This is a genomic window from Dyadobacter sp. LHD-138 (assembly GCF_030929615.1).
In the GTDB taxonomy this organism is placed as follows: domain Bacteria; phylum Bacteroidota; class Bacteroidia; order Cytophagales; family Spirosomataceae; genus Dyadobacter.
Genome location: NZ_JAVFVU010000010.1, coordinates 114278 through 229620, shown reverse-complemented (window position 1 = coordinate 229620; position 115343 = coordinate 114278). Strand labels below are relative to the sequence as shown.

The 115343-nt window shown below is 43.9% G+C and carries 87 protein-coding genes (2 of these 87 running past the window's edge); 36 read left to right on the top strand and 51 right to left on the bottom strand.

Translation table 11 applies throughout. From position 1 onward, the window contains the following. The 3 genes from nagA to RB622_RS09670 all read left to right on the top strand — a co-directional run. Positions 1-30, top strand: partial view of an N-acetylglucosamine-6-phosphate deacetylase gene (gene nagA / locus RB622_RS09680; protein ID WP_308046346.1) — the final stretch only. It extends 1161 nt beyond the left edge of the window; the window shows 30 of its 1191 coding nt (coding positions 1162-1191); its start codon lies beyond the left edge, outside the window; it ends in the stop codon at positions 28-30. Between the two features lie 290 nt (positions 31-320). Further along, positions 321-1091: a glucosamine-6-phosphate deaminase gene (locus tag RB622_RS09675; protein ID WP_308046345.1), complete on the top strand. Its 771-nt coding sequence runs from the start codon at positions 321-323 to the stop codon at positions 1089-1091. A gap of 75 nt (positions 1092-1166) precedes the next feature. Further along, entirely contained in the window at positions 1167-2555 is a 1389-nt protein-coding gene (locus RB622_RS09670) for a putative oxidoreductase C-terminal domain-containing protein (protein ID WP_308046344.1), read from the top strand. A gap of 357 nt (positions 2556-2912) precedes the next feature. On the opposite strand, the gene RB622_RS09665 is transcribed toward RB622_RS09670, so the two are convergent. The 20 genes from RB622_RS09665 to RB622_RS09570 form a co-directional block, all read right to left on the bottom strand. Next, positions 2913-4121 (bottom strand): ROK family protein, encoded by a 1209-nt coding sequence (locus RB622_RS09665; RefSeq protein WP_308046343.1) that lies wholly within the window; start codon positions 4119-4121, stop codon positions 2913-2915. Positions 4122-4286: 165 nt separating this feature from the next. Beyond that, positions 4287-5999 carry an FAD-dependent oxidoreductase gene (locus RB622_RS09660; RefSeq protein ID WP_308046342.1) on the bottom strand — a complete coding sequence of 571 codons (1713 nt, stop codon included), beginning with the start codon at positions 5997-5999 and terminating at the stop codon, positions 4287-4289. Between the two features lie 129 nt (positions 6000-6128). Beyond that, on the bottom strand, positions 6129-7823 hold the full coding sequence (locus RB622_RS09655) for a RagB/SusD family nutrient uptake outer membrane protein (protein WP_308046341.1): 1695 nt from the start codon (positions 7821-7823) through the stop codon (positions 6129-6131). A 4-nt stretch (positions 7824-7827) separates the two neighbouring features. Then, positions 7828-10908 (bottom strand): TonB-dependent receptor, encoded by a 3081-nt coding sequence (locus tag RB622_RS09650; protein ID WP_308046340.1) that lies wholly within the window; start codon positions 10906-10908, stop codon positions 7828-7830. A 113-nt stretch (positions 10909-11021) separates the two neighbouring features. Beyond that, positions 11022-12632 (bottom strand): DUF4127 family protein, encoded by a 1611-nt coding sequence (locus RB622_RS09645; RefSeq protein ID WP_308046339.1) that lies wholly within the window; start codon positions 12630-12632, stop codon positions 11022-11024. Continuing rightward, a complete protein-coding gene (locus tag RB622_RS09640) occupies positions 12629-13879 on the bottom strand; it encodes a sugar MFS transporter (protein WP_308046338.1) in 1251 nt (416 codons plus the stop codon). The genes RB622_RS09645 and RB622_RS09640 overlap by 4 nt, the downstream gene beginning before the upstream one ends. A 1-nt stretch (position 13880) precedes the next feature. Beyond that, positions 13881-15074 (bottom strand): AGE family epimerase/isomerase, encoded by a 1194-nt coding sequence (locus tag RB622_RS09635; protein WP_308046337.1) that lies wholly within the window; start codon positions 15072-15074, stop codon positions 13881-13883. A gap of 275 nt (positions 15075-15349) precedes the next feature. Further along, entirely contained in the window at positions 15350-16237 is an 888-nt protein-coding gene (locus RB622_RS09630) for an anti-sigma factor (RefSeq protein WP_308046336.1), read from the bottom strand. After that, complete coding sequence (locus RB622_RS09625) at positions 16234-16944, bottom strand: sigma-70 family RNA polymerase sigma factor (RefSeq protein ID WP_308046335.1); 711 nt, start codon at positions 16942-16944, stop codon at positions 16234-16236. The genes RB622_RS09630 and RB622_RS09625 overlap by 4 nt, the downstream gene beginning before the upstream one ends. A 214-nt stretch (positions 16945-17158) precedes the next feature. Then, the gene (gene gldF / locus RB622_RS09620) at positions 17159-17887 is read right to left on the bottom strand and encodes a gliding motility-associated ABC transporter permease subunit GldF (RefSeq protein WP_308046334.1); all 729 of its coding nucleotides are present in this window, start codon (positions 17885-17887) and stop codon (positions 17159-17161) included. 65 nt (positions 17888-17952) lie between these two features. Next, positions 17953-18468, bottom strand: coding sequence for a DUF4199 domain-containing protein (locus RB622_RS09615; protein ID WP_308046333.1), 516 nt, complete (start codon positions 18466-18468; stop codon positions 17953-17955). Between the two features lie 56 nt (positions 18469-18524). Beyond that, positions 18525-19085, bottom strand: a complete 561-nt coding sequence (locus tag RB622_RS09610) for a DUF4199 domain-containing protein (RefSeq protein ID WP_308046332.1) — start codon at positions 19083-19085, stop codon at positions 18525-18527. Positions 19086-19157: 72 nt separating this feature from the next. After that, positions 19158-20441: a dihydroorotase gene (locus RB622_RS09605; RefSeq protein WP_308046331.1), complete on the bottom strand. Its 1284-nt coding sequence runs from the start codon at positions 20439-20441 to the stop codon at positions 19158-19160. A 149-nt stretch (positions 20442-20590) separates the two neighbouring features. Beyond that, positions 20591-20971, bottom strand: coding sequence for a glycine cleavage system protein GcvH (gene gcvH / locus RB622_RS09600; RefSeq protein ID WP_308046330.1), 381 nt, complete (start codon positions 20969-20971; stop codon positions 20591-20593). 78 nt (positions 20972-21049) lie between these two features. Beyond that, positions 21050-28234 (bottom strand): cell surface protein SprA, encoded by a 7185-nt coding sequence (gene sprA / locus RB622_RS09595; protein ID WP_308046329.1) that lies wholly within the window; start codon positions 28232-28234, stop codon positions 21050-21052. A gap of 109 nt (positions 28235-28343) precedes the next feature. Next, positions 28344-28934, bottom strand: a complete 591-nt coding sequence (gene ruvA, locus RB622_RS09590; RefSeq protein WP_308046328.1) for a Holliday junction branch migration protein RuvA — start codon at positions 28932-28934, stop codon at positions 28344-28346. 33 nt (positions 28935-28967) lie between these two features. Further along, a complete protein-coding gene (locus tag RB622_RS09585) occupies positions 28968-30833 on the bottom strand; it encodes a LysM peptidoglycan-binding domain-containing protein (protein WP_308046327.1) in 1866 nt (621 codons plus the stop codon). A 232-nt stretch (positions 30834-31065) separates the two neighbouring features. Further along, entirely contained in the window at positions 31066-32511 is a 1446-nt protein-coding gene (gatA, locus tag RB622_RS09580; protein WP_308046326.1) for an Asp-tRNA(Asn)/Glu-tRNA(Gln) amidotransferase subunit GatA, read from the bottom strand. 92 nt (positions 32512-32603) lie between these two features. Beyond that, a complete protein-coding gene (locus tag RB622_RS09575) occupies positions 32604-32810 on the bottom strand; it encodes a twin-arginine translocase TatA/TatE family subunit (RefSeq protein ID WP_090341378.1) in 207 nt (68 codons plus the stop codon). A 69-nt stretch (positions 32811-32879) separates the two neighbouring features. Next, entirely contained in the window at positions 32880-33311 is a 432-nt protein-coding gene (locus tag RB622_RS09570; RefSeq protein WP_308046325.1) for a YkvA family protein, read from the bottom strand. Between the two features lie 192 nt (positions 33312-33503). On the opposite strand from RB622_RS09570, the gene mdh reads away from it, so the two are divergent. Beyond that, on the top strand, positions 33504-34430 hold the full coding sequence (gene mdh / locus RB622_RS09565) for a malate dehydrogenase (protein ID WP_308046324.1): 927 nt from the start codon (positions 33504-33506) through the stop codon (positions 34428-34430). Between the two features lie 90 nt (positions 34431-34520). Here the strand turns inward: mdh and RB622_RS09560 are convergent, their stop codons facing one another. Beyond that, positions 34521-35897 carry a hypothetical protein gene (locus RB622_RS09560; protein WP_308046323.1) on the bottom strand — a complete coding sequence of 459 codons (1377 nt, stop codon included), beginning with the start codon at positions 35895-35897 and terminating at the stop codon, positions 34521-34523. Between the two features lie 81 nt (positions 35898-35978). Between RB622_RS09560 and RB622_RS09555 the strand changes: the two genes are divergently transcribed. The 7 genes from RB622_RS09555 (at position 35979) to RB622_RS09525 (ending at position 49270) form a co-directional block, all read left to right on the top strand. Further along, positions 35979-38837 (top strand): triple tyrosine motif-containing protein, encoded by a 2859-nt coding sequence (locus RB622_RS09555; protein WP_308046322.1) that lies wholly within the window; start codon positions 35979-35981, stop codon positions 38835-38837. A 169-nt stretch (positions 38838-39006) separates the two neighbouring features. Then, the gene (locus tag RB622_RS09550; RefSeq protein WP_308046321.1) at positions 39007-42042 is read left to right on the top strand and encodes a TonB-dependent receptor; all 3036 of its coding nucleotides are present in this window, start codon (positions 39007-39009) and stop codon (positions 42040-42042) included. Between the two features lie 13 nt (positions 42043-42055). Next, the gene (locus RB622_RS09545; protein ID WP_308046320.1) at positions 42056-43549 is read left to right on the top strand and encodes a RagB/SusD family nutrient uptake outer membrane protein; all 1494 of its coding nucleotides are present in this window, start codon (positions 42056-42058) and stop codon (positions 43547-43549) included. Between the two features lie 135 nt (positions 43550-43684). Further along, positions 43685-45034 (top strand): glucoamylase family protein, encoded by a 1350-nt coding sequence (locus RB622_RS09540; RefSeq protein WP_308046319.1) that lies wholly within the window; start codon positions 43685-43687, stop codon positions 45032-45034. 44 nt (positions 45035-45078) lie between these two features. Further along, the gene (locus RB622_RS09535; RefSeq protein WP_308046318.1) at positions 45079-46455 is read left to right on the top strand and encodes a glucoamylase family protein; all 1377 of its coding nucleotides are present in this window, start codon (positions 45079-45081) and stop codon (positions 46453-46455) included. A 141-nt stretch (positions 46456-46596) separates the two neighbouring features. Continuing rightward, positions 46597-47580, top strand: a complete 984-nt coding sequence (locus RB622_RS09530; RefSeq protein ID WP_308046317.1) for a kelch repeat-containing protein — start codon at positions 46597-46599, stop codon at positions 47578-47580. A 43-nt stretch (positions 47581-47623) separates the two neighbouring features. Beyond that, a complete protein-coding gene (locus RB622_RS09525) occupies positions 47624-49270 on the top strand; it encodes a M1 family metallopeptidase (protein ID WP_308046316.1) in 1647 nt (548 codons plus the stop codon). Here the strand turns inward: RB622_RS09525 and RB622_RS09520 are convergent. From RB622_RS09520 to mazG, 3 genes are all read right to left on the bottom strand, one after another. Further along, a complete protein-coding gene (locus tag RB622_RS09520; protein WP_308046315.1) occupies positions 49251-49913 on the bottom strand; it encodes a thiamine diphosphokinase in 663 nt (220 codons plus the stop codon). The genes RB622_RS09525 and RB622_RS09520 overlap by 20 nt on opposite strands. A gap of 9 nt (positions 49914-49922) precedes the next feature. Next, positions 49923-50537 (bottom strand): hypothetical protein, encoded by a 615-nt coding sequence (locus RB622_RS09515; RefSeq protein WP_308046314.1) that lies wholly within the window; start codon positions 50535-50537, stop codon positions 49923-49925. A gap of 102 nt (positions 50538-50639) precedes the next feature. Further along, a complete protein-coding gene (mazG, locus tag RB622_RS09510; RefSeq protein ID WP_308046313.1) occupies positions 50640-51473 on the bottom strand; it encodes a nucleoside triphosphate pyrophosphohydrolase in 834 nt (277 codons plus the stop codon). A 146-nt stretch (positions 51474-51619) separates the two neighbouring features. Here mazG and RB622_RS09505 point away from each other — a divergent pair, with 146 nt between their 5' ends. Beyond that, a complete protein-coding gene (locus tag RB622_RS09505) occupies positions 51620-53467 on the top strand; it encodes an ABC transporter ATP-binding protein (protein WP_308046312.1) in 1848 nt (615 codons plus the stop codon). Here RB622_RS09505 and RB622_RS09500 read toward each other — a convergent pair whose 3' ends face one another. Then, positions 53468-53938 (bottom strand): PaaI family thioesterase, encoded by a 471-nt coding sequence (locus RB622_RS09500; RefSeq protein WP_308046311.1) that lies wholly within the window; start codon positions 53936-53938, stop codon positions 53468-53470. Between the two features lie 172 nt (positions 53939-54110). Here RB622_RS09500 and RB622_RS09495 point away from each other — a divergent pair, with 172 nt between their 5' ends. Continuing rightward, the gene (locus tag RB622_RS09495) at positions 54111-54905 is read left to right on the top strand and encodes a phosphosulfolactate synthase (protein ID WP_308046310.1); all 795 of its coding nucleotides are present in this window, start codon (positions 54111-54113) and stop codon (positions 54903-54905) included. Positions 54906-54961: 56 nt separating this feature from the next. Beyond that, positions 54962-55618 (top strand): DedA family protein, encoded by a 657-nt coding sequence (locus RB622_RS09490; RefSeq protein WP_308046309.1) that lies wholly within the window; start codon positions 54962-54964, stop codon positions 55616-55618. A 96-nt stretch (positions 55619-55714) separates the two neighbouring features. Here the strand turns inward: RB622_RS09490 and guaB are convergent, their stop codons facing one another. Beyond that, positions 55715-57187 carry an IMP dehydrogenase gene (gene guaB / locus RB622_RS09485; RefSeq protein ID WP_308046308.1) on the bottom strand — a complete coding sequence of 491 codons (1473 nt, stop codon included), beginning with the start codon at positions 57185-57187 and terminating at the stop codon, positions 55715-55717. A gap of 251 nt (positions 57188-57438) precedes the next feature. On the opposite strand from guaB, the gene RB622_RS09480 reads away from it, so the two are divergent. The 6 genes from RB622_RS09480 to RB622_RS09455 all read left to right on the top strand — a co-directional run bounded on the left by RB622_RS09480 (position 57439) and on the right by RB622_RS09455 (position 68215). After that, entirely contained in the window at positions 57439-57993 is a 555-nt protein-coding gene (locus RB622_RS09480; RefSeq protein ID WP_308046307.1) for an RNA polymerase sigma-70 factor, read from the top strand. Between the two features lie 24 nt (positions 57994-58017). Next, positions 58018-59016 carry a FecR family protein gene (locus tag RB622_RS09475; protein WP_308046306.1) on the top strand — a complete coding sequence of 333 codons (999 nt, stop codon included), beginning with the start codon at positions 58018-58020 and terminating at the stop codon, positions 59014-59016. A 126-nt stretch (positions 59017-59142) separates the two neighbouring features. Continuing rightward, positions 59143-62583 (top strand): TonB-dependent receptor, encoded by a 3441-nt coding sequence (locus RB622_RS09470; RefSeq protein WP_308046305.1) that lies wholly within the window; start codon positions 59143-59145, stop codon positions 62581-62583. A 42-nt stretch (positions 62584-62625) separates the two neighbouring features. Next, on the top strand, positions 62626-64068 hold the full coding sequence (locus tag RB622_RS09465) for a RagB/SusD family nutrient uptake outer membrane protein (protein ID WP_308046304.1): 1443 nt from the start codon (positions 62626-62628) through the stop codon (positions 64066-64068). A 146-nt stretch (positions 64069-64214) separates the two neighbouring features. Beyond that, on the top strand, positions 64215-64640 hold the full coding sequence (locus RB622_RS09460) for a hypothetical protein (RefSeq protein ID WP_308046303.1): 426 nt from the start codon (positions 64215-64217) through the stop codon (positions 64638-64640). Next, positions 64637-68215, top strand: coding sequence for a VCBS repeat-containing protein (locus RB622_RS09455; RefSeq protein WP_308046302.1), 3579 nt, complete (start codon positions 64637-64639; stop codon positions 68213-68215). The genes RB622_RS09460 and RB622_RS09455 overlap by 4 nt, the downstream gene beginning before the upstream one ends. 6 nt (positions 68216-68221) lie before the next feature. Here RB622_RS09455 and RB622_RS09450 read toward each other — a convergent pair whose 3' ends face one another. The 4 genes from RB622_RS09450 to mutY form a co-directional block, all read right to left on the bottom strand. Continuing rightward, positions 68222-69538 (bottom strand): transporter associated domain-containing protein, encoded by a 1317-nt coding sequence (locus tag RB622_RS09450; protein ID WP_308046301.1) that lies wholly within the window; start codon positions 69536-69538, stop codon positions 68222-68224. 116 nt (positions 69539-69654) lie between these two features. After that, positions 69655-70131, bottom strand: coding sequence for a single-stranded DNA-binding protein (locus RB622_RS09445; RefSeq protein WP_308046300.1), 477 nt, complete (start codon positions 70129-70131; stop codon positions 69655-69657). A 122-nt stretch (positions 70132-70253) separates the two neighbouring features. After that, a complete protein-coding gene (locus tag RB622_RS09440) occupies positions 70254-71444 on the bottom strand; it encodes a Gfo/Idh/MocA family oxidoreductase (protein ID WP_308046299.1) in 1191 nt (396 codons plus the stop codon). Positions 71445-71543: 99 nt separating this feature from the next. After that, positions 71544-72623: an A/G-specific adenine glycosylase gene (gene mutY, locus RB622_RS09435; RefSeq protein WP_308046298.1), complete on the bottom strand. Its 1080-nt coding sequence runs from the start codon at positions 72621-72623 to the stop codon at positions 71544-71546. Positions 72624-72782: 159 nt separating this feature from the next. Here mutY and RB622_RS09430 point away from each other — a divergent pair, with 159 nt between their 5' ends. From RB622_RS09430 to RB622_RS09420, 3 genes are all read left to right on the top strand, one after another. Then, positions 72783-73088: an HU family DNA-binding protein gene (locus RB622_RS09430; protein ID WP_308046297.1), complete on the top strand. Its 306-nt coding sequence runs from the start codon at positions 72783-72785 to the stop codon at positions 73086-73088. Between the two features lie 29 nt (positions 73089-73117). Further along, on the top strand, positions 73118-73975 hold the full coding sequence (locus tag RB622_RS09425) for a tetratricopeptide repeat protein (RefSeq protein ID WP_308046296.1): 858 nt from the start codon (positions 73118-73120) through the stop codon (positions 73973-73975). Between the two features lie 264 nt (positions 73976-74239). Next, entirely contained in the window at positions 74240-75802 is a 1563-nt protein-coding gene (locus RB622_RS09420; protein ID WP_308046295.1) for an Rne/Rng family ribonuclease, read from the top strand. A gap of 61 nt (positions 75803-75863) precedes the next feature. Here the strand turns inward: RB622_RS09420 and RB622_RS09415 are convergent, their stop codons facing one another. The 5 genes from RB622_RS09415 to aat form a co-directional block, all read right to left on the bottom strand. Further along, complete coding sequence (locus tag RB622_RS09415; protein WP_308046294.1) at positions 75864-76691, bottom strand: enoyl-CoA hydratase-related protein; 828 nt, start codon at positions 76689-76691, stop codon at positions 75864-75866. Between the two features lie 26 nt (positions 76692-76717). Then, on the bottom strand, positions 76718-77806 hold the full coding sequence (locus RB622_RS09410; protein ID WP_308046293.1) for a M20 family metallo-hydrolase: 1089 nt from the start codon (positions 77804-77806) through the stop codon (positions 76718-76720). Positions 77807-77918: 112 nt separating this feature from the next. Continuing rightward, positions 77919-79169: a glutamate-5-semialdehyde dehydrogenase gene (locus RB622_RS09405; RefSeq protein WP_308046363.1), complete on the bottom strand. Its 1251-nt coding sequence runs from the start codon at positions 79167-79169 to the stop codon at positions 77919-77921. 5 nt (positions 79170-79174) lie between these two features. Further along, positions 79175-80206 (bottom strand): glutamate 5-kinase, encoded by a 1032-nt coding sequence (gene proB, locus RB622_RS09400; protein WP_308046292.1) that lies wholly within the window; start codon positions 80204-80206, stop codon positions 79175-79177. Between the two features lie 73 nt (positions 80207-80279). Continuing rightward, entirely contained in the window at positions 80280-80909 is a 630-nt protein-coding gene (aat, locus tag RB622_RS09395; RefSeq protein ID WP_308046291.1) for a leucyl/phenylalanyl-tRNA--protein transferase, read from the bottom strand. Between the two features lie 364 nt (positions 80910-81273). Here aat and RB622_RS09390 point away from each other — a divergent pair, with 364 nt between their 5' ends. The 7 genes from RB622_RS09390 to hemH all read left to right on the top strand — a co-directional run bounded on the left by RB622_RS09390 (position 81274) and on the right by hemH (position 88537). Next, positions 81274-81984, top strand: a complete 711-nt coding sequence (locus RB622_RS09390) for a GNAT family N-acetyltransferase (protein ID WP_308046290.1) — start codon at positions 81274-81276, stop codon at positions 81982-81984. Positions 81985-82113: 129 nt separating this feature from the next. Continuing rightward, positions 82114-83313, top strand: a complete 1200-nt coding sequence (locus RB622_RS09385) for an argininosuccinate synthase domain-containing protein (protein WP_308046289.1) — start codon at positions 82114-82116, stop codon at positions 83311-83313. A 237-nt stretch (positions 83314-83550) separates the two neighbouring features. Further along, positions 83551-84534 carry an N-acetyl-gamma-glutamyl-phosphate reductase gene (gene argC, locus RB622_RS09380; RefSeq protein ID WP_308046288.1) on the top strand — a complete coding sequence of 328 codons (984 nt, stop codon included), beginning with the start codon at positions 83551-83553 and terminating at the stop codon, positions 84532-84534. A 110-nt stretch (positions 84535-84644) separates the two neighbouring features. After that, positions 84645-85784: an aminotransferase class III-fold pyridoxal phosphate-dependent enzyme gene (locus tag RB622_RS09375; RefSeq protein ID WP_308046287.1), complete on the top strand. Its 1140-nt coding sequence runs from the start codon at positions 84645-84647 to the stop codon at positions 85782-85784. A gap of 114 nt (positions 85785-85898) precedes the next feature. After that, positions 85899-86282 (top strand): GxxExxY protein, encoded by a 384-nt coding sequence (locus tag RB622_RS09370; protein ID WP_308046286.1) that lies wholly within the window; start codon positions 85899-85901, stop codon positions 86280-86282. 152 nt (positions 86283-86434) lie between these two features. Beyond that, positions 86435-87388, top strand: coding sequence for an N-acetylornithine carbamoyltransferase (locus RB622_RS09365; protein ID WP_308046285.1), 954 nt, complete (start codon positions 86435-86437; stop codon positions 87386-87388). A gap of 87 nt (positions 87389-87475) precedes the next feature. After that, the gene (hemH, locus tag RB622_RS09360) at positions 87476-88537 is read left to right on the top strand and encodes a ferrochelatase (RefSeq protein WP_308046284.1); all 1062 of its coding nucleotides are present in this window, start codon (positions 87476-87478) and stop codon (positions 88535-88537) included. 149 nt (positions 88538-88686) lie between these two features. Here hemH and RB622_RS09355 read toward each other — a convergent pair whose 3' ends face one another. From RB622_RS09355 to RB622_RS09340, 4 genes are all read right to left on the bottom strand, one after another. Then, positions 88687-89835: a cysteine desulfurase family protein gene (locus tag RB622_RS09355; protein ID WP_308046283.1), complete on the bottom strand. Its 1149-nt coding sequence runs from the start codon at positions 89833-89835 to the stop codon at positions 88687-88689. 2 nt (positions 89836-89837) lie between these two features. Then, positions 89838-91241, bottom strand: coding sequence for a phosphoglucosamine mutase (glmM, locus tag RB622_RS09350; protein ID WP_308046282.1), 1404 nt, complete (start codon positions 91239-91241; stop codon positions 89838-89840). A gap of 108 nt (positions 91242-91349) precedes the next feature. Further along, positions 91350-92192, bottom strand: coding sequence for a transglutaminase family protein (locus tag RB622_RS09345; protein ID WP_308046281.1), 843 nt, complete (start codon positions 92190-92192; stop codon positions 91350-91352). A gap of 68 nt (positions 92193-92260) precedes the next feature. Further along, on the bottom strand, positions 92261-93277 hold the full coding sequence (locus RB622_RS09340; protein WP_308046280.1) for an alpha-E domain-containing protein: 1017 nt from the start codon (positions 93275-93277) through the stop codon (positions 92261-92263). A gap of 224 nt (positions 93278-93501) precedes the next feature. Here RB622_RS09340 and RB622_RS09335 point away from each other — a divergent pair, with 224 nt between their 5' ends. Beyond that, complete coding sequence (locus RB622_RS09335; protein WP_308046279.1) at positions 93502-95055, top strand: helicase HerA-like domain-containing protein; 1554 nt, start codon at positions 93502-93504, stop codon at positions 95053-95055. Positions 95056-95123: 68 nt separating this feature from the next. Here the strand turns inward: RB622_RS09335 and RB622_RS09330 are convergent, their stop codons facing one another. The 4 genes from RB622_RS09330 to RB622_RS09315 all read right to left on the bottom strand — a co-directional run bounded on the left by RB622_RS09330 (position 95124) and on the right by RB622_RS09315 (position 99058). Beyond that, a complete protein-coding gene (locus RB622_RS09330; RefSeq protein WP_308046362.1) occupies positions 95124-95621 on the bottom strand; it encodes an acyl-CoA thioesterase in 498 nt (165 codons plus the stop codon). An 89-nt stretch (positions 95622-95710) separates the two neighbouring features. Further along, on the bottom strand, positions 95711-96796 hold the full coding sequence (locus RB622_RS09325; protein WP_308046278.1) for a Gfo/Idh/MocA family oxidoreductase: 1086 nt from the start codon (positions 96794-96796) through the stop codon (positions 95711-95713). 117 nt (positions 96797-96913) lie between these two features. Further along, positions 96914-98266 carry a neutral/alkaline non-lysosomal ceramidase N-terminal domain-containing protein gene (locus tag RB622_RS09320; RefSeq protein WP_308046277.1) on the bottom strand — a complete coding sequence of 451 codons (1353 nt, stop codon included), beginning with the start codon at positions 98264-98266 and terminating at the stop codon, positions 96914-96916. Between the two features lie 258 nt (positions 98267-98524). After that, complete coding sequence (locus tag RB622_RS09315) at positions 98525-99058, bottom strand: YceI family protein (RefSeq protein WP_308046276.1); 534 nt, start codon at positions 99056-99058, stop codon at positions 98525-98527. A gap of 392 nt (positions 99059-99450) precedes the next feature. On the opposite strand from RB622_RS09315, the gene RB622_RS09310 reads away from it, so the two are divergent. Next, positions 99451-100269, top strand: a complete 819-nt coding sequence (locus RB622_RS09310; RefSeq protein WP_308046275.1) for a transglutaminase family protein — start codon at positions 99451-99453, stop codon at positions 100267-100269. Between the two features lie 75 nt (positions 100270-100344). Here the strand turns inward: RB622_RS09310 and kbl are convergent, their stop codons facing one another. Both kbl and RB622_RS09300 read right to left on the bottom strand, forming a co-directional pair. Then, positions 100345-101535 (bottom strand): glycine C-acetyltransferase, encoded by a 1191-nt coding sequence (gene kbl / locus RB622_RS09305; RefSeq protein ID WP_308046274.1) that lies wholly within the window; start codon positions 101533-101535, stop codon positions 100345-100347. Positions 101536-101567: 32 nt separating this feature from the next. Next, positions 101568-102521, bottom strand: coding sequence for an NAD-dependent epimerase/dehydratase family protein (locus tag RB622_RS09300; RefSeq protein ID WP_308046273.1), 954 nt, complete (start codon positions 102519-102521; stop codon positions 101568-101570). Positions 102522-102691: 170 nt separating this feature from the next. Between RB622_RS09300 and RB622_RS09295 the strand changes: the two genes are divergently transcribed. Beyond that, positions 102692-103153, top strand: a complete 462-nt coding sequence (locus RB622_RS09295) for an Lrp/AsnC family transcriptional regulator (protein ID WP_254562348.1) — start codon at positions 102692-102694, stop codon at positions 103151-103153. A gap of 232 nt (positions 103154-103385) precedes the next feature. On the opposite strand, the gene RB622_RS09290 is transcribed toward RB622_RS09295, so the two are convergent. From RB622_RS09290 to RB622_RS09270, 5 genes are read right to left on the bottom strand one after another with little or no spacing between them, the layout of a single operon-like run. Then, on the bottom strand, positions 103386-105812 hold the full coding sequence (locus RB622_RS09290; RefSeq protein WP_308046272.1) for a hypothetical protein: 2427 nt from the start codon (positions 105810-105812) through the stop codon (positions 103386-103388). Continuing rightward, entirely contained in the window at positions 105809-106933 is a 1125-nt protein-coding gene (locus tag RB622_RS09285) for a DUF4249 domain-containing protein (RefSeq protein WP_308046271.1), read from the bottom strand. The genes RB622_RS09290 and RB622_RS09285 overlap by 4 nt, the downstream gene beginning before the upstream one ends. Before the next feature lie 14 nt (positions 106934-106947). Next, positions 106948-108057: a DUF4249 domain-containing protein gene (locus RB622_RS09280; protein ID WP_308046270.1), complete on the bottom strand. Its 1110-nt coding sequence runs from the start codon at positions 108055-108057 to the stop codon at positions 106948-106950. 10 nt (positions 108058-108067) lie between these two features. Further along, positions 108068-110839: a TonB-dependent receptor gene (locus RB622_RS09275; RefSeq protein ID WP_308046269.1), complete on the bottom strand. Its 2772-nt coding sequence runs from the start codon at positions 110837-110839 to the stop codon at positions 108068-108070. Next, the gene (locus tag RB622_RS09270; RefSeq protein WP_308046268.1) at positions 110836-111570 is read right to left on the bottom strand and encodes a hypothetical protein; all 735 of its coding nucleotides are present in this window, start codon (positions 111568-111570) and stop codon (positions 110836-110838) included. The genes RB622_RS09275 and RB622_RS09270 overlap by 4 nt, the downstream gene beginning before the upstream one ends. 261 nt (positions 111571-111831) lie before the next feature. On the opposite strand from RB622_RS09270, the gene RB622_RS09265 reads away from it, so the two are divergent. The 3 genes from RB622_RS09265 to RB622_RS09255 all read left to right on the top strand — a co-directional run bounded on the left by RB622_RS09265 (position 111832) and on the right by RB622_RS09255 (position 114750). Then, positions 111832-112893, top strand: a complete 1062-nt coding sequence (locus tag RB622_RS09265; protein ID WP_308046267.1) for an NAD-dependent epimerase/dehydratase family protein — start codon at positions 111832-111834, stop codon at positions 112891-112893. Positions 112894-112997: 104 nt separating this feature from the next. Continuing rightward, positions 112998-113846: a hydroxymethylglutaryl-CoA lyase gene (locus RB622_RS09260; RefSeq protein ID WP_308046266.1), complete on the top strand. Its 849-nt coding sequence runs from the start codon at positions 112998-113000 to the stop codon at positions 113844-113846. A gap of 88 nt (positions 113847-113934) precedes the next feature. Continuing rightward, complete coding sequence (locus RB622_RS09255) at positions 113935-114750, top strand: alpha/beta hydrolase (RefSeq protein ID WP_308046265.1); 816 nt, start codon at positions 113935-113937, stop codon at positions 114748-114750. A 35-nt stretch (positions 114751-114785) separates the two neighbouring features. Here RB622_RS09255 and RB622_RS09250 read toward each other — a convergent pair whose 3' ends face one another. Continuing rightward, positions 114786-115343, bottom strand: partial view of a hypothetical protein gene (locus tag RB622_RS09250; protein ID WP_308046264.1) — the 3' portion only. Its footprint extends 312 nt past the window's final position; 558 of the gene's 870 nt are visible here — the last part of the coding sequence; its start codon lies beyond the right edge, outside the window — the gene reads right to left on this strand; the stop codon is at positions 114786-114788.

The window sequence follows — 115343 nt, the reverse complement described above, 5'->3', positions numbered from 1 at the left end:
CACGTCATTTACGACGCCCTTGGTATTTAAACGCATGAAACGCAGAGGTAATGGAGTTGGGCGCGGAGTTACGCAGATTGATTAATGCAAATAATATAAACTCTTTTAACTCCGCGCAAGACCTCCCATAACGCTGCGTTTAACAAACCGAAGCATTGATTAAGCAAATAATATAAACTCTTTTAATCCTGCGCGAGACCTCCCATGACGCTGCGTTTAACAAACCAAAGCATTGATTAAGCAAATAATATAAACTCTTTTAATCCTGCGCGAGACCTCCCATGACGCTGCGTTTAACAAAACATTAACGAACACAAAAAATGAAAGCTGGTAATTTAGAAGTACAAATATTCGATAACAGACAGGAAATGGGTGCGAGTGCTGCCAGGACAGTAGCCGCAAAAATCCGGGAATTGTTAAAAACAAAGGAATTTATCAACATCATTTTCGCTTCCGCTCCTTCTCAAAATGAGTTTCTTGCCGTTTTATCGGAAGAAAAAAATATTGCCTGGGAACGGATCAATGCCTTCCACATGGACGAATATGTGGGTCTCGCCAGCGATGCGCCACAAAATTTCGGCTATTTCCTAAAAATCAGACTTTTTGATAAAATTCCGTTGCATTCCGTCCATTACCTGAATGGAAATGCAACGGATATTGAGGCAGAGTGCGAACGTTATTCACAATTGCTCACTGATTTTCCGACCGATATTGTTTGTCTGGGTATCGGCGAAAACTGTCACCTCGCTTTTAACGACCCGCATGTTGCCTTTTTTGACGATCCGCTGATAGTAAAAAAGGTAAGTCTCGACGACGCCTGCCGCCAGCAGCAGGTTAATGATGCCTGTTTTGATTCTTTCGATGAAGTACCGCAACATGCCCTTACCATTACAATTCCGGCATTGTTAAAAGCGCAATATGCCTATGCCATTGTGCCCGGTTCAAAGAAAGCAGAAGCTATTCAGCATACCATTGAAGATGAGATCAGTGAAGAATTTCCTTCGACAATTCTCCGCAATCATCCTGACGCAATTTTATATATTGATCAGCACAGTGCGGGGAGATTAACAGAAATCTCGTCTTATAAGTAAAACCCTGGCACCATTGCGAGGGCATGATAAATTAGGATCAATCATTTTTAATTTTCCACTGTCAATTAAGCTTACATGAAGGGAAAACTTTTGACAATCGCTTTAACCGGTATTATCGCATTGAATCAGGGATGTACTACCAAAAAAGAAGAAAAAACGGAACAAAAAGAGGAAAAATCATTAAGTCTGATCGTTGTTGAACCGGGGCATTTTCATGCTGCTTTGGTACAAAAATCGATGTATGCAGATGTTAATCCGCTGGTACACGTTTACGCATCCGAAGGGCCGGATGTAAAAGCATACCTTGATAAAGTAGAAAAATACAATACCCGCGCCGAAGATCCGACGAAATGGGAGGAAAAGGTATATACCGGCGCTGACTTTCTGGACAAAATGTTGTCTGAGAAGAAAGGAAACGTCGTGGTATTGGCTGGAAACAACCAAAAAAAGACCGATTTCATTAAAAAATCCGTTGATGCAGGTTTAAACGTTTTGGCCGACAAACCGATGGCTATCGATGCCGCCGGGTTTGGTTTGTTAAAAGAAGCGTTCACAAGTGCTGATAAAAATAAAGTTTTGCTTTACGATATCATGACCGAGCGTTATGAAATCACCAATACATTACAGCGTGAACTGGCTGAACTTCCTGATATTTTCGGGGAACTGCAAAAAGGAACTCCTTCGGATCCGGCAGTAGTCAAAGAAAGTGTCCACCACTTTTTTAAATACATTTCAGGAGAACCGCTGGTACGTCCGACCTGGTTTTTCGATGTGAACCAGCAGGGCGAAGGCATGGTCGATGTGACAACCCATTTGGTTGACCTGGTACAATGGAGCTGCTTCCCCAACGTAACTTTGGATTACCAAAAAGACATAAAATTGCTTTCTACAAAAAGATCGGCTACGCAATTGAAACCATCGCAATTCAAGCTGGTGACAAAAAGTGATACCTATCCTGAATTCCTGAAAAAAGATGTAAAAGACAGCACGTTGAATGTCTATTCCAACGGCGAGATCAACTACACGCTTAAAGGCGTTCATGCAAAAGTTGCGGTGATCTGGAATTTTCAGGCTCCGGAAGGCACTGGTGATACACACTACTCCATCATGAAGGGTTCCAAAGCCAATCTGATCGTTCGTCAGGGAAAAGACCAGAAATACAAGCCTGTGCTTTATATTGAAACGGTTGGCAAAGACAAAGGTTATGAAGAAGCCGTCGCGAAAAGTTTCAAAACCGTACAGGATAAATTCCCGGGTATTGAACTGAAGAAAAATGCGAAAGGCTGGGAAATCAGCATTCCTGCAAAGTATGATACCGGCCACGAATCTCACTTCGCGCAGGTTGCAAACAAATACATGGAATACCTGAAAGCTGGCAAATTACCGGAATGGGAAGTGCCAAATATGATTGCTAAATACTACACAACCACACAGGCTCTGAAGCAGGCGAAGGGTGGAAAATAGTAATCCAGAAATTTGAAAATTATTTAAAAGCGATATGGAGGACAACTCTGTATCGCTTTTTGTTTGAAACGATTTCTTTTGATTAAGATCATTTTAGGTATAAAAATCACCAGAAGCGATCAGCGAATTTTGGCATCATACGAGCTCCTTTAGGAGCATCCTGTTTATAGCAAAAACATATTAAAGCCATCAATCCAGACTCCTTCGGAGTCGCCCCTCAACCAGTTCCGGGCATATAAAACAGGAGGCTCCGAAGGAGCCAGGCCTGGGCACCTAATTTCGTTTCTATAAACAGGGTGCTCCTAAAGGCCCCTCGCCAGATGTCCTGGCGGTAGCAGGGGTATTCGGCGCTGTACTTTATCCAATCTCCAGCAACCTGTTCCTTACCAATAAGCAAGCACCTAAAATCCCGGCTCTTTCACCCAGTTTCGACATTTTAAGTTGAGAATCATTATTTACCAGACTTAATGAGTATTTATTCAAAGCCGTTTTGATCGGCAAATAAAGATAATCTCCGGTTTTGATCAGACTCCCTCCCAAAACAACCAGTTCAGGATTCAGGACGTTGATCAATGCCGCAATGCCACGGCCCAGATTCTCCCCTACCCTTGCGATCAGTTCGATTGCCAAAACATCGTCATTCAATGCTGCCTCGGTAATATCATCCATCGTGATATCTTCGGGCCTGATCTTTTTGATTGAAGTTAAAACAGAGGAAGAACCTTCGGCGAGTTTTTCGCGAAACATTCTTCTCAAAGCCCAGCCGGAAGCTTCCGTTTCCAGACATCCTTTCTTTCCACAATGACAAATGCGCTCGTTATCGAAAAACGGCATGTGGCCTACTTCTCCGGCATATCCCGACTTTCCATAATAAACCTGCCCGTCAAATAATATTCCGACACCAATGCCGTAGTCCAGATTCAGGAAAAGCACGTCTTTTTCTTCCTCGACGGCCCCCGCGCAAAATTCCCCATAAGCCATCGCCCTGGAATCATTTTCAAGAAAAACCGGTATGCCGACCCGGCCCTGGATAATTTCAGCCAGCGGACTTTCGTCAAAATGGAAGAAACTGTAACTATGACCGGTGGTATAATTAATTCTTCCGGAAAGGTTGATACCGATGCCTAAAACGCGGTCAGACGGAACATTAAGAGCAGCAATGAAATCTTGTATATAAGCACAAAGGGCTTCCAGAGATTCCGGGGTATTGTCCAGTTTGTAGTCAAGTTTTTCCGAAATTTTCACCAGATTTTTCTGAAGATCAGACAACCCGATATTGATGTGATTTTGCTTCACATCCACACCGATGAAAAATGCCGAATCCGGTACGATTCCGTACAAATTCGGCTTTCTTCCTCCGGTTGATTCTATTTTTCCGTAATCTTTGATAAGTCCTTCCTGGATCAGTTCATTAACCAGAGAAGTTACTTTAGGCACACTCACGTCCAGATCTTTACTCAGATCCGGAATGGTAGTATTCCCATTATTCGCAAAATAACCGAGAATTATTTTTTTCGGATCGCCTTTTTTGCCTCCAACACCCACTAATCGAATCGTTCGACTCATATATTTACATCTGATACTTTCTCCCAAACTTACTTACTTTCAGTAATAATATTTGCATTTTTAACCCTGAATTAGCGAAAGGAAAAGTCCTTGCAGGCTAATATTTTAGTAAGTCAGGGGAAAGTATCTCCACTTAATCAATTTACAAATCTGATATTAACATTTTCAAGCTTTCGGCCACTCAGTTTCCACACCTTGTTTTGCAATAAAACGCTGAAATTCTTTCAACAAGTCATTCTTCTCACGAACTTCCCTTGGGATTACTTTTTTGTCCAAAGCATATTTAACCAATAACCCAACAGATTCCCCAATGCTCCATTCTACCGGATGCAGGCGATAACAGCCATTGGTGATGTGTGTCGTACCAATATTTTTATTGGCAGGAAGCAGGTTTTCCATTCGTTTTGGCAGCAATGCGCCAAGCGGAATTTGAAAAGGAAGCGATCCGAAATCAATGTAATTATTGCCCGCTGTACTTGGATGCAGGTCGATGTGGTAATAACCCACCCCTACACTATCATAAAATTCCGCCGCCGTATTCTCCTTTTTACCCGTAACAAGCGCACGGTTATCTGCACCGACATGTTCTTCTGTTATCGTAAAAACTGCCCTGATTCTACGTGATTCACGGATATAAGGATATTTTGCCATGCCGTCTTCCGTCCCCATAATATCCTTTCTCAAACGGATTCCCGGCCAGCCTTTGCCTCCATCCGGCCGTGGCGCCTCCGTCTGAAGCCAGTATAAAAGGGAAAGACTCAACTGTTTCCCCCCATCGAAATATTTCTTAAAATCCTTTTCACTGGCTCCGATCAGATTGCCAAGGAAATAGTCATTCTGGGGCCAGTTAACGATCGTAATATCGCCCGGATAAGTACCTTTTTTAAAATTATCTTTGCTGATGATCTTTCGGTAATTCCAAAGATTCAGCTTTTCACCCATCATAATACCCTCCGGATGAAACCCCAGCACTTTTGGTTCCAGTGTTTTAGGGTTGGAATAAGATAAATCCAGCAGTTTGCCCGACCATGGCTTGGTCATTTTCGGGGCAAAATTCTTCCAGAAGTCGTAATCCTTTGGTTTGTCGATGACATGATTTTCTCCGGGAACATAATCAATCGCAAAACAGACCGTGAATGCCTGGTTATTTTCCAAATTGGCTTTTTCAGGTGCGTGCAGCTCATTGGTTTCGCTTTTTGCTTCCGCGCCTGTAACGAATTCAGTGCCGGTCATCGGCAGCAAATCACCCATTTCTGTTGCGTCAACAAAATACGGAGCGGATAAAATCAACTTTGCATTGCTGCGCAGATTCACTGCTTCAAGCGCTTTAACCTGATTTCCGGTTACCGAAGCCTTGGTTATTTTATGTTCCAGCAAAAGGGTTAACTTCCCCGTACTGATATAAGGTGCAAACATGTCATTCAACACAGCCACGGCAACTCTCGGTTCGTGGCACAATTTTGAAACCGAACCATCGCCGGGATTCAGATTCTTACGCGCTTTCGCTTCGTCGGTTAACGGGTAATTCCTTTTGTAATAATCCCTGACACCATTTCTGAAATCACGGTAAAGCTGTGTCGCGCCATGTGTTTCAATCCAGGGATGCTCATCCGGCGGCACACCCTGCTGACTTAATTGTCCGCCAATCCAATCCGTTTCTTCCGTCAGGATCACGGATAAATTATTGCGCAACGCCGCAAACGCCGACGCACAGCCACCCAATCCTCCGCCGGCAATCACGACATCGGCAGTCAGTTTTGTTTTTCCGTTAACAATTTCTTTCGTTTCTGCCTTCGCTACGGTTGGCACAAAAGCAGAAGCAGTGGCCAAAGCGCCACTACTTAAAGCAATATTCTCAATAAAATTTCTTCTATTCATGATTCTAATTTAAAGGATTTTAGTATGCTGTCGGCAATCGGCTTTCGGCTTTCAGATTAATTCTGTAAAAGAATATTATTCATCCTGAACCAGCCGACTGCTGACAGCCGATTGCCGACAACAATTTTATCACCACTCAGGATTCTGCGTCAGTTTTGGGTTGATATCCCTTTCCGACTGCGGAACGGGAAACAGATTTAATTTAGGATACCAGTAACGAATCTCCCGCAGCATTCTGGTGCTTTCACTCGTGGTATAGGTTGGGATATTATTCAGATCATGAACGGCCGTTGCCTTAAAATCAGGCGATGCAGGCACAATCGCAGAATCTTTGGCAATACCCATTACTTTTTGCGGCATCACAACCGAAGCAATATCCCAGCGACGGATATCAAACCAGCGGAAACCTTCCATGGCCAATTCCACGGTACGTTCACGTCGGATAAGCTGACGCAATTTATTCTGATCCGCCAGAATCGCAGTTTCTACATCCGGTTGTCCCGCTCTTTTTCGCACCAGATTGATTGCATTAATGACCGAGGCATCCATTTCGTTAAGCTCAATTTTCGATTCTGCATAGGTAAGCAAAATTTCCGCATAACGCATCAGAATAAAGTTCACGCGGGCTGTAAAAGCATTTTCAGCCGTGAAAGTGTACTTCGCGTGCAGCAATCCAACACCACTTTTTGACGGTCCGTACGCATTGTCAAAATCCGCGTTCGCTTTGGTGCTCCACGTCCCATCCGCATTTTTTACCGATGTGGTATTTTTATAAATGTCATAAACAAAGGTCGTCTGGTTCATCGTGATCGTGTCACCCGGAATTGCCACGGTATATTTCAAACGCGAGTCACGGTTCAGACGCGGATTTTTCGGATCATATACTTTTGATTCATCGATACGTTTACCATCCTTTGCTTCAAACATATCCACCAGCCGCTGCTGCGGAAAACGACCTGACTGTCCACCGGCAGTCCTCGAAATACTTCCCAAAGGCAGATAAGTGATCGAATTCGCATCTGCGTCGGTATAAAGAATTTCAAACATAATTTCCTTCCCGGCATTGGGTGTTTGCCCGGCTTTTGTAAAAAGATCCTGAAATTTAGGATTCAGACCTAATCCCGCTCCGTCGATAACCTGTTTGGTTACATCAGCCGCTACTTTGTATTGCTTGTTGTAAAGCGCAGTACGCGCCTTAATCCCCAGCACAATTGCTTTCGACATGCGCCCGCGATCAACCGGTGCCCAGTCAAGAACCGCTGCCGCAGCATCGAGATCACTATAAATAAAGTTGATAATCTCTGCCTTGGGTGCACGGGTTTGGATGTAAAAATCGGCTGGCAGCAATGGTTTTGTAATCAAAGGTACATCACCATATAAATTCACCAAAAAGAAATAAGCAAATGCCCTCAAACCTTTTGCCTCAGCCTGCATGCGATTAAAAGCTGCCGCGGGCACATTGGCTTTACCCGCTTCCATTCCCTCAATCATCGTGTTGGCACGCTGGATCGTCGTATAAGCCAGTGTCCAGATTGATTTTGCATTGGCATTGAAAACATCGAAATTACCTTCGCCCATATCCGGTGCGCGCAGCAGGGCAATATCCGTCCAGCCATCCATTATCGACTGATAAGGGGTCGTACCGGTATTCCAGTAAGCCGATTTGTAAACAGCTGTTAGGGCGGCGTTCATCTCCGTCTGGTTATTGAAAAACTGGCCGGTTGCGGGAGCGTCCAGCGGTGCTTGTTCGAGATAATCCTTGCAACCCGAAAACACTTGTAGTGAAAGGCAAAGGCCGATTATATAGAGAAATTTCTTTTTCATGTTCTTAAAACTTAATGTTAATACCCACCGTGTACGTCTTCATGATCGGATAAAACTCTCCGCCAGTATCCCTTTGTTCTGGGTCAAATCCTGGAAAGAACTTGCTCCACGTTATCAGGTTCTGGCCGCTCAAATATATTCTGGCCGACTTAATTTTCACTTTTTCAGTCAGCGTTTTTGGCAAAGTATAACCCAATACCACATTTTTGATACGTAAATAAGAAGCCGATCTCACCCAGTAGGAAGATGTCAGGTAGTTATTAGGAATGCTGTTGGCCGTCAGACGCGGATAAGCTGCGCCGGTATTTTGCGGTGTCCAGAAATCTTCCTGATATTTAAACATAGAGCCCTGGAAGTTGGCTGAATAAAATGGCTGAGAACCGGTTCCCGACAGATAATTATCCTTTTTACCAACACCCTGAAAGAACGCGGTAACATCAAAACCTTTATACTGGGCAGCAAGGTTGAAACTATATTCGTAACGAGGAAAATAATTCCCAAGAATCGTACGGTCGTAGCTATCGATTTTATTATCCGGAACACCATTCGGACCGCTGATATCTTTGTAGCGAATGTCTCCCGCCGCCGTGTTTCCATACTGGAAAGGCGCATTTTTCACCTCCTCAGCCGTTTGGAACAAGCCTTCCGCCTGATAACCGTAGTAAGAATCCAGTGCATAACCTTCCTGCTGGATCGTCGCGCCGTTGATTATTGGCGTGCCACCGTTTTTCAGCACCTTATTTTTAACGTCGGAAATATTAAACTGTACCTGGTAATTGAAATCGCTGATCTTGTCCTTCCAGCCAATCCCCAGTTCCCATCCGTTGTTGCGCATGGAACCTACATTCACAAACGGCGAAGCAAGCCCTACGTAACCCGGGATTGGAACCAGTTGCAACATATCGCTGATATCACGCTGAAAATAGTCAGCCGTCACGGTCAGGCGATTACGCAGCAAAGCAAAATCTGCACCAATATCCAGGATTTTTGAAGTTTCCCATTTGATATTGGGGTTCGCAGCGGTTGTTAGCGCATAACCCGCGTTGGCAACGTTATTGAAATAGTAGTTGTAAGCCGTTCCCGAATAGAAGGTCGAATAGCTCGGGTAATAATCAGGAACGAGATTCCGCATCAAATTCTGATTCCCAAGTGTTCCATAAGATGCACGCAGTTTCGCATCATTAACAACATGACTTATGCCTGACCAGAAATTTTCCTGCGACATTCTCCATCCTCCGGATACCGACGGAAACAATTTCCACCAGTTCTCCTTTCTGAAACGTGAAGAAGCATCCATGCGGCCATTGACTTCAAGCAAATATTTTTCGTTGTAATTGTAGTTCAAACGGCCATATACGGAAACCATCGAATATTTACTGGCCCCACCGCTAATCGTTTGCCCAAGCGGATCTCCGCTGTCAAGATATGGGCGATCAGCAGACAACAGGTTTTGCCGGAAAGTATTCACATTGGAAGTACTGAAATCTTCGGTACTGAAACCGCCCAGAACGGTAAAATTATGTTTCCCGAAAGACTTGTTGAACGTAGCCTGCGCACGGAACAGGTTTTGGGTATTTTCGGCACTATTATCCGAAAGCGAGTTAAGTGCAGGCCAGGGACGGGCCAATACCAAGGTTTTAGTCGACGGATCGGCATTGTAAATTTTGTATTGATCCGTAAAAGTCCTGCCGCGGGTTGTGTAATAATTGGAACTGTAAGTCGCAAGAATTTCCAGTCCTTCGACTGGTTTGTAAGTCAAAGTTCCCTTAATAATTCTTGAATTGGTGATGCTTCTTGCAAAACCACCATCTTCCGCCTGTGCTGCCGGATTGGCGTTAGACCAGCCTTCGCCCCATTCACCACTGTCATAACGCCCTGGCGTTGTTGCCGGAAAACCCAGCATCTGACGAATAATAGACTGCGGTGTAGACTGCCCCGGCCATAAACGGTTTGATTTATTCAAAACAAGATCCATGGATGCAGACAACGTTTTCGTTACTGCAATATCGGTGTTGAAACGAAAATCTGCACGTTTGTAATTTGTATTGGCTGTTAATCCTTTCTGATCCAAAAAACTGCCGGAAGCAAATACCTTGATACGATCCGTCCCGCCCGAAATATTCAGGTTATGGTTTTGCATCATCCCGCTATTGGTCAGCACGAGTTTTTTCCAGTCTGTATTGAAAAGGCTGAAATTATCCGGTCCGTTTTTTTCATAAGCTGCGATCTGCGACGTAAAGGCTGCCGGCAAACCGCTGTTTACCTGGGCAATATCCCAGTATTTCATATGCTCCAGACCATTGACTTTATTGGGCAGATCAGTCGGTTTCTGATCAGAAACATACGCATTATAGCTGATGTTAATCCCATTCGCACCACGTTTCGTCGTGATCAGAATTACCCCGTTTGCAGCACGTGAGCCATAAACGGCCGCAGCGGCAGCGTCCTTTAATACTGAAATACTTTCAATATTATTCGGGTCAATCGCGTCCAGGTTCATCTCCACGTTATCAATCAAAACAAGCGGATTTTGTCCGGCATTAATTGAACCGATCCCACGTATACGTATCGTCCCTCCGTCACCGCCGGGAACCCCTGATTGTTGCGTAATGGTAACACCCGGAGCCGCGCCCTGCAAAGCCAGGGAAGTCGACGCTACCTGACGGTTTGATAATTTTTCGCCGTCAATCACAGAAACTGCACCGGTTAAGTTTACCTTTTTCTGCGTTCCATAACCTACAACGACGAGTTCATTCAGCGTTTTGCTATCCGAAACCAGTGCTATATTAATTTCACCCGGACCGCTAAAAGCGACTTCCTGGCTCACCATGCCCATAAATGAAAACACGACTGTGCCAGAATTCTGTCCTAACGTCAGTTTATAATTTCCTTCTGCATCCGTTGTTGTTCCATTGGAAGTACCTTTGATCACAACAGTTACACCTGGTAACGTCCCTCCTGTACTTTCCGTTACCTTACCGCGTAGATCCTGACTTTGCGCAGCAGCATAATACTGCTGACAAATAGTAATGAGCAACACGAGCCACCAGCTCATGCGCCGTTTTTGCTTGGAAAAATTCTGCATTGGTTAAATAATTGTGGGTTTAATTGAACATAGTCTTCCCGGCCGGTCAAAAGACCGGCGAGGCAATCAGCATTAGGTATTAAAAATTTATAGGGTTTAGGAATAATCTGTATTTACTGAACCTGGCAACGGATATCAAAATCAATGTCCGCTTCAAAAGTGCGGTTCCATGGCAAATCAAAACTCAGATTCACCGGTTTGCCGCATTGTATGTTTTGCTCTAAACTATTGTTTTTCTTAAAATAACCAGACAGAAACGAGTCCATATACTTTTGAAGTAAGCCCAGGCAATAGGATTCGACTTTCTGGTTATCGGCGTCGTTCATGAGTGCTGCACTCGGCAGTTTCTTTCCCGTTAAAAATGTATTTGCTTTGGCCCGCACCAGGTTATGATAATAATAGTCGTCCATCACCCGGTTGATCATAAACCAGTTTTGTGCAGTCCAGATACGACTGGCGATTGTTTTGTTTTTCAAAAATCTGGATTCTGCCAGTGCAAAAACCACGCCGTGCGGAAGGGCCGTGCCTATCGTATTCCCGGCTGTGTTCCAGGAAGCATATCCATTTAAGGATGAAAAAACATTTCGTTTTTCCAGCGCCATAGTAAAGACAGAATCACCTCCCTGCACATCGCCAATTGGATCAATATCGGCTACGATAATTCTTTTACCAGCCTTAATTTTTTGATCAATCTCCGTGGCAAATTTTTCCGCGACACCTGCTTCATGCCTTGATGGATACACATAAAACAAAATATCAGCGGCACTTTCGTTTTCAACTTCCTGCGACCCGGTTGCCTTGATGTGGTGACTTACCGTTTCTGCAAGCGTCCTGTCCTCAAACGGCATGACCTTATTTTTCAGTTTTTCAGAAGAATAAACCGCCTTGATTTTTGGAGCGAATTTGTAATTTTTATTCAAAGCCCTCGCCAAAAGCAACATCGAAACTTCATCCGCACCAGGCTGGATGGCAATTTTTTCTGTTAACCCAAGTACATCACGTGTTTTAATTAAATTCTGTCGGTCGACCAGGTGAACGCCTTTGGGTGACGCATCATCCTGAGATAAGATCAGATAATCGATCAGACCATTTTTAACAAAATCGATCGCTTTTACATTGGTTTTATAGTTTCGCTCCCTCGCGCTTTTGTAATCGGCAAGGACCGCCGCCGGGATATCCTGTTCCAGTTTTGCGACTTCCGCCCTCGTTTTATCATCTGAATCAGGCGATATTTTCGCCCATGTCGCCAGCTTTTCACGATAAGCTTCATTTTTTCCGTCTGCGCTCGGAGCGAGGCGCATAATCACACTTTGACCATAAATTTTCAATTTCGGCGCATTCTTCCGAATTTGTTTCAAAACATCCACGCGGGATAACGCCACAGATGATTCGACATTATGCTTCCGGGACGCAACCAACCCGCCATACGCGATCATATCCAAAACAATAATAGCCGCATCAAAAGATTTCAGGTCCTGTTTCAAGATCCATTCGTTGATTTTTTTAGACTGCCCCGGATCCTGGAAATTTCCCAGTAAAGCCAGGGGCGGCGATATCACCTCCGCATCTCCGATCAGCCCCATTTTCTCCGTCATTTTCAGACATGGCGGACGGGCATCCAACGGGATAAATAAAATCTTTGACGACAGTTTTGTCGTTTTTTGCGCAAAACCGTTTATTACAAAACTTAGTAAGACCAAAGCGAGGACGATGCTCTTTTTCATAAGCTGCTAAATTTCGATTTATAACCGTTCAAACCATAAAACATGATGTAGACGTAACACGCCATCGGAAGCATAAAAGCAACTTTCCAGGTGCTGTTGTCGATCAGTAACCCCTGGCAAAAGGAGATAATGGCCCCGCCCGCAATGGCCGTCGACAGCAATCCGGATGCCTGGGTTGTGTATTTCCCCAAACCATTTACCGCCAGCGAAAAAATGATCGCAAACATGATGGAATTGCATAAACCCACGGCAATCATGCTCCATACCGCCAGATAACCGGTTGTATTGATTGAAACGATTATCAGAATAATCGCCAAAGCAGCGCAAACACTTAACACCGTTGAAGCTTTGATGGATTTCAGTAAAACAGAGCCAATCAGACGTCCCACGAGCATACCGCCCCAATAAAAGGCAACATAATTATTTGCCGCACTTTCAGTAATTTTCAACAGATCAGCAATATAGTTGGTCAGAAAAGTTCCGACAGAAACCTCCGCGCCTACATAAACAAACAGCCCAATGATACCGTAATTAAGGTTTCTGAAAGAGAAAATACCTTTTTTCGAATCACTGGTATTTTCGATAGCCTCGTCTTGCATCTTAATAACGGGCAACGATAACCTACTTACAATCAGCGCAATAATAATCAGCGCGGCAGCGATACCAAGATAAGGATACTTGACGGCGTCACTGGATGCGCTGGATGTCTGCAGCGGCGCAAGAATATAGTAAGCACCAAAAAGCGGTGCCGTTGTCGTTCCGATGGAGCCAACACCCTGAATAAGGGTTAACCTTGAAGAAGCCGTTTTTGCCGGACCTAAAATGGTGATGTAAGGATTGGCCGCAACCTGTAAAAGCACAATCCCGATCGCGACAATAAATAAGGCAGCCAAAAACAAAGCGTACTGGTGCATCACCGCAGCCGGGAAAAATAACAACGCCCCGCAGGCAGCAATCGAAAATCCGAGCACCATTCCTTTCTTATAACCCACTTTCTCCACCACTTTTCCCGCAGGAATGGAAGCAATGCCATAAGTCAGAAAGAAATAAAACTGAACCAGCGAAGATTCCGAATAAGTCAGCGTAAACCCTTTTTTGAAAAAAGGTACGAGCGTATCATTCAGACAGGTAATGAAACCCATCATGAAGTACAACACAGCCAGCGTGATCAGGGCTGGTGTATAATTTTGTTTTTCCTGGCCAATTGGTTCGGAAATTGTCATGTTACTTGCAGGAATTCCAGCCATATTATGAATATTGGACTTCTGATAATTTTTTAGCGACAATGGCTTCCAAAGTTTTCCAGCACTGGTACAGCCCGCGCGGAACGTGAAAACAGCCTTTCCATTTGCCGCCTTTCAAAGGTAACAATACTTCGCCCTGACGGTTCAGATAACCAAACCACTCCGGGTGTTCCTGATCTGCAAAATGCGTCCAGGTATATTCGTGCACTCTTTCGAACCAGGTCCAACATCTTTCATCACCGGTGTGCAGATAACCTTTTAATAAGCTGATTAAGGTTTCTACGTGTACCCACCATAACTTCTGATCCCATTCCAACTGCTGTGGCGGCGCACCTTTGACGTCCAGAAAATAAAATATTCCGCCATGCTGCTTATCCCAGCCGTATTCCAAAATATTCAGCGTGATCTCCATTGCTTTTTGGGCCAGCGCTTTGTTATCCGCCCGTTCTGCCAGGTCCATCAGAAACCACATGGCTTCAATCCCATGACCCGGATTTACCAGGCGGCCTTCAAACGAATCCGAAAAATTTCCGTCGGGCGTTACATTTTCAAGAATAATACCCAGCTCAGGCCGGTAAAACTGGTTCATGATGGTATCAATACCATTTTGAATCGTCGTTTCCACCAGATCGGCATCCAGTAAATGTTCTATTTCAAGTACCAGATTGCAAAGGATCATCGGAAGGGCAAACCCCTGTAACGGGCGCGTTCCTGGAAAACTCTTATTATAGACACCTTTTGAGTTATCTTTTTTGTTTAAAATGCTGTGAAAAGTATCAACGGCAATTTTAGCATGTTCAGGCTCTTGCGTCGCCTTGAATAGCTGACCAAAAGCCATAGAAGCGAAACAATCTGAAAATATATTGTAAGGCTGGGTTAGTGGGATCCCCTCCCGATTCACCGAAAAATACCAGTTACCGTTTTCATCTCGGCCATTTTTTTCAAGAAAGGCCGCGCCCTGTAAAGCAAAATCGAGCCATTCCTGCTTTTTCTCAACTTTGTTATACAACATTGAAAAACACCAGACCTGACGGCACTGCAGCCAGATAAACTTATCCGTGTCAAAAACCTTACCTTCTTTATCAAGACAAGTAAAATATCCTCCAAACGCCTCGTCTCCCGAATGCTGCAACCAGAACGGGATTACGTTGTCCAGTAGTGTGTCTTTGTATAATTTTAGGTAATCGTCAGGTTGCATTGTAATCGAATCTTATTAAAATAACCAATACTTGATATCTTACTTTACTTTGTTTCATGTAAAAAAAGTAAATAATTATTAAGTAGTCAAGTTTTCGACCCAATAATATTCTATAAATTTAACATTTGCAGGAATATGCTATTATAATTATGAAGAAGCGCGGTAAATAATCCTATCGGAAACGAAAAATGCCCTTATTGAAGTCCAGCTTCAACAAGGGCACCCGTACTTTGTTATTTAAAATATTAAGTATCGCAAATTACATCAAAACAATTTCAAACTTCACCCATCACATACATATCTTCCATGGTAGGACTTGGGCTTCCCCCTGTTTTTTCCAGCGTGATCGCAAAGGCAACGGCACCTGGGTTCGCCTGTTTCATTTTCAAGACCTTTTTGGTGAACTCCTGATCCAGGACGCCCATATCAACCGGTTTCCCATCCACGATCGTCCACAACTGATACTGCTTCCCTTCGGGTGCTGCCGGTAGCTTTTGTACATCCAGTAAAACATCATTGGTTTTTGTATCCCATATCGCCGCTACCGAACTTTCAGGAGATTTATCCAGACCGGCCATTCTTACCACCTTCATATCTGGACTTCTATATAAACTGGCTAAGGTTTGGCTATATGCAGCATTTTCTTTTAACAATTCCATGTCCGATTGCATCGCCTCCATACGCAGGACATAATCATCTTTCTCCTTTTTCATGCCAGCGTTCTGCATGGCAGACCAGCCAAACAACACCGCAAAAAGAATAGAAGCAGCCACAGCAAATTTAGCCCATGAAGGATAGATCACCGTGACAGGTTTCTCCTCAGCGCTAAAATCGGTTTCAACCGGCAACTTCTTAATTGTATCATCGTCATTTCCCAGAACAATTTTAACCGGTTCCGTAACATCAGACGCAGCAGATTCAGGTTCTTCTGTAACCTCATCGAAATTCATCTGAGCAAAAAGCATTTCTTTTAAAGAAGCCGGTGGCGGTGTCTGATGTATAAGCGCATACTGCTCCAAAGCGCTTTCTGTGCGCATCAACTCCTCCTTTATCTCGGGATAAATATGAGACATACACTCCACTTCCTGCTTCTCCTGGGGAGAAACGCTGCCCAATACATATTCCTCTAATATACCGGACTCTATGTAGGCTTGGATATTCATACTGCAAAGTATTGTTTTAACTCTTGTAATGCGGTTCGGATTCTGGATTTCACTGTTCCTAGCGGAATCTTCAATTCTTCGGAAATTTCTTCATGGGTATAGCCCTGAAAATAGGCCATATCAATAAGGATCTTTCGTTCGGGCCGAAGCATATTTACGATTGATTTAATTTCGGAACTCGTGGCACTTAATTCTTCACTCGTATCCGGCTCATTCAGAGCGGCACGATCATCGATATCATCCATGACCGGCTTCCTGCCTTCTACACGGGCGGCATCAATTGCACCATTACGGGCAATATTCAGTATCCATGTAAACAATCGTCCTTTTTCCGGATTGTACGAGGCTATGTTTTTCCAGATCTTCAAAAATGATTCTTGCATAACATCCGCAGCCCGTTCCTCATCATGCAATGTTTTGCATATGATATTAAACAATGCCCCGGAGTAGTGATCGTAGAGGAATTCAAAAGCAACCCGCTCATTTCTTTTGAGCGCTGCCACCAGTTCATCTTCCGAATATTTTACTTTGCTAGTCGCCAAGAGTCGCTTAACATTTAATTTAACATTTCTTATTGGCAAGCTAATAAAATTTCCCAAGATCTGGTTAACCGACAAGTATATAAATACCTGCCTTTTACCATCATGCGAAATAATTTCTAACCCGGGCGGTGCGGCCCCAATCGATAAGCTTGATGCATTGACCATCTTAGTGTGCTTTTCATTATATACGTGAAAAGCAGTTTTTTGGATCAATTCGCTCGTTTAAGAATAAACAGAATATGAGAAACATGGAAGAAGAACCGACATAACAGGCCCATGCAGGTACAACCAGGCCTTTTTATTGCCCACATCCGCAATAGCATTTAAAATCAGTGCGTAAAGATCAGTTGTATAATCTTGGTTCGATGATCGGAATTAATTATTTCCGGAGAAGCGCCACGCGCTGGTAGGTCAGATAAAGGAAGAAAACCATCAGACTCAATAAGTAAATAACATTGCGGGAATCGATCAAACCCTTGCCCAGCGCACGGTATTGTTCATCCAGTGCCGTCCATGAGAAAATATCGGCTGCAAAGCCGCTCCCAAGCAGGGAAGAAACAGCCCCAAAACCAATGTACCAGATAAAGGCCAGAAAAACGCCCAGTATAAAAGCGACGATCTGGTTTTCGTTCAGGGACGAGGACCAGATCCCCATGGACACCAAAACCCCGCTAAAAAGAAATAAACCAATGTAAGAGCCAAAAACAGCGGCGGAATCAATATTCCCGGCGGGGTTTCCCAATTTGGAGATACTGTAATAATAAAGTAGCGTGGGCAGGATCGTCAATAACACCAGGATCCAGTTGGCAAAGAATTTCCCCAGGATCAGTTCCCAGTTACGGATTGGTTTTGTCAATAACAATTCAAGTGTGCCCGTCCGGCTTTCTTCTGCAAGCGAGCGCATGGTGATGGCCGGGATTAAAAACAGCAGCACATAAGGTGCCAGGCTAAAAAAAGAGCTCAGGTCGGCATAACCGTAATCCAGCACATTGGAATCCGGAAAAACCCATACGATAAGCCCCACGGCGATCAAAAAGACTGCCATGACCATGTAGGCCACGAGGGAATTAAAAAAACTGCCAATCTCTTTTTGAAAAATTGCAAACACCTTTTGTTATAAAAAAGTAAAATGAAAAACCCTGACCAATCTATACGACTACCGTCTAAAAAACCTTATTCAAAAACCGGCTTTTCGCGGCGCAGCACGGCAGCGATGATCAGCGAAAATATAAAACCAATAAAGAGATATCCAAAAACACCGGCAGCAAACATGATGCCCGGCGAACTGAATTTTTGCGATAACTCCATGTAATGATCAATTTGTGCATCGTCCAGTCCCTGTGCCTCCATATCCGCCCTTGCTTTTTCCAGAATCTGAGCGCTGATCGTTGTATCGATAAACTTGATGTAGAACATCGAAAACATGGAAGCAAAGAAACCTAAAATGGCCGATACCATACTTCCCAAACCTAACCCCTCGCCATAACCCATAAATCCTTTGTTGTTTTCCCGGAACTCTTTCATCGCCAAAATGATACCCGCAATCAATATGCCATAGGACAACATCGCCAGCCATTTGTTTTGAGACTGTCCCGAAATATTGGTAATGGTTGTGTAGATGATGATGGCTACTGAGGTGAGAATTCCGTATTTAACTGCGGTGCGTGCGCTAGAAGCTTGTTCTTCCATAGGTATTGGTTTGCGAGTTTAGGTGAGTATGGGTTTAAAACTGGTTGTTGACAAATTTAGGATTTATTATGAAATACGCCATAGTCTTGCTTCCTGAAAATCAGCGTGATAATCAGAATTGGAATAATTGCCAAGAGAAGCTTTTGGCTGATTTCATTTTTTATAACAATCGAAGGGTCATTATCCCGAACCTCGTTATACAGTTTCATAAATTCCGATTCGCTGAGGTAGCTCAACTGGTCTTTCCGGTTATTGGTTAACAACTCTAAACCGGTGGTAATATAGTCTGCAAATACACTTGGGTCGATGTGTGTAATGAAAAGATAAATCAGCCATCCATTCAAAATCGCAGCGATGCAGGTAATAACATAGCCCATTGTCAGCGCCTCCCAAAGATGTAAAAAACCGTTGCCATATGTTTTTCTATAATACCAGCATGCGCCGGATATCAGAATGATAAATACGCCCATATCAAACGCCCTGATATTGCCAAGTGGCATGATCTTTAATGCATACAATCCGAGAAAAAAAGCAAAAGCAAGAATGCCGGTAATAAGACCAAAAACAAGCGATACTTTTAAAAGTGGCTTGTCAAAATACGCTAATATTGATTTCATGATAAATAATGATAGAATGACAGATTAACAAACCGGAGACCCGGTAAGTTTATCTGTCATTCAGAAATGAACTTAATACCAGTCCAGACGGCTGTTATTGAAAACACCGCGTACGGCGCCTTTTAACTTTTGCCCCAGAAATGGTGTATTTTTTGATTTTGAATACGTTTTATCAAAAACCCATTCGGATTCTGGTTCAAAGAACGTAAGATTGGCCTCCGAACCTGCACCAATAGTAACTTCCGGCAGCCTCAATATATGTCTCGGCTGCGTGGTAAATTTCTCAACAATATCTTCCGTTTTCAGTCCGCTATGCATGACAGCCAGCGAAAACGCGGTTTCCAAGCCTGTGATACCAAAGTCAGCATGATCGAATTCAAGATTCTTGCATTCCTCATCATGCGGATTGTGATCCGATACAATCGCATCAATCGTACCATCCGATAATCCCTGGCGAATTGCCTCATGATCTGAGGACGCACGGAAAGGTGGATTTACTTTGAGGTTTGTATCAAAATCAAGCAGGTCCTTATCTTCGAAAGCAAGCTGATGAGCTGCCACATCGCAGGTCACCGGCAACCCTTTTTTCTTTGCCTCACGAATAAGCTCAACAGCTTCTGTTGTAGAAACCAGCGAAACGTGCAGCATCGGTTGTCCTGTCAGCGGGAACGCAGATTTTTCCAGTGCATATTCCAGCAATTTCAAATCACGGTTCAGCATCATTTCTTCGGCGAGCGATGGCATTCCCTTCATACCAATCAGCGTGCTGGTGACGCCCTCGTGCATCTGGCCAAAAACAGTCAGTTGTTTGTCTTCCGGACGATTCATCAGCAGCGCATTCAGCGGCTGCAAATAAAGAATTGTTTTCAGAAACAAGTCTGCATTCTGCACCGGATGTTCGCCATCTGTAAAAGCAATAGCACCCGCAGTATGCAGATCGATCATTTCGGTAAAATCCACACCCTGTGCTTTTCTGGTAATAGAAGCCGCAACGTGCAACGCAACCAAACCTCCCCGGCCTGAATTTTTGATATAGTTTAATGTATCCTTGCTGTGAACGACCGGTTCAGAATTAGGAAGTAACACGATTTCCGTAAATCCTCCGTGTGCGGCCGCAGTCCGGACCGAATCCAGATCTTCCTTGTGTTCAAAACCAGGATCACGGGACGCTACCCGCATATCAACCCATCCCGGCGACACGCACAATCCGTTCCCTTCTTTTACCAACGCTCCTTCATCAGCCAGGCTGTCGCCTACCTCACTGATTTTTCCATCCCGGATCAATATGTCTTTAATCTGCCCATTGAAAGGCGAATTCTTATCAATGATTCGAACTGATCGAATTAATACTTTCATAAATTGTTGTGACCGCAATACATGAATTTTTTAAGTAAACAAGTGAAAGGAAACAATCCGTCCGCTTTATCCTAATCATTCATTTTTATTAAAACATCATCTTTTTAACAAGCAAAAAAAAAGCTCCCTTCGGAGCTTTAATGCTTTCATCAGGCACCGATGAATTGTTTATAATCTTCAACAGAAAGTAATCCATCCATGTCGTCAGGATTTGCCAAAGTTATTTTAACCATCCAACCGCGTCCGTATGGATCCGCGTTTACCAATTCAGGTTCGCTATCCAACTCGTCGTTCACTTCCGTTACCGTTCCTGCAACAGGAATAAACAAATCAGAAACTGTTTTCACAGCTTCAACTGAGCCAAAGACCTCCCCTTTTTCGAGTGAATCCCCAACTGTATTAATATCTACATACACGATATCACCCAATTCTTTCTGAGCGTGATCTGTAATTCCGATAAATGCCGTATCTCCTTCAATACGGATCCATTCGTGATCTTCTGTGTACTTTAGTTCTGAAGGGAAATTCATGATATAATTAGAGTAAGTTTTGAAACGTATTTCAGACGCAAATTACAGGATGTACTTTGTATTTTCCAAATCGAAATTTTATTCTGCCAGATTGAACTTCAACTGAACGCCGCCGGAAGTACTTGAACGATAAAACGAATTGGACACCAACGGGTCGTTAAATGTTTTGTCAAAGTAGAACTGGCAGCTTAGCCGGTTGTTGATAACATAGTTGATCGTTGGGTGCAGCTGGAAGTTGATGTTACCGGCAATAGGAATGTTTTCCCCGTCAAACTTGCGCTGAATGTGGCGCGTATCACGGAAAGTCAAACCCAGCTGCATGGTCATATCATTTTTCAGTTTTTTCTTCACACCATTAATCTTAAACGGTAGCGGAACATTATTTTTTGTAAAACCAATGTTCACCGTCAAATCCTGATTAAAGAGTTCAGCAACCTGAGCGTTCGAGAGATTCAGCGCTACCGTTCTGTCGCGGTTGTAGTCGATACTTCCCGTAATCCGGCTTTGTGTACGGAAATTCACCCCAACCAACGGAGCAAATTTCTCCGACAGCGTAATCGTACTCATCGAAAATACCGGTACATATTGTCCCAGATAGTTTGTCTTGGACGACAATGGATAGCCCGTCACCGCAAGGTTCACATACAAGGCTTCGTAATCCAGATTCGACGTAAAGTTACCAACACTGTAGGTTGACACATATTTATGCTTCACCGTGAAACTACTGAACAATCTTTTAAACGCAGGAATTTTTGACAACCCGTCATAATTGATATCCCAGTTGGGCATCGGGAATTTCAGGAACGGATTGGTACGAACCGTCTTCGGATCTTTTCCCGTGTAAGCTGCAAAGAATGACGAGATCAGCACATCCTGAGAATTTTCGTTGTACTCTCCACCGCTGCCGTTTTCGGCATTCAACCGATCACGCAAGACGGCTCGATAAGACCTGAACTTATCAAAAACCGGTGAAGAATTATCCTTTCTGATCTTGGCAAAAGCCGTTCTGAACGACATGAACGACATGCTAAACTGGCCATTGCGCAGCGGATTCTGATGCGCATAATTACCCGTTGAATCCGGTCTGTAAAATTCCTGATAGGCGTCCTGTCTTGTCAACCTCACTTCAATCTGCATCCTGAAATCCTTGAAAGGTTCCAGAGAAGTGTTGGCTGCAAAATTCTTGGCAATCGTTTGCTGGAACGGCTGATTCTGTTCCTTGCTTTTTGTAATCCATCCGTTGGCGGCAGCCTTCGTCTGGAAGTTCCTGTCTTGCTGCCCAAGTACAAAACCCAGACCAGGTGCGTTGGCGTTATCCAGTCCAAAATATTTTGGCGCACGCAAATATCCCGGAAGTGCCGTGGTTTCCTGAATCGAGTAACTGACATTGATTCCACGTACGGTCATCAGCACACGGGTCAGATTTTTCAAAATATCCGTTGAGCGCATATCAATATCTTCGATATCACCCGGACTACGTGTAAAGTTCTTACGCTGCGCCGAAGGGGTGTTCGCAAATTTCAGATAACGCAGCTTGTTGTAAAGCATTACAAAATCGACTTTCCCCGTCACACCTCTTTCCCGGCTGTTCCGGATAATATCGCCAAAAGGCAGACTATCGGCATCCATCAATCCGAAAGCATTGGCCTGATAATTGTATCCGATCGCATGTGAATAGTCAGCAGTCATCCAGTCCAGCGCCGGAATTTTATCCAGTGGCAAACGGTAGGTCAGCTTAATTTTCTGATCGAAGTTTTTGATACGCCCCAGCTTTTTAAAGTTACTCCAGAGCGAGTCTTTCTTTTGTGAATTATTCAAATCACCCTGCGGTTCATCAATGATCGCATTGGCCGACGCATTGTACATCAGGGTCATATTTTTGGTTAGATTCCAGCCAAAATCGTAATAGCGGTTAAACCAGAAATATTTTTCAAACATCGGCGTCATGCCTTCCGTCGTAAGGTCAGAATTCCGAAGCTGTGTTCTTGCAAACCGGCGGTCAACATCGGCTCTCACAGACACCATATTGGGCAGAAGTGTCAAATTGAAATCTCTGATAAATTCAGCGTAACGGTTTGTTGCCTGCATCTTTTTGAAGGGCTCAAATGGTTTCGGCTGACTGCTGTATATGTAAGAAATCCCACCCTTATACATCCGCTGAGAATATTCCTGTGTTAGGATATTGCGTCGGGTATCGTCACTGAAAGCATAGGTAAAGGAGAAATTTTCAAAATCATAGAAATGATTTCGAGCTCCCGGTTTTGTCTTAATTTTCCGGACATTGGAGAAGTTAATCCCGCGTCGCACGGCATTTTCTTCAACGAGTCGCCGGTAACCATCTCTTTCTTCATCCGAGCGCAGATTACTTAAAGAAGTTGACAAAGGCGTGTCCGGATCAAGCGGATCAAAATGTGGTTTAACGTTCCGGCGATCATAACTTAAAAACAACGGAATACTGAATCCCCACTGCTGCGGCAACAACTTGTCAACGGCAATGTTGGAAGAAAAACCATATTCCGTGCTCAGGTTTCTTGAACGTTCCCCGATGCGTTGCTGCACACTGCCAAATCCGAAAGTTTCAAGTCGCCCGGAAGCCGTAACCGTAGCAAAATCTGCAAGTTTTGCATTAAGCTGCGCAATCGCTGCAAATCCGCCTGTTTCGTCAAAACCTTCCGCATGCATTTCGTCGGTCCAGATACAGAAGGTTTTCGCCCGTTCGTCCTTAGATTTCGGGTTGCGCATACCGATCATCATCACCCGCACTGCACTTAAATCAGGATTCCCGACTACAGTGATCTTATACCTTCCATCTGCTGTTGTAATGGTGTACGGCACGCTCTGATTTTTATCAATGGCTTTATTTCTTTCCGATTTTGCCCGAATCAAATCAGCCAGTGCAATATTCAATTCATTGTTTTCAGGCCAGATCTCTTCCCGTATCGTAACATTCTCCCGCGTGGATTGTAAACCTGAAATATCAATTTCGTAATAGTTTTGTGTAAGATCCGTACCCAGTCTCATGAACGCACCGACCATGCCGTTTTCATTGTCGTCGTTCTGCATGTGGATGTACATACGCAGACGTTTACGGAACAAAAGGTCAAGATTGACATTTTTAAAAACAGCTCTTGAATCACCATCACGAAGGTTTGTCACGCAAAGACTCATGGATTGTTCGTTCAACTGCAAACTCGGTCTTTGCGTAAAATCCTGATCACGTTCCCACCCCGGAGGCAGCTGATAAACATATTTCTTGGCCTCTGCATTCAGCGAGCTTGCTGCCTGTCCGTTTTCTTCAATACTTACAGTTCCCACTGTAAATTTAGCGTCATAAGGCTCAGGAACTTCCTGTAATCCGCCCGCATCTAAGTTATAAGTGTATTTACGATACTGCTGACCAATCATCTGAAGCTGCGCAAAACGAAGCACTACCGGCTGTTGAAAATCCGCCAGATACATCCGCATAAAACGAATGGATTTGAAGCCATTGATTGTTCCAACCTGTCCGGTAAATTCCTTGATTGGCACACGGAACAGATACCAATTCTGTGTTTCACCGTTCTCGCTTTTTGTAACGGTCTGATCCACGACAAAGCCGTTTCCAACTTTAATCTGATCAGGTTTCAAATCTATCGAATATTCGTAGTAAGCTTCATTGTCGTTGATGGTATTATCCACATTCATATCTTCGCCATCCGGTATGCTGCTTGAAGCAGGTGTCACCGTCGCCGAATTCCCGGCACTTTCGGGAGAGTTATTTTCCATCCCGATATAATCTTTGTAACGCGCAAGGATTTTCAAATCGGCAAGATCCTGTTCTTCTCCGAGGAAGTATTTAAAATCATCTCCTGATGGATCCGCCATGATTTTAGCCTTGGCTTCCGCCGTCATATTAGCCGGCAAACGATCCAGATAGCTTTTAAAGAAAGCTCTTTCCTCTTCATTGCTTAACCCATCCAAACCAACGTCCTGCTTCTGGCGGGCTCCTGCTTCATTGCTGAAAGCATTGATCAGATATTGCGACTTTGTAACCTGTCCCCAAACCGTCTGCTCAACATTTTCACCAACGACCTTATTCGTTAGAGGTAGTCCATTTTCAAAATTGTAGCGTTCGTCAGGAATCACATCTTCTGAGATATCTCCCAAATTGAAAACAAGTTTACCACCGGTTGTGTTGTTGGTTTCATTTCCAGGGCCAGACCCGTCACGCACAATTCCGTTTTTACCTTTCACAAAAGGATCGAGCATCCAGAACTCGATGCTTTCGATGTTGGCATTGTCAAAATCATTATCCGATGTGATAGCTCTGCTCAAACCACCAAAATTCTGCCTTGGATTTTTCAGGCGTCCATTGACATCCAGATCCGTATTATAGTTATAAATACCGCGTTCCGTAGGATAATACGCAATATCCAATACATTTTGCGGGTAGTTAATTAACCCGGAAACCGATCTGTTGGGGAAAATATCTCTGGGCAGGTATAATTTTTCGTATACATTCTGGCGGTCTTCGTCGGTGATATTGCCAGGAGATTGGGCACTTCCGCCCAAGCCAGCCGAACCTCCAAAAAGGTTATCAATCACATAGGCTGAAATTTTAGCTCTTTTAAAACCATAGTCCAAAGTTTTACCATCAAAACCCTGACGGTATGCTGCCGGTACGGTAGAAAGTCTCCATTTTTGCGGCTGACGGGCTAAATCATAAACGGTACGTGTCGATTCAAAATCATCGATCAGAGATCTGTTATTTACTTCTTTTGAAACACCAGGGAATAGTTTCGCGAACTCAGCCTTAAACTGAATGCTCGACATTTCCTTGGTTTGCAAAAAAGGCAACTTATCCAACCATCTCGTCAGAAAAGGCACATTTTTACGAATGTTGATATTAAAACCAAGCATCGTGTTATTAACCGGCTCATTTCCTAAGGCAACACGGGTTAAAAATCCAGCGGGTTTCTCCCGATAGCGAATGGCAGTCATTCCCAGACTGATATCCCTGTTCACAACATAATCCAAATGTGTACCCAGGAGTGTACGAATCTGGTTCTGGAACATATCCGGGCGCTCATACTCGATTACGATTTCACGTCCCGAATTCATGACACTGCTGTTCAATATACGCACACGACCAATCTGCGCTTCCACGATATAATCAGAGCCTGCCGCCAACGGAACACCTCCGGAAGTTACCGTTACTGATGTTTCCAAAACACCATAAGGCAAGGAAACTTCCGCTCCGCCGCTCGACTGATAAGACCCTTTGATATAAAATTTGTTATGCTCCGTTACTTGCTGCGCATCGATCATTGTCGTGCGATACAGCTCGTCAAATACATATTTTTTGCGGTAAGTATCCTCTGAAATCCGGGCGTTCAGGTTAGATCCGAAAGGTTCCAACACTGGGAAGAAAACGCGGCCGCTTTTGGTATCGATCGTTACGTTTTCAACAAAGTCAAAATTACCGTCCGGCTGTAAATCGTTCACCGGGTTCAGCCGGTCAAGGCCCATGACACGGATTAACGGGATATTGGCCAGGTTACTTTCCTGCAAATTAGGATTGTCAATCCCGGTAAGGTCATCTTTATAAATTACTCTCAGCTGAAAACCTGTCTTGTCAATGGAGCTCGTTCCCAATGAATACACGTTTTTCATCATCAGATCCCACATTGGCAACTTTGTATTGTTCCTGATCGTGGATGATTTGATCAATTTCAAAGCGATAACCTCGTCATCCTTCCGGTTTTGGTAATCTTCGGTGAGTTCCCCGACTTTGTAAGATCTGCCATTATAAGTATACTCGTAAGCAACTGCAAGAATCTCGTCATTTCTCAACGGCGTTGTTAAAGAAATATATCCCAATTGCGAATGATAGGTATATTCCCGCTCTTGCACCAGTCTTTTCGCCCCTCTCAACAATTCATAGTCCACGGTTTTTTCAAATCCAAAACCCGTAACGGAGGAATTGGTATTGTCAACCTGACGAAAACCAGGGTTATCGGTTAGCTTTTTATACAAACCGTTCGTGGCATTATCCGCCGGCTGATTGGACCTGATAGGCTGAAGACTTGGATTTCCCGTTTGATGCGGCGTTGGCTCGCCCAAATCCGTGAACCCAACCACATTACGTAAAGATTCCGTCGTGGTTGTTCTATTGGTAACATACACCTCCATCCGCGTAATGGTAACACCGGATGTGATCTGAGGGGTATTTTTTAAAGCGCTTTCATATTTGCTGCGAAAATACTGCGAAAGGAAAAAGTTCCGGTTTTCGTCGTAATTATCAACCCGTATTTCAAACTCCCGATTTTGGGCACCGCCACGCAAAACGATCCTTTCCTTACTGGAACGCTGCTGCGAAGCGACAAACGTTGCACTTAACCTTCCGAACTGGAAATCCGTTTTTAAACCGAACAGGTTTTGAACACCCGGAATAAGCTGACTATTGATCGCCCAGTTGATATTACCGGCCTCTACTTTTCTTAAAAAACTCTCTTCCGGATTTTTATAATTAAGCTTTAAAGCATTTTCAAAGTTAAAACTTGCCTTCGTATCAAAGTTGGTAAGAAAGCCCAGTCTGTCGCCAAGATTTGCATTGAAGTTGATACTGATCTGCTCATTAAAAATGAAATTGGTATTACTTCTCTGACGGATCGGAAGGGCAGGATTGTCAATAAACTGGTGCATCACACCAAGGTCAAGCGCGACGAAACCGGTTGGCTTGAAGTCGAGGAAATTATCTCCCAGAATTTTTGAAAGCGCTGGCGGAACGTCCAGCTTGGGTAAAAGTCCACGTGCCCCCATAGCGCTTTTGCCATCTTGTCTGGACGAATATTCTCGCAAAAGACTCTTGAAAGCGCGGTCCTCCGATTCCTTGTCATAGGTTTCCATGTCCATTGTTTCAGGCGCACGAAAATCCAGATTCCCGTTAGGTGTCTGGATATCCTCTGTGACAGCAATTTTACCGCTGCTGTCCAATAAGATATGGGTGGAAATATTGGCCGGATCCTTTAAATAAAAAGGAGAACGAGGTCTGGGCTGCGCAAATTTGTTGGAATAATAATCTTTCCAACGCATGATCAGCTGATTTCCTGAACGATCAACATTTTTACGTGTTGTGTCGCCGAGCGTATCGGCTAAAATCGCCCAGTCTGCAAAAGCTTCCGCAGTTGATTCTTTTTGATCCACAGAAGCAGTTGCCAGCAGCAATGCTCCGGATGAAATCGTAATAGCCTTAAAGAGGGATGAGTAAACCGTTGATGACAAAGCTATATACTTTATTTATAGAGGGTTCCTGCCATGATCACTGTCAACATATCCAATGTAACAATATAGATCTTTTCCATATTCCTGAACAACCATTATTTAATTATGACTAGCGAAGTGCCAATTTAATCAATTGCTCGACAGTTATCGCATATCCCTCACGTTTGATAATAGCATCCACGCTTTTTTCGGCTGTGGCTTTTGGAATACCCAGCGTAACCAAAGCAGCCAAAGCTTCGCTTTTCAAGGCACCATTCGAACTGCCCGTCGTTTTCACACCGGTCGTAAGCATTGCATCTTTGCGCATTTTATCACTTAATTCCAGAATAACCCTTTGCGCTGTTTTTAATCCAATGCCTTTAATAGACTGAATTAAACGCAAATCCTCGTCGATGATACCCTGGCGGATCTCCGGCGACGAGAGCGAAGAAAGCATAACCAAAGCGGTAGAAGGTCCCACGCCGGAAATGCTTATCAAATCTAAAAATAGTTTCTTTTCATCACTTTCCAAAAAACCGAAAAGCACGTGGGCATCCTCGCGTATATTCAGATAAGTAACGAGTTTACACCGCTTCCCGACCTCGGGCATTGCCGTGTAGGTCTGTAATGAAATACGAACTTCATAACCCAGTCCCTGAACATCAATAACGGCAAATGCAGGATCTTTATAAGTCACTGTTCCGTCAACGTAGGCAATCATATGTTTATAGTATGTGCGTTAATTACAACTTGTCTAGCTTGATACAATCAGCTTCATACCTGGCTTGATCTCGTTTCCTCTGATCTTATTTGCCCGTTTAAGATAATCAATAGGCAATCCATAACGTTGGGAGATATTCCATAGCGTATCACCATGCTGAACGGTGTGGTAACGCATTTTAATATGTCTTGATTTTCTTTGTTCTTCTTTTTCCGTTCTTGCCAGGTCGTCTTTTTCAACTTTCGCAGAGGCAACCAGCGTAGTCGGTACGGTCACCTTAACATCTTTGTAAACGACCAGTTTCTGTCCTTTGCGGATGGCGCTTCTACGGATGCCATTCCATTTTCTCAGCTCAGCAATCTCAACACCATATTTCCTCGAAATCGATTCCAGCGTTTCTCCTCCCTTAACGGTGTGTGAAGATTTTTTGGATTTGATTTTTGTAACACTTGCCACTTCCTGCACCTCTTCTCCACTTTCTTCCGCCGCTTCATTGACGGTTGTCAAAGCTACTTTGCCCAGTGAGTCGTTTGTAACAGGCTCTTTTACTGCTTTACGTGAAGCTACCAAAGCCGGTTTTACTGTCACTTTAACATTTTTGTAAACAACCAGTCGCTGGCCTCTCTGAAGAGCATTTCTACGAATGCGGTTCCATTTTTTCAGTTCTGCAACCCTGACATCATATTTTCTCGAAATCGACTGAAGGGTTTCTCCTCTCTTAACCGTATGCGAAGATTTTTTGGATTGGATTTTCGTAATACCCGCGTCCTCAAATTCTTCCCCGTCCCCGTCAACATAGGCGTAAGGGAACGCGCCGTTTCTAAACGAATCAGCCTTCGCGCTGTCAAGTTTCGCCAATACCAAACCGGATGGCAGGAACCGCCGGGTGCAGGAATCCATGATAATATTCCTGTTGCTAACCAGATAAGTATATTTTACACTTGGTACTTTCAAAACAAAATCACGCGTCTGATCCGGAAGTATTGTTTTGGTCAGCTGTGGATTCAGCTTCGTCAGTTCCTCAAAATCAATTCCGCTTTGCTGACAGAACGTAGTCAGGTTAATGTACCCATTCACATGAATCGTGTCGTTTGGAATCTGATATTCCATATTCTGCGCGTATACGCCATGGTCATTACCGTAATTCATCATGTAGTTCATCGCTACATATTGCGGCACGTAAGACCTTGTTTCTTTCGGAAGTACGTTATAAATGGTCCAGAAAGTGGTTCCGCGCGAACGGCGCATGGCACGTTTTACATTACCAGGACCTGTGTTATAGGAAGCGAGGGCAAGTTCCCAGTCTCCAAAAATATTATAAAGCTGTTTCAGATATCTGCAAGCCGCTTCGGTCGCTTTTACCGGCTCAAAACGTTCGTCAATGTAGCTATCCTGATACAATCCGAATTCACGGCCCGTCGCTGGCATAAACTGCCAAAGACCACCCGCTCTAACTCTTGATAATGCCGTAGGATTGAGCCCTGATTCGATCATCGACAGGTATTTAAGCTCCGTCGGAAGGCCGTATTTTTGAAGTGTTTTTTCAAATAGGGGGAAGTACAATGGCATTTTTTCCATCATACTGATTGTAAACTTCGTCTTTTTATAGATAAAGTATTCAACAAACTCGTGCGACGATTTATGATACGTCAGGGGGATTGATTTTTCCAGTTTGGCGAAACGTTCACGGAGCAACTCTTCCGGAATTGCAGGTGTTAAACCGATCTCCTCAACATTTGGGAGTGCCGGAATTTCAGAATTCCCGTCAGCTTCTGCTGCGATTCCGAGCGTATCCGGACCAATTTCTAATTTCTCTCTTTGTATTGTCGCCATAACCGGCGAATTCCACAATCCTGCACACACGGCTCCAAGCCACAATACTCTTTTTGAAATCTTCATTAATTAATGCTTTTTGATGGGTTAATCAATTCCTGTTATCAAATAGTCAATGTCTGATGATGAATACTTTTTTATAAAATGACATACTATTTATAATTTCCATCGCAAGTATTTCCGGAAATTATTTATTTAGGCACGGTTCTTTCAGCTTTTGTTGTGTCGTAAACAGCAATTGAAACGGTTAATCTGTTCAAAAAAATTTACGCCAATCCTTATTATTTTTTATTCTAATTTATACTTCTAAAATATCCTCTTTTAAAGTCGCCGAAAGATGGTTTGCAAATGATAGCATCTTTTCCTCCGCAAAAAACGGTGCCATGATTTGTACCCCGATCGGCATACCGTCTCTATCGACACCATTTGGAATAGAAATCGCAGGATTTCCTACCACATTGGCCTGAACAGTAAATATATCGGCCAGATACATCTGCAAAGGATCATCCGTTTTCTCTCCAATGGTAAACGCAGTTGTCGGCGTAACCGGAGAAATCAGGAAGTCGAACTGTTCAAAAAAGCGTTCGGTTTCTTCTCGCACCAATCTTCTAACGCGTTGCGCCTTGGTATAGTATGCGTCGTAATAATTTGCACTTAAAACAAAAGTACCTAATAATATTCTTCTCCTCACTTCTTCTCCAAAACCTTCTGTACGTGTGTTCTTATAAAGTGCTTCCAAATCACCGGTGGCCACTGATCTGCTTCCGTACCTGACGCCATCAAATCTTGATAAATTCGAGCTGGCTTCGGCTGTGGTCAGAATATAATAGGTTGGTAATAAATAATCGAGAAGCGGCATTGCAATCGGCGTAACCTCATGTCCCTGGGCACGCAGGCGATTTAAAACATCAAGCGTCTGTTCCCTGATCTCAGGAGCAATCGCTTCATTTTCTACTGAATTCCGGAGATAGCCAATTCTGGCCTTTCCGCTCCATTCCAGTTTTTTTGTATAAGCGGGTACTGCCTTGGCAGATACGGTACTGTCAAAATCATCTCCACCTGCCATGATCTCCAGGATCAAAGCGGCATCTTCCACACTTTTCGTAATAGGCCCTATGCAGTCAAAAGAAGAAGCATAGGCTAAAAGTCCCCAGCGGGAAACCCGGCCGTACGATGGCTTCACCCCTATAACACCGCAAAAAGCAGCGGGCTGACGTACCGATCCTCCGGTATCGCTACCCAAAGAAACGTGGCATAAGCCTGCCTGCACGGCAACGGCAGAACCGCCCGACGAACCACCCGGAACTTTCGAAGGATCCGCGGCATTCAGTACCGGACCAAAAGATGAATTTTCATTGGAAGAACCCATGGCAAATTCGTCACAGTTTTGTCGACCGATAACGATGGCATCCTCATCCAGAAGACGCTGAACTGCCGTGGCGGTATAAGGAGATTTATAGGTATCCAGAATACGGCTTCCTGCCTGAACGCCGTGGCCTTTGTGGGCCAAAACATCTTTCAGACCAATGACAAGGCCTGCAAGCCGGCCAGCGGTTCCGTTCTTTATTTTTGTGTCAACCTCAGAAGCTAAAAGCAGGGCTTCTTCTGAATAAACATCAACGAAAACATTTAAATGGGCATTGGACTCAATCCTTTCCAAATAATGATTCACCAACTGCACGCAGGTCAAACCTCCTTCACGCAAATCATTTTGTATTTCGGTCAGCGTCGGGTACTCTTTCAACTTAATTATTTTTGGCGGGTAATAAATAAAGAATCAGAGCCATTTAAGTGTCTACTAAACGGCTCTGTTATGTACGCAATACGATGGAAAGATTACTTGGTGGTATCTTCCATACTTTTTTCAATATTCTCCTTTACGTCTTTGGTAGCGTTTTTGAATTCGTTAATTCCCTGGCCTAAACCACGCATTAACTCAGGAATTTTCTTCGCCCCGAAGAACAGCAAAACGAACAAGGCTACCAAAAATATCTCTTGTCCACCCAACCCCATAATTCCACCTAAAACAGTTACTGATTCCATATCTATTCTTTGATTATATGTTTACAAAAATACTTAATATTTCGAAAAGAACTAAAATAATCAGACACTTTATCCGATATTAATTGTTTTTTCGTTCTTTTCCCACTCGCTGAATTTACGAATATCCTCCCCCAGCGTCTTAATTAGCCATAGTACCAGGGCTATGTCATCCGTAATTCCTATAACCGGCAGAAAATCAGGGATAAGGTCAATCGGCGAAACAAAATAGATCAGCACCGCCACAATCGAAACCAGGCTTTTCCATGGCAGATTCTTGTAGGCACCCGAAGAATAAGCTTTCACCATCCTGATCAGCAACTGAACACTGCTCTGAAACTCGGCCAGGTTTCCTTTGAACCCCACGGTTTGTAATTTGCCGGCAACGTCTTTTACCAATTGAAATAAGCGACTGGTATTACTGGCATAACGTCCGGCCTTACCGGTGGCTTTTCTAAAAAAAATGGAATGTAATATTTTCGATATTAGTGACTCGTCATTCATTCTCTAAAATAAGAAAAAGTGATTTATGGTGCCAATATAACTATCTATTTACGTAAAAAATTGCATCACGGATGTGAGCGTGCTACTTTTCACACAAAAATTGAATCGGCTAGTCGTTTTAATAAATTATGTAACCTATTTTTAGGGTATATTTCAAAACATTAATTTTTACACAATTAAATACATTTTTTTATGAAGATTACTGTCGTAGGCGCTGGCGCTGTGGGTGCAACCACAGCCGACAATATCATTCGTCGCGAATTGGCGGAAGAATTAGTGTTGCTGGATATCAAAGAAGGTGTAAGTGAAGGAAAGTCATTGGATATGTACCAGACTGCCGCGTTGCTGGGTTTCAATACCAAGCCTGTTGGCTCCACCAATGACTATGAAAAAACAAAAGGATCTGACGTAGTTGTCATCACTTCCGGTATTCCCCGCAAACCTGGTATGACCCGCGAAGAGCTGATCGGAATTAATGCCGGCATCGTAAAATCAGTTACTGAAAATATTTTAAAATATTCTCCAAAAGCCATTATTATAGTCGTTTCCAATCCAATGGATACGATGACCTATCTTGCTTTCAAAGAAGCAGATATCCCTAAAAAACGGATTATCGGGATGGGCGGAGCTCTGGACAGTGCCCGTTTCAAGACCTATCTGGCCATGGCGATGGAAGTTTCCCCAAGTGATATCCACGGCATGGTAATCGGCGGACATGGTGATACAACCATGATTCCTTTAACACGCCTTGCCACTTATAATGGAATACCAGTAAGTCGTTTCCTTTCAGCCGAAAAACTTGAACAAATTGCTGCTGATACCATGATCGGGGGGGCGACATTGACCAAACTCATCGGAACCTCTGCCTGGTATGCACCGGGTGCAGCGGCAGCCATGATGGTTGAGAGCATCGTCCGCAACCAGAAACGCATTGTTCCCTGCGGTGTTTATCTGAACGGAGAATATGGCCAGAAAGATATTTGCATGGGCGTCCCTGTGGTTTTGGGCCGCAATGGCTGGGAAAAAATCATCAACCTGCGTTTGAGCGACGCAGAAAAAGCTGCTTACGAAAAATCAGCCGAAGCCGTTCGTGCGATGAATGGTGCATTGACGTTCTAATAAAAAAACATCAGGACTATAAATGAAAGAAGTCAACTTTTAAAAAGTTGACTTCTTTGTTATTCCCACTACGATACCCGACGTATTTTATCAGATCGAAACCTGGTATTGAAGAATCCAGGCGCCTTTTCTGCCGTCTTTCACCAACTCATTGGCAACGACGCCGTTTTTATAAACGGGACGATTTTCGTAATTCAAAGTCAGTTTTGCGTTATTTCCTTTAATAATCCAGTTGACCCCCACATTATAGAGATTCAACGGATCTTTTAAACGTTCATAATCCGAATGCTGTAAAGATGCAAATGGTATCAGCGTTCCCTGGCTGCCAAGCAATCCGTCTTTGAATTTATAGCCGGCTTGCGCATAGGTAACATTACCGGTCCCGAACATCGGGTAGGCATTACCATGCGTTCCGCTCGCGCCCGCTATCGGGAGTGTTGTCCCCGTTGCAGGATTCATGCTGCCGTTATAACGCAGGTAACCCTTACCATAATCCATGTGGAAAAATCCAAGGTAACCGGAAACTGCCGTCCCTTTTTCTTTGTCAAGCGGCATGTCAAGGTAAGACGCCACCGACCACAGATTCATATTGCTGTAAAGTGTATCAGCCCCTTCTCTTCTCCAGGTTGCATTTTTCTGTGCGATAAATCCAGCCTCAATATTCCAAACCTTACGTTTCCCCAGATAAGTACCGGTCATATAACCCGGTGTGGTATTGTCCTCTGTATCAAAAATATTATAGATCAATAATCCGTCAAGTTGCTTTTTGTGTTTCTTCTGAGCAAAAACTGCGTTGGCTCCTAACACCGGAGGAACAGATCCATTTGTTTCAATCGGAAAAGGATCGGCTACCGCTACCCGATAATTAAATTTACCAACTTGTCCACGGCTGTAAATGGCCAGTTTACGCGCAAACTGGTCCGTCTGATCTACCGTTGCCTGTGCAAATATTGGGACATCCATGGTCATGATGGTACCAATGCTTGGCTGAGAAAAACGAGAAAGGCCATTAACGACCGTCAAACCTCCCCCAAAACGGATGAAGCTATTGCCTTTGCGCTGAATCTCGTATTCACCAAGCGCGTCATGGAAGAATGCGGCGACTTTTCTGTTGCTCGGCGTTCCGGCCGTATTATAACCCGGGAAACCATTTGTTTTATTAAAATTGTTTAATCCAAACTGTGTATAAAAAAAGACACGATCGGTGATCTGCCCAAACAGCTGCATCCGCGTACGACGCAGACCAATATCAAAAGTGTTGGTAGCAGGATCGCTCAAAACCGTTGTGCCAGGATTGTTCTCATTGAACCGGAACCAGGCCTGATTGGTAAATGTGAATTTGATATAATGCGAGCCCGAAGGATTTAAACTATACCGGATATCGCTTTTGTTATTGTCATTCGTTGGCTTGATTTCCGCCATGACTCCAGATGAAGCCAGTAAAATTGAACAAAGTACTTTTTTCATTCCCATACGTTTATTGTTTCATAGCTAATAGCGTATATTACCCTTAATAAAGAGTTGAACGTTATTAAAAAATAGGTTAAAATGTTTCTTTTAGTAAAAAAAGAATGCCGTTTAAACATGTCTCTTTACAACCGTTGCACCAAACAGAAGTACATTTTTAACGGCGTTATACTGTTTTTATTTTTGTTTTTTTCTTCTGCAACCGCACAGGAGACGCCTCCGCTTGTCAATTTTCCGAATACACTCTATAAAGCGCACAACCAGAACTGGGCCATAGATCAAAGCAAGGACAACGTCCTTTACGCTGCAAATTCTGATGGGCTGCTTGAATATGATGGCGCGGTATGGAAGTTATATCCTTTCCATAACCGACAGATTGTCAGGACAGTTTTATGCGACACCGCACCGAGTGGGGGTACCCGCGTTTATGTCGGTGGATATTCCGAATTCGGGTATTGGAAAAAGAATGAAAAGAGCCAGCTGGTCTATCATTCGTTAAGCAAAGGCACCAATTTTAAAAGTTTACAAACAGAAGAAATCTGGCATATTTTAAAGGCCGGAAATAATATTTACTTCCAGTCATTCTCCCGAATTTACCGGTACGACGGCAAAAAAATCACTGAACTGCTCTCGAAAGACAATTTCATGTTCATGCGGAATGTCAGGAACAGACTTTTCATACAGTTCCTCAACAAAGGACTCTATGAACTGGTCGGAAATAAGTTTGTAAAACTAGCCGGCAGTGAATTTTTCGCATCGGCTGTTGTTACGAGTATCCTTCCGTTTTCCGACAACCGGGTTTTAATTACAACTTCCAAACAAGGTTTATTTATCTGGGATAACAGAAAGTTTTCAGAATGGAAAATAGCTATCGCCGGTGATTTAAAACAAAATATTATCAACAAAGCCGTCGTGCTAAGCGCGGACAGCAGTTTTGCTTTTGGCACGATTTCAAACGGATTATACATCATCGACAAAAACGGAAATTTAAAATACCAGATCAAAAAGGAAAATGGTCTGCAAAACAACACCGTTTTATCCCTGTTTGAGGATAGTCGCAAACATTTGTGGCTGGGTCTCGACCAGGGTATAGACCTTATTAAACTCTCTTCCCCGATTACTTCCTATCAAACCAATGACAACCCACTCGGATCTGCCTATGCCGCAGCGATCTGGAAGGATAAACTTTACATTGGCTCTAATAACGGTGTATTTGTAAAGAAATGGCCGTCGTCCGAGCCATTCCGGCCAATCCGGGGACTGGAAGGGCAAACCTGGAATTTAAAAGTACTGAACGATCAATTGCTGGTTGGCCACAATGACGCTACTTTCCGGATTGAAGAAAACGGCGTCAAAAAAATATCTCCAATCAACGGGGGCTGGGTATTTATGCCCATCGCCACAAAACAAGATACACTGTTGCTTCAGGGATCTTATACCGGGCTGCATACTTACAAAAGAGACCCTAAGGGCATCTGGACTTATCATGCCGCCGTGAAAGGCATTCCGCCAATTCCCGCCAAACAGATCGTCAGGACAAAAGATGGTTCTTTTTGGATTGCCCACGCTTACAGGGGTTTGTATCATATCGTTTTAACACCCGCACTGGATTCCGCAATTTCGTGGAAAGAGTACCGCTCGCCCCAGGATATCCCAAGTGAATATGCTGTTGAGATCACGCCCTGGAAACAAGGTGTATTGGTGCGGTCGGGGAATAACTTCTTCCAGCCAGACAATAACCACAAACTCCTGCCTTATAAGAATCTGGGCATCCTGGATGACAATGTCTTTAAAATCAGAACCGGCAGCGACGGCGACTGGTTTAAAATCTACCTTAATCAGGTTGTTTTTTATCATAAAAACGAGCCAAGGACACTGGAACTAGCGTTGATCCGCAATAGTGAGACCGTCATACCTTTATCGAAAAGGTATTATTTCTTTTGCCTTGACAATGGTTACGCCTTATATGACCGAAATTTTGGAGAAAAACCCGTCACCGCAACTTTAAAACCGGCAATCCGCAAGGTTATTAACCTGAGAAACCTGTCGGAGGTGTTTCAGACCAAAAGCAATCCCACTTTACCAGCGGATGTTCGCTCAATCCGAATCATGTACGCATTGCCGGTTTTCGGGCAGGATGTACAATACAAATACCGTCTACGAGGGCTTTCGGAACAATGGTCAGAATGGACCGATGAAAGTTATGTTGACTACACCAACCTGGCTTCCGACAAATACATCTTTGAAATAAAAAGTGGCCTGAATAATCAGATCACGACCTATCATTTTACCGTCAAACCCTACTGGTATGAGACAGGGTGGGCGAGACTTCTGTTTATTTTGATTGCTGCCGCAGTTTTAACGGGCATTATCATTTTTCAGGAAAAAAGACTGGTCAGTCACCGGCAAAAACTGATCAAGGAACAGGAAGAAAAACTCCGCCAGCAAAAACTGATTAGTGAAAGAAGGATTATTGAAATCACCAATGAAAACCTTCAGAATGAAATCAAAAATAAAAGTCAGCAACTGAGCAATGTCGCGATTAACGTGGTTCGTAAAAATGAAATTCTGCAAGAGATACGTGATGAGCTGCAACAGGTGAAGCAGGAACTCGGACAGCAGCTCCCAAATATTCATTACCAGAAATTGTTAAACAGTATAGAAAGAAACGTAGCAGGCAAAGATGACTGGGTATTGTTTGAAGAAAATTTCAACGAAGTTCATGATGAATTTTTCAAAAGACTGAAAAGAATATGCCCTGCTATCTCTCCCTCCGAACTACGCCTTGCCGCTTGCCTGCGTATGAATCTTTCCAGTAAAGAAATGGCTCCCGTACTTGGAATTTCTGTCCGTGGAATCGAAATCAAGCGTTATCGTCTAAGAAAAAAACTGGACTTAGACAACGATCTTAACCTGACGGAGTATATGATGGACGTATGAATGGATGAGACAAAACCAATTTTAATGCAATAAAATACTATATTTTGTTGCATTATTCTCATTGATGTAGTGGTGATGTAGTGGTATTTTTGACAATGGCCATGATTAGTACTTAGCTTTGGAAGACAATTTAATCTTCTAAAAGTTCAATACACTTAATTAATCACCAATGAATGGATATGTACGATCACTGTACTTGTTGATATTTCTGACGTGCAGCACCACGCTTGCATTCGCTCAGGAAATTAACATAACAGGCAAGGTCACTTCAGCAGCAGACGGCTCAGCGCTTCCGGGAGCCAGTGTATTACTTAAAGGAACAACCACTGGAGTTCCTACTGATAGCGATGGCAGTTTTAACATCAAGGTTCCTTCTTCGAGCTCGGTTCTGGTTATTTCGATGATTGGGATGCTCACGCAGGAAATAACCGTTGGCGCAAACTCGGTTATTAATGTAGCACTTCAGGAAGATGCCCGCGCTTTAAATGAAGTAGTGGTGATTGGATACGGGTCACAAAGAAAGGTAGACGTAACGGGGTCTGTGGTTTCAATCAAGGGAGCGGAAATCTCCAAGCAATCTTCCATGAACCCGGTTAGCGGTCTTCAGGGAAAAGTTGCCGGTGTCCAGGTAAACAATTCCGGAAAACCAGGCGAAGCGCCTCAAATCCGTATCCGCGGCGTCGGTACGGCCTATGGTAGCCCTAACCCGCTTTATGTTGTAGATGGTGTCTGGTTTGACGATATCAGCTTCCTAAACTCGGCGGATATTGAAAGTATGAATATCCTGAAAGATGCATCAAGCCAATCCATTTATGGGGTACGTGCAGCAAATGGTGTTGTGCTGATCACGACAAAAAAAGGGAAATCCGGCAAAGCAATCGTCGATTACAATGGTTATGTCGGTGTTCAAAAAGTGACCAACCAGGTCAAAATGGCAAATGCGAATCAGTATGCAACGATTATTAATGAGTTGAGCAATATCAACGGCGGAAAGCAGATTTTGGATCCGACCCAATATGGCGAGGGTACAGACTGGTACAAGCAGATCCTCCGTGATGCATTCATCACCAATCACCAGATTTCTGTGAGCGGCGGTGGCGAAAAATCAACTTACAATTTCTCTCTGGGCTATCTGAACCAGGATGGTATTGTTGAAAAAAATAATTTCAAACGTTATACAGCCCGTTTCCAGAATGATTTCCAGGTTGCCAAAAATCTTCGTGTTGGTTATACAGCAACAGGGGCTTTCAGCAAATCCCGGGACGAAGCAGGCGGTATTTTCAGACAGTTATACGCTGCGTCTCCCGCGCTTTCCGTGTACAATGCTGACGGAACCTATGGAGATCCCTCCAAACTGAATCTTGGAGATGGTGCCAATTTTAATCCGCAGGTTACGGTTGATGTTTACAATCAAAACACAAAAAAGACACTTCTGACAGCCAATGCCTACGCAGAATTGTCATTCCTGAAAGACTTCACATTCAAAACCAGCCTTGGTGGTCGTTATTCACAGGATGAGACAAGGGCTTATGTACCGGTTTACGCGGCTACGGTTGCACAACGCAACACCAACAGTCTTTTGACCTTCACACGTCCACAAGCACGTTACTGGATCTTTGAAAATACATTAACCTATACCAAAGAGATCGGGAAACATAATTTCACAGTTCTTCTCGGACAGTCCGCACAACATGACCAGTCGTATAAATTAACGGCTTCCGCCCGCGATGTTCCTTATGCCAGTGAAGGTGATTTATACCTTACATTGGGTAACGTGAATGGAAGAAACGTAACGGACGAAGGAGATCTTGCTACATATTCTTCCTACTTCGGACGTGTTAACTACGCATTTTCTGACCGGTATCTCATCAATGCATCTTTAAGAGCGGATGGATCATCCAAATTTTATCAGGGCGGTAATGCCTGGGGCTATTTTCCATCGGTAGGTGCCGGCTGGGTTATCAGCAATGAAAGTTTCATGAAAGATCAAAAGATATTTGATAACCTTAAACTTCGTGCAAGCTGGGGTAAAATAGGGAATGCCTCGGTTCCTTCAAACCTGTCTACCCTGACGGTTGCAACCGGAGGAAATTTGGCTGCTATTTTTGGTGGAACGGTTAACACGGGTGCAAGTATCAACTCCATCATCCCGCCGGTGACCGTTTGGGAACGTGGTGTGGGAACAGATATCGGTTTGGAAGCTTCCTTGATGAAAAATCGCCTTACTGTTGAACTGGATTATTATACCAAGAAAACCGAACGTGCGATTTTCGATCTTCCCATCCTGGCTTCAATCGGAACAGCCACTGGAAAAATCATCGGCAACCAGGCTGATTTCCAAAACAAAGGCTTCGAAGCGGCTATCAGCTGGAAAGAGGATATCGGCGAAAACCTTTCTTACAGCATTGGCGTGAACGGAAGCGTTAACAATAACAAAGTATTATCTGTGTCCACTGGTGCCAATCCAATTTATGATGGTGGCGTTGGACTTACGGGCGGTGCACTCGCAACAAGAACAAGAGTCGGAGATCCGATTGGTTCGTTCTACGGATACATCGTGGATGGCATTTTCCAAAACCAGGCAGAAATTGACGGATCGGCTCAGAAAACGGCTAAACCGGGTGATTTCAGATACCGCGACATCAGTGGAAGCGCTGGTACACCGGATGGCAACATCACCGGGTTGGACCGCCAGATCATTGGAAATCCTAATCCAAAATATACCTATGGTATCAACACCAGCTGGAATTACAAATGGTTCGATTTGATGCTGGATTTCCAAGGGGTTGCCAAAGTTGATATCTACAATGCAAACATGGGATGGCGTTTTGGTAACGAAAATTTCACCAAGGATTATTTCGATAACAGATGGCATGGTGAAGGTACTTCGAATACATACCCGTCTGCGAACATCGGTGGCGGAACCAACTACCTTCCGAATTCATTTTTCGTTCAAAGCGGAAGCTACTTCCGTGTCAGAAATGCGCAGCTTGGATATACTTTCCCTGCAAAAATTACGGATCGTCTCAAACTAAAAAAATTGAGAATCTACGCCAATGCGCAAAATGCTCTTAATTTCTTCAAATACAAAGGACTTTCGCCAGAAGTAAGAGCAAACGAAAACAAGCCAACCCAGGCAGGTATTGATGCTAACGTGTATCCGTTATCAGCAACCTACAACTTTGGTATCAATGTTACTTTCTAAGACGAACCGGACTATGAAAAATATAAATTTTAAAACAGGATTGGGAAGGATCGGACTTTATGCCGGTCTGGCTTCCATATTATTTTTACCTACATCATGCCAGGACAGTTTCCTGGATACAGATCCGCAAGGTAAGCAGTCAGGAGACGTTTTCTGGCAAAATGAAGGAGATGCAACCAAGGCGGTGAATGCCATGTACGCCAACCTTCGCAGCTGGGAGAATACAGCCTTCGCTCCAATCGCGATCGAAAGCGTGGGATCTGACGAAACGGAAAAGGGAAGCTCAGCATCTGATGCGACGTTTTTTAACGCCTATGACAACTTTTCAGTAGGCTCAACGGAAGGACAGCTGGATGGATTCTGGAAAGGCCAGTATGTGAATATTAACTATGCCAATCAGGTACTCGATAATGTTCCGGCCATTGAAATGACGGCTGCTTTAAAAGACCGCTATCTGGCCGAAGCAAAATTTGTCCGTGCTTATTCTTATTTCAGACTGGTGCGTGCCTTCGGAGATATTCCGCTACGTCTGAAAGTACCTGCCGGAACTGCGGAATACAATATTCCACGTTCGGCAAAAGCCGAAGTTTATGCTGCCATTGAAAAGGATCTGACGGAAGCCGCAGCGGTATTGCCCGTTTCTTACGGAGCATCGGATCTTGGCCGTGCTACCAAAGGAGCTGCACTTTCACTGCATGCAAAAGTATCCATGTACCAGCAGAAATGGCAGCAGGTATATGACCTGACAACGCAGGTGGTCAATTCAGGGAAGTATACACTTTTCGCCGACTACTACCAGTTGTTTAGAGTCAAGAATGAGAACGCTTCGGAATCAATCTTCGAGATTCAGAATGAACTTGTACTTGAAAACAAGGATGCTTCCAATTCACAGTATTCTCAGGTTCAGGGAACGAGAGGAGTGGTTGGCGGAGGCTGGGGTTTTAATGTCCCGACAAAAGCATTGGCAGACAGTTATGAAACCGGTGACCCAAGAAGGGATGCAACCATTATTTTCCGCGGTGAAACCACACCAGAAGGTGATGTAATCCCTGCCACAGGAGATAACCCGATGTACAACCAAAAATCATATGTACCATTTAGCCTGTTCGTTTCAGGATTTAATGAAGGAGCGCAGCAAAATGTGCGTGTAATCCGCTATGCTGATGTATTGCTGATGAACGCAGAAGCGGCCAATGAACTGGGAAAAAGCGCAGAGGCCCTGGCATCTCTTGAATTGGTACGTGCGAGAGCCCGAGGTGCAAGTACTACGATTTTACCAAAAGTGACTGCAACTGAAAAAGCGACATTGCAAAAAGCAATCTGGAAAGAGCGTCAGTCTGAGTTGGCGATGGAATACGACCGTTATTTCGATGTCATCCGTCAGGGAAGAGGAACGGAAGTTTTTGGTCCCAAAGGATGGAAAGCTAATAAAAATGAAGTGTGGCCGGTACCCCAAACAGAAATCGACCTGAGCGGTGGGATACTAACCCAAAATACAGGGTATTAAATTAACCTAACTATAAACTTGAAAAGACCCGCGGCAGTGATAAAAGAAATCAGATGTTCTGACATTTCCGAAAATCACTTCTGCGGGTTCTTTTTGCCTAATCAGGAGAAAATCACTCCAAACATCAGCCTTGCCGTGAAAAATCACTCTTTATTATTGCTCCTTCTGACGTTTATTGCCTTTGGCTGTAACAGCGGCAAGGTCGGTGCACCCGACGTTATCAAGCCTTCCACTTTTGTTGTAGACTCCACAGACAAATTCCCGGTTGTTACGGACGAGGCGCTCCTGACATTGGTTCAAAAACAAACTTTTAAATACTTCTGGGACTTCGCACACCCGGTTAGCGGTTTGGCAAGAGAAAGAAATACTTCCGGTGATGTAGTTACCTCCGGTGGCAGCGGTTTTGGGATTATGACCATCCCTGTCGCTATTGAAAGAGGATTTATTACAAGAGCAGAAGGTCTGCAGAGGATGCAGAAAATCACCGGGTTCTTAAAAAGCAATACCCAAAAATTCCACGGCGCATTCCCGCACTGGATCAACGGAAGCACCGGAGTCGTTGTCCCATTCAGCACAAAAGACGACGGGGCTGATCTGGTTGAAACTTCTTACCTCATCCAAGGATTACTAACCGCCAGACAATATTTCAACGGAACAGACGCCGCCGAAACCGCATTGAGAAATGACATCAATACGATCTGGCATGGCGTTGAATGGGACTGGTTCAGAAAAAACAAGGAAAATGTTTTGTATTGGCACTGGAGCCCCAAGTATAACTGGGATATGAACCTGCCCATCAAAGGGTGGAATGAATGCCTGATCACGTATGCGCTTGCGGTTTCTTCGCCAACACATCCCATACCAAAAATTGTTTATGACAATGGCTGGACGGGAAATGGCTCCTTTGTCAATGGAAGAGAATATCTCGGTATCACGCTTCCGCTGGGAGACGCCTATGGCGGACCGCTGTTTTTCTCTCAATACTCCTTTCTCGGTCTGAATCCGAAGCTGCTTGTTGACAAGTACACGAATTATTTTAACCAAAACCGCAGTCATGCTTTAATCAATTTTAACTATTGCAAAACCAACCCTCTGAAATATTACGGATATAGTGATCAATGCTGGGGACTGACAGCAAGTGATATTCCGGACGGATACAGTGCCAGTTCACCGACCAATGATCAGGGGGTTATTGCACCCACCGCTGCTTTATCGTCCTTTCCTTACACGCCTGTCGAATCGATGCAAGCTTTAAAATTTTTCTATTACAAACTGGGGGACAAAATCTGGGGAGACTATGGTTTTTACGATGCATTTTCCCTGAAACAGCCCTGGTTTGCCAATTCCTATCTGGCAATCGATCAGGGGCCTATCATCATCATGATTGAAAACCACCGCAGCCAGTTATTATGGAATTTGTTTATGAGCTGCCCGGAAATCAAAACCGGCTTAAAAAATCTGGACTTTCAGAGTCCCGGTTTATAGTTTCTCAACGAAAAATTATTGAAAAAGAAATTAATTAACCAATCATGAAATATATACTTTTAAACATAGCCATTTTATACTGTCTGCTGTTTTCTACGACAGACAGTTTAGCACAAAAGAAAAAGGCAACGGCGCCCATCCCAGCTTTCAACCCTGCCAACAGGCCTAAAAACTTATCGGATACCGCACTGCTTGAGCTCGTACAGAAACAGACATTTCGTTATTTCTGGGATTTTGGACATCCTGTGAGCGGCATGGCGCGCGAAAGGAGCAACGCGGCATTTGACTATGGCGATGAAGTAGTCACTACCGGCGGAACCGGTTTTGGTATCATGGCCATGATCGTAGCGGCAGAACGTGGCTGGGTACCCCGGGATTCGGTGTCTGCGAGGTTGTTAAAAATGGTAAAATTCTTGTCCAAAGCCGATCATTATCACGGCATATTCCCGCACTGGCTTAATGGGGGAACCGGGAAAATTATTCCATTTAGCCGTAAAGACGACGGCGGGGATTTAGTGGAATCTTCATTTTTGTTCCAGGGACTGCTTTGTGCAAAACAGTATTTTAATGGAAACAGCGACACGGAACGCGACCTCAGAAACAGAATAACCTGGATTTGGGACGAGGCCGAGTGGGATTGGTACACCCGGGATAATCCTGACCAGCTGTTCTGGCATTGGAGCCCCAATAACGGCTGGGCCATGAACTTCGAACTAAGAGGCTACAACGAGGCACTGATTACATACATTCTGGCGGCTTCATCCCCGCGTTATCCCATCAGTGCTCAGGTTTATAATAAATGCTGGGCACAAAGCGATCATTTCAGAAACGGCAAAGAATTTTACGGCGTTAAACTTCCTTTGGGATTTGATTTTGGAGGACCACTATTCTTCGCCCATTACTCGTTCCTGGGCCTGGACCCCCGTAACCTCAAAGACCAATACGCCAATTACTGGGAGCAAAATATGAATCACACCATGATCAATTATAAGCACTGTGTGGCAAATCCTGGTAAATTCAAAGGTTATGGAGAAAATAGCTGGGGACTTACTGCCAGCGATACCTACAATGGTTACAACGCTTTTTCACCAACCAATGATTTTGGAACGATCACGCCAACCGCGGCCTTGTCCTCCTTCCCGTATACACCGGAACAATCCATGAAGGCTTTAAAGCATTTCTATAACGATCTGGGTGATAAAATATGGAGTGAATACGGTTTTACGGACTCCTTCAACGAATCTCAAAACTGGTATGCAAAATCCCATCTGGCAATTGATCAGGGCCCCATCATCGTCATGATTGAAAATTACAGAACCGGTCTTTTATGGAAATTATTCATGAGTAATCCGGACGTGCAGAATGGTTTAAAAAAACTGAATTTCGAAAGTCCTGCTTTGAAAGCAATCAGCAAAAATTGATCATTCATTACCCAATATTCGCAGGAATCAGAAGCCGATACTGATCTTTCAAATTTATAAAATAAATTGTACCTTAATGGTATTTCTCAGCCTTCCGGGATCGAAAAAAAATCCCGGAAGGCACTTATACCTGAACAATTTATGATGAACGCATTCTACAAAATCGGAGCCCTTCTTCTGGTCATGGCTACAATGACCTTAAGCGCCGCCGCCCAGATCTGGCGTGCCATAGAACCTGAAAATCTTCCCGATAAAAGGCACGAAAATGCGATGTCCCATGCCAATGGAAAACTGTATCTATTGGGTGGTCGTGGATTAAAATCCGTCGACGAATATGACCCCAAAAAAGACACCTGGGTTACGCTTAGCAAAGCGCCTTTGGAAATGAGTCATTTTCAGGCCCTGTCTTTTAAAAATGAAATTTATGTTTTGGGGGCATTTACCGGAAGTTTTCCCCACGAAACCCCTATTCCCAACATTTACATCTTCAATCCGCTTAAAAACGAGTGGCGCATGGGACCGGAAATCCCTGAAAACCGGAGACGTGGCGCAGCCGGTGCTTTTGTATTACATGATAAAATATATCTGGTTTGCGGAATCCAGGATGGACATTGGGACGGACACGTAGCCTGGTTCGATGAATATAACCCTGCCACCCAGACCTGGCAACAACTCCCAGAGGCGCCCCGCCCGCGTGATCACGTACAAGTTGCCGTGGTAGACAATAAACTTTATGTGGCCGGCGGCCGGTTATCCACTGCGAGAATTAACCAGGTTATCAATACGACGATTGCCGAAGTAGACGTTTACGATTTTAAAACAGGTAAATGGACAACGCTGGACGCTTCAAATAATATTCCAACAAAACGCGCAGGAAACACGACGATTGCCTGGGACAGAAAAATCCTCGTCATTGGCGGCGAAAGCGATGCCCATGTGGAGGCCCACAACGAAGTAGAAGCATTTAATACCCAAACGCAAAAATGGGAAAAATATCCATCCATGCACCAGGGCCGGCATGGCACCCAGGCTGTTTTAATGCGTAAAAAAGTGTACATCGCAGCCGGCGCCGCTAATCGTGGTGTTGGTCCTGAGCTAAATACAATGGAAGTTCTGGAAGAATAATCAATTACAATCAGACTATAAACGATCCTAATCTGTTCATTAAATGTTAAAGAAACTTTTTTCTTTCTGTCTCTTAATAAGTCCTTTTCTTTCTGTTGCTCAAAAACAAACTGCTTTTACCCATGCCGATACACTTCGCGGGTCTGTTACACCGGAACGTGTATGGTGGGATCTCACCTATTATCATTTGAATGTGCGTCCAAATGCAAAGGACAGTACCATTTCCGGCAGCACCGTTATTAACTACCGGGTTTTGCAGCCCTATCAAACCTTGCAAGTCGATTTACAGGAACCTTTAAAAGTTGAAAAGGTTATTCAGGACGGGCAACCGCTTACGTTTAAAAGAGACGGCAATGCGTTCTTTATTGATTTAAGCAAGAAACAGGAGAAAGGGAAACTGGAATCCATTGAAGTTTTCTACTCGGGACGTCCGCGTCTGGCTCGACGTCCACCCTGGGATGGTGGTGTGCAGTGGGTTCCGGATGGTAATGGAAACACCATTATTTCAACCTCATGCCAGGGCCTCGGATCAAGTGTGTGGTGGCCATGCAAAGATCATATGTATGACGAACCGGACAGCATGATGATCAGCGTCACGGTCCCGAAAAAGATGACCGACGTATCCAACGGAAAACTCCGCAGCGTGGTTGAAAATAGTGATGATACCCATACTTTCAATTGGGCCGTTGTCAATCCGATTAATAATTACGGCGTAAATATGAACGTAGCAAATTATGTAAGCTGGAAAGAAATCTACAAAGGCGAAAAAGGTGACCTTCCCGTAAGTTTCTATGTCTATCCTGAAAATTTGGAAAAAGCGAAAGTTCAATTCCAGCAGGCAGGTAAAATGCTTAAGGCCTTTGAACATTGGTTTGGCCCCTACCCTTTTTACGAGGATGGATATAAATTGGTGGAGGTACCTTACCTGGGTATGGAACATCAGAGTTCGGTCACTTATGGAAATGGCTACAAAATGGGCTATCTCGGACGCGACCTATCCAAAACCGGCTGGGGATTAAAATGGGATTTTATCATCATCCATGAAAGCGGGCACGAATGGTTTGCCAACAACATCACCTACAAGGACGTGGCTGATATGTGGATTCATGAAAGTTTCACCAACTATTCCGAAAACCTTTACACGGAATATTATTTTGGTAAAGAAGCTGGCTCTGATTATGTGATTGGTACCCGCGCACTTATCGCGAACGATATGCCGATCATCGGTACCTACCATGTAAATCAGGAAGGTTCACGGGATATGTATTACAAAGGCGGAAATATGCTGCACACAATCCGCCAAGTCGTAAATGATGACGAAAAATGGCGTCAGATATTGAGAGGCCTTAACAAAACCTTCTATCATCAAACCGTTGAAACGGCTCAGATTGAAGGTTATATCAGTAAAAACGCGGGACGTGACCTCAGCAAGGTTTTTGACCAGTATTTAAGAGATACCCGTATTCCGGTTCTGGAATATTCTTTTAAAGGCAATAGTGTGCAGTACCGCTGGACCAATGTCGCAAACGGATTTGACATGCCCATTAAAATAAAACTGGGTGAAGGAAAAGATCTGTTCATTGAGCCCACTTCAGAATGGAAAACTTTGAAAACCAAGGGAGAAAAAACGCTGGTTGTAGACCCTAACTTCTATGTGGAATCAAAAGCTTTTAATCCCAGCATTCCATAATTAACAGATCCCCGTTCCGGGCGGAAATCCGAATCATACCATCGGTTTCCGCCTCATTGCTGTTCCCAGTCCGGTGGCCCAAAGTCAGCGTTTCATCGTTGAGATTATACTTCAAACCAGAAGTTACAATCCCCTCTACAACACCAACGGGAATAAGTGAAACCGGCGTTCCTGCCACATACCATTTTTCAAAAACGCCCGATAACGGGAAAATTTTCGAATAATCGTCAAATAGCACCAAACGGATCGTTTCCTTGTAACGCACCAGATTGGTAATATTGGTAATGGAATGATCCGCACGGCGACCGGTAGCCCAAACAATATTGGCTGCCGGAAACCCCTCGTCAATAAGATAATCAATGGCTTTTTCAAGATCTGTCTTTTCCTGATCCGGCGTATGCACAATCTTTAAAGGATGCTGACGAGTTCTGATATCTTCAAAATCATGATTTTGGTCAAAATCCCCCAACCAGACATCTATCTTAATGCCTAGTTCAAGAACCCGGTAAATGGCATGATCCAGGACAAGTACCAACGGGCTCCATTCCAGCAATTGCCCCAATAACTCCTCACTGCATGCCTCGCCATTGGCAATAATCAGTGCCGGCTCCTGTTTTTCTCTAATGATATGGTGTGAAGACATTAATTATTCTTATTTCGCTTTAATGAGGGAAACGAGCAGATCGAATCTGTTATCAAATTTACGTTCCATCTTATCAAAACGTTCATTTACTTCCTCACGCATATGATTTAAATCCTGTTTAATTTCAGCAACATCAATTTTAAGACCAGCAACATCAACTTTTAAAACGTTAACGTCAGCCTTCAAAACACTCACGTCTGTTTTAAGCTCGTTAACGTCAGCCTTCAAAACACTCACGTCTGTTTTAAGCTCGTTAACGTCAGCCTTCAAAACGCTCACGTCTGTTTTAAGCTCGTTAACGTCAGCCTTCAAAACGCTCACGTCTGTTTTAAGCTCGTTAACGTCAGCCTTCAAAACGCTCACATCAGTTTTAAGAATATTAACGTCAAGCTTCAAAACGCTGACATCCAGTTTCAGCGAATTGATATCCTTCTTCACACCAGACATATCCCGCCGCAAGCCGGATATATCCTTTCTCATTTCCGTTTGCTGTTTCTTAATATCAGCAAAACCTTTGTGCACCACCGTGGTCAGTTTTGCCAAACCACCGGCAATGATCTCAATTTGCCTCCCCTGATCCACAGAAATATTTTCCAACTGCTCCACCCGTTTAATTAAATTCATGTTCGTTCATAGTGTGTTGACAGATACATTTTTACAAATTACATCCAATATCAACAACATATTTTGCAACACAAATCTTAATCGAATTATGAATAATTTAATCTAAACCTTCAACGCCTTGGCCTGATTCCAGTACTCATCCATTTCGGCAAGCGTCATTTCTGTCAGCGATTTGCCATCGACTTTTGAAGCTTCCTCCATGTATTGAAAACGGCGAATGAACTTCTTATTGGTTCTTTCCAAAGCGGTTTCCGGGTTAATATCAACAAATCTCGAATAATTCACCAGTGAAAAAAGCAGATCGCCAAATTCAGCTTCTGCCTCGTTTTGATTAATGACTTCTTGCGATTCAATATTGAAGTTTTCCTTAAATTCCTGCAACTCTTCCTCGACCTTTTCCCAAACCTGCTGCTTTTCATCCCAATCAAAGCCGGCCCCCCGGGCTTTTTCCTGAATCCGCATCGCTTTCACCAAAGCTGGCAAAGAAGCCGGAACCCCGGACAGCACAGATTTATTCCCTTCCTTCAATTTAAGTTTTTCCCAATTTTGCTTAACCTGCTCCTCGGTATCGGCCTTGGTATCTCCGTAAATATGTGGATGGCGCGAAATCAGTTTTTCACTGATACCATGTAACACATCCGCGATATCAAATCTTGGTGCAAGATCCGGGTTATTTTCAGAAGCTATTTTCGCATAAAACACAATATGCAAAAGGACATCTCCCAGCTCCTTCTTTATTTCAGGCAAATCATTTTCAAGAATCGCGTCCGAAAGCTCATACGTTTCTTCTATGGTAAGATGCCGCAAGCTATCCATTGTCTGTTTCCGGTCCCAGGGGCACTGCGCACGAAGTTCATCCATGATGGTAAGCAGGCGGTCAAATGCCATCAGTTGCTGCTGGCGACTTTCGGGTAATTCATTGAAGTGTTTTTCCATGATACAAAGGTAATGTTTAGGTCTTGAAAACTTTGCAATCCGCTGCGGATCGCAATAAAACCAGCGAAGGCTTGCAATGCCATTTGCAAACGAACTTTTTTCATAACAAAATGATTTACAATAAGTCATCATTCATATTTTATCTATTGAAAAAAAAGCCAGCAACGAATTCCTTCAAGTCTTCTCCCCAAAAGTCAGAATCTTTCAAAAAGCGGTTTTCCGCTTTGCAAAATCTTCCCCGTTTTTTTCGCCTCGTCTGGGAAACCAATAAACTATTAACCGTTGGAAACGTTCTTTTCCGACTCGTCAAATCCGGACTCCCATTGATCATGCTTTACATCGGTAAAGAAATTATTGATGAAGTTGTCCGCCTTGCTGATCATCGCGCCGAATCGCACCAATATCTTTGGATGCTCGTTGGTGCCGAACTTGGGTTAACGATTGTCTCCGATCTTTTAAATCGTTGCATCAATCTTTTTGACAGCCTTCTGGGCGATCTGGTTGCCAATAAAACTTCCGTAGATCTGGTACACCATGCTGCAAAACTGGATTTGTATCAATTTGAAAATCCGGTTTTTTATGACAAACTGGAACGTGCCCGCCGCCAGACTTCCGGTCGCACCGTCCTGCTTTCGCAAACGCTGGCACAAATGCAGGACATCGTTACCTTGCTTTCTCTGGGAGCCGGCCTGATCGTTTTCAATCCATGGCTTATCCTGATATTGATCGTCGCCGTTATCCCGTCTTTTTTGGGCGAAACCCATTTTAACGAAAGAACCTATTCATTAACCCGCAGCTGGACACCGGAAAGACGTGAGCTTGATTACCTGCGCTACCTGGGTTCAAGTGCCGAAACTGCCAAGGAAGTGAAGGTATTTGGTCTTGAAAACTATCTTGCCAAACGTTTCAAAGCGCTTTCCGAAGAATATTTTTTAGCAAACCGCAGGATCGCCATCAGTCGTGCAGGCTGGGGCTATTTACTGTCTGCGATCGGAACATTGGCCTATTACGTCGCTTACTTGTTTGTATTGATGCAAACACTAACCGGGCTGATTACCATTGGTACCATGACCTTTCTTTCCGGGTCTTTCCAGCGTATGCACGGTATGTTGCAGGGCATTATGAGCCGCTTTTCAGGAATTGCCGAAAACGCGCTGTACCTCAAAGATCTGTTTGATTTTTTTGAAATTGAACCGACTATTCTGGCCAACGAGAACGGAAATGCCATCCCTCGCCCCATTAAAAATGGAATAACGTTTGAAAATGTCAGCTTCAAATACCCCGACAGTGATTTCTGGGCCATTAAAGATCTTTCCTTTGATCTGAACCCCGGCGAAAAACTGGCACTGGTTGGTGAAAACGGCGCAGGAAAAACAACCTTGGTCAAACTACTCGCCTGCTTATACAAACCGACCGAGGGAAGAATCCTGATTGACGGAATCGACATTCTGGATTATCAACTGGCGGATCTGAGAGCCAATATTGGCATTATTTTTCAGGACTATATCCGTTACGAAATGACGGTTTCCGACAACATTGCCGTCGGAGACATTGAAAATATTGATGATAAAGCAGCGATAACTGTTGCCTCCGATATGAGCATGGCCAGCGAGGTCATTGCGCAGCTGCCACATGGCTTTGATCAGGTTTTAGGTAAAAGATTCAAGGAAGGTACAGAGCTTTCCGGCGGGCAATGGCAAAAAATAGCTTTGGCACGCGCTTATATGCGGGATGCCCAGCTTATTGTTCTGGACGAACCCACTTCCACACTGGATGCAAGAGCTGAACACAAGGTTTTTCAGCGTTTCAGCGAATTGATCAATGGAAAAATGGCCGTGCTTATTTCCCATCGTTTCTCGACCGTGCGGATGGCCGACCGGATTTTATTCCTTGAAAAAGGGAGATTAATTGAATTGGGCTCTCATGAAGAATTGCTTAATCTGGACGGAAAGTACGCCGAACTTTTCCAATTGCAGGCACAGGGTTATCTTTGATCAAAAGGAAATTTTCAGACTGGTCTGTATAAGATTACTGCTGCATTTGGCAATAATCAGCCCGTTGGCATTTGTGATCACACCTTCTACGTGGATTATATTTTTGCCCGCGCGGATTACGCTGGCATTTGCCGTGACAATCTCCCCCGTTTTGGCCGCGTTTAAAAAATCACAGTTCAGATTAACCGAAGTGTAGGCAAAATCTCGTCCCAAAGCAAAAACCATCGTCCCGACAATGTCATCAAGAATCGTGGCAGCAATCCCCCCGTGAAGCACACGCATAGGATTGCACATATCTTCACGAACCACATATTCCACCTGCATACTGCCTTCCTGAATATCCAGAAGCTTTCCATTCAGCCATCTGCCGACGGGTGAAAAACTTTCCTGCATCGATTTACCAATCAAGGCCTGCATATATTCCAGGCGTGTCACTGCCTTATCCATGACGGATTTATCCGGTTCAGTCATTTTCAAAAATCGATTAAAGAAAGTAAATATACACAGGTATACATTTGAAAAATAGTAATTATCATAGATTTAGGTATTCCTTTGCGTCAATACTATGGATTTTATTGCTACGTATCAAAGGTAATTGCTACCTTTGCCCGAGTTTTTCGAAGACTTTAAAGAGTATCCAAATATGAATTTTACGTTATCACAAGTTCCTTCCCGTTCTGAAAAGCCTCGTGAAAAGGGAATTACGATGGTTATGGATAAAGGGCTCAGTATCAGGGAAACCGAAGATATGCTTTCCAGTGCCTCCACATTTATAGATATCGTAAAGCTGGGCTGGGCCACATCTTTTGTCACCTCCAACTTGAATGAAAAACTGGCCATATATAAAAATGCCGGGATTCCAGTATACTTCGGAGGAACGTTGTTCGAAGCCTTTGTTGTAAGAAATCAGTTTGACGACTACCGTAAACTGCTTGATAAATATGATCTGAAATTCGCCGAAGTATCCGATGGATCAATAGAAATGCATCAGGATGTTAAATGTGGATATATTCGCACTTTAGCACAGCAGGTTACCGTTTTATCTGAAGTGGGTTCAAAGGATGAAAATAAAATCATCCCTCCTTACAAATGGATTCAGCTCATTCAGTCAGAGCTGGAAGCGGGGGCGTGGAAAGTGATTGGAGAAGCAAGAGAATCCGGTAATGTGGGACTTTTCAGAGCAAGCGGTGAGGTTCGCCAGGGGCTGGTTGAAGAAATATTAACACAGATCCCTTTTGAAAAAATGCTTTGGGAAGCACCGCAAAAATCGCAGCAAGTTTGGTTTGTAAAACTTTTGGGAGCCAATGTGAACCTGGGCAATATTGCGCCAAGTGAACTTATTCCGCTGGAAACCATTAGGCTTGGCCTGCGGGGAGATACTTTCACCCACTTTTTGAATGCCAAAACAAAAAAAGAATGGAAAGTTGATTCCAAATAACTGTTTAAAACTCACCTTTCATATTTATAACGAATAAGTTAAACTTAAAAAAAGTCATGGAATTTTTAACGCAGTTTATTGACATTTTCCTCCACCTGGATAAGCATTTGTTTGATATCGTACAAGAATACGGTACGCTTACCTATGTGATTCTGTTTCTGATTGTTTTCACAGAAACCGGCCTGGTTATTATGCCACTGCTGCCTGGTGACTCGCTTCTTTTTGCGGCTGGCGCAATCGCGGCCAATGAAGGAACGGGACTAAACGTTTTCCTTATTATTGTAATCTTAATTGTTGCGGCACTTTTGGGTGACAATGTCAATTATTTTATGGGTAAAAAATTCGGCGGCGAGATAAAAAAACGTGAAAGAATATTATTCCTGAAAAGAGAATATCTTGAAAAAACCGAAGCTTTCTACGAAAAACATGGTGGAAGCACGGTGATTATGGCCCGTTTTATTCCTATCGTTCGTACTGTTGCTCCATTTGTTGCGGGTGCGGGCAGTATGAATTACACAAAATACATTGGCTATTGCGTTTTGGGCGCTCTTCTTTGGGTTCCTTCCCTAACGCTTCTTGGTTATTTCTTTGGAAATATGGAAGTTGTTAAGAAAAACTTCGAGCTGGTTATTTTTGGAATCATCGGATTCTCCATATTGCCTATGGTCTATCAGTTTCTTAAAAGCAAAATGGCTAAAACAAACGTAGCATAAGACTTGCCTTACCGTCACGATCCTACTGATACAAAGAATGCCCTGTTTCATGAACAGGGCATTTTTTGTATCAGTACGTATTTAGTGGCACAAAGCCTATTTCGAAGAATAATTCGGTGCTTCTTTCTGGATCATGATATCGTGCGGATGGCTTTCTTTTGAACCTGCCGTTGTTATTTTTACAAACTGCGCCCGATGTAAGGCTGTTATGTCAGGCGCCCCGCAATAACCCATTCCGGCTTTTAATCCGCCAACCATCTGATAAATAATTTCAGAAACTTTGCCTTTAAAAGGAACACGTCCTACAATTCCTTCCGGAACCAGTTTTTTGATATCATCTTCCGCATCCTGAAAATACCTGTCTTTCGATCCCTCTTCCATCGCCTCCACAGACCCCATACCCCGGTAAAGCTTAAATTTACGGCCCTCATAGATCACAATTTCACCCGGTGCCTCGTCGGTCCCGGCAAGCATGGAGCCGATCATCACCGTACTTGCCCCACCGGCAATGGCTTTGGTGACATCACCCGAAAAACGAATCCCACCGTCGGCAATGACCGGGACACCCGTCCCTTCCAGGGCTTCTGCTGCCGAAATAACGGCGGTTAACTGCGGAACCCCAATACCTGCAATGATCCTTGTCGTACAAATACTGCCTGGGCCAACACCCACCTTCACAGCATCTGCACCGGCATCGGCCAGGGCTTTTGCGGCATCACCTGTCGCCACGTTACCAGCAATAACCTGTAAATTCGGGAATGCTGTTTTGAGCTTCCGAACGGATTCAATCACATTGACATGATGTCCATGCGCCGTATCCAGACTTACCACATCCACACCGGCTTTTACCAGCGCTTCCACACGTTTATGTAAATCAGCCGTTACGCCAACAGCCGCACCAACCCGTAACCGGCCATACTCATCTTTACAGGCATTGGGATGCGATTTTCTTTTTAGAATATCCCGGTAAGTGATCAACCCTGTAAGCTGATAATCTTTGTTGACAATCGGGAGTTTTTCTATTTTATATTCTTCCAGAATCGTTTCCGATTCCTCCAATGTAATCCCCTCCAAAGCCGTAATCAACCGCTCTTTTGTCATAATTTCCGTAACCGGTTTCGACATTTCCCGCTGAAAACGAAGATCTCGGTTGGTCAGGATGCCGATCAGCTTTCTGGATTGATCAATAACAGGAATTCCGCCAATTTTAAATTCAGCCATAATCTGATACGCGTCTCCCAGCGTGGCGCCTTCGGTCAGGGTAATGGGGTCGAGAATCATCCCGCTTTCTGAACGTTTTACTTTACGAACCTGCTCGGCCTGCGCTTCGAGCGTCATATTTTTATGGATAATACCGATACCGCCCTCCTGAGCCATGGCGATCGCCAGTTCATACTCCGTGACAGTATCCATAGCCGCTGAAATAAACGGTATGTTCAGAGAAATTTTCCGGGTAAGCTGGGTAGTAGTTTTTGTGTCTCGCGGAAGTACTTCCGAATAGGCAGGCAATAAAAGGACGTCGTCGTAAGTAAGCGCCTCGAAGAGGACTTTGGTGGGATTTGTGCTCATAGCAAATAATCGATTTGTTATTTGCCAGGTAAAACTAATAATAAGTTTGGAGTCTGACAAAAAAATCATCTTCCGCACCCAATATTATTTTCCTAAATCCTCGATTTTCAGCAGTTTAGTTTTCTTTGATTTTTTAAAAATTATTAATTAAAAATACAGCCACAAAAAAATATTTAAAATATTGATAAACCGGTTTAGGGATTTTTATTCTTTGTTTGACTATACCTTTGTATCCACATAGCGGAAACCCCATGGTCAAGTTTTTAACCGATGAACAGCTGGTTATTCAACTCAATGAAAGCAATAAACGTGCTTTCGGGGAAATCTACGACCGTTATTGGTACAAACTTTTTTGTATCGCTTATCATCAGATCGGCACCCGAGAAGAGGCCGAAGAACTTGTGCATGATTTATTTGAAAGTCTCTGGCACCGGAGAGACCAAAGTAGTATCCGGCACCTGAGCTCCTATCTGGTACTTTCGATGAAACACCTGATAACAAATTTTATCAAGTCAAAAATTACCTGGCGGAAATACAAGGAACATATTCTCCTCCAGAAGATGCAGGAAGCCTCCATAACGGATGATGACGTTGAATTTACGGATTTGTCCCAGGCTTTGGATGCTGCGTTAAAAAAACTTCCTGAGAAAACGAGCAAAATTTTTCAGCTAAGCCGGTTTGAAAATCAGTCGGTGAAGGATATTGCCAGGGAGCTGAATTTATCTGAAAAAGCCGTCGAATATCATATTACGAAGTCGCTTAAAATTTTAAAAGACCACCTTTGGATCTATCACACACCTAACTAAAATCACGCCGTTGAAACTTAAAAGATGAATCAATTTGATTTCGATATCCTATTACAGAAATATCTGTCGGGAGAGCAAACGCCCGAGGAGGAAAAGTATGTCCGGGAATATCTGGAAAATAATCCACCTGTGACATCTCCTGTTTTTGAGTTTGAAAAAGAGCAGATCGGTGAAAGGATCAAACAGAAACTCCATAAAAGCACCTTTGGAGAACCCTGGCAAATTCGTTTTTTACCATGGATTAAAGGAGTTGCTGCTTCGATCCTGTTGGTTTCAGGGGGCTGGCTTCTGATGAACAGGCTTCAAAATAAAGAATCAGCAAGTATTGAAACGATTGAAAAACGCGGCGTTATCGAAGTAAAAAATACCTCCAACAGCCCTCAACGGGTCTCGTTGAAAGATGGTAGCGTTGTGATTCTAAAACAAAAAAGCAGCATCAGTTTCCCCGAACATTTCGGAGAAGAGCGTCGGCTGGTTTACCTGCACGGCGAAGCTTTTTTTCAGGTAAAAAGAAATCCGGCCAAACCGTTTGTGGTATCTACGGAAAATCTGGCAACGCAGGTGCTGGGTACCAGTTTCACCATTAAATCCTATGACGACGCGCGCTCGATTGAAGTTTTGGTTGCTACTGGCCGCGTTTCCGTGTATGAAGTAGCCGATAAGGTTTCAAACAGTAACGGGGTTATTCTGACAAGGAATCAAAAAATCGTTTTTGACAAAAAATCAAAAAAAATGGAATTGGCAATCGTGGAAAATCCGGCTATTGCGATCTCCCAACTGGTACCAACCCATGGTTTTTCATTTTTGGAAACGCCGGTAAAAGACGCGTTTTCTTTGCTTGAAAAAGCATATGGTATCGATATCGTGATCGAAAACGATGCCGTAGAAACCTGTTTGTTCACCGGTGATCTGACTGATCTTTCACTTTTTGAACAGTTAGATCTGATATGTAAGTCTGTCAATGCAAGTTATGAACGGCGGGGAACAACGCTTTTTGTAAGAGGCGAAGGATGTACAAAATAAGTTTGTAACAATAAAAGAAGGTGCCGGAAATGCTCCAACATAACCGGCACCAATCAAGTCCCTGCTGAAAATCAGCAGGATGTTTCACGTTTTTGCGTTTCGTTAACCACAAAAACTTTTAAAATTATGAATAAAAAAATACCCCTCAAAAGGATTGTTTACAAAGCCATGCGTACGACCGTAAAGCAACTGTTTATCTCAATTTTATGCTGTGGTATTTCCATGGCCCATTCGCTAAGCGGCCAGGAGTTGCTAAGCAAGGAGATTTCGCTTAAGGTGGAATCGATGGAAATAAAAAAGATCCTTAATCTTATCGAAAAGCAGGCGGATGTAAAATTCGTGTTTAGCACGAGTAGCATACAAAATGCGCAAAGTACTTCTTTAAAGGAACTTAAGGGGCCGTTAAACAAGGTACTTGACCAGTTATTAAATCCGTTAAATGTATCTTATGAAGTCGTGGGCAATACCCGGATTTTACTTAGAAAAAAGCCATCAGGAACCGCAATTCCAGCCCAGGGGCTACATTTCCTTAATCAGCTGATAGAACGTCAAATTTCGGGAAAGGTAGTTGACGAGAAAGGTGAAGGCCTGCCCGGCGTTAATATCCTCGTGCTGGGCAGTCAACAGGGAACTTCTACCAACGAAAAAGGGGACTATCAGCTCGCTGTTCCGGATGGCACAGTGAGGCTAAAATTTTCATTTATCGGTTATGTCAGTCAGGAAGTTGTTCTGGATAAAGGTACTGTTGTTAATATATCACTCGTGCCCGATGTGAGCGCTTTAAGAGAGATCGTGGTAGTCGGTTACGGTACGCAGGAAAAGAAAGATGTGACGGGTGCCGTGTCATCCGTAAAAGGTTCTGATTTCCAGGATCTTCCGTCCGGCGGGGCTCAGCAGGCCCTTCAGGGCCGTGCCGCCGGGGTTAACATTGTCAGAAACGGCGGTGCTCCGGGAGATGCCGGAACAATCCAGATCCGCGGTTTTGGAACGGTAAATAATGCATCGCCGCTTGTTGTAATTGACGGCGTACCTTCAGGTACCATGAACGATGTCAACCCTAATGATATCGAATCGATTGAAATTTTGAAAGACGCTTCGGCTTCTGCTATTTACGGAACGCGTGCCGCGAACGGGGTTATCATCATTACCACCAAACGCGGGAAATTTGATAACCCGATTGCCCTTACGGTAAATGCCTATCTGGGTGTGACCAACCGGATCAAAACGCTGGATGTACTCGATGCCAATTCTCTGGCCACGTTAAAACGTGAGGCCTACACAAACGATGGTCTGCCTGTTCCGGCAATATGGCAGGATCCAAAATACCAGACACAGCTTACCAACTGGCAGGATGAGTTATTGAAACAGGGTATCACAAGAAATTACGATGCGTCAATCAGAGGCGGTGGAAAATATTCCTCTTTCGCGATTTCAGGTGGTTATTACAATGAAAAAGGGATCATTGGCAATTCAAATTACAAACGGCTGACTTTTCGTATAAATTCGGACCACAAAATTGGGTCACGAATCAAGATCGGCCAGAATTTCCAATTTACCAATACCCACAACAGCTCTCCCGATACCAAATCCTCACAAACAGGCTTGCTGTGGAGTGCCATTCGTTTTCATCCAGGTTTGCCCGTTAAAAATGCTGACGGATCGTACAGTTCCACCCAGGGAATCGGCGCCTTCGGAGACATCAACAACCCGGTTTTCACCGTTGACAACCAGGATACAGACAATATCCGTAATCGCTTCCTAGGTAGCGTTACCGGTGAACTTGAAATTCTGGAAGGGCTTAAACTGCGCGCCAATGTTGCGATGGATGCTACTTTCGGAGAAAGCCATACTTTTGACATTAAGATCAACGATCAGTTCAGGACCAATTCTTTCAATCAGCTGAGTTTAAGCCACGATAAAAACTGGTCGTTTCTTCAGGAGTATTTCCTGTCTTATGACAAAAAATTTGGTCAGCATTCACTAAATCTGGTTGGTGGTTACACTTCCCAGACTTTCAATGATATTTATTCCAATCAGCGTGGACGTGATTTCGCCAGTGAGGATCCATCCCTGCGTTACATGCAGTATGCAGGAACCATTGTTTCCATCGGCCTCAACGACGGCGGCAATGGCGGACGCAGTTATGATGCCCTGGCTTCTGTATTTGGCCGGGTAAATTATTCTTTCAAAGACCGCTATTTGTTAACCGCGACGGTCCGCAGTGACGGTTCTTCAAAGTTTGCTCCCGGCAACCAATGGGGTTATTTCCCTGCTTTTTCAGCGGGATGGAGAATTTCGGAAGAAGATTTTTTCAAAAATGCACTGCCGGTTTTCAGCAACTTCAAGTTAACTGGCGGCTGGGGACAATTGGGTAACCAGAACGTCGCGTCGATGCAATATCTTGCTTTGATCAACTCGTCTTACCGCTATGCATTTGGCAACGGAGGCGTACAAAATCAAATTGCCGGTGCTGCACAAAGTCGCCTCGCCAATGTCCATATCGGTTGGGAAACGGCGGAAATGAGCAACTTCGGTCTGGAAGCAGGGTTATTGAAAAACAGCCTTTATTTCTCAGCAAACTATTTCATCAAGGATACCAAGAAAATGCTTCTGGCACCTCCGTCCATCGGAACCATCGGAACATCAACCATTCCTGATCAAAACATAGGGCAGCTGAGAAACCAGGGACTTGAAGTGGAAGCTTCCTATCGTCGTACGGTTGGAGATTTTACGTTTAATTTCAGCGGTAATGCAACATTTATCAAAAACAGAATTACCAAACTGGCCACCCCGGGCGGTTTCCTTGCAACGCAGTTGTACGGAAGAGGCCAGCAGGAAATTGTCCGTACCTATGAAGGACATCCATATGGCACTTTTTATGGATACAAAACAGATGGTCTTTACCAAAATCAGGGTCAGATCGATTCTGACGCCAATATCGCTAACGACTCCCGCCGTACCGACGGACAGATCCATCCCGGCGACGTCCGCTTTGTGGATTTAAATAAAGATGGCATCATTGACGACCAGGACAGAACCATCATTGGCAGCCCGCAACCTAAAATCAACTACGGTTTTTCAGCCGGCGTTAATTACAAAGGATTTGACTTTAATCTCTTCTTTGTTGGTGTAGGCGGTGTTTCCATTTACAATGCCGACCGGATGCAGGGACTTGACGCGAGTTATTCCTTTAATCTTTATGCCGAAGAACAAAATCGCTGGCATGGTGACGGGACGAGTAATACCGTTCCGCGCGTAAGCATCGATAATGCAAACCGTAATTTCCGTCCTTCGGATCTTTTCGTTGAAAAGGGTGATTTCTTACGTTTAAAAAATATGACGTTGGGTTATACGATTCCGAAATCTGTGATCAGTAAATTAAAAATGTCGCAGGCGAGAATTTATGTTACCGGTCAGAATATTATCACGTTTACAAAATACTCCGGCTTAAACCCTGAACTGGGATATGTTGGCGGCGGCTCAGGGCAATACAACCAGCTTAATGTTGACTACGCTCAATATCCTTTGGCCAGAACATGGACAATCGGTGCTTCGCTATCTTTCTAATCCCAACGTTCAGATTTTATTCCAGCAGAATTTCTACTATTTATGAAAAAGATAACTACACTCGCCGGCTATATTTTTCTTGCAACGTTAATCAGTTGTCAGGATAACTTACTCGATACAACGCCCTACGGACAGGTTACATCACAGCAATACTGGCGCAATGGCGACGACGTTGTGGCGGCTACCAATGCCATTTATGCCCCATTGCTAAACGAAGACGGATTCGCACATACAGAATATACCTTCGATAACTGCTCAGATGACATGAACCGCGCCGGTGACCATGCGGACGAAACAGCCTTGGAAATGTTTACTTTCGATGCTTCCAATTCGCATATTCTGGCAACCTGGTCCACCAAATACGAAGTTATTTCAAGAGCGAACGCCGTGCTTATCAACGCTCCCAAGGTTAAAATGGATGACGCTTTGCGCAACCGCAGCATGGGCGAGGCTTATTTTCTGAGAGGATTTATCTACTGGCGTCTTTCATTAATCTATGGGGAAGTCCCGATTTTACTGGAAGAAGATGCCATTAACCAAACCTATAACAAACCAAAATCGACCCTGGTGCAAGTACGTGCGCAGGCGGAGGCCGATTTTCAGAAAGCAGCAACACTATTGCCGGTAACGTATGAGGCTGCCGAAGGAGGCCGTGTGACGCAGGGAGCTGCCTATGGTTTTCTGGCGAAATTATATGTTTATCAGGAAAACTGGGCCAAGGCGATTGAAGCAAGTACCAAAGTAACGTCAAACGCCGCCTACAAACTGGCAACCGGTTTCAATCAGAATTTTGAACTGGTAACGGAGAATAACACCGAGACATTGTTTTCTCTCCAATACGAAACCGGCTGGACTGCTGATAACTCTCCGGCCTATTACCACACGCCTCAGGCTTTTGGCGGCTGGGGCTTTCATGAACCAATCCAGGATCTGGTCAATGAATTTGAAGCAGGCGATCCGAGACGGGCTTATTCTATTTTCAGTCCAGGTGATACCGTAACACAGGGCTCGCAGGGGAATGTTAAATTTACAGCCGATATGACGCGTGTCACGGGTTATGCATTCAAAAAATATACGCAGTTTACCGCTTCGGGCGATATGGACCAGAGTTTAAATTCACCTTTCCTGCGTTCAGCGGATGTCTATCTTTTGGCCGCAGAAGCTAAAATACGGTCAGGACAAAACGGGGATACTGAATTGAATGTGGTTAGAAAACGTGCTGGCTTGAAGTCGATCACAAACGCGACCATCAAAGATATCATGCATGAACGCCGGGTGGAACTTGCAGGTGAAAATGAAAGGCATCAGGATTTGATGCGCTGGGATAAAGCGGGTTTAATCGATATCACGGCACATTATAAAATTGCCCGCGGGCCTTATAAACCTAGCCGCAATTTCGTAAAACCAAAACATTATTACTTCCCGCTTCCACAACGTGAGGTTGATTTAAGTAATGGCGTGCTGATTCAGAATAGCAATTATTAATGGTGAATGGAATTGGCCCGAATGATTTGGTGCCACAAAGAAGTCAAGTTTTAAAAACGGGGACGCCCAGTCTTGACTTCTTTTTCTTCCTCATCCATTTCCCCTTCCCGGTGACCTCGTTTTCAAATTCCTTATTTCCTTAAATCGTGAAAAGAGTAATAGCCTGTATCATTCTTGTAAGTCTCCTAACACAATGTGTATCCAAGGAGACAAAACTCCAGGGTACCTGGCGAACGGATTCCATTTCTACTTTTGTTAACGGTTTTACGCATACCAACAACTCACAGGATGAACATTGGTCGCACTTTGAGTACAACAGCAAAGGCGAAATTTTCGAGCGCAGAAAAGCCGAGTTCAGAAAATACAACTATAAAGTTTTGTCATCCGACTCACTGGTTTACCTTGATTCTGCCGGCAGTTTCTTAACCGGCTATAAAATCCTTAAACTAAACGACAAGCAATTGGTTTTAAAGAAAATACAAAAACCATATCTTCCCGGCAAAAACCAAACGCTTTACGAAACACGTTTTTTTTCTAAAATTCTTCCCGATCATATTTCCGCGTCAAAATGATCCAACGACTGATTTTATTGCTTTCGCTAGGTAGCGCTTTATTCGCCTGTAAAAAGAAAGATCAGGATACCTTATTTGAATTATTACCTTCCTCCGAAACCGGCATCAGCTTTTCTAACAATCTGAAGGAAGATGAGAAACTCAATATCCTCACGTACGAATATTTTTACAATGGCGGTGGTGTAGGTATTGGAGATATTAACAACGACGGTTTGCAGGATATCTTTTTAGGCGGCAACATGGCCGAAAGCAAATTATATCTGAATCGGGGTAATCTGAAATTTGAAGATATTACAACGGCTTCCGGTATTGCGCTTTCAGATAGCTGGTCGCGGGGAATTTCCATGGTGGACATCAACGCCGATGGCCTTCTGGATATCTACGTTTGCAGGGCCGGGCCACGATTGGCCGGACCGCGGTCGGTCGGGCCGCGGTCCACAGATCCCGATTTCGAATCTCGTCCCAATTTATTGTACATCAATAAAGGCAAAAATAAATTTACCGAAGAAGCCAAAAAATACGGACTTGACTACGCGGGCAATACTACCCAGGCAGCTTTTTTTGATTATGACCACGACGGAGATCTGGATGTTTTTCTGGTAACCAACGTCATGGAAAGAAAGGGACCGAATGTCGTCAGGCCCAAAAGAACGGACGGCTCCGCTTTAAGCACCGACCGGTTGTATCGCAATGATGGCACAATTTCCGGGCAACCCGTTTTCACCAATGTTTCCAAAGAAGCCAATATATTGACGGAGGGTTTTGGCCTCGGTGTTTCGATCGTGGATATCAATGAAGATGGCTGGCCGGATGTATACGTTTCCAACGATTATTTATCCAACGACCTGCTTTACATCAACCAGCAGAACGGGACGTTTAAAAACGAGATCAACGATTATTTCCGTCACCAAAGTTATTCCGCGATGGGTAATGATGCCGCTGATATTGATAATGACGGGCTGGTGGATTTCGTCACATTGGATATGTTACCGGAAGAAAACACGCGCCGTAAGAATATGTTCGGGTTAATGAATTATGACCGGTACCTCTCCGAGCAACGCATGGGTTATCAGCCCCAGTTTATGCGAAACACGTTGCAGCATAACAACGGTAATCGTCCCGGAACAAATCATCCTTTTTTCAGCGAGATCGGGCGGTTTTCAGGAATTCAGGCTACGGACTGGAGTTGGAGCGCCTTATTTGCCGACTACGATAACGACGGCCAACGCGACCTGATGATCACGAACGGCTACCCTAAAGATATCACAAACCGGGATTTTGTCATTTACAGGATGGCACAATATCAGCAGCAAATGCAGTCGGGGAATGTGAACAATACGCCAACGATCAACGCACTAAAAGAAGTTGAAGGCGCGCATGTTGCCAATTATCTGTTTAAAAATAACGGCGACCTCTCGTTTAAAAATCAATCAGAAGCCTGGGGTTTTGACAAGCCATCCTTTTCCAATGGCGCGGCCTATGCGGATCTGGACAATGACGGAGATCTTGACCTGGTGATCAACAACATTGATCAGGAAGCATTTGTTTATAAAAATCACGCTGAAAAACTTCCAGACCATCATTATCAGCGTATCAATTTAAAAGGCCCGAAGGAAAACCCACACGGTTTTGGCGCAAAAGTGACCATCTATTATGGCACAGAAAAACAGTTCATCGAGCATTCGCCGTACCGCGGTTATCAGTCATCGGTTGAAAGTACGCTGCATTTTGGTTTAGGAAAAAACAAAAAACTGGATTCGGTTCGTATTCTCTGGCCGGATCAAAAAACGCTGCTGCTAAAAAATGTTCCTGCCGACCAGGTTTTAACGACGACCTATGAAAAAGCCAAACCTGAAAAAATCATAAATCCGGCGATACCTGCGCCTCTCTTTAAAGAAGCATCAGACATTACCGGAATTCATTACAAGCACACAGACGAGTTATACATTGATTTTAAGGTACAGCCACTTTTGCCACACCTTTTATCTCAAAACGGCCCCGGTATTTCTGTTGGTGATATTAATGGTGACGGACGGGAAGACTTTTACATTGGCGGTGCTTTCAAACATTCGGGAAGCTTTTTTGTGCAAAATGCCCAGCAAAAATTCACGGAGAAACCACTGACGAAGGCGCAAAAATTTGAAGAAGATATGGGCTCACTCCTCTTCGATGCGGACCAGGACGGCGACCTCGATTTGTATATCGTGAGCGGGAGCAGTGAATTCCCAACGGATTCTAAATATTATCAGGACCGCCTTTATCTCAACGATGGCAAAGGAAATTTCAGGTTAGATCCAACTGCTTTACCCGTTAACACAACAAGCGGTTCTTCCATAAGTGCAACGGATTTTGACAAAGACGGTGATCTCGATTTGTTTGTCGGAGGCCGGCTTACGGCGGGTCAATATCCTGTTTCGCCAAAAAGTGTTATACTCAGAAACGACCATGGAAAATTTACCGATATCACTTCAAAAATCTGTCCTGAGCTAAGAAATGTAGGCATGATAACCACCTCGCTCTGGACTGATTTTGACCAGGATGGGTGGACAGATCTGATCATTTCCGGAGAGTGGATGCCACTGACTTTTTTCAAAAACAGCCATGGAAAACTTGTCAACGTAACGGCATCAACAGGCTTAACCCATACACAAGGCTGGTGGAACAGCATTGCCGCAGGAGATTTTGACGAGGATGGAGATATTGATTACGTTGCCGGAAATGTTGGATTAAACACAGAAGGCCGCCCCCAAACCAATAAACCACTAACACTCTTCGCAAAAGATTTTGATAAAAGCGGAACGATGGATCCGGTTATCTGTCAATATCTGGGAGAAAACCTATACCCTGTACATCCACGCGATGAAATGACCAGTCAGATGAATTTTCTCAAAAAACGATTTGTCTACTATGCAGATTACGCCAAAGCGGAAATGAAGGATGTTTTCACGATAGAAGAGCTTAAAGATGTTTCCAAACTGGTATGCGAGCAGATGCAAAGTGTTTTGCTGGAAAACCTCGGACATGGGAAATTTAAACTCAAGCCACTCCCCATCGCTGCCCAATTAGGACCTGTTTATGGTATCACCGCAGGAGATTATGATCTTGACGGGCACCTTGATTTGCTGCTCACTGGAAATTCCTACGCACCGGAATCCATCAGCGGCCGGCTGGATGCTTTTAACGGCTTGCTGCTTAAAGGAAACGGGGAAGGTGGTTTTGTACCGGTTTCTGCTGCCAACAGCGGCTTTCTGGTGGAAGGAGATGGAAAAAGCCTGGCGGTCTTAAATTTAAATGATGGAAAAAGACTGGTGCTTGCTGGGCAAAATAATGATTTACTTAAAGTCTTTTCTATGGAAAAAACATCTGAAAAATTCATAAAAATACAGCCCTTGGCAAACGACAACTGCGCTGAAATTATTTTTAAAGACGGAAGTAAAAGAAGGCACGAATGGAGCTATGGCTCCGGATATCTGTCGCAATCGTCGAGGGTGTTAAATGTCCCGAAAGATAATTTGTCGGCAATAAAAATTCATGATTCCAAGGGGAATGTTCGTTCGGTGAATCTTTCAAAATAACCATTACTAACCTACCAGAACCCTTACTTTTTTGATCCTTTTCTTGTCGGCAGACTGCACCTTGAAGGTGATTTCCCGATGCGTAGCAATCTCGCCGGTTCGTGGCAATCTCGAAAAAAGTTCGAGTAATAGTCCGGCCAGAGATTCACTGTTCCCACGAACTTCATCAAAATAATCCGATTCAAGATTCAGTATTCTGCACAGGTCGTTGATCAAAACTTTGCCCTCAAATACATACGTATTCTCGTCAACCTTCGTGTAATTGACCTCTTCTTCCTCGTCATATTCGTCGTTAATATCACCAAAAATTTCTTCAATGATATCTTCCAGCGTGATCAAGCCACTTGTTCCGCCGTATTCGTCAATCACAATCGCCATGTGCACACGCCGGTTCTGGAATTCCTTCATCAGGTCGTCCAGCCGCTTGCTTTCCGGAATAAGGTAAGGCTCCCGAAGTAATTTTTGCCAGTTAAAGTGTTCGTTATGATGCAGATAAGGCAGTAAATCCTTTACATTGAGCGTTCCTTCCACGCTATCTAAGGTGTCACGGTAAACAGGAACTCTTGAATATCCCGATTTATTGATCTTGTCCATTAGCTCATGAAAATCCATTTCAATATCAAACGCGGTGATATTTACCCGCGGCTGCATGGCTTTTCTGGCATTGGTCTGCCTGAAATTTGCCAGGCCTCGTAACAGATCCGTTTCCTCTTCACTTTCCGCCTTTGCTTCAAATCTTTCCGTAGAAATTTCGGAACCTTCGGGCGTCAATATCCCAAAAAAGTACCCTAAACGCGTTATCGGTTTGGTTAACGGCTCACAGATCCTGATAATCAACTGCGTTGTTCCGGCAATTTTGGGAATTAATTCAGCCGCATTTCGTGCCGTGTAAAACCGCACCATCACGTCCAGCCAAATCCAGAACGCCAGGACGCCCAGGGCTATCCAATGAAAAATAGTTTCTTCGTTATCCTGAACCTGAAGCCAGGTAAACCGGGCAGCCAGTAAAAGTGCGAGTAACGTTACGCCACGCTGAATAATCGAAAGTGCGAGCTGCTGAATGCGGGTGGGAAGACTTCCTTCGGAAACACTTTTTCGGTCCCACGGATTTTCCATGGCGCCGGCTGCCGCGTAGGAGGCTCTGATTCCTGAAAGAATAAGAGAGACAACCAAAAGGATAAAAACAAGAATTAATTCATAAACGGCAAAACGATCAATGGGTATAACCATCCCGGCCAGCAGAGGGAGCGTACTTTTAACGGGATAATTTATCCCCGCACGCTTTCGAGACAAAGGATCGTCACTATCGGCAGGTTCTTTCACAAAAAGTCAGAAAAGTTCATAATACACCCAATATAAGAATTCTACCCAAAAATCTTGTTGCTTATTTAATCTGTAATGTAAATAAACATGTTTCCCGGGTAGAATTCCTCTGAAAATCAGAACGGTAAATCGTCATCATCATTCCCGGCAGCCATCGACGGCGGAATCGGATCATTTGCTCTTGGCGCCTGGTTGTTAGACCTTGGTGCCGAAGATTGCTCATGCCCCTGATTACCTGAATGGTCACCAGATCCACCTGTATTGGGTCCGCCAAGCAGCGTCATGCTATTTGCACGAATGGTTACGCCAGAACGCTGCTGTCCTTCTTTATCCGTCCAGTTATCCGTCCGGAGTCTTCCTTCGATATAGACAGAATTCCCTTTTTTTAGATATTTTTCGGCCACTTTTGCCAGTCCTTCCCACAACTCGATACGGTGCCATTCGGTATTTTCTACCCTTTCGCCATTCTTATTGGTATAAGCCTCGGTTGTAGCGATACTGAATTTCGCCACCGCGGATCCGCTTTCCAGATACCGTACTTCCGGGTCGCTTCCCAGGTTTCCGATTAAAATTACTTTGTTAACACTTGCCATGATTTTGTGCGCTTGTGATGATTGTGGATAATTAAATTCAATATACCGGATATTAGTTCAAATAAACAAATTCAAATTTTGCATAAATCCATCCGGCAACGGAATAATCCTACATTCCTGTTTCAAATATCTCTTTCACTGATTTTCCCCGTCACCTTATCCTTCAAAATTAATTTATTGCGGCCGTCATGCGTTACTTCCTGTTTGATCAGGTAATGGTTTTCATCATATTCGACGTAGTTTGACGGTTTGGTCACGCCCTCTTGCCCACGCCAGACCGGAAGTTCCACTTTTTCCCACAATTTGGTCTTTGCTGACCGGTAAGCCGCATCGATAATGGCATTGACAACATATCCGTCATAAAAGGTTTCAGCCGGCTCACGCCCCGCTTCCGCCGCGTTGAACATATCCGTAAACATATGGTTATATCCCAGTTCATTTACTTCATCGCCCACCGGAAACAGCCATCCGCTTTTACTTTCAGCCTTTTCTGCAACATAGTCACCGCCGCTCCCCGAGGTATACATTTCAAAGCCGGTTCTTAGGAAATTGTTTATCCAAATTGTGCCTTCGGTTCCCATCACCTCGTCCCGCAAATCCATCCCGCCACGAAACGTCCAGCTTACCTCAAACTGCCCGATGGCTCCGTTTTCATACTTCACCAGCGCAATCGCATGATCTTCGGCCTCGATCGGCTTCACCTGCGTATCTGCCCAGCACATCACCTCGACCGGGCGAATATCTTTGCCGATAAAATTCCTTGAAATTTCAATACAGTGGCAGCCCAGATCGAGCATGCAACCGCCCCCGGCCTGTTCAATATCCCAAAACCATTCGCTATGCGGCCCCGGATGCGCCTCTCTGGATTTGGCCCAGATAATCCTTCCCAAGGCTCCGCTTTTCACACTTTCGAGCGATTTCAAAAACTTCGGTGTATAACAAAGGTCTTCCAGATATCCGGCGAAAATCCCCGCTTCCTCCACCGCCCTTAACATCCGCAGCGCCTCATCCGCATTTCTCCCCAACGGTTTCGTCGAAACAACCGCTTTTTTATGTTTTGCACAAAGCATAACCGCCTCTTCATGGACATTGTTGGGCAGGGCGATACAAACCATGCTCACACTCGGATGTGCAATCACTTCTTCCATATTCGCCGACCAGAAATCACAGCCGTAATCCTCTGCAAATTTTTTGGCACTTTCTTCCCTTCGTGCATAAATGGCAACAACCTTATCCCGGCCCCGCTGGCCATGAATTGATTCAGCATAAAACCGTCCGATGAATCCGGAACCCAACATGGCTATTTTTTGCATACAATAAAGTCTTAGGTTTAGTAATTAATTTCTACGGACTAAAAGCATCGCAACAGCATCAAATACTAGGTTGTTCAGCGCTCCTTTTATTATGATTTGTTAAAAGAAAAATTCCTCCCTCAGCAAAGTATCCATCAAAATCGGCTTAGGAAGCACTTCAACTTCATTTTTGGTATAAAATGCCATATCCTCCGGCAGTTCAACAGATTCATTTTCAGGAATAAAAACCCACCAGAATCTGACCAGTAATCTTTGATGCGTGAGTAAATGCGTATATGCTCTATGTACCTGCCGGAGCTTCCCTTTTTTCTTCCAGTCCTGTAAAAATTTGTCCGCCGGTAAATCATCCGGATTATCAATATCCGCGGTAGATTCTACCAGATAAAAATCGTACAATCCTTTCCAGATATCTTTTTTAAGTCGCTCATGCATCGCCAGACTTTCTCCCTTTTGTAAAATAAAATAATTAAAATACCGGTTTTTAACCGCATTCTTTTTCATTTTGACCGGAAGCTTGCTCTGCATGTTAAACGCATAGGCATAACACATATAGGTAAAAGGACAAACCATACAATCGGGTGAAACAGGCACGCACTGCAGGGCTCCAAATTCGATCATGGCCTGGTTGTAGGTCGCGGGATCCTCCTGCGAAATGACTTGTTTGGCCAGATCTGTAAATTCTTTTTTTGCTCCTGAGCTTAAAATATCCGTATCAATTCCAAACAAACGGGACATGACCCTGTAAACATTTCCATCAATCGCCGGGACTGCCTCACCGAACGCAAAGGAGGCAATAGCCGCTGCCGTGTAAGCGCCAAGCCCTTTGAGTTTTGCCAGCTTCACGGCACTTTCCGGGAAGTTGCCTTCCCACACTTCCACGATATGCCTGGCGGTATGGTGCATGTTTCGGGCCCGCGAATAATAGCCCAATCCCTGCCAAAGTCGCAGTACATCACGCTCATCCGCAGCCGCCAAATCAAAAACGGTGGGGTAATTCAGTAGAAATTTTTCGTAGTAAGGCGTGCCCTGCGCAACACGTGTTTGCTGCAAAATTATTTCCGAAAGCCATATTTTATAAGGATCCGTTGTCTGTCTCCACAGCAGCGGACGGTGGTTTTCAAGATACCAGGATTTGAGTTTTGCGTTAAATTCAAGTAGTTGTAAATGATCGGGTAGCATAACGTTTAGACTTATGTACGCTGTTTTTTAATGAATTAGAAAAAAAATGAAAATGCTAACCTTTTAAAATATGGTAAAATTACCCTACCTTTGTGTTCCCAAAATTTAGAGGAGGAAATAAATAAACGAAATAATATCCACTTAAAGTAAACAATCAAAGTGACTAAGGCAGACGTAATCGCACAAATTTCCGAGAAAACAGGTGTAGACAAGGGCGATGTTCAACAAACGCTAGAATCGTTTTTCACCGTGGTAAAAGACTCACTTGCAGACGGTGAAAATCTATATGTTAGAGGTTTCGGTAGCTTTATCAATAAAAAGCGTGCCCGTAAAGTAGCTCGTAATATCTCTCAAGGAACTTCAATGATCATTGACGAGCATTTTGTACCTAGCTTTAAGCCAGCAAAAGTTTTTGTTGAGCAAGTTAAAGTGAGCGACAAAATGAAAGATTTAGCTGAAAAATAATTTACCTAAATAGGTTTGATTAAAACAGTATGAAAAAGTCTATAATTCTTTCTTGCGTATTAGCACTGGCATTGGTCGGAACACTTTACAGTCTTCCGAAAGTTGTTGTGAATACAAAAGCAAAAGAAGTGGACACCGAGAAGAGTGAGGTGGCGGCAGCACCCGGTGCTTCGGCATCAGCTACTCCGGCATCCGAAACTCCCTCAAACATGCATGATGGAGCCACTTTTTCTCCTGAACAACAAAAACAAGTTGATCAACAGAGAAGTGGCTTCAATCAGGCAAGTGGAAAAGAAAAAATAACGGCCGGATTAAAATTGTCTGACACGTTTGCCAAACTTCAAAAGTTTGACAGCGCCGCACGTTATGCCGAACTGGTAGCCCAGTTATCGCCCTCGGTTGAGCATGTTACCAGGGCTGGTGACCGTTATTATGAAGCATATGGATTTGCCGTGGATGAAGCCAAGGCGAAGGCCTTAGGGAACAAAACACGCGAATTTTACGGAAAAGCAATTGAACTAAATCCTGGTCTGCTTGCTGCGAAAGCCAATATGGCCATGACTTACGTGAATACAGAAAACCCGATGCAGGGAATTTTGATGTTACGTGAAGTGCTGGACACGGATCCTACAAATGAGCTGGCTTTATTTAACCTTGGTATTTTGTCCATGCGTTCGAACCAATACTCGAAAGCGTCTGACAGGTTCAAGCAAATACTGACCAACAACCCTAAAAATACAAAGGCTAAGTTTTATTTAGGACTTACACTGGTAGAATTGGGTCAGAAGGAAGAAGCCCGTAAAGTACTGGCAGAAGTGAAGAAGGAGGAAAAAGACCCGGTGATCCAACAGGCCATCGTGGAGCTTCAAACCCGTCTTGATAATTAAAAATGTAAAACAATTATTTTTTATTATATAAACGACATAAATTTATGCCTTGCGGAAAGAAAAGAAAGAGACATAAGATTTCAACTCACAAGAGAAAGAAACGTCTTAGAAAAAATAGACATAAGAAGAAATAATTGATATGTGACCGGATTTATAGTATGAATCCGGTCATATTATCTCTTACGATATATATGTTGCCTGTCTTTTCATGTAAAAGCAGGAGGTTGAGTATTAACTTTATATAGCCATTTGGTTGGTTGAACATTGAGTAACGAATTACTAATAAATTCTACTCAAAAGGGAGAACGTATTGCCCTTTTGCAGGATAAACGTCTGTTAGAATACCACGTCGAAACACCGGATCAGAGCTTTACCGTTGGGGATATTTACCTTGGTACAGTTCGGAAACTCGTGCCTGGGCTTAATGCCGCATTTGTAGACGTGGGGTTTGAGAAAGATGCTTTTTTGCATTACCTGGACTTAGGGCCTAACATCAACTCGCTCAACAAATTAACCAAGGATGTAATTTCCAAGCGTGTCAATTCAGGCAAGTTGAGTAACTTCAAAATGGAGCCTGAAATTGAGAAACTTGGCAAGATTGATAAAGTACTCTCAAAGAATCAACCGATTCTGGTTCAGATTGTAAAAGAACCAATTTCAACAAAAGGTCCCCGCCTATCGTGTGATATTTCCATAGCAGGTCGTTACATCGTTTTAGTTCCTTTTTCCAATTCAGTAAACCTTTCCAAAAAGATTACTGACAAACAGGAAAGAACACGTTTGCAACGCCTGATGTCTTCCATCAAACCAGCCAACTTCGGTGTCATTATCCGTACCGTCGCCACTGGAAAAGATGTAGACGAACTGAATAAAGATCTTCAGGATTGTCTTGACAAGTGGGAAAATGGCATCAAAATGCTTCGTGATGCCAAACCCCGCGACCGTGTGATCGGCGAAATGAACCGCGCTTCTTCCATTATCCGTGACATGCTCAACGAATCGTTTGACAGCATTACGGTGGATTCAAAAGAAGTTTACGAGGATATTAAAGCCTATATCCACAACATTGCACCCGACAAGGAAAACATCTTAAAACTGCATAACGGTAAGAATAAGATATTTGAACAATTCGGTTTAGAGAAACAAATTAAATCTCTTTTTGGCCGTTCGGTGAGCTTGCCAAACGGCGGTTATCTGATTATTGAACATACAGAAGCTTTGCACGTGATTGACGTGAACAGCGGAAATAAGTCCAATTCGGAAGAAGATCAGGAAGCTACGGCGCTCAGTGTAAACATTGAAGCAGCAAAAGAAATTGCCCGCCAGTTGCGCTTGCGTGATATGGGCGGTATTATCGTTGTCGATTTCATCGACATGAAGAAAGCGGAAAACAAGCGCGTTCTTTTTGACATGATGCGCGACGAAATGAAAGGAGACCGTTCAAAATATACGGTGCTTCCGCTTTCGAAATTCGGGTTACTGCAAATCACACGTCAGCGTGTAAGGCCCGAAATGAATATTGTTACCCGCGAAACCTGCCCAACTTGCGGCGGTACGGGAACAATTCAGGCGAGTATTCTGGTAACGGATATTATCCTTTCGAATCTGGATTATATTCTTTCAAAACAAAATGAACGTGGTATTACCATCGCGCTTCATCCGTTTATCCACGCTTATTTTACAAAAGGACTGATTTCTGAACAGGTAAAATGGTTCTTCCAATACAGAACCTGGGTGAAGCTGATCAAGGATACGTCGTTGGGCGTGATTGATTTCAAATTCCACAACAAGTACGGGGAAGAAATCGAGATTGTTCCGGGAAGCTGATTTTTGGCTGTTAGGTTTTAGCTTTTAGGATGGCTTGTTCCGAAGTTCGTTTGTATTTTCTTTATTTTCCTTTCCAGATTGGCATTCGCTTTTCTTTAAAAGCGGCTGTACCTTCTTTTGCGTCTTCGGATTGCAGGATTTTGTCTAATTGACTTTTGAGATAACGGTGGTATTCATTTTCAGGAATAGCCGATAGATTTCGGAGCGCCTCCATGCCTGATTTAATCGCGTAAGGTGCATTGGAACAGATCGATTCAGCAAGTTTGGCAACTTCCTCCCCGATGATTTCTTTCGCAGCGATTTGGGTAACAAGGCCCAGATTCAGCGCGTCTTCTGCTGAATAACTTTTCCCCGTTATTGACATTTCCAATATCTTCCTTTTGGGCATAATCGGAAGCAACGACGCCATCACCTGCATCGGCCAGATCCCTCTTTTTACTTCCGGCAAGCTATAACCCGCTTCCGGGATACTGACTACGAAAGTGCACCCGCAGATGATTAAAAACCCTCCTGCCAAAACAGAACCCTCAACCTGTGCAATACATGGTTTGCATAAAGTCGAAAAAGCGTCGCCCAGCCGGACTTCTTCCTCGGGTTCAGGAAGTGCTGGATTTCTTTGATCAGCGGCCGGATCATGAAAAGCGTTAAGATCAGCCCCGGCACAAAAAACCGGGCCCTGGGCTTTAATAACGACACAGCGAATTGCATCCTGAAACTTTGCATACGCCAACGCAAAAGCTATTTCATTCACCATGGTTGGTGTAAAAGCGTTCCGTTTTTCCGGGCGGTTCAGTATGATATCAAATACATGTTCGTTCAAAGAAGTTTCAATATACAGGAACTGAACAGCGTCGAAGTTCCGGAGAGCCTCTTCTTTGTAAAACGGCATAGCAAATATCGGTTTGGTCGAGACTCCTAATTTACAACTACTTCTTCCAGCATGCTTATATACTGACTGATACCCGCGTTGATTTCGTGCAGATAAATAAATTCATTGGCCGTATGTGACCGTTCTGAATGGCCCGGCCCCATTTTTAGCGACGGACAATCGAGCAGTGCCTGATCCGAAGTAGTTGGCGAGCCATAGGCGGTCCGGCCACGTTTTAAGCCAGCCTGCACAATCGGATGCTCCATAGGAATGCTGGAAGGACGCAAACGAATGGAACGTGCGCTCACTTCTGACTGAATCTTGGCCTGAATGATTTCAATAATCTCTTCCAATGTGTATTGGTCCGTTGCCCTTACATCGATCGTAAAAGCACAGGCATCAGGCACCACGTTATGCTGCGTCCCGGCATTGATCATCGTTACAGACATTTTGATCGGGCCCAAAGTCGGGGAAACTTTCGGAAATTTATAATTCCGGATCCAGTCAATATCCTGAATGGCCTTATAAATCGCATTATCCCCTTCCTCTCTGGCCGCGTGGCCGGATTTCCCTTTTGCAGTACAATCCAGCACCAGCAATCCTTTTTCAGCCACAGCCAAATGCATTTCGGTAGGTTCCCCCACGATCGCAAAAGAAATCTCGGGTAACTCAGGAACAACGATTTCCAGCCCTTCTTTTCCTGAAATTTCCTCTTCCGCGGTTGCCGCAATCACGATGTTATATTTTAAATCCTCACGCTGATAAAAATGACAAAAAGTAGTGATTAGCGAGACCAGACAACCTCCTGCATCATTGCTTCCTAAGCCGAAAAGTTTATCGTTTTCGACCAAAGCCTCAAACGGGTTCAGTGTCCAGGATTTATTTGGTTTCACTGTATCATGATGCGAATTTAATAACACCGTTGGTTTTGAGGCATCGAAAAACTTATTGTAAGCCCAGATATTATTCTTTTTTGTCTGAAAAGGAATATTTTTCTGTCTGAAGAAATCCTGGATCAATGCGGCGGTATTTTCCTCTTCCTTGCTGAACGACGACGTTTCAATCAGCTTTTTAAGAAGCACAATAGCCTCCTCAGATAGTATTTTAATATTTTCAGAATCAGTTAAAGAAGACATATTTGGACTTTCTGGTACAACAATATTTTGGGCAAAGGTATAAAAAAAGGAAGTTGCAGCGATACCGGCAACTTCCTTTCCATATTATATATCTGTTAGAATTACAGATCAATTAAGCTCTAATCTGCCCGTCTCCTCTGACAACCCATTTTTCGGTCACCAGTTTTTCCAGAGCAAAGGGACCCCGGGCGTGTAATTTCTGTGTGGATATACCAATTTCGGCACCCAATGCAAACACGCCGCCATCTGTGAAACGCGTTGAGGCATTGGCATAAACCGCAGCAGCATCCACTTCATTTAAAAACGTTTCAATGGCCTCCGAATTTTTTGAAATAATGGCTTCCGAGTGGCATGATGAAAAATTATGGATGTGGTCCAAAGCCGCATCAAACCCTTCCACAACCTTGATCGAGCATTTGTAGTCAAGAAATTCTTTACCGAAATCTTCTGGTTCCGCTCTTTGTAAAAAAGGATATTCAGCCTTTTTAAGAATGTCATACGAAACTTCATCGGCAAAAACCTCTACGTTCCATTTGATAAAATCATCCTTTAAAGTCGGTAAAAATTCAGCGGCAACGGCTGCGTCAACGATTACCGTATCCAGTGCATTGCAGGCAGCAGGGCGCGAAACCTTTGCATTGACAACGATATTTTTCGCCTTTTCAAGGTCAGCTGTTTTTTCAACATAAGTATGACAAACACCTGCACCGGTTTCAATGGTCGGTACCAGAGAGTTTTTCCTTACAAATTGAATCAGCCCTTCTGAACCACGGGGAATAATGATATCCACATATTGGGTGGCCGTCAGAAGTTCATTGACAAATTTACGATCCGTTGGCAGCAGCATCACCGCAGACCAGTCGATCCCGATTTCCATTAAACTTTCATGAATCAAACCAACCAGATAGGTATTGGAAAAATGCGCTTCCTTACCTCCTTTTAGTACACAGGCATTTCCCGAACGCAAACAAAGCGAAGCTACGTCCAGCGTCACATTAGGTCTTGACTCATAAATCACCCCCACAACGCCCAGCGGAACAGTCAGCTTTTGCAACGACATCCCCTGCTCTATCGTTTTTTCCAATAAAACCTCTCCCGTCGGATCTGGCAGCGCGGCCACATCGCGTAAACTTTGCGCCAGGTCAACAATTCTTTTTTCTGTCAAAAGCAGGCGGTCCTTTTTGGGATCTGCATCGTCCATCAACACCAGGTCTTTCTGGTTTTCAGTAATAATGTTGGCGGTATTTACCAAAACTCTGTCTGCCAAAGCGTTAAGCAACCGGGCTCTCTGTGCGTCAGATAACTTACGAACAGCAAGAGAAGCATCCTTGGTTGCTTTTAAAAGAGGTATTATAGATTCCAATTCCATTATAATAAAACGATATCGTTGGCATGTGCCACTTCAAAATTCAATGTTTTCAAATTCACTTTTATCGCACCGGAAGTTTCCCTCGCCCGGGCAACCGCAATCATTTCATCATCGGGCGCATAAATTTCAATAATCTCGCCAGCTTCAAAATCTCCGGTCACCTCGATCACCCCCACAGCCAGCAGACTTTTCCGTTTCAGCAAAGCTTTTGAAGCCCCTTCATCGACGTGCAGTCTTCCTGAAACCAAGCCTCCGCTTCCCAGCCAGCGATTCCGCGCAGACAGGGTACTTTTTTCAGGGCTCATTTCCGTACCCGCTTTCCCTTCGAGTGCTTTCAGCAATTCGTCCTGCTGTTTCATCCCAAAAATAAAAACCTTGATTCCCATGCGGGTAGCCAGTTTGGCAAAGGTCAGTTTGGAAGCCATACCGCCCAATCCCAGAAATGATTTATCCGTTCTTACAAATTTAAAAACCTCATTTACATTGGATACGTTCCCGATAATATTCCCGTCTTCGTCCAGCAAACCACCCACCGACGTGCAGAACATCAGCGTTTCCGCTCCGAAACCAACGGCCAGCAACGTAGCCAGTTCGTCATTATCCGAAAACTTCAGCTCCCGGTCACTCACCACGTCGTTTTCATTCACAATGGGAATGATATTATTCTGCCAAAGTTCTTCAAAAGTATTTTTCAGTTGTAAAAACTTATTCCGGTTTGCAAAGTGCTGTCTTTCACAGAGACTTTGTGCAATAAAAATACCGTTCGGAGCAAAATAGCTGGCATATAAACCAACCAATAAAGGATTTCCTACCGACGCAGCCGCTTTTCGCTGCGTCATCGTTCCCTTATAATCGTTAATATAAGCTTTGCCGGCCCCCACCGCTCCCGACGAAACGATGATGATGCGGTATCTGGGATGCAATAAAGAAACCTGACGGGCTACTTCTGAAATAATCGTAACATCGGGCTCTCCCGAAGGCAGCGTGATGGACGCTGTCCCGAACTTGATAACAAGGATTGGTTTTGACACTTTATTAAAACTTAAAAATACTTCTTACTGTCAGAATGAAATTTCAGGCTAAAATTACTTAGTTACCTGATTATTAAAAAGCAGAATGTTTGGGAGAAGCAGTTTGCGGCGGATTTAAGAGAAACTTTCGGTTTAACTGAAGCGCCTTTTTCAGTCTTTCCATATAGTCGGTCCTGGGTATTTCAATGGCTCCGTACCTTAATACGTTGTCATTGATAAACTGTGTGTCCAGCAATATATAGTTATTGGCACGTAAAGTTTCAATCAGAAAATGAAATGCGACCTTGGAAGCATTGTTTTCGATAAAAAACATCGATTCGCCGAAAAAAACACCGCCAATGGCAACACCATACAACCCACCCACCAGTTTGTTTTCCCGGTAAGCTTCCACACTGTGCGCATATCCAATCTTATGCAGGTTTGTATAAGCCGCAATAATATCCTCCGATATCCATGTCCCTTCCTCCACAGCCCGTGGAGCCGCACATCCATGCATCACACCCTCGAAATTACAATCAATGCGAATTTCAAAAGTTTTTTTATTTATAACCGGTCGGAGAGACTTTGGAGATTTATAGGAGTCTATTGGAATGATTGCCCTGGGATCCGGTGAGTACCAGTAAATTGTTCCGTCCGGCTCAGCCATTGGGAAAATTCCATTGATGTATCCATACAAAAGATCGTCGGCAGTTAGAGGCGTCATGCTCAATTTTAGTGCAACATATTTAAAGACTGCTGCAAGCTAAAAAAAAACGCAGTATGTCTGAATATTTTTTTCTGTAAGACGAACTATAAAAATATAATGCATGTTTCTTTCAAGTAACATTTTTTTTTACAAAATTTGCACTCTCTTAGACGACCAACAAAGTCAAATGAATAGCAACGGCATACATACTGTTCTTCATACTACACCTTTCAGGTTTAGGTCCCCCAGGACCGTCTAACTTCTTTTTACCTATGTGGTAAAACTTCTTCCCCGTCTTTTTTTAAATTTTTGAAACGTCCCATCGTAATTTTCTGGGAACTTAATTTTTGTTTCGAACAATTTTTCGTCAGTAAATTCATCAATGAAAAATACCGAAGTAGTAGGCAGTAAGTTCATTATACAAACCGCCAATGAAAATCATTTCCATTTTGCAGATACGATTTGTGCAGAAATGGAAGAGAGTGCCAAAAAACGTGGTACGGGTATAGCAAAACGTTCTCCTGTGTATATCATGGAAAAAATGGTAGAAGGGAAAGCGATTATTGCCACAACTGATACCGGGGTGTGGGTTGGTTTCTGTTATATCGAAACCTGGGAACATGGAAAGTTCGTAGCCAATTCCGGTCTTATCGTTCATCCTGATTTTCGGAACAGTGGTATGGCAAAAGCGATCAAGCAAAAAGCTTTTGAACTTTCACGCCTGAAGTATCCCGATGCCAAAATTATTGGTATCACCACCAGCTTGCCGGTCATGAAGATCAACTCAGATCTTGGTTATGAGCCTGTTACATTCAGCGAACTTCCTGCGGATGACGCTTTCTGGAAAGGTTGTGCGAGCTGTGTGAATTATGATGTACTAACCCGTACCAACCGTAAGCATTGCTTATGTACTGGTATGATGTACAACCCTGAGGAACATAAAAAAACCGAGGCGCAAGCAGAAAAAGACACCTGGGATTTCCTGAAAGAATCCAGCCTTTATGAGCGTTGGATGCGTATCAAGCAACGTATTTTGTTGCGAAGGGAAGAACGTGCTAAAAAGAAAAATGCCGAGGCGATGCTCGTACACTAAGTACAGCACTCATATTATTGATTATTATATCATGCTAAATACCTCGCCCGGCAGCTTTTAAACTCCGATGCGAGGTATTTTTCGTTACTTTGTAATTCCATTTTAATTAACATCAGAATAAAACATAGAATGTCACAGCCCAAAGTAGTATTAGCGTTTAGTGGAGGATTGGATACCTCTTTTTGTGTAAAATATCTGGCCGAAGATAAAGGCTATGAAGTTCACTCCGTATTGGTGGACACAGGTGGTTTTTCAGACGAAGAGCTTAAAACAATCGAAGCAAACGCCTATTCATTAGGTGTGAAGAACCACGCTACTATTTCCAAGACCGCAGATTATTACAATGATTGTATCAAATATCTGATTTTTGGTAATGTACTAAAAAACAACACGTATCCACTTTCTGTAAGTGCTGAACGTGTCTTTCAAGCCGTTGCGGTAGCTGAATATGCCAAAGAAATTGGTGCCACAGCGATTGCCCACGGAAGTACAGGTGCAGGAAATGACCAGGTTCGTTTCGATATGGCATTCCGCATCATCATTCCTGAAGCTGAAATCATTACACCGATCCGCGATCTTAAACTTTCACGCGAGGCTGAAATTGAGTATCTGACAAAAAAAGGTGTGGGCCGCGAATGGGCCAAGGCTGCATATAGTATCAACAAAGGACTTTGGGGAACATCCGTTGGCGGAAAGGAAACTTTGACTTCGGAGAAATATCTTCCGGAAGAGGCATGGCCAACACAAGTTTCTAAAACAGAAGCCGAAACCATTACTTTGGAGTTTGTTGAAGGCGAATTGAAAGGTGTAGCCGGTGAAACTTTCGAAAACCCGGTGCAGGCAATCCAAAAACTGGCCGCTATCGCCCAACCATTTGGCATCGGCCGTGACATTCACGTGGGTGACACCATTATTGGTATCAAAGGACGTGTTGGTTTTGAAGCTGCGGCGCCGTTGATCATTATCAAAGCACACCATACATTAGAAAAGCACGTTTTGAGCGAACAACAACTTTACTGGAAAGAACAGCTTTCTAACTGGTACGGAAGTTTATTGCATAAAGGACAGTTTGTTGAGCCGGTAATGCGTAACATCGAAGCGTTCTTGTCTGATACACAATCACATGTAACAGGAAAAGTGCATGTACATCTTGCTCCTTATCGTTTTTATGTTGAAGGAATTGAGTCTCCATTTGATCTGATGTCTTCGAAATTCGGAAGTTATGGAGAAATGAACAACGCCTGGACGGGTGATGACGTAAGAGGATTCTCAAAAGTGGCATCGAACCAGGTAATGATTTATCAGAAAGTAAGCGAGAGTAATGATTAAGGGTTAATTGTTGATGATTAATGGTTAATAACTGCATGAGTGACTTTGCACCATAGGTACATTTTGTTGGTAGAATTTTAATCGATTCTTCTAACCATGCGTTCCTATTGGAACGCCTCGTGTCTGAATTAATAACTCTTCTACCAACGAAATCTGCCGAAGGCATAAAACTCAATCGATCTTGAATTTATTTTAAGCTCACAACCGACGACTAGTGACTGTTTTAATGTAGGTAAAATGAATAAAGTTAATATAGGCATCATAGGTGCCGCAGGTTATACGGGTGGCGAATTATTGAGAATTGTCATTAACCATCCGAACGTAAACATTGCCTTTGCGCATAGTAAAAGTCAGGTTGGGAAACCGGTTTACGCCACGCATACCGATTTATTGGGTGATACAGAATTGACTTTCTCCGGAGAAGATATTCAAACCTTATTAAATCAGGCAGATCTGAATGCGGTTTTCTTATGTTCAGGTCACGGCGAATCGAAGAAATTTCTGGATGAATATAACGTTCAGGAAACAGTAAAAATCATCGATTTAAGTACTGATTTCCGCGATGAGTCCAACGGTTTCACCTACGGTTTGCCTGAGCTTCAAAAGGAAAAAATCAAGTCTTCATCCAAAATCGCCAATCCGGGTTGTTTTGCAACAAGTATTGAACTGGCCATTTTGCCTTTGGCTAATGGTGGTTTATTGAAAGAAGATGTTCATGTAAGTGCAGTAACAGGAAGTACCGGCGCAGGTCAGTCACTCAGCGCTACAACACATTTTTCGTGGCGGAATAATAACCTGTCCATTTACAAAGCATTCAGTCATCAGCATTTGACAGAAATTAAAATGAGCCTCAAAAAATTGCAGGCTGGTTTTGATAAGGCTGTTCACTTTGTCCCCTACCGCGGCGATTTTACCCGTGGTATTATGGCCAACGTGTACACTCCGTTTTCGGGAACACTGGAAGAAGCAAAGACGATCTATAAAACCTACTACGCGGAACATCCATTCACGCATGTAAGTGATACGCCGATTGACCTTAAACAGATTGTGAACACCAATAAATGTTTCATTCATCTGGAAGTACACGACGGACAATTACTGATCAGCAGCATTATCGATAACCTGACCAAAGGCGCATCGGGACAAGCCGTTCAAAATCTGAATTTACTTTTTGGACTACCGGAAGATGCAGGATTAAGGTTGAAGGCACCGTCATTCTGATGTATTAAACGCAGCGTAAAAGAGTTAGGCGCAGAGGACGCTGAAACTTTTTTCTCTGCGTCACGCTGCGTGAAACTCTTTTTCCTCTGCGTTTAAAACAAAATATTACTATGTCACATTTATTTGATGTATATCCACTTTACGATATAGAACCTGTTAAGGCTGAAGGCAGCTATCTGTGGGATTCCAACGGTACAAAATATCTGGATCTCTATGGAGGCCACGCTGTAATTTCTGTTGGACATTGCCACCCATACTATGTGGACATGCTCAGCAAGCAGCTTCACGCGATCAATTTTTACTCCAATTCGGTAAAAATATCGTTGCAGGAAGAATTGGCGGAAAAACTTGGAGACCTTTCGGGTTATCCCGACTACAAGCTTTTCCTTGTCAACTCAGGCGCAGAGGCCAATGAAAATGCTTTGAAACTGGCATCCTTTCATACAGGCCGGTCGAAAGTGGTTGCTTTTACAAAAGCATTCCACGGACGGACGGCAGGCGCTGTTGCGGCTACTGACAATCCATCGATTGTTGCTCCGGTCAACTACAACAAACACGTTACTTTCCTTCCGTTTAATGACATAGCCGCGCTTGACGGAATTACCGACGAAGTATGCGCCGTGATTGTGGAAGGAATCCAGGGTGTTGGTGGAATTCAGGTGAGCAGCGACGCGTTTCTTCAGGCATTGCGTAAAAAATGCGATGAAACGGGTGCCATATTAATCCTGGATAGCGTACAGTGTGGCTATGGCCGTACGGGTAAATTTTTCTCACATCAGTTCAGCGGAATCCATCCGGATCTGATGACGATGGCGAAAGGAATGGGTAACGGTTTCCCGATTGGCGGTGTTCTGATATCTCCAAAGTTTAAGGCGAGTTATGGTTTGCTTGGCACTACTTTTGGTGGTAATCACATGGCTTGTGCAGCGGGAATTGCCGTACTTGACATCATGAAAAACGAAAATCTTTTGGATAATGCCACAGAGATCGGAGATTATCTGTTGAAAGGTATCCAAGAAATTGGCGGATATAAAGAACTTCGCGGCCGTGGTTTGATGATCGGAATAGAATACGATTTCCCGGTAAAAGACCTTCGTAACAAATTGTTATTTGAACATAACATGTTTACAGGCGTTGCTGGTGCCAACACGATTCGGTTGTTGCCTTCACTTGCCTTGGGTAAAGACGAGGCTGATATGTTCCTGGAAGCTTTGCGGCTTTGTTTAAACGCAGCGTTAAAGGGGGTTTAACGCGGAGTTTGGGGAGTTTTCTTATTACTTCTGTTTTATTTCCAGGTGTTACTCAACGTTGAAAAAAATATAATCTTATTTTCAACTAGTTGTAATACAAAATGAGAGACAGAGATGCCTGAAAATGACATCACTGAAATAATTTTGAAATACTCTTTCAAGATCCATACGGCTTTAGGTCCAGGTTTATTGGAATCTGTATACACTGAATGTCTGTTTTACGAGTTGGTGAAAGCTGGTTTGTTTGTCGAGAAGCAAAAGGTTTTGCCCGTTGTTTATGAAACAATAACTTTGGAAACAGGTTTCAGAATCGATTTGTTTGTAGAAGGAAAAGTGATCGTAGAGTTGAAAGCGGTAGAGGCACTTGACCAGATACATCTCGCTCAGACACTGACTTATCTCAGACTATCCAATTGTAAGGTGGGTTTGCTTATTAATTTCAATGTGATGTCGCTAAAAGCAGGAATACGGAGCGTGGTAAATAATTTCCAGTCCTGAAGCCTGCGAACAACATAATTTATACTTAGAACAGTGGGTTCATTTTGCGTAAGGCTACTCATTTGAACTCTTGATAACATAAAAATAAAACTCTTAAAACTCAGCGCTAAAACTCTTTTACCTCTGCGTTTAAATCCAACACCATAATATTAATGAAACATTTTCTTTCACTTGCAGACGTCTCAGACCTTAATCACCTTATTACAAGCGGGATTAGTGCTAAACGTAATCCTTTTGCTGACGAAACACTTGGCAAGCACAAGACCATTGGCCTGATGTTTTTTAATTCCAGCCTACGTACCCGCATCAGTACCCAAAAAGCGGCCACTAATTTGGGACTGAATGTGATTGTCATGAATGTTGGACAGGATAGCTGGGGCCTGGAAATGGAAGAAGGTGTTATCATGAATGGTACGAAGGCTGAACACGTGAGAGAAGCCGCGGCGATCATGGGACGTTATTGCAATATCATCGCCATCCGATCTTTTGCCGAGCTTGAAGACCGTGACAAGGATTATACCGAAATGGTTTTCCAGCAATTCAAAAAATATGCTGGTGTTCCCATTGTCAACCTGGAATCTGCAACCCGTCATCCATTGCAATCCCTGGCTGATTGCATCACCATAGAAGAATTTAAAACAAAGGAGCGCCCGAAGGTTGTACTGACCTGGCTGCCGCACTTTAAGGCATTGCCACAGGCCGTTGCCAATTCTTTTTGTGAATGGATGAATCCGATGCATGTGGACCTGGTGATCACACATCCGGAAGGATATGACCTGGATCATAAATTTGTTGGAAAAGGAACAGTAATTTACGACCAGAATAAAGCATTGGAAGGCGCCGATTTTGTATACGGCAAAAACTGGTCATCTTACACCCAATATGGCCAGGTTTTGACGCAAGATCCTTCCTGGATGATTAATGAGGCAAAAATGGCTTTAACCGATAACGGTAAATTTATGCACTGCCTTCCGCTCAGGCGTAATATGAAAGTGGCTGACGATGTTTTGGACGGTCCACGTTCTTTAGTTATCGAGCAGGCTGCCAATCGGGAGTGGTCCGCACAGGCTGTTTTGAAAGAAATTTTGCTTGGATTAAATGCATAAAAACTTTTCAACATACGAACTTTGTAGACATCGGGCTGGGTTATATTAAGTGTTAACACGCCCTGTTGTAAATTTTAATTTTTTGTAATGAATACCGAAACGCTGACAAATCCATCTTTACTTAAAAAAAAACCTGTTGGTAAAACAGGCGTTTTAATAGTAAATCTGGGCACACCGGATAGTCCTTCCGTTCCTGACGTAAGAAAATATCTGCGTGAATTTTTAATGGATGAACGCGTTATTGACATACCTTATCTGAACCGCTGGCTATTAATTAACCTGATCATAGCACCTTTCCGCGCACCCAAATCGGCTAAAATTTATCAGCAGCTCTGGACACCGGCAGGCTCACCTCTGAAGATTTACGGACATTCCGTTGAGAAGAAATTACAAAAAGCATTGGGTGATGATTTCGTAGTAAAACTTGCCATGCGGTATCAGAGTCCAAGCATCGAAAATGGCTTGAACGAATTGAGGAAACTTTGCTTATCCGAGATCGTCGTCGTACCATTCTTTCCACAATACGCATCGGCTTCCACCGGTTCCGTTTATAAGAAAGTAATGGAAGTGGTGAAAGACTGGGAGGTTTTACCTGAAATAAAATTCATTAACAGATTCCTGGATCATCCGAAATTTGTAGAGGGTTTTGTTAATCTTGGTAAAAAATACATGGCCAAACACGAGTATGATCACTTCGTATTCAGCTACCATGGAATTCCGGAAAGACAAATTACCAAAGGGGATGTCGCGAATTATTGCGAGTTTGGAAGTTGCTGCGATACCTTGAATGAGAAAAACCAGCACTGTTACCGTGCGCAATGCTATGAAACAACCAGACTTTTCGTAAAAGGCATGGGAATTCCGGAAGGAAAATATACCGTTGCTTTCCAGTCGAGACTTGGCAAAACACCCTGGATAAAACCTTACACCGACGAGATTATTCCGGAACTGGCCAAAAAAGGAGTGAAGAGCGTTCTGGCGTTTTCTCCTGCTTTTGTGGCCGATTGTTTGGAAACAACGATCGAAGTGGGTGAGGAATATAAAGAGATTTTCGAAAAAGAAGGAGGCCAGCACTGGCAATTGGTAGAAAGCCTTAACGACAGTGATATCTGGATTGAGGCGTTGGAAGATATGGTGAAGAAGGCGTAGTTTTCCTGGCCAGAGGATTGTCATTTATTGTCAGGAATCGTTAAAGTTTGATTGACGTATTTACCAAATAGCCAAAAACAAAAAGAAGTCAAGTTTTAAAAACTTGACTTCTTTTTGTTTTTGGCTTAAAATTATTTTTTCGTCGCTGATTACAGCATTACCGATTCTTTCCTATAAAGTTCTGCTAATGTATTCACGGCAAAATCTACTTCCTCAGTTGTATTATATTTCCCGAAAGAAAAACGCACATTCGCCCTGTCGGGATTAATCTGAATTTCGGTCAGCACGTGTGATCCTACATCCGTTCCACTTGCACAGGCACTTCCTCCCGAAACCGCCACACCTGCAATATCCATGTTGAAAAGCAGCATATCGTTCAATCCTGATGGGGGCAAACTCACGCTTAGCACGGTATACAAACTTTCGTCAAGCAACGCGGATTTACCATTAAAAGTAACGCCTTCGATGTTTTCCCGAAGCTTGTGGATCATCCGGGTTTTCAGTCCTTCGATGTGACTTCGGTGTTCGGCCATATCACGATAGCCCAGTTCCAGTGCTTTTGCCAATCCCACAATTCCATATACATTTTCAGTACCTCCGCGCATGTTACGCTCCTGAGCACCGCCGTGTACAAATGGAAAAATCTTCGTTCCCGGTTTTACGTATAAAAACCCAATACCCTTTGGGCCATGGAATTTATGGGCGGAACCAACGATAAAATTGGTTTTCAGCTGTTGCAGGTCATGTTTGTAATGCGCCATGGTCTGCACCGTGTCACTATGAAATATCGCATCATAATGTTCGCACAAATCGCCAACGGCATTCAGATCAAGCAAATTTCCAATTTCATTGTTGCCATGCATCAAAGAAACCAACGAACGGGAATTTGTTTGCAAAAGTACTTCCAGGTGTCCCAGATCCACTTCTCCCTTTTCGTTCAGATTAACAAAACTCAGTTGAATCTGCCCGGTTTTGGCAAGATGTTCCAGTGTGTGAAGCACCGCATGGTGTTCAATCTTCGACGTAATGGCATGCTTAAGACCAAACGTTTCAATACTCGAACGAATGGCGGTGTTATCTGCTTCTGTACCTCCGGATGTAAAAAATATTTCAGCAGGAGCTGCATTTAATATGCCTGCTACACTTTTCCTCGCTCTTTCCACCACAGAACGGACTGCACGACCATAAGAATGGATGGACGAAGGATTACCAAATGCCTCTGTCATCAGAGGCATCATGGTTTCCAAAACTTCCTGATCCAGCCGCGTCGTAGCAGCGTTATCAAAATAGGCTTTCATTATTATTTTTTCGGTTCTGAAATAATTTCCTTGATATCGGAAATAATTTTATTTGCCAGATTATCAGCTGTTGTCAGCGTCTCAGACTCTGAATATATTCTGATGATCGGTTCGGTATTGGACTTCCGTAGATGGACCCATTCCCGGTTAAATTCTATTCTTACGCCGTCAATCGTACTCAATGGCTGTTTTGAATATTTTGTCTGAATACGGCTGAGGATATTGTCAACGTTAATATCCGGCGTTAATTCAATTTTATTTTTAGAAATATAGTACCCCGGGTACGACTTGCGAAGTACCGATGCCGTCTTTCCAAATTTAGCCAAATGTGTCAGGAACAACGCAATGCCAACCAGGGCATCACGCCCATAATGACTTTCCGGATAAATAACGCCACCATTTCCTTCACCACCAATCACAGCATTATTCGCCTTCATTGCGGTTACCACATTCACCTCACCCACGGCGGAAGCAAAATATTCACCACCTGCTTTAATGGTAACATCCTTCAAAGCTGCGGTAGAAGACAAGTTGGACACTGTATTGCCAGGCGTGTTTTTCAACACATAATCAGCTACGGCCACCAAAGTATATTCCTCTCCAAAAGGCGTTCCGTCTTCACAGATCAACGCCAGACGGTCCACATCCGGATCCACCACAACACCGAGATTGAAAGAACCATCTTTCAATTCTTTGCTGATATCACGTAAATGTTCAGGTAGAGGTTCTGGGTTATGTGCAAAATTACCCGTTGGCTCGCAGTGTATTTCTTTAATATTTTTGGATTCAACACCCAGCGCTTCAAGCAGCATCGGAACCACAATTCCTCCCGTTGAATTCACCCCATCGACCACGATTTTAAAATTCGCAGCCTTGATCGCTTCCACATCGACCAGTGCCAGCGCAAGAATATGATCAATGTGTTTTTGCAGATAAGTATCGTCAGTTCTGTAACTTCCCAGTTTTTTCACATCCGGAAAAAGAAAATCTTCTTCATCCGCAATTCTCAGAATTTCCGTACCCTCCTCTTCTGAAATAAACTCACCGTCCTGGTTAAGCAATTTCAACGCATTCCACTGGATAGGATTATGGCTCGCCGTGAGGATAATTCCTCCGGCAGCTTCTTCCGCCGTCACGGCAATTTCTACCGTTGGCGTCGTAGAAAGCCCTAAATCAACTATGTGAAGACCTACGCCCTGCAAAGTTCCTGCCACGAGACGGCTCACCATCTCGCCTGAAAGTCTTGCATCGCGACCTATCACCACCTTTAAGTTTTGTGGATTGGTGCGCCGCAACCAGGTTCCATAGGCTGCAGCAAATTTAACAACATCAATTGGAGTCAGTGCATCACCGGATTTCCCTCCTATTATCCCTCTGATTCCTGATATAGATTTGATTAACGTCACGATCTAGTATTCCTCTGTTTGTTACGATACAAAAATAACAAATTTCCGGCGGTCTATCGGATTATTTGATAAAACAATCCAAGAATTGAGTAACAGGCTGCGCTGAAATTATATCAGCGCGATGTCAACATGCGTCACAAGTGACGACTGAGCAGAACCTCTGAAAAATCCCATAACCGGTGCCAGCTGATCAAAGTCGGCGGAAGCACCCAGACTAATGTGATTATTTGCAATAACTTTCCCTTCGGTGGGATCAAATCCCCTCCAGCCAGCACCCGGCAAATACACTTCGACCCAGGCGTGGAGCTCATGTGCCTGTCTTAAATTTCCATACAAATAACCGCTCACAAAACGGGCGGCAATGCCATGACTTCTGCAGGCGGCTATAAACAGACGCGAATAATCCCGGCAGGATCCGGTTTTATCCCTTAACGTATCATCCGGCGGATAGGCTACTCCAAATTCGCGGTTCTGGTAAGAAAAATTTTCGGCGATATATTTAGTTAGTTCCACTAAAAACGGAACCGTCCCCCAACTAACCTCTGATGCAATCCGTCTGGCAAACTGCTCGACGTAACCCGTAACATCACTTCGGTCCAGATAAGGAATCAGGTATTTATAAATCCTGTTGTCGTACAAAAAAGGGAAAAACTGGGTAGTAAAAGGGAAAAGTACAAAATCAAAAACATTAACCGGATCGGAGCAAACTGTCATTTCAGCCTGTACTTTAAAATACGATACCGGTCCGTTAAAAAAATGGACGACCTGCTGCACGTTTCCTTCCGCATCCACATTTTTAACAATATTGGAAGGAACAGGATCTATAACCAAAGCATAGTGCAATACCCGCTGGTGCGGGTATGCCTTTGGGTATAAATAAAACGTATGAGAATCCAGTTCTACGGGAAAATCGTAACGATAATCAAGCGTATGACGTACCTTCAGATTCATGAAATTTGACGGGTTTTAGCAAAAATTTGTGCTATGAAATATTATAAACCCACGACCCGTTACTCAGGTCAATTCATCCACTGGCTTTTAAAATGTCCGGAGGTTTGCCCCATCGACTGCGTTTGAGATTTCTCCGATTCCAGACCAAAATACATATCAAAAATCGCGTTATCGATTTCGTTATTCTTCGTCTGGAAGCGATCCAGATATTTATGAAGCCCCATTTTAAAGACGTCTTCCACTTCCGTAAATTCCAGTTCGCTGCGCATCTTACTCAATGCCCGCTCAGCCGGATTGGTATGGCCACGTTCAGGAATTGAGCCGGCAATGGCGTACAAAGACAATTCAGCCTGACGGACACAATAAGCGATCGAACGCGGGAATAATTTATCAAGGATCAAAAACGCCACAATGTTCATTGGTGTTAAGGCCCGGTGCGTCTGGCGATACATGTTATAAGCACTGACCGATTTCAAAACTGCCGTCCACATCATCAGATCAAGTGTGGAACCGGACGTACCCGTATCCTGCAAGAGCGTAAAATACTTCACATCCAAAAATCTGGAACATTTATCGGCGCGTTCGATATGCCTTCCCAAACGACCAAAGTGCCAGGCCTCATTACGTGTAATGGAAGCATCAACCACACCATGGAAAAGCTGGCAGTTTTTACGGATATCCGTAAAAAAAGACTGCATATGATCCATATTTCTGAAATCTTCCGGAGAAGTACCGCGGATGGTCAGATAAAAAGTATTGATACTTTCCCACATTTCTTTCGAAATTGTCTCGCGGATCGTCCGGGCATTTTCCCGGGCTTCGTACAGACAGCTCACAATCGAATTCGGGTTCCGCTTGTCGAAGGTCATGAAATGGATGACGTCCTCCTTTGTTGGTTTATCATAATATTTATAAAACAAAAAGTGGTCCGCAGTGGCGATAAGAAGCGGCTCCCATTGCTCATCCACGTCAGGAGGAAGGTCAAGTGCCAGATTAAAATTAACTCCGACGAAACGGGCATAATTTTCAACCCGTTCCATATAACGATTCATCCAATAAATTGAATTAGCAACTCGACTAAGCATAGGCGGCAATGAATTGTATTTTAATGAATTATTTCAGAATAATATCATGGTGATAATGCCAAAATACCTAATAATATTCCGCAAAAACAAAATACTACGAAAAATAATATAAGTTCTTTAAAGAGTATTATTATCCTCTAAATATTCTGATCGGCGCTTAAAATCATTGCAAAAGTGATAATTTTGATAAATTAGAATATTATTAACGATAACTACATACACCCGTGTCAAAAAGAGATCAATTCATAGCTGCAATCCAGAAATCGTATCAAACTGACAAACCAACCATACATCTTGGATCGGCAATTCTCGACGGAGAAATTTTAACGGAAGCGAAGGTGAATTTGCCTCTTCGTATGATGAACCGCCACGGGTTAATTGCCGGGGCAACGGGTTCCGGAAAAACGCGTACACTTCAGGTATTGGCTGAACAGCTTTCCGCAGCCGGTGTAGCTGTTTTTATGTCCGATATCAAAGGTGATTTGTCGGGTATCGCCAAACCAGGAACATCCAATAAAGCGATCGAAGAACGGTCAGCGGTATTGGGAACGCCGTTCGAAGCAAAGGGTTTTCCTGTTGAATTGTATTCCCTGAGTGGCGAAAAAGGTGCGCAGATGCGCGCAACAATTCTGGAATTCGGCCCAATTTTGTTATCGAAAATATTTGAACTCAACGACACGCAGTCCGGTGTTCTAGCCATTCTCTTCAAATACGCAGATGATAAAAAACTGCCGATGATTGATTTGAATGACCTGAAAAAAGTATTGAGTTATCTTTCAGATGGGCCGGGAGCAGCGGAAATAAAATCGGATTATGGCTCGATTTCCGCATCGACCGCAGGCACAATCCTGAGAAAGATCGTCGCGTTGGAACAACAGGGAGTTGGGACTATTTTTGGAGAAAAATCTTTTGACATTTCTGATCTTATCAACAAAGTTGACGGACAGGGCGTGATCAGCCTTTTGAATATTTCCGATGTTCAGGATAAGCCGGCATTGTTCTCGACGTTCATGTTAAGCTTATTGGCTGAAATATATCAGACATTACCGGAGGCGGGTGACCTTGACAAACCAAAACTGGTTTTCTTCCTAGACGAGGCTCATTTATTATTTAAAGATGCGCCAAAAGCGTTTCTGGATCAGATTGAGCAGGTGGTCCGTTTGATCAGATCAAAAGGTGTCGGTATTTTCTTCTGTACCCAAATGGCGCAGGATATTCCTGTATCGGTATTGGCGCAGTTGGGAAACCGGGTACAGCACGTGCTTCGCGCATTTACACCTCAGGATGCCGATGCTTTGAAACAAACGGTAAAAACGTATCCGCGGTCAGATTTTTACTCGATTGACCAGATATTGACGACGCTCGGGATTGGCCAGGCGCTTGTCACGGTTTTGAATGAAAAAGGTATCCCGACCGAAGTGGCCGCGACACATTTACTGCCGCCTACATCGATCATGGGACCGATGACACAGTCGGATTACGAAAATCAGGTACGTCAGTCTGATCTTTATCTAAAATACAAAGACCCGATCGATCCGGAAAGTGCTTATGAAATTTTAACCAAACGACTGGAAGAGCAAACCCGGCAGGAGGCGAAAATCAAGGAAGAAGCAGCGGCGGCGAAAGGTAATGGCAAACAGGAAAAAGGAATGTTTGAAGAAGCACTGGCATCACCGCTCGCGAAACAAATCGGCAGAGAAGTGGTACGGGGTGTATTCGGAATGCTTTTCGGCAAATCAACTTCCCGGACAAAAAAAGGAGGTCTATTCGGTTTCTAATTAAATTTTTAGTCCCTAAGACATTTCAAAGAAATCTCTTAGGGACTAAAACAATATTTTTCAGATCATTACCAGCCGATGACGCATCTTTGCTGCGAAAGTTCATCCAGATTTTCTCCTACTTCAATCCTCCCTTTTTCACTATCAAAAGCGTGACGATATTGTTCTCTTAGTTCGCGGCGTTTCATTGCCTCCAGGAATCTGCGTCCGTCTGCTTCACTTTCGAGCAATAACGGCGGAACCAATGCAGGACGGTCGTCTTCTCCCTTGGCCACCATGGTCACGTATGAAGTATTGGTATGCCGCTGGACACCATTTCTTACATTTTCAGCGATCACGCGAATCCCGATAACGAGGGAAGTTTTACCCACGTAATTGACAGAAGCCATCAGCGAAACCAGGTCTCCAACTTCCACTGGTTTTAGAAAATCCACTCCATCCACCGAAACCGTTACGCAATAAGTAGCCGCATGACGCGACGCACAGGCATAAGCCACCTTATCAATCAACGAAAGCAGGATGCCTCCGTGAATTTTCCCGCCGAAGTTGGCATAGGAAGGAATCATCAGTTCGGTGAGTGTCGTTTGCGAAAAACTTACAGGTTTCGGGTCAAGGGAAGGCGATTCTTGCACTGATTTCTAATTTTAAATAAACGTTATTTTAAGGTAACGGTCTTGCCGGATTTTGCAGATGCTTTCGCAGCCTCTAAAATCTCGACCACAGTTACATTCACAGGCAATTCATACAAATCATGCTTATCCATTTTTAATCTGCCCTGCACCACGTCGGCCAAAACTGAAAATGGGTCTGTAAACGGAGCCGGACGCGGATCGATTTTTTTTCTTTCTTCCGGCACTTTTTCCTGCAGACGTTCTCTGATCGTTGTAGGATCAACCGCAACAGCATACCCTTTTGTTCCATAAACTTCCATGTCTTTTCTTCCAAAAGACCAGTTCCATGATCCCTGGATGATACATTGCGCTTTGGGATATTGCAAAACAATCGAGGCTTCATCATCCACCTTTTGATAAATATCGGGCTTATTCTGATGCGTAACCGCCGTCACTGAGACCGGACGTTCTCCTTTCATCAGCCATGTCATCAGGTTGGCACCATAACATCCGAAATCAACCAAAGCACCTGCTCCGTTTTTGACAGGATCCGTCAAAATGTCAAAAAACTCCTGGCTTACACCAATTTCCCTGGGGCCCTGATGCCCGTCATTGACCATCACTTTTCTGATTTCACCCAGTTTCCCCGCCTGCACCAAATCATTTACGTATTGATTGCTGGCATACCAGGATGTTTCAAAATTGGTCAGCACCCTGACATTGTTCTTCAGAGCCAGGTTCTGAATTTCCTTGGCATCGGCAAAGGTAGTCGCCAACGGCTTTTCCACCATCACATGAATTTTTCGCGGTGCACAAGCCCGAACGACTGTAATATGCTCGTTGATGGCGCCAAAAGCCGAAACGGCATCTGGTTTTGTCTGATCAAGCATTTTGTTTAAATCAGTAAAAAACAGATTTTCATCCAGTTTATAACGCTTCATGATACGGTCGGCAAGCTCCTGATTAGGTTCATAAATCCCGACAATTTCGGTATCTTTTTTATCCTGGCGGTTAAAAGCCCAACCAACATGTCCATGACTTAAACCGGCAATGGCAAGCCGTACAGGCGTTTGTGCCATTCCTGACGTGGTGAGAAAAACACACAGGACAATCGTTACGAGGTATTTCATTTAGTAGGTTTTAGAGTTGAGCGTTTGGAGATCAGCAAGCATGTCCGGCAAAAATTGATGCGTAAACCTGGTTTTAGCATATCGGTTATATTCCGGCATTAAGCTAAAAACCAATAACTAAAACCTGTCAATCAAATCTCTGATTGCTTCCTGAAAATATGCTCCGTTATAAGGCCCGAACCAGCTCATGGTTGTGGTCTCATACAGATCTCTATCAAAGAACTTATCATTGGTAATATACCCAATATATCCGCCGTTAAAACTCGTCACCATCAAATGCAGGCCCTTTTTGGCAGCATAGGCTGTTAACTCCGGCATCAGTTCACCTGAAAAATCGCAGGGTACGCCCACCAGTAAAACATTGCCTACGCGAAGCGCCTTGATATAGGAGGGCACGTCACCAAATGCCCAACGAAATACCCAGCTGCGCAATGCAAACTTCGGTGTTAACTTTGGTGTTGGTTCTCTTAATGGCAAGGGCACCGTGACCGAACGAAGTACATTAGGTTGTTTTTCAAATTTTCCAACAATCGACTGAATGGCCTTTTCTACCCCACCAGCCTGGTTTTTCATTTCATCAAAATCATCTGTACCTTTTTCAATCGGCCCCATACTCCCTACCGCACCTGCCATATACACGGCAAAATCAGCCTCCCCGTCTTCCAGATCGTCCACCAAAGCACCGGCATAATCGCGGGATAACTCCATCGTTTTGGCATTCAACACCGTCGAATGTGCCGCGTATGAACTGATTAACGCCTTTTTCCCATCTGCCTTGACAAATTCGATATTTCTAACCCAGGGATCCAGTATGCCTTCGTCGCCAACCAAACGGTTCCTGATATCCAGCGTATCTTTTACTTCACCAAAACCAATTGTGGCGGGCTGCAAATTTTTCTTTGCATCGGTGATCGATTTAATGATGGCCTGTGCAATATTTTCAACGGTCGCTGCGTCATAAGCGCCTGCAAAAAGCTTTCCTGTGATTGTGTTATACCAACCGCCCAAACTGTTATGACTATGAATAGCGCCAAAATAAACCTGGTCGAAGGTGAAACCAATCGTCGGAAGAAGGGTTTTTACACGTTCTGTAACGTTGGGCGGAACAATCAGCATATCGGCCGTAATAATCGCCGCTTTGGTGATACCATTATCCAAAACAACCGTACGGACATAAATGGAGTCGTGAACAGCTTCATAATGTGCTCCTTTTCTTTTCCCGTAGCCTGCCATCGGCCCCGGTTTTGCTGGCGTAATATTGACTTTCGCCCAACCCGCCGATAACGCTTTTTCTGTCGTGTCCGTAGCGGACTGGCTCCCAATTTTCGCTACATTTTCCTTCCATTGCTTGTAATAAGCCATTTCCTTATAGGGTGTCCGGTCGATAGTCGTAACCATCGTGGCCACCATCAGCAGTAAGACAAGCAATAGCGAACCGATGATGTAAAGAAGGATTTTAAGGAATTTCATGAAAAGAAATGAGATGGTTTTGTGGCGGTAAAGATATGGAATAGGTCGGCGAACAAGCTATTTATTGGCCACGAACTTTCTTTTCCATGGATTAAAATCCATGGCTACAAGATCGGTCGTGCCGATGGCACTGTGAAGGTTGCGATATCTCTGACAGTTATTACATATAGAATCCTGTTGAAACATCCTGATCAACATGCTCATGCCTACGGCATGGCCGATCTTGTGGCCGTGGATTTTAATCCACGAACAAATATCCTAGTTTTGCTTCACAAGCTGTATATTGGCAATCAGCTTCACATCTTCGCCAATCAACAAACCACCCGTTTGGGTCAGCTGCATATAATTTAATCCAAATTCCTGGCGGCTTAACATTCCGACAACCGCAAATCCCAGACGGATATTACCATCCGCGTCACGTTCTGTTCCACCATATTCGGCATCGAGCTCAATGGGTTTGGTTATCCCTTTTAAAGTCAATAAACCGGAAAGCTTGTAATGATCGCCCTTGGCCTTATGGAAATAATTGGACTGGAAGGTAATATGCGGGAATTGACCGGCATCGAAAAAATCGGCCGATTTCAGGTGTGTATCGCGCATATCCTGGTTGGTATCAATACTATCCACATCCAGTGAAAAGTGAATCTCAGCATTTTCAAAGTCGTTCAGATCAGACGTTGCTCCTCCTTCGAAATTCTTGAAAGAACCTGTGATTGTAGAGATCACCAAATGTTTAATTTTAAATTGTACATCAGAGTGTACCGGGTCTACTATCCACTTTGTAATTGCCATAGGAATAAACTTTAAGTTTAAAAATGATCAACAGACGGACATCCCAAACCGCCAGACTGGCTACCTACCTGACAGAAAGAATGACAATGATATCATTTCCTGCCTCTTTGTATTGGAAAACGGAAATCTAGTAAAATTAGATCACGTCTCAAAGAATTTAATTTTTCTCTAATTGACTCCGGTTTCCCGCCAAAGAAAATCAGCTTAACATAACATTTCCAAAGTAAATCATAATTAAAATAAGTTCTTCTGATACAGTTTAATACCGGATTGCGTATCTGGCATAATTGTTTGTAAATCGATGTTAAGAAAATTTTAAAACTGGTTTCTCCAGCCGATTTCCACCAATAAAGCTTTCTATCTTTACTAAACTTTACTTAAACGGCTTATACATGAGAATGAAGGGACGTAGCATATTTACTTACGATGTATATGCGCCCACAACAATAACAACAATGCTGCGCCCGAGGCGTCAGGAAGGGCAGTCCATTATCAGTGAAGGGTTTAAAATCGAACCAGCTATCCCATTTTCAGAATACACAGATCTTTACGGAAATCCATGTCAGCGCACCCTCCTGCCGGTGGGGAAGGTAACGATCAGCACCGAGGTTGAAGCGCAGGTGAATCCAACCAAAGTAATTCCTGACCCGGCACCACCCTTTCTGCTCGTTGGTGATCTGCCGGATGAGGTCATGCATTACATTTTACCAAGCCGTTATTGCCAGTCGGACTTACATGAAATAAACATGCTGGCGATGGAAATTGCCGGAAATCTCGTTCCCGGCTATGAACAGGTTGAAGCCATACGCAGCTGGATTCACAACAATGTGACTTATCAATACGGAATGACCGATGCCAGTACAACCGCGCTCGACCTGGCCAGAAACCGTATCGGTGTTTGTCGGGATTTCACACATTTAGCCATCGCACTTTGCAGAAACCTGTGCATCCCAACCAGAATGACGGTCGGATATTTGAACAAATTGAAAGATATGGATCTTCACGCCTGGTTTGAAGTATACATCGGGGACGACTGGTATGCATTCGATGCTGTTCAGGAGAAAACAGAAGGATATCGTATCGAAATTGCACATGGCCGCGACGCCGCCGACGTTGCGATGGTTACCCAATACGGCAATGCAACTTTGCTGTCTTTACATGTGGAAGCAGAGCTCCTCGAACCGGAGCCACAACAGAGCCACAACCAATAACTTACAATCCATAAACACAGAAAAGCCGGACATTACAACATCCGGCTTTTCTGTGTTTATGTTGATGAAATTCAATTAGCTGATCACACCAAGTTCTTTTCCAACTTTGGTGAATGCCGCAACGGCTTTTTCCAGATGATGCTGCTCGTGACCTGCCGAGATCTGTACACGGATACGCGCCTTTCCCTGCGGTACAACCGGATAGAAAAACCCGATTACATAAATTCCTTCGTCCAGTAATTTTGCAGCAAACTGCTGTGCCAGCTTCGCGTCGTATAACATAATCGGGACGATTGGGTGCTCGCCCGGAAGAATATCAAAACCAGCGTTGGTCATTTCCCTGCGGAAATATTTTGTGCTGTTTTCAAGTTTGTCGCGAAGTGCCGTTGAACTGGTAAGCAAATCAAGCACTTTAATAGACGCGCCAACGATGGATGGCGCCAAAGTATTAGAGAATAAATACGGGCGTGAACGCTGACGAAGAATCTCAACGATTTCCTTTTTCGCAGCCGTAAATCCGCCTGATGCACCGCCTAATGCTTTTCCATAAGTACCGGTAATGATATCTATTCTCCCCATCACATTACGGAATTCATGTGTACCACGGCCGGTTTTGCCGATAAACCCGGAAGCATGACATTCGTCGATCATCACCATCGCCGAATATTGCTCAGCCAGGTCACAGATTTTGTCGAGTTGCGCGATGGTTCCGTCCATGGAAAAAACGCCGTCCGTCACAATCAGAATACGGCGGCTTCCCTGGGCATCTTTCAGTTGCTGTTCAAGATCTTCCAGGTTATTGTGTTTATACCGGAAACGTTTTGCTTTACATAAACGAATACCGTCAATCAGCGACGCATGGTTTAATTCATCCGAAATAATGGCATCCTGCTCCCCAAGCAATGGTTCAAAAACACCGCCGTTTGCATCAAAGGCAGCTGCGTATAAAATGCAATCCTCTGTGCCCAAAAATTCCGCGGTTTTACGTTCAAGTTCTTTGTGAATATCCTGAGTCCCGCAAATAAAACGAACCGATGACATGCCAAAGCCGTGTGTACGGATTGCATCAATGCCCGCCTCGATTACATCCGGATGCGAGGACAATCCCAGGTAATTATTGGCACAGAAATTCAAAACCTCTTTCCCATTTTCTGTGGCAATCTGTGCTGCCTGCGGTGTCACGATAATGCGCTCGGTTTTATAAAGTCCGGCTTCTTTTATTCCATCAAGCTCGCCCTGAAGTTGTTCCTTAATAGCTCCGTACATGATAATTTAATTTGGATGGGTAAATGAGAAGGCTAGCTTCTTACGATTTCATATTTTTTTCTCAATTCCTGGATCATTTCTTCCGTCATCTTATCCAGCGAATAAGCCGGACGCCATCCCCAATCCTTTCTGGCTTCCGAATCGTCGATTTCCGATGGCCACGATTCCGCGATCGCCTGACGGTAATCCGGGTTATAGCTTATTTCAAAAGCAGGAACAATCTTGCGGATACTTTCATATATTTCTTTGGGAGAAAAACTCATACCGGCCAGGTTATAACCCGTCCGAACGCTGATTTTTTCGGCTGGTGCTTCCATCAAACGAACCGTTGCGTCCAGTGCGTCACTCATGTAGATCATCGGTAGCGTCGCATCTTCTTTCAAAAAGCAGTCGAAATGCTCGCCTTTGACGGCCTTGTGATAAATGTCCACGGCGTAATCCGTCGTTCCACCGCCCGGCATCGACTGATAACTGATAATACCCGGATAACGCAGCGAGCGGATATCCATTCCATAACGTTGAAAGTAATAATTCGACCAGTTTTCACCGGCCGCTTTACTGATCCCGTACACCGTGGACGGATCCAGATAAGCGAACTGGTCCGCAGAACCATGGACATGCGCCCCAAAAACCGCGATGGAACTTGGATAAAATATCTTGCTGACACCCTGTTCACGGGCTACTTCCAGCACATTAAAATAGGTCTGCATATTAATTTGCCAGGTATTCAGAGGATCCTGCTCCCCTTTCGCTGACAAAATTGCCGCCAGATGATAGATCTGGGTTATTTGATGACGTTTTACGATTTCCAGTAAAGCTTTGCCATCTGTTGCATCCAGCACTTCAAAATAATCCTGTCTGTCCGGGCTAACCCTCAGGTCAGAAGCAATCACTTTGCTGTCGCCATAAATACCACGCAAATATTCCACCAGCACCGATCCGATCTGGCCATTTGCTCCGATAACTAAAATACTTTCCGATTTCATTTCACAAGGCATTTATAAAGTATAAATCACTCGCAATTTTGCATTTTAAGATAATATTTCAAGTAATTTCATTTCATTTCGATAAATATTATTGCATATTTAACAATCAAAAGAAAAATTTACTTTTCAAGGATATTCTGTTTTACAAAAGCAGGAAATATTATGCCATCATGGAAGAAATAGATAAAATTGACACTAAAATTTTGCGGATTTTACAGAAAGATGCAAAAAAAACGACAAAAGAAATAGCGACGATCCTGAATCTTACGATCTCCCCGATTTATGAACGCATCCGTCGGCTCGAAAATCTGGGTTTTATCAAACAGTACGTTGCCATCCTGGATAAAAAACTGATAAACAGGCCTATTACAACGATATGCCAGGTATCCATGCGGTATCATAACGAGGCATTCATTGAAAAATTTGAGCAGGAAATTCAGAATCTGGATGAGGTGCAGGAATGTTATCACATGGCCGGGCAGGTCGATTTTCTGTTAAAGATCAATGTGCGGAGCCTCGACGAATACCACGACTTTGTAAAGTACAAATTGTCCAAAATCGACAACATCGGCGTTTTGAACAGTACCTTCGTTTTAAAGGAAATTAAACACACGTCTGAGTTCTACATCTGATCGGGGGTTAAACGCAGAGTTCTGGGAGTTTTTCGCAGCGTTTTAGGAGTTATCATTTTCATTAAGTCATTTAAAACTCCGTGTCCTCTGCGCAAAACTCCCTTTACTCTGCGTTTAACCTCCCCTAGCGACAATAGGACCAAAAGAAAAACCCGAAGAAGAATCTCCGGGTTTTCAGTTGGGACATAGTAGCTTCACTATGTTTGGGTGGACGACACTATAAGATCTATTACTATAAATTTCTGCGTGTTACCATAAAAGTAAATGCTTTACTACCAGCCAAACCGTTTCTTGTAATGCCCTGAATAACGACCCTGTAACGCCCCGGCTGATCGGACGTATAAAAACTCAGTTGTGATTTCCCCTCTGCATCGGTTGTTACATCCGGCGCCCAATGCAAAAGATTCCTGAAATCTGGTATACGGCTTTGCATACTGGCCTGCATATCATATTTCGGGGCATAAAATTCACGTTTCACCTGCGGACCTTCATAAGGTATCACCAGAATACGCGGATCCAGTTCAAATCCGGCCAGATCTCCCCGATAAGTTGACAAACTGACGATTCCTGTAAACACGCTGCGTCCCAAATAATAGCGGGCGCTCATCAGTTCTATCTTCTTAACTTTCAACGGATCAAAGGCCATGATCTTATCCGTATTAAAAATAGGTATACCATCCAGTAAAATCAAAGGATCTGTACTGAAAAATGTTTGCGGGAACAATTTATCCATCATCACGAAGTGAAATTCCTTGTGACGCCTTCTTACCATCACGCCCCGAACGTATTCCCGCATCACCTCTTCCATCGTTGGAAAGCGTGTGTAATCGTCTAAAATGTACTTTTCATCTGGTTTTCCGAAAAAGGCAAGAGAATCCGGCGAGGCATATTTATTTTCCCGATACCATTTTGGCAGAAATGCATTGGTCGTCTGCATATTGACGGAGCGAACCAATAACTGGTTTTCAAGATTTTTATCGAATTTGAAAGAAGACAACCCTGACTGAAGAGGCTGTTTCGAAAATGGATTCGCAACCTCAAAACGATACGTACTGTCGAGCCAAAGATTTGTCTGGATCGTAAGTTCTTTCGGACCAAAAAACTCTTTCACTTCGAAACGCACTTCTCCCGCATTATTGCTTTTTGCAAAATATAGCCTTGCAGGGGCATCCGGTGCAGCCAAATATGTTTCCATATCCTTCACAGGCGCACCCGTAACGGTGCTGAAAACTTTACCAAAAATAAAATGTCCGTCAAATTCAGGAAGGTTCGGGAAAGCTTTGGGAGAATTTTTAAGAATATCATCCCACTTAAAACGGCGCCAGCCATGGGTTATCATCAGGTTATCCACAGCTGCGTCCACGTCCTTGTTGCGCTGAAAATAATATTCAGGAGATTCAACAGTGCCCTTCAGGTCAGAACTCAGATACAAATAACTGTTTATATTTTCATGATCCTCAGCCTGAATGGAATCCGCCAGATAAACAGAAACCGATAAATTCGACAGCGCTACGATACCTGCATCCGAATGCGTGCTTAAATCCATCGTGACCTTATCCCGGGTCAGATACGTCTGCTTACCTGCTTTTCCCTCGATCATCAGGTCTTTCGCAGGGCGTTTGAAATAGAGCCGCTCACAAACGGGGTTCCCGGAATTGTTAAAAATGGAAATGTGGGTAATCCCGTCTCCGATCTTGTTTTTATCAATAGTAAAAACCGCCTTCCCGTCAACAATCGCTTTTGTTTCGCTATAACGGTTTTCCTGACGGGTATGTGTAAACAAACTTACACTGCCAGAACCCGGGCTCGCCGTCACAAGAACGCTGATCTGGTCAGCAGACAAGTCTTTCACCTGCATCACATAACCCTGCTCCTGGATTTCGGGTAACGAATAAGTCCCGACAATTCCCTTTTCATCCCTGATCAGTATTTTATACGTTTCGCCGGCAACGGGTTTAAAAGTAAAATTCCCTATACCAAATTTCTTCGGTTCAAACCTGACAATCGTGTCATTGTTCTGGTCGACAAGGAAACCTTTAAAGTTGATTCCTTTTCCATCGTTGGCAATGCCCCTAAACCCCACTTTACTTTCGATGTTTCTGACCAGATGGCCGCCTTCAGGGAAAAACTGAATATCATAAATCACTTCCCGTTTTTCGTCCGGATCGGGATCAAACTTTACAAATGGATTCACAACCGATATCGACGTTTCGAAGAAGAAATCAGAACTGAAATTTTTCATCCAGTTGGTATAACACCGCACCTTGTAATTACCGCTGACAACCGAAGAAGGCAGCACCAGCGAACCATTTCCTTTCCCATCCAGCAGCGAAAACTTGGTTTGCGCCACCGCATTCAGGTCCTTATCCATCACCTCCAGATAGGCAATTTTACTAAGATCAATAAAGCGATGTGTTCCTCCATGAAGATTGTAGGCCTTAAACCACAGGGTTTCACCCACGAGGTAAAAACTCCTGTCCAGATGCAGATACAACTTTTCCTGTACCGCCTGCTGGCTGTACAGCTGAAATTTTTGCACGATTCCCGCACCTGCGATATCCTGTGCCTTACCGGTAAATGGCAAAGCAAGAAATCCGAGTAAAATCAGTATAAAGTTTTTACATTTCACCGTGTCCTTATGTGTTATGGTATTCATCATTCCCAAAATGAAGGTTTAGTAGTAACGCCGCCCTGCACACGGCAATCCGCGCAAAAATCACTGGCTACAAGCACGGAGTCGAATCTTATCCCGACAGTATTCAATAACAGTGAGCTGGTTTTCTTGGCCTCATCCAGTGTCAGGGTATCAGGATCAATACACCTTGGATACATTCCAAGGCCCGGTGTCAGAAAAATCCGCTTTTTCTGTTCCACAGAAGCACTGAAATAACCAAAAACCAGTTCCTGACCATCAGCTGTATTTTTAATATTTCCGGTAATCTGTGATGGAAGCGGGTCAAACAAACTCCCTGTTCCTTCCGTTGTTTTGGCCAGACTCGTCCAATACTCAAAGGCATCCTGGGTAAGTCCGTATTGCTTTATTAAAATACTGTATTTAATGTAAAGCTTATTTGTAGAGACAGGAACCGTCGTCAGCGGCAAATCTTTAATAATATCCTGCGAAAGCTTAATGGTCGATCCCAGTAAAATATTGGCCGATTTTATTGTCCGCCAGCAAACATTGATATCCTGTCGTCTGGAAATAATCTCCCTCTCGTCATCTGCATTGGTAATCGCCTCAAGAGCGGAATAATTTGCAGCCCGGTATTCCCAGGTTTCCTCAAATTTCCAGCGATAAAATCGGGTATTATTTGTGGCATCATGCGTATTCACTTGCATAACCATCGCATTCTGCCGTGCATCGTACTTCCCCTCGATACCGTCAATCGGTGGCGTATCCTTCACCGCCACAAAATCTGAAAGATATTCACGTCCGTTTACGGTTTTGACACGCAGCCGGTATTTTGCTAATTTACTGAACGTCTGCGGCGGCAAAAAATAAGAGCCGCTTCCCTTTTCGACAAATGGGAATGTCCCTCCATTTTCCTGTTCTACCACAACTTTCGCCCCCGATTCCCTCGCTACGGCTAATGTTGCATTGGTGTTTTGCGTATGGCTCAGCTCAATCCGGCTGGTATCTGAGCCAACATTTAAAAACCCATCAACGACCAGATATCCCTGATCATCGTTTACCTCTGGCGGAGAAAATGGCTCTACGCAGCTGTATATCAAAAATAGCAGCATAAAAACGCCAATCATCTGCACGTATTTGTTCTTCATAGCCATCCAGTTAATCATTCCCAAAAAGCAGGCCTTTTCGTGACACCCCCCTGCTCCCGGCAATCCGCGCAATAATCAATGGTTTCGAGTATATATTCGGATCTTTCGCCATAATAATTCATCAGCATGTTCGCGGACTTCAATGCGTCCTTGATCTCCAGTGTGTCCGGAGCAGAGCAAGTTGGATATCGGCCCAAATTGGGCGTCAGAAAAATCCGTTTTTTCTGTTCCACCGCCGCACTGAAATAGCCAAAAACCAGCTCTTTCGGATTGGTCGTACTCCTGATATTTCCCGTAATCTGCGACGGCAGCGGATCAAATAAACTCCCGGTCCCTTCGGTCGTTTTGGCCAGACTCGTCCAGTATTCGAAAGCATCCTGTGTAAGTCCGTATTGCTTAACCAGAATACTGTATTTGATATACAGTTTGTTCGTTGCTATTGGCACGGTAGTAAGCGGCAGATCTTTAATAATATCCTGTGATAATTTGATGGTCGATCCCAGTAAAATATTGGACGATTTCAGCGTACGCCAGCAAAGGTTTATATCATTCTTCCGACTTACAATTTGACCGCCGACAAGTTCCAGCGAAGAATAAAATGCCGCACGATATTCCCAGGTCTCCTCAAATCCCCAGCGATAGAACCGGGTACTGTTCGTTGCATCATGCGTATTCACCTGCATCACCATCGCATCCTGTCGTGTGTCCAATTTTCCTTCAATGGCGTCGATTGCAGGCGTGTTTTTCACTTCAACAAAATCCGAAAGATATTCCCCGCCCACCCGCGTTTTGACGCGCAGCCTGTATTTCTGAGCGGTGTTGAAAGAATATGGCGGCAAATAATACGATCCGTTCCCTTTCTCGGTAAAAGCATAAGTTTCACCTTTTTCTCCTTCCACCGTCAGTTTTGCCCCCGGTTCTTTAAGTACCGATGTCTGGGTATTGGTGTTCTGTGTATGGCTCAATTCGATTCGGCTGGTATCTAAGCCAACATTTAAAAATCCATCAATAACCAGATATCCCTCATCCGAATTTACCTCGGGCGGTGAAAAAGGTTCCACGCAGCCGATCACTATAAAAAGCGAAGTCAGGAAAACGATTATCAAAAAACAGTATCCTTTCATTTTTCCCGGTTTAAAATCTAAAATTGTACGTGATGGTTGGTATCGGCTGGCCGAAAATCGACAGCTGATATCCGTTCACCCTGCCACCCTGCGTCTGGAAATATACAGACGATGGATTTTTTCTTCCCAGTACATTATACACGGCCAGCGTCCAGGAGCTGTGCGCCAGTTTCCTCACCTTATGATTCCCCTCAATATTCATCGCCAGATCGGCCCGGTAATAATCCGGTATCCTGAACTGGTTCCTGTCCGCATAGTAAACCCGCTGTGCTCCGTCAATAATATATTTGCCCACCGGTGGTGTATAAGGCCGACCGGTACTGTAAGTAAAGTTGAATGAAACACTGAACCTGTGAGAGAGCCTGTAATTCGTGATCATTGTAAAATCATGCGGCTTGTCGTAATTGCTCGGATAATAATTGCCTTTGTTTGGTGCATCCGCGGATTCACGATCGAGTGCTCTGAGAAGCGTGCGCGAATAGGTATAACCGACCCAGCCGTTGAGCTTGCCCGTCATCTTTTTCACCATCAGTTCCACTCCATAGGCTTTTCCCCTTGTCCCCAAAACCGCCGCTTCGATGCGCGGATTCATGATCAGGGAATCACCGCCTTTGTAATCCAGAAAGTTCTGGATGTTTTTGTAATAACCTTCCAGTGAAACTTCAATTTTATTTCCCCTGAAATTTTTGTACAATCCGACAGAAACCTGGTCTCCGGTTTGTGGTTTGATATACTGATCGCTCAGTTTCCAGATATCGGTTGGAGAAACCGTCATGGTATTCGTCAGTAAATGGATGTATTGCCTCAGCGTATTGTAACTTACTTTCACCGCCAGATTGTCGTAAACGGTGTAACGCAGCGAAAGGCGGTATTCCGGCCCGCCATAACCTTTGATCTTTTTGCCGGAAGCATAAGTTTGCGTTCCGTCTTCATAAATTTTATCAATCGGGAAACCCGGAACGTATTTATTTACCGTTCTCGGCCCCAGATACTGATAAAAGGAATAACGCAAACCGGCCGTGATCGAAAGCTTCGGATTGACCTCAAATTTGTCTTCGATGTACAGCGCACTTTCCAAAGCCTGTTCCCGCTGCAATTCGTCCGGAATAACCAGCGATTGCTCACTGTTGGGCTGGAAAGAACCTGGATGTAACTTGTAATAAATAGAACTTAACCCAAAATCCAACGTATGTTTTGGGTGCAGGACATAATTAAAATCGGCTTTAAACTGCGACTGGTTGATATCAAATTTCAGATTGAAAGCGTTCAACGGCAAACCCTGACTTTCCATTTCATAGTTATACTTGCTGTGGGAAGCCGTAAATTCTCCGTACAAGCGACTGTTGAACGTGTGTTTCCATTTCAGGGAAGCAAGCTGATTCTGGTAGGAATAGGTTGTATCACCAAATAATTTAAACTTATCCTTACTCATGTAGGCCGTCACGAAAAGGCTGTTCTTTTCATTAATCTCATGGCTTACGTTAAAGTTAACATCGTAAAAAGACGCAGAACTTTTGTTGTACTTTGCATCGTCAAGACGTTTCAGCAGCCAGCTTGAATACGTTGAGCGCCCGCCCAGCATGAAAGAAGTTTTATCCTTGATGATCGGGCCTTCGAGCGTCAGCCTGCCTGTAACCAGCCCAACACCGCCGGATGCGACAAATTTCTTTTTATTTCCGTCCCGGCTGTTGATATCCAGCACAGAAGATAACCGGCCTCCGAATCTTGACGGGATGGTGCTTTTGTATAATTCCACATCCTTCAAAACGTCAGGGTTAAACGCCGAGAAAAAACCAAACAAATGGGATGGATTGTAAATTACAGCGTCATTAAACTGGATCAGGTTTTGATCCGTAGAACCTCCGCGCACGTTAAGTCCGGTACTGTTTTCCCCTACCGATTTCACGCCTGGCAACGTTAGCACCGTCCTCAAAAGATCTGTTTCGCCAAAAACGGTCGGGACCTGTTTCAGATTTTTAATCGTCAGTTTTACCTGCCCCATCTGTGTTCCCACTACGTTTTTATCCATGCCTGCCTTAACAGAAACCTCCTTCAGCGCGATCACGCTTTCCCGCATCTCGACATCCAGCTTTCCGTCAGAATAAAGGATAATCTGACGCTGCGTCTCCCGCATACCAAAACTTTTGATTTTCAGTTTCTGCTTGCCGCGCGGTATCGTTAAAGCGTAAAAACCCAAGGCATCCGTGGTGACACCAATGGAGGGTGATTCAATAAAAATAGCGGCACCGACCACAGGCTCGCCCGTTACAGCGCTTCGGATATAACCTGTCACGGTTGAATTCCCGGGCTGAATTTTATACTTTTTTATACCAATTTCATGCAACTTGCTTTCTGCTGTCGACAACAATTTTTCCTGGGCTGCATTATCCGGACTGGCATAAGTCACCGGTTCATTTCCATCAGGACTATTCGGATTGAACAGCCCGGGCTGAAGCTGTGTGATAATTTTCTGACCTTCGGTGATGTACACCCGTTTGCCCACATCGAAAGCATAGGTAAAATCCGAACCCCGAAAAACCTGCTCCAATACTGCGCGGATGGTCTGGTCTTTTACATCAAGATCGATCGTCAGACTATCGAAACGTGCCGCATCGTAGTAGAAAAAATAACCGGTTTGTCGTTCCACATCTTTCACAAAATCGTTAAAACGGGCCGAATCCAAACGCATGGTGATGCGCGGTTCCGTAACCTGCTGGGCCCAGCCATACTGAGAGAAAAAGATCAGACTAAAAAGGAGCGTAAAGTTTCTGAATATTTTCATGGTTTAGTTAGTTCATCGTAGCGGGCAACCATCGTTACAATAGCAGTCTCGCGATTTTTGCGAAATCGGACCTTTTTCTCGCGCAATGCTCTGCGCAATTCACTCTTATGCGCAGGAAAAAGTGCCAGTACGGACTTTTTAGAACGTACCGAGTTATACTTTCCATTTTTATATAAATAATAGAAGTTCTTTGCCGGAAACAGGGCAACCACTTTTTTCTCGACAATTTTTTCCTGACGCTCTTTAACCCGGCGGATTAACGTCTTTGTTTTCCCGTTGTAGATCTCATCATAAAAACCGGTACGCATCTCCGGGTTAATGCCTTTCCCCGATTCAAATCGTCTGAAATTGTGATTATAAAAAGAGAAATACTGCACCTTCGGCGATTGCAGCAAAATATTTTCATAACCATTAATATGCGTGATAATCAACTCATCCCGCACCAGATCATACATCATCGGAATACTGTCATACTGCTGCCCGTCATAGAACACCATTCCTTTTTCCAGTTTTCGCGCATCAAGAAACTGATGTTCCTCACCCCGCGCATCATAGATAAAATACAATCTTCCGTTGTAAAGATTTTGTGCATCGGTGGTCGCGGCTTTGTAAAGCGAGAGGGGATATGCCGGCACAGCGTCTGGAACAGCAGATTTGGAATCAGCCAGCTGCCCGTAACCAGGACCGAAAACACATAAAAAAATAAACAGGCAGAATGTAAAAATACGCATATATCGGGTCCAGGGAGTTTTAAACGTAATACGAACAAGCACAGTCGTTTGTGGCAGGAAAGCCAATTATGTATTAAAGTTATTAATAATAGTGACTTACTATATACTTAAGAACTTTATTTATTAAATGTTCGCAAACGGTATGTATACGCCGTTCCATAAAAAACAACAACTTATCCCTCCAAATTTCCTGAATGATCCTAACTTTGAAGTTCGAAGCGAGCACACGTTCACTCAAACTTTCATATATCAATATTATTCATGAAAATACTTATTACCGGTGGCGCCGGCTTTGTAGGATCGGCTCTGGCGATATCACTAAAATTAAATTATCCGGATTACCAGATTTTTGCGCTGGACAACCTTAAACGCCGTGGTTCTGAACTCAATCTGAGCCGTCTGAAACAGGCAGGCGTTGAATTTGTGCACGGCGATATTCGTAACAAAGAAGACTTTGATGCCTTTCCGGCAGTCGATACAGTGATTGAAGCATCTGCTGAGCCATCGGTTCTTGCAGGTCTTGACGGCACACCCGATTATTTGATCAACACCAACCTGGTAGGAACGGTCAACTGCCTGAACTATGCGCTTAAGCATAAGGCAGGTTTCATTTTCCTTTCAACAAGCCGTGTTTATCCGATCAAAACGATTGAAACACTGAATTTTGTTGAGGAGGAAACACGTTTTTCATTGGCGGACGACCAGCCTGTTCCTGGTGTTTCTGCCAAAGGAATTGCCGAAGATTTCCCCCTTAACGGTGCGCGTTCCCTGTACGGAACGACCAAACTGGCTTCTGAACTAATTATTCAGGAGTACAATGAATTCTATAACCTGCGTACGGTTATTAACCGTTGCGGCGTTATCACGGGTCCGTGGCAAATGGGTAAAGTAGATCAGGGCGTTATGGTGCTTTGGATCGCAAAACACTATTTTGAGCAACAACTGGGCTATTTTGGATACGGTGGTACGGGAAAACAAATGCGTGATATGCTTCACGTGGCGGACCTTTACCGTTTGATCGACTGGCAGTTGCACAACCTGGATAAAGTGAACGGAGAAATCCTGAATGCGGGCGGCGGTTTGCAAAGCAGCGCTTCGTTGCAGGAACTTACCAAAATCTGTCAGGAAGTGACGGGCAAAACCATTCCGATCAAAGTGGTACCGGAAACACGGACTGCCGATATACGTCTTTATCTGACTGACAATACGAAAGTAACGGCTTTGACAGGCTGGGAACCTAAAATCGGCATTCGCCAGATTGTGGAAGAAATCACGGCGTGGCTGGCAGAAAACGAGAAGGACCTGGCTCCGATCTTGAAATAATATAAGACTGGGATTGGTTAGATTTTGCTGCATGTTCGTGCGACTTAACCAATCCCGGTTTTGTTTTTCAATAAATATCATAGCAAAACCCAATGCCTTTGCCTATGAAACTTATCGAATGCCCCCGGGACGCATGGCAGGGCCATCATCCTTTTATTCCTACACAAAAAAAAATTGACTACCTGAACAAACTTCTTCAGGTTGGTTTTGACACGCTGGACTTTGGCAGTTTTGTTTCTCCCAAAGCCATGCCACAGGTCAGCGATACGGCTGACATGATTCCCAAACTTGATCTTTCTGCGACTTCCACCAAATTGCTGGCTATCGTAGCCAACGAACGTGGTGCTGCCGAAGCCTGTGTTTTTGACCAGATCACGTATCTGGGTTATCCGTTTTCCATCTCGGAAACTTTTCAGCTGCGAAATACCCACGCGACGATCAACGAATCCCTGGGTAGAGTTGAGCAAATTCAGTCTTTATGCAGACAACACGGAAAAAAACTGGTGATTTATATTTCAATGGGTTTTGGCAATCCGTATGATGATGTCTGGAGTCCGGAAATTGTTTTGCACTGGGTAAAAAAGCTTTCCGCTTTGGGAATAAAAATATTTTCACTGGCCGACACCGTTGGTCTTGCGCATGTGCATGATATTACGGCGCTTTTTAAACAATTGATACCAACGTATCCGGATCTGGAATTCGGAGCGCATTTTCATACCAAGGCCGAAGCCTGGCAAGTAAAAATTGATGCTGCCTACGCCGCTGGATGCCGCAGGTTTGACGGCGCATTGTTAGGTTATGGAGGCTGCCCGATGGCCCAGGATGATCTGGTGGGCAATATGCCGATGGAAAGGTTGCTGGATTTTGCCAGAGAAAAAAAGGACCTGACCTGTTTGGATATGAAGGCGCTGGATGAAGCCCGTCAAATGTTTTTGGAATTAGTAAATAGTTAGATAATAGGCTATCGGCAGCCAGCTTTCGGCTGTCAGATAGATGCTTTTAATCCGGTTACTGACAGCCGACAGTTAAAAAATAAACCCTATGCCCAAGCAGACACCACAAATCGACAGCATTCAGTTATTTTATGATAACAGAAAATTTGACATCGAATATTTCTATCGTCAGGGACGGAAGGAGACCTTGTTATTTGTCCACGGACTGGGTGGTTCCAAAGAAAATTACTGGGAAGCCTGCAAAGCCGATGCGCTGGCCGACCATACCTTAATTTGCTTTGATAACCCCGGCACGGGCAATTCCAGTTATTATGAAGAGGATCCGCTTAATATCGACGATCTTGCCGCAATCACTTCCCTGTTTATTGATAAACTGGCTATCAAAGATTTTATTCTGACCGGCACCAGCATGGGCGGTTTAACCACGCTGTTGTATCTGCAAAGAGGCGGTCTGGATAAAATAAAGGGATACATCAACATTGAAGGAAATCTGATGCCGGAAGATTGCATGTTTTCCAATATGGTGGTAAACCACGAATATGACCGGTTTTCCAAAGAAATTTTTCCGAAAGTCATTACTGACATGAAGAAAAAAGGGAATGCGGGATATCATATTATTGCCAACAACTTACAGCTCAACACCAATATCAAATCGTACTACCATTACAGTTTCCAAACCGTAGCCTATTCTGCGACGGGGGAATTGCTGGAACAGTACCTGACGATGGAAATTCCACGGATTTTTATTTATGGGGAAGAAAATAAAAACCTGTCATACATTCCCAGGCTTGTAAATAATGGCATGAACATCAAGTGTATTCCCGGCAGCAACCATTTTGTTTTTTACGACAACCCGAAAGAAATGTATGAAGTTATCGCAGGTTTTGTGAATACATTAACTTAAAATGTGAAAACAATCCGGTCCTAAAACAGCTGAAATCATTTCGCATTTTTATCCCGGAGAACATACCCAAGCGAAAAGTGATGCGACCAGCCCAGTTGCGGATGCGTATGGATGGCATAGTCCATGTGAAAATGATTTCCCTTAAAACCTAAACCGAAATGATTCGTCTGAGGTCTGGAAGTGATGCCTGTCCGCAACACGAAACGTTTCACAATTTCATATTCCAGACCGGCACGCAGACTAAGCGGATAATCGGTAACCTTTTCAATTTCGGCGCTGAGCTGAACGGCTGATGAAGGTTTATATAAAAATCCGGTCCGCAATGCCGTATCCACAGTTTCACGCGCCTCACCCGAATACGACGACTGTGTGACATTGAACATATGCGCTCCAAAATCGAGTTTGGAAGAAAGTGTGACGATACCTCCGAATTCAAAAACAAGCGCTTTTTTGCTAAGTGTTAATGTGCTGGCGTTAATGGCGGCTTGCAAATAATTTATTTTTAATCCAAGACGAAACCGGCCAATCCTGTGCCCCGCTCCTAACCCTACGGCAATCTGGTTATAGACTTTATCCCCGAAACGCTGTATCGA

Excerpts from the sequence above, each read along its gene's own strand:
- RB622_RS09675 (WP_308046345.1), top strand. The coding sequence starts at position 321 with ATGAAAGCTGGTAATTTAGAAGTACAAATATTCGATAACAGACAGGAA.
- RB622_RS09670 (WP_308046344.1), top strand. The coding sequence starts at position 1,167 with ATGAAGGGAAAACTTTTGACAATCGCTTTAACCGGTATTATCGCATTG.
- RB622_RS09665 (WP_308046343.1), bottom strand. The coding sequence starts at position 4,121 with ATGAGTCGAACGATTCGATTAGTGGGTGTTGGAGGCAAAAAAGGCGAT.
- RB622_RS09660 (WP_308046342.1), bottom strand. The coding sequence starts at position 5,999 with ATGAATAGAAGAAATTTTATTGAGAATATTGCTTTAAGTAGTGGCGCT.
- RB622_RS09655 (WP_308046341.1), bottom strand. The coding sequence starts at position 7,823 with ATGAAAAAGAAATTTCTCTATATAATCGGCCTTTGCCTTTCACTACAA.
- RB622_RS09650 (WP_308046340.1), bottom strand. The coding sequence starts at position 10,908 with ATGCAGAATTTTTCCAAGCAAAAACGGCGCATGAGCTGGTGGCTCGTG.
- RB622_RS09645 (WP_308046339.1), bottom strand. The coding sequence starts at position 12,632 with ATGAAAAAGAGCATCGTCCTCGCTTTGGTCTTACTAAGTTTTGTAATA.
- RB622_RS09640 (WP_308046338.1), bottom strand. The coding sequence starts at position 13,879 with ATGGCTGGAATTCCTGCAAGTAACATGACAATTTCCGAACCAATTGGC.
- RB622_RS09635 (WP_308046337.1), bottom strand. The coding sequence starts at position 15,074 with ATGCAACCTGACGATTACCTAAAATTATACAAAGACACACTACTGGAC.
- RB622_RS09630 (WP_308046336.1), bottom strand. The coding sequence starts at position 16,237 with ATGAATATCCAAGCCTACATAGAGTCCGGTATATTAGAGGAATATGTA.
- RB622_RS09625 (WP_308046335.1), bottom strand. The coding sequence starts at position 16,944 with ATGGTCAATGCATCAAGCTTATCGATTGGGGCCGCACCGCCCGGGTTA.
- RB622_RS09615 (WP_308046333.1), bottom strand. The coding sequence starts at position 18,468 with ATGGAAGAACAAGCTTCTAGCGCACGCACCGCAGTTAAATACGGAATT.
- RB622_RS09610 (WP_308046332.1), bottom strand. The coding sequence starts at position 19,085 with ATGAAATCAATATTAGCGTATTTTGACAAGCCACTTTTAAAAGTATCG.
- RB622_RS09605 (WP_308046331.1), bottom strand. The coding sequence starts at position 20,441 with ATGAAAGTATTAATTCGATCAGTTCGAATCATTGATAAGAATTCGCCT.
- gcvH (WP_308046330.1), bottom strand. The coding sequence starts at position 20,971 with ATGAATTTCCCTTCAGAACTAAAGTACACAGAAGATCACGAATGGATC.
- ruvA (WP_308046328.1), bottom strand. The coding sequence starts at position 28,934 with ATGATTGCCTACGTTGACGGAACAGTGACTTATAAAGATCCTGCATTT.
- RB622_RS09585 (WP_308046327.1), bottom strand. The coding sequence starts at position 30,833 with ATGAAGATTTCAAAAAGAGTATTGTGGCTTGGAGCCGTGTGTGCAGGA.
- RB622_RS09575 (WP_090341378.1), bottom strand. The coding sequence starts at position 32,810 with ATGGAATCAGTAACTGTTTTAGGTGGAATTATGGGGTTGGGTGGACAA.
- RB622_RS09570 (WP_308046325.1), bottom strand. The coding sequence starts at position 33,311 with ATGAATGACGAGTCACTAATATCGAAAATATTACATTCCATTTTTTTT.
- mdh (WP_308046324.1), top strand. The coding sequence starts at position 33,504 with ATGAAGATTACTGTCGTAGGCGCTGGCGCTGTGGGTGCAACCACAGCC.
- RB622_RS09560 (WP_308046323.1), bottom strand. The coding sequence starts at position 35,897 with ATGAAAAAAGTACTTTGTTCAATTTTACTGGCTTCATCTGGAGTCATG.
- RB622_RS09555 (WP_308046322.1), top strand. The coding sequence starts at position 35,979 with ATGTTTCTTTTAGTAAAAAAAGAATGCCGTTTAAACATGTCTCTTTAC.
- RB622_RS09550 (WP_308046321.1), top strand. The coding sequence starts at position 39,007 with ATGAATGGATATGTACGATCACTGTACTTGTTGATATTTCTGACGTGC.
- RB622_RS09545 (WP_308046320.1), top strand. The coding sequence starts at position 42,056 with ATGAAAAATATAAATTTTAAAACAGGATTGGGAAGGATCGGACTTTAT.
- RB622_RS09535 (WP_308046318.1), top strand. The coding sequence starts at position 45,079 with ATGAAATATATACTTTTAAACATAGCCATTTTATACTGTCTGCTGTTT.
- RB622_RS09530 (WP_308046317.1), top strand. The coding sequence starts at position 46,597 with ATGATGAACGCATTCTACAAAATCGGAGCCCTTCTTCTGGTCATGGCT.
- RB622_RS09525 (WP_308046316.1), top strand. The coding sequence starts at position 47,624 with ATGTTAAAGAAACTTTTTTCTTTCTGTCTCTTAATAAGTCCTTTTCTT.
- RB622_RS09520 (WP_308046315.1), bottom strand. The coding sequence starts at position 49,913 with ATGTCTTCACACCATATCATTAGAGAAAAACAGGAGCCGGCACTGATT.
- RB622_RS09515 (WP_308046314.1), bottom strand. The coding sequence starts at position 50,537 with ATGAATTTAATTAAACGGGTGGAGCAGTTGGAAAATATTTCTGTGGAT.
- mazG (WP_308046313.1), bottom strand. The coding sequence starts at position 51,473 with ATGGAAAAACACTTCAATGAATTACCCGAAAGTCGCCAGCAGCAACTG.
- RB622_RS09500 (WP_308046311.1), bottom strand. The coding sequence starts at position 53,938 with ATGACTGAACCGGATAAATCCGTCATGGATAAGGCAGTGACACGCCTG.
- RB622_RS09495 (WP_308046310.1), top strand. The coding sequence starts at position 54,111 with ATGAATTTTACGTTATCACAAGTTCCTTCCCGTTCTGAAAAGCCTCGT.
- RB622_RS09490 (WP_308046309.1), top strand. The coding sequence starts at position 54,962 with ATGGAATTTTTAACGCAGTTTATTGACATTTTCCTCCACCTGGATAAG.
- guaB (WP_308046308.1), bottom strand. The coding sequence starts at position 57,187 with ATGAGCACAAATCCCACCAAAGTCCTCTTCGAGGCGCTTACTTACGAC.
- RB622_RS09480 (WP_308046307.1), top strand. The coding sequence starts at position 57,439 with ATGGTCAAGTTTTTAACCGATGAACAGCTGGTTATTCAACTCAATGAA.
- RB622_RS09475 (WP_308046306.1), top strand. The coding sequence starts at position 58,018 with ATGAATCAATTTGATTTCGATATCCTATTACAGAAATATCTGTCGGGA.
- RB622_RS09470 (WP_308046305.1), top strand. The coding sequence starts at position 59,143 with ATGAATAAAAAAATACCCCTCAAAAGGATTGTTTACAAAGCCATGCGT.
- RB622_RS09465 (WP_308046304.1), top strand. The coding sequence starts at position 62,626 with ATGAAAAAGATAACTACACTCGCCGGCTATATTTTTCTTGCAACGTTA.
- RB622_RS09455 (WP_308046302.1), top strand. The coding sequence starts at position 64,637 with ATGATCCAACGACTGATTTTATTGCTTTCGCTAGGTAGCGCTTTATTC.
- RB622_RS09445 (WP_308046300.1), bottom strand. The coding sequence starts at position 70,131 with ATGGCAAGTGTTAACAAAGTAATTTTAATCGGAAACCTGGGAAGCGAC.
- RB622_RS09440 (WP_308046299.1), bottom strand. The coding sequence starts at position 71,444 with ATGCAAAAAATAGCCATGTTGGGTTCCGGATTCATCGGACGGTTTTAT.
- mutY (WP_308046298.1), bottom strand. The coding sequence starts at position 72,623 with ATGCTACCCGATCATTTACAACTACTTGAATTTAACGCAAAACTCAAA.
- RB622_RS09425 (WP_308046296.1), top strand. The coding sequence starts at position 73,118 with ATGAAAAAGTCTATAATTCTTTCTTGCGTATTAGCACTGGCATTGGTC.
- RB622_RS09415 (WP_308046294.1), bottom strand. The coding sequence starts at position 76,691 with ATGCCGTTTTACAAAGAAGAGGCTCTCCGGAACTTCGACGCTGTTCAG.
- RB622_RS09410 (WP_308046293.1), bottom strand. The coding sequence starts at position 77,806 with ATGTCTTCTTTAACTGATTCTGAAAATATTAAAATACTATCTGAGGAG.
- aat (WP_308046291.1), bottom strand. The coding sequence starts at position 80,909 with ATGACGCCTCTAACTGCCGACGATCTTTTGTATGGATACATCAATGGA.
- RB622_RS09390 (WP_308046290.1), top strand. The coding sequence starts at position 81,274 with ATGAAAAATACCGAAGTAGTAGGCAGTAAGTTCATTATACAAACCGCC.
- RB622_RS09385 (WP_308046289.1), top strand. The coding sequence starts at position 82,114 with ATGTCACAGCCCAAAGTAGTATTAGCGTTTAGTGGAGGATTGGATACC.
- argC (WP_308046288.1), top strand. The coding sequence starts at position 83,551 with ATGAATAAAGTTAATATAGGCATCATAGGTGCCGCAGGTTATACGGGT.
- RB622_RS09375 (WP_308046287.1), top strand. The coding sequence starts at position 84,645 with ATGTCACATTTATTTGATGTATATCCACTTTACGATATAGAACCTGTT.
- RB622_RS09370 (WP_308046286.1), top strand. The coding sequence starts at position 85,899 with ATGCCTGAAAATGACATCACTGAAATAATTTTGAAATACTCTTTCAAG.
- RB622_RS09365 (WP_308046285.1), top strand. The coding sequence starts at position 86,435 with ATGAAACATTTTCTTTCACTTGCAGACGTCTCAGACCTTAATCACCTT.
- hemH (WP_308046284.1), top strand. The coding sequence starts at position 87,476 with ATGAATACCGAAACGCTGACAAATCCATCTTTACTTAAAAAAAAACCT.
- RB622_RS09355 (WP_308046283.1), bottom strand. The coding sequence starts at position 89,835 with ATGAAAGCCTATTTTGATAACGCTGCTACGACGCGGCTGGATCAGGAA.
- RB622_RS09345 (WP_308046281.1), bottom strand. The coding sequence starts at position 92,192 with ATGAATCTGAAGGTACGTCATACGCTTGATTATCGTTACGATTTTCCC.
- RB622_RS09340 (WP_308046280.1), bottom strand. The coding sequence starts at position 93,277 with ATGCTTAGTCGAGTTGCTAATTCAATTTATTGGATGAATCGTTATATG.
- RB622_RS09330 (WP_308046362.1), bottom strand. The coding sequence starts at position 95,621 with ATGATTCCTTCCTATGCCAACTTCGGCGGGAAAATTCACGGAGGCATC.
- RB622_RS09325 (WP_308046278.1), bottom strand. The coding sequence starts at position 96,796 with ATGAAATACCTCGTAACGATTGTCCTGTGTGTTTTTCTCACCACGTCA.
- RB622_RS09320 (WP_308046277.1), bottom strand. The coding sequence starts at position 98,266 with ATGAAATTCCTTAAAATCCTTCTTTACATCATCGGTTCGCTATTGCTT.
- RB622_RS09315 (WP_308046276.1), bottom strand. The coding sequence starts at position 99,058 with ATGGCAATTACAAAGTGGATAGTAGACCCGGTACACTCTGATGTACAA.
- RB622_RS09310 (WP_308046275.1), top strand. The coding sequence starts at position 99,451 with ATGAGAATGAAGGGACGTAGCATATTTACTTACGATGTATATGCGCCC.
- kbl (WP_308046274.1), bottom strand. The coding sequence starts at position 101,535 with ATGTACGGAGCTATTAAGGAACAACTTCAGGGCGAGCTTGATGGAATA.
- RB622_RS09300 (WP_308046273.1), bottom strand. The coding sequence starts at position 102,521 with ATGAAATCGGAAAGTATTTTAGTTATCGGAGCAAATGGCCAGATCGGA.
- RB622_RS09295 (WP_254562348.1), top strand. The coding sequence starts at position 102,692 with ATGGAAGAAATAGATAAAATTGACACTAAAATTTTGCGGATTTTACAG.
- RB622_RS09290 (WP_308046272.1), bottom strand. The coding sequence starts at position 105,812 with ATGATGAATACCATAACACATAAGGACACGGTGAAATGTAAAAACTTT.
- RB622_RS09285 (WP_308046271.1), bottom strand. The coding sequence starts at position 106,933 with ATGAAGAACAAATACGTGCAGATGATTGGCGTTTTTATGCTGCTATTT.
- RB622_RS09280 (WP_308046270.1), bottom strand. The coding sequence starts at position 108,057 with ATGAAAGGATACTGTTTTTTGATAATCGTTTTCCTGACTTCGCTTTTT.
- RB622_RS09275 (WP_308046269.1), bottom strand. The coding sequence starts at position 110,839 with ATGAAAATATTCAGAAACTTTACGCTCCTTTTTAGTCTGATCTTTTTC.
- RB622_RS09270 (WP_308046268.1), bottom strand. The coding sequence starts at position 111,570 with ATGCGTATTTTTACATTCTGCCTGTTTATTTTTTTATGTGTTTTCGGT.
- RB622_RS09265 (WP_308046267.1), top strand. The coding sequence starts at position 111,832 with ATGAAAATACTTATTACCGGTGGCGCCGGCTTTGTAGGATCGGCTCTG.
- RB622_RS09260 (WP_308046266.1), top strand. The coding sequence starts at position 112,998 with ATGAAACTTATCGAATGCCCCCGGGACGCATGGCAGGGCCATCATCCT.
- RB622_RS09255 (WP_308046265.1), top strand. The coding sequence starts at position 113,935 with ATGCCCAAGCAGACACCACAAATCGACAGCATTCAGTTATTTTATGAT.